The sequence below is a fragment of the Aeromonas bivalvium genome (genome assembly GCF_046078285.1).
Classification (GTDB): Bacteria; Pseudomonadota; Gammaproteobacteria; order Enterobacterales; family Aeromonadaceae; genus Aeromonas; species Aeromonas bivalvium.
The window spans coordinates 1-112,328 of sequence record NZ_JBGXBV010000008.1; the positions used below are offsets into that span (position 1 = coordinate 1).

103 protein-coding genes, 3 pseudogenes and 1 riboswitch (1 of these 107 running past the window's edge) are annotated in these 112,328 nt (G+C 64.0%); of the genes and pseudogenes, 50 read left to right on the forward strand and 56 right to left on the reverse strand.

Annotated elements, in window-relative coordinates; translation table 11 throughout:
• Positions 1-345: 345 nt before the first annotated feature.
• On the forward strand, positions 346-1,542 hold the full coding sequence (locus ACEUCR_RS16040; protein WP_408791405.1) for an NnrS family protein: 1,197 nt from the start codon (positions 346-348) through the stop codon (positions 1,540-1,542).
• A gap of 3 nt (positions 1,543-1,545) precedes the next feature.
• Here ACEUCR_RS16040 and ACEUCR_RS16045 read toward each other — a convergent pair whose 3' ends face one another.
• Positions 1,546-2,127, reverse strand: coding sequence for a helix-turn-helix domain-containing protein (locus ACEUCR_RS16045; RefSeq protein WP_111875070.1), 582 nt, complete (start codon positions 2,125-2,127; stop codon positions 1,546-1,548).
• A 90-nt stretch (positions 2,128-2,217) separates the two neighbouring features.
• Here ACEUCR_RS16045 and ACEUCR_RS16050 point away from each other — a divergent pair, with 90 nt between their 5' ends.
• On the forward strand, positions 2,218-3,363 hold the full coding sequence (locus ACEUCR_RS16050; protein WP_408791407.1) for a benzoate/H(+) symporter BenE family transporter: 1,146 nt from the start codon (positions 2,218-2,220) through the stop codon (positions 3,361-3,363).
• 72 nt (positions 3,364-3,435) lie between these two features.
• On the opposite strand, the gene metF is transcribed toward ACEUCR_RS16050, so the two are convergent.
• Positions 3,436-4,326, reverse strand: coding sequence for a methylenetetrahydrofolate reductase (gene metF, locus ACEUCR_RS16055; protein WP_041997414.1), 891 nt, complete (start codon positions 4,324-4,326; stop codon positions 3,436-3,438).
• Positions 4,327-4,653: 327 nt separating this feature from the next.
• Between metF and ACEUCR_RS16060 the strand changes: the two genes are divergently transcribed.
• Positions 4,654-5,454, forward strand: a complete 801-nt coding sequence (locus ACEUCR_RS16060; protein ID WP_408791408.1) for a GNAT family N-acetyltransferase — start codon at positions 4,654-4,656, stop codon at positions 5,452-5,454.
• Positions 5,455-5,546: 92 nt separating this feature from the next.
• Here the strand turns inward: ACEUCR_RS16060 and ACEUCR_RS16065 are convergent, their stop codons facing one another.
• The 11 genes and pseudogenes from ACEUCR_RS16065 to ACEUCR_RS16115 form a co-directional block, all read right to left on the reverse strand.
• On the reverse strand, positions 5,547-7,010 hold the full coding sequence (locus tag ACEUCR_RS16065) for an ABC transporter substrate-binding protein (RefSeq protein WP_408760593.1): 1,464 nt from the start codon (positions 7,008-7,010) through the stop codon (positions 5,547-5,549).
• A gap of 8 nt (positions 7,011-7,018) precedes the next feature.
• On the reverse strand, positions 7,019-8,998 hold the full coding sequence (locus tag ACEUCR_RS16070) for a methyl-accepting chemotaxis protein (RefSeq protein ID WP_408791410.1): 1,980 nt from the start codon (positions 8,996-8,998) through the stop codon (positions 7,019-7,021).
• A gap of 175 nt (positions 8,999-9,173) precedes the next feature.
• The gene (locus tag ACEUCR_RS16075) at positions 9,174-9,785 is read right to left on the reverse strand and encodes an OmpW family outer membrane protein (RefSeq protein ID WP_111875075.1); all 612 of its coding nucleotides are present in this window, start codon (positions 9,783-9,785) and stop codon (positions 9,174-9,176) included.
• 528 nt (positions 9,786-10,313) lie between these two features.
• Positions 10,314-13,139, reverse strand: a pseudogene (gene uvrA / locus ACEUCR_RS16080) (excinuclease ABC subunit UvrA); the annotation flags it as partial.
• Between the two features lie 83 nt (positions 13,140-13,222).
• Positions 13,223-13,537: a curli-like amyloid fiber formation chaperone CsgH gene (gene csgH, locus ACEUCR_RS16085; protein ID WP_162625896.1), complete on the reverse strand. Its 315-nt coding sequence runs from the start codon at positions 13,535-13,537 to the stop codon at positions 13,223-13,225.
• A gap of 128 nt (positions 13,538-13,665) precedes the next feature.
• Positions 13,666-15,240 carry a curlin gene (locus ACEUCR_RS16090; RefSeq protein WP_408791412.1) on the reverse strand — a complete coding sequence of 525 codons (1,575 nt, stop codon included), beginning with the start codon at positions 15,238-15,240 and terminating at the stop codon, positions 13,666-13,668.
• 34 nt (positions 15,241-15,274) lie between these two features.
• Complete coding sequence (locus ACEUCR_RS16095) at positions 15,275-15,796, reverse strand: curlin (RefSeq protein WP_408791414.1); 522 nt, start codon at positions 15,794-15,796, stop codon at positions 15,275-15,277.
• Positions 15,797-16,026: 230 nt separating this feature from the next.
• On the reverse strand, positions 16,027-16,881 hold the full coding sequence (locus ACEUCR_RS16100; protein ID WP_041997397.1) for a CsgG/HfaB family protein: 855 nt from the start codon (positions 16,879-16,881) through the stop codon (positions 16,027-16,029).
• 7 nt (positions 16,882-16,888) lie between these two features.
• A complete protein-coding gene (locus tag ACEUCR_RS16105) occupies positions 16,889-17,287 on the reverse strand; it encodes a curli assembly protein CsgF (RefSeq protein WP_041997395.1) in 399 nt (132 codons plus the stop codon).
• 11 nt (positions 17,288-17,298) lie between these two features.
• Positions 17,299-17,736: a curli production assembly/transport protein CsgE gene (locus ACEUCR_RS16110; RefSeq protein WP_052448046.1), complete on the reverse strand. Its 438-nt coding sequence runs from the start codon at positions 17,734-17,736 to the stop codon at positions 17,299-17,301.
• Positions 17,736-18,380, reverse strand: coding sequence for a LuxR C-terminal-related transcriptional regulator (locus ACEUCR_RS16115; RefSeq protein ID WP_041997392.1), 645 nt, complete (start codon positions 18,378-18,380; stop codon positions 17,736-17,738). The genes ACEUCR_RS16110 and ACEUCR_RS16115 overlap by 1 nt, the downstream gene beginning before the upstream one ends.
• 529 nt (positions 18,381-18,909) lie before the next feature.
• Here ACEUCR_RS16115 and ACEUCR_RS16120 point away from each other — a divergent pair.
• Complete coding sequence (locus ACEUCR_RS16120; RefSeq protein ID WP_041997390.1) at positions 18,910-19,482, forward strand: single-stranded DNA-binding protein; 573 nt, start codon at positions 18,910-18,912, stop codon at positions 19,480-19,482.
• A 168-nt stretch (positions 19,483-19,650) separates the two neighbouring features.
• Positions 19,651-20,382 carry a substrate-binding periplasmic protein gene (locus ACEUCR_RS16125; RefSeq protein WP_111874290.1) on the forward strand — a complete coding sequence of 244 codons (732 nt, stop codon included), beginning with the start codon at positions 19,651-19,653 and terminating at the stop codon, positions 20,380-20,382.
• A 70-nt stretch (positions 20,383-20,452) separates the two neighbouring features.
• On the opposite strand, the gene ACEUCR_RS16130 is transcribed toward ACEUCR_RS16125, so the two are convergent.
• Positions 20,453-20,578 carry a hypothetical protein gene (locus tag ACEUCR_RS16130; RefSeq protein ID WP_280136481.1) on the reverse strand — a complete coding sequence of 42 codons (126 nt, stop codon included), beginning with the start codon at positions 20,576-20,578 and terminating at the stop codon, positions 20,453-20,455.
• Between the two features lie 394 nt (positions 20,579-20,972).
• Here ACEUCR_RS16130 and yjbD point away from each other — a divergent pair, with 394 nt between their 5' ends.
• The 3 genes from yjbD (at position 20,973) to ACEUCR_RS16145 (ending at position 24,210) form a co-directional block, all read left to right on the forward strand.
• Positions 20,973-21,257, forward strand: a complete 285-nt coding sequence (gene yjbD / locus ACEUCR_RS16135) for a DUF3811 domain-containing protein (protein ID WP_041997385.1) — start codon at positions 20,973-20,975, stop codon at positions 21,255-21,257.
• A 475-nt stretch (positions 21,258-21,732) separates the two neighbouring features.
• Entirely contained in the window at positions 21,733-21,945 is a 213-nt protein-coding gene (gene cspE / locus ACEUCR_RS16140; protein WP_005316548.1) for a transcription antiterminator/RNA stability regulator CspE, read from the forward strand.
• 309 nt (positions 21,946-22,254) lie between these two features.
• Positions 22,255-24,210 carry a ligand-gated channel protein gene (locus ACEUCR_RS16145; protein WP_408791416.1) on the forward strand — a complete coding sequence of 652 codons (1,956 nt, stop codon included), beginning with the start codon at positions 22,255-22,257 and terminating at the stop codon, positions 24,208-24,210.
• Positions 24,211-24,276: 66 nt separating this feature from the next.
• Here the strand turns inward: ACEUCR_RS16145 and ACEUCR_RS16150 are convergent, their stop codons facing one another.
• Together ACEUCR_RS16150 and ACEUCR_RS16155 are read right to left on the reverse strand one after the other, a co-directional pair.
• On the reverse strand, positions 24,277-25,653 hold the full coding sequence (locus tag ACEUCR_RS16150; RefSeq protein WP_408791418.1) for an ATP-binding protein: 1,377 nt from the start codon (positions 25,651-25,653) through the stop codon (positions 24,277-24,279).
• Between the two features lie 3 nt (positions 25,654-25,656).
• A complete protein-coding gene (locus tag ACEUCR_RS16155) occupies positions 25,657-26,379 on the reverse strand; it encodes a response regulator (protein WP_041997433.1) in 723 nt (240 codons plus the stop codon).
• Between the two features lie 200 nt (positions 26,380-26,579).
• Here ACEUCR_RS16155 and ACEUCR_RS16160 point away from each other — a divergent pair, with 200 nt between their 5' ends.
• A complete protein-coding gene (locus ACEUCR_RS16160) occupies positions 26,580-26,927 on the forward strand; it encodes a hypothetical protein (RefSeq protein ID WP_392443564.1) in 348 nt (115 codons plus the stop codon).
• Between the two features lie 75 nt (positions 26,928-27,002).
• On the opposite strand, the gene ACEUCR_RS16165 is transcribed toward ACEUCR_RS16160, so the two are convergent.
• The 4 genes from ACEUCR_RS16165 to ACEUCR_RS16180 form a co-directional block, all read right to left on the reverse strand.
• The gene (locus tag ACEUCR_RS16165) at positions 27,003-27,398 is read right to left on the reverse strand and encodes a hypothetical protein (RefSeq protein WP_392443567.1); all 396 of its coding nucleotides are present in this window, start codon (positions 27,396-27,398) and stop codon (positions 27,003-27,005) included.
• A gap of 170 nt (positions 27,399-27,568) precedes the next feature.
• The gene (locus ACEUCR_RS16170) at positions 27,569-28,471 is read right to left on the reverse strand and encodes a sensor domain-containing diguanylate cyclase (RefSeq protein WP_041997368.1); all 903 of its coding nucleotides are present in this window, start codon (positions 28,469-28,471) and stop codon (positions 27,569-27,571) included.
• A 93-nt stretch (positions 28,472-28,564) separates the two neighbouring features.
• Entirely contained in the window at positions 28,565-29,305 is a 741-nt protein-coding gene (locus ACEUCR_RS16175) for a class I SAM-dependent methyltransferase (protein ID WP_041997366.1), read from the reverse strand.
• Positions 29,306-29,796: 491 nt separating this feature from the next.
• The gene (locus ACEUCR_RS16180; RefSeq protein ID WP_408791421.1) at positions 29,797-30,279 is read right to left on the reverse strand and encodes a GNAT family N-acetyltransferase; all 483 of its coding nucleotides are present in this window, start codon (positions 30,277-30,279) and stop codon (positions 29,797-29,799) included.
• 283 nt (positions 30,280-30,562) lie between these two features.
• Here ACEUCR_RS16180 and ACEUCR_RS16185 point away from each other — a divergent pair, with 283 nt between their 5' ends.
• The 3 genes from ACEUCR_RS16185 (at position 30,563) to ACEUCR_RS16195 (ending at position 34,498) form a co-directional block, all read left to right on the forward strand.
• On the forward strand, positions 30,563-32,602 hold the full coding sequence (locus ACEUCR_RS16185; protein ID WP_408791423.1) for a TonB-dependent receptor: 2,040 nt from the start codon (positions 30,563-30,565) through the stop codon (positions 32,600-32,602).
• 10 nt (positions 32,603-32,612) lie between these two features.
• On the forward strand, positions 32,613-33,284 hold the full coding sequence (locus ACEUCR_RS16190; protein WP_408791519.1) for a PepSY-associated TM helix domain-containing protein: 672 nt from the start codon (positions 32,613-32,615) through the stop codon (positions 33,282-33,284).
• A 176-nt stretch (positions 33,285-33,460) separates the two neighbouring features.
• Positions 33,461-34,498 carry an acyltransferase gene (locus ACEUCR_RS16195; RefSeq protein WP_408791425.1) on the forward strand — a complete coding sequence of 346 codons (1,038 nt, stop codon included), beginning with the start codon at positions 33,461-33,463 and terminating at the stop codon, positions 34,496-34,498.
• On the opposite strand, the gene ACEUCR_RS16200 is transcribed toward ACEUCR_RS16195, so the two are convergent.
• Positions 34,470-34,826: a winged helix-turn-helix transcriptional regulator gene (locus tag ACEUCR_RS16200; protein ID WP_408791427.1), complete on the reverse strand. Its 357-nt coding sequence runs from the start codon at positions 34,824-34,826 to the stop codon at positions 34,470-34,472. The two genes, ACEUCR_RS16195 and ACEUCR_RS16200, sit on opposite strands and share 29 nt — an antisense overlap.
• Positions 34,827-34,947: 121 nt before the next feature.
• On the opposite strand from ACEUCR_RS16200, the gene ACEUCR_RS16205 reads away from it, so the two are divergent.
• Positions 34,948-35,253: a monooxygenase gene (locus tag ACEUCR_RS16205; RefSeq protein ID WP_392443578.1), complete on the forward strand. Its 306-nt coding sequence runs from the start codon at positions 34,948-34,950 to the stop codon at positions 35,251-35,253.
• Here the strand turns inward: ACEUCR_RS16205 and ACEUCR_RS16210 are convergent.
• Positions 35,234-35,416: pseudogene (locus ACEUCR_RS16210) on the reverse strand (GNAT family N-acetyltransferase); the annotation flags it as partial. The gene ACEUCR_RS16205 and the pseudogene ACEUCR_RS16210 overlap by 20 nt on opposite strands.
• Positions 35,417-35,622: 206 nt before the next feature.
• On the opposite strand from ACEUCR_RS16210, the gene ACEUCR_RS16215 reads away from it, so the two are divergent.
• Both ACEUCR_RS16215 and ACEUCR_RS16220 read left to right on the forward strand, forming a co-directional pair.
• The gene (locus ACEUCR_RS16215) at positions 35,623-37,020 is read left to right on the forward strand and encodes an L-cystine transporter (protein ID WP_408791429.1); all 1,398 of its coding nucleotides are present in this window, start codon (positions 35,623-35,625) and stop codon (positions 37,018-37,020) included.
• A gap of 175 nt (positions 37,021-37,195) precedes the next feature.
• The gene (locus tag ACEUCR_RS16220; protein ID WP_041997348.1) at positions 37,196-37,834 is read left to right on the forward strand and encodes an exopolysaccharide biosynthesis protein; all 639 of its coding nucleotides are present in this window, start codon (positions 37,196-37,198) and stop codon (positions 37,832-37,834) included.
• Positions 37,835-38,098: 264 nt separating this feature from the next.
• Here the strand turns inward: ACEUCR_RS16220 and ACEUCR_RS16225 are convergent, their stop codons facing one another.
• Positions 38,099-38,677 carry a penicillin-binding protein activator LpoB gene (locus tag ACEUCR_RS16225; RefSeq protein WP_111874373.1) on the reverse strand — a complete coding sequence of 193 codons (579 nt, stop codon included), beginning with the start codon at positions 38,675-38,677 and terminating at the stop codon, positions 38,099-38,101.
• 223 nt (positions 38,678-38,900) lie between these two features.
• Between ACEUCR_RS16225 and ACEUCR_RS16230 the strand changes: the two genes are divergently transcribed.
• From ACEUCR_RS16230 to ACEUCR_RS16245, 4 genes are all read left to right on the forward strand, one after another.
• Complete coding sequence (locus tag ACEUCR_RS16230) at positions 38,901-39,533, forward strand: Vat family streptogramin A O-acetyltransferase (RefSeq protein WP_408791430.1); 633 nt, start codon at positions 38,901-38,903, stop codon at positions 39,531-39,533.
• A 125-nt stretch (positions 39,534-39,658) separates the two neighbouring features.
• Positions 39,659-40,090, forward strand: coding sequence for a GNAT family N-acetyltransferase (locus ACEUCR_RS16235; protein ID WP_408791432.1), 432 nt, complete (start codon positions 39,659-39,661; stop codon positions 40,088-40,090).
• A 167-nt stretch (positions 40,091-40,257) separates the two neighbouring features.
• A complete protein-coding gene (locus tag ACEUCR_RS16240; RefSeq protein WP_392443588.1) occupies positions 40,258-40,686 on the forward strand; it encodes a GNAT family N-acetyltransferase in 429 nt (142 codons plus the stop codon).
• Positions 40,686-41,228: a GNAT family N-acetyltransferase gene (locus tag ACEUCR_RS16245; protein WP_408791434.1), complete on the forward strand. Its 543-nt coding sequence runs from the start codon at positions 40,686-40,688 to the stop codon at positions 41,226-41,228. The genes ACEUCR_RS16240 and ACEUCR_RS16245 overlap by 1 nt, the downstream gene beginning before the upstream one ends.
• A 184-nt stretch (positions 41,229-41,412) precedes the next feature.
• Here ACEUCR_RS16245 and ACEUCR_RS16250 read toward each other — a convergent pair whose 3' ends face one another.
• From ACEUCR_RS16250 to ACEUCR_RS16295, 10 genes are all read right to left on the reverse strand, one after another.
• Positions 41,413-42,039: an NADAR family protein gene (locus ACEUCR_RS16250; RefSeq protein WP_408791435.1), complete on the reverse strand. Its 627-nt coding sequence runs from the start codon at positions 42,037-42,039 to the stop codon at positions 41,413-41,415.
• 1 nt (position 42,040) lies between these two features.
• Complete coding sequence (locus tag ACEUCR_RS16255) at positions 42,041-43,060, reverse strand: phosphoribosyltransferase-like protein (protein WP_408791437.1); 1,020 nt, start codon at positions 43,058-43,060, stop codon at positions 42,041-42,043.
• An 880-nt stretch (positions 43,061-43,940) separates the two neighbouring features.
• Positions 43,941-45,209: a 2-iminoacetate synthase ThiH gene (thiH, locus tag ACEUCR_RS16260; RefSeq protein WP_408791438.1), complete on the reverse strand. Its 1,269-nt coding sequence runs from the start codon at positions 45,207-45,209 to the stop codon at positions 43,941-43,943.
• The gene (locus ACEUCR_RS16265) at positions 45,206-45,973 is read right to left on the reverse strand and encodes a thiazole synthase (RefSeq protein ID WP_408791440.1); all 768 of its coding nucleotides are present in this window, start codon (positions 45,971-45,973) and stop codon (positions 45,206-45,208) included. Before ACEUCR_RS16265 ends, thiH begins: the two co-directional genes overlap by 4 nt.
• A 1-nt stretch (position 45,974) precedes the next feature.
• Positions 45,975-46,178 (reverse strand): sulfur carrier protein ThiS, encoded by a 204-nt coding sequence (gene thiS, locus ACEUCR_RS16270; protein ID WP_408791442.1) that lies wholly within the window; start codon positions 46,176-46,178, stop codon positions 45,975-45,977.
• Positions 46,175-46,951 carry a HesA/MoeB/ThiF family protein gene (locus ACEUCR_RS16275; RefSeq protein WP_408791444.1) on the reverse strand — a complete coding sequence of 259 codons (777 nt, stop codon included), beginning with the start codon at positions 46,949-46,951 and terminating at the stop codon, positions 46,175-46,177. Before ACEUCR_RS16275 ends, thiS begins: the two co-directional genes overlap by 4 nt.
• Positions 46,941-48,551 (reverse strand): thiamine phosphate synthase, encoded by a 1,611-nt coding sequence (gene thiE / locus ACEUCR_RS16280; RefSeq protein ID WP_408791446.1) that lies wholly within the window; start codon positions 48,549-48,551, stop codon positions 46,941-46,943. The genes ACEUCR_RS16275 and thiE overlap by 11 nt, the downstream gene beginning before the upstream one ends.
• Positions 48,548-50,590: a phosphomethylpyrimidine synthase ThiC gene (thiC, locus tag ACEUCR_RS16285; RefSeq protein ID WP_408791448.1), complete on the reverse strand. Its 2,043-nt coding sequence runs from the start codon at positions 50,588-50,590 to the stop codon at positions 48,548-48,550. The genes thiE and thiC overlap by 4 nt, the downstream gene beginning before the upstream one ends.
• Positions 50,591-50,849: 259 nt before the next feature.
• A riboswitch (TPP riboswitch) is annotated at positions 50,850-50,963 on the reverse strand.
• A gap of 61 nt (positions 50,964-51,024) precedes the next feature.
• Positions 51,025-51,510 carry a hypothetical protein gene (locus ACEUCR_RS16290; protein WP_408791450.1) on the reverse strand — a complete coding sequence of 162 codons (486 nt, stop codon included), beginning with the start codon at positions 51,508-51,510 and terminating at the stop codon, positions 51,025-51,027.
• Positions 51,511-51,586: 76 nt separating this feature from the next.
• On the reverse strand, positions 51,587-52,015 hold the full coding sequence (locus tag ACEUCR_RS16295) for a hypothetical protein (protein WP_408791452.1): 429 nt from the start codon (positions 52,013-52,015) through the stop codon (positions 51,587-51,589).
• A gap of 89 nt (positions 52,016-52,104) precedes the next feature.
• Between ACEUCR_RS16295 and ACEUCR_RS16300 the strand changes: the two genes are divergently transcribed.
• Both ACEUCR_RS16300 and ACEUCR_RS16305 read left to right on the forward strand, forming a co-directional pair.
• Positions 52,105-52,773 (forward strand): response regulator transcription factor, encoded by a 669-nt coding sequence (locus ACEUCR_RS16300; RefSeq protein ID WP_408747864.1) that lies wholly within the window; start codon positions 52,105-52,107, stop codon positions 52,771-52,773.
• Positions 52,770-54,014, forward strand: coding sequence for a sensor histidine kinase (locus ACEUCR_RS16305; RefSeq protein WP_408791454.1), 1,245 nt, complete (start codon positions 52,770-52,772; stop codon positions 54,012-54,014). Before ACEUCR_RS16300 ends, ACEUCR_RS16305 begins: the two co-directional genes overlap by 4 nt.
• A 72-nt stretch (positions 54,015-54,086) precedes the next feature.
• Here the strand turns inward: ACEUCR_RS16305 and ACEUCR_RS16310 are convergent, their stop codons facing one another.
• Positions 54,087-54,992: a 1,4-dihydroxy-2-naphthoate polyprenyltransferase gene (locus ACEUCR_RS16310; protein WP_162625859.1), complete on the reverse strand. Its 906-nt coding sequence runs from the start codon at positions 54,990-54,992 to the stop codon at positions 54,087-54,089.
• A gap of 208 nt (positions 54,993-55,200) precedes the next feature.
• Here ACEUCR_RS16310 and ACEUCR_RS16315 point away from each other — a divergent pair, with 208 nt between their 5' ends.
• The 8 genes and pseudogenes from ACEUCR_RS16315 to ACEUCR_RS16350 all read left to right on the forward strand — a co-directional run.
• Complete coding sequence (locus tag ACEUCR_RS16315; RefSeq protein ID WP_408791456.1) at positions 55,201-56,598, forward strand: isochorismate synthase; 1,398 nt, start codon at positions 55,201-55,203, stop codon at positions 56,596-56,598.
• Between the two features lie 26 nt (positions 56,599-56,624).
• Positions 56,625-58,340, forward strand: a complete 1,716-nt coding sequence (gene menD, locus ACEUCR_RS16320) for a 2-succinyl-5-enolpyruvyl-6-hydroxy-3-cyclohexene-1-carboxylic-acid synthase (RefSeq protein WP_408791458.1) — start codon at positions 56,625-56,627, stop codon at positions 58,338-58,340.
• Positions 58,341-58,620: 280 nt separating this feature from the next.
• Positions 58,621-59,388 (forward strand): 2-succinyl-6-hydroxy-2,4-cyclohexadiene-1-carboxylate synthase, encoded by a 768-nt coding sequence (menH, locus tag ACEUCR_RS16325; RefSeq protein ID WP_408791460.1) that lies wholly within the window; start codon positions 58,621-58,623, stop codon positions 59,386-59,388.
• A complete protein-coding gene (menB, locus tag ACEUCR_RS16330; RefSeq protein WP_041997302.1) occupies positions 59,381-60,241 on the forward strand; it encodes a 1,4-dihydroxy-2-naphthoyl-CoA synthase in 861 nt (286 codons plus the stop codon). Before menH ends, menB begins: the two co-directional genes overlap by 8 nt.
• Positions 60,241-61,170, forward strand: coding sequence for an o-succinylbenzoate synthase (gene menC, locus ACEUCR_RS16335; protein ID WP_408791462.1), 930 nt, complete (start codon positions 60,241-60,243; stop codon positions 61,168-61,170). Before menB ends, menC begins: the two co-directional genes overlap by 1 nt.
• Positions 61,163-62,566, forward strand: a complete 1,404-nt coding sequence (locus ACEUCR_RS16340) for an AMP-binding protein (RefSeq protein ID WP_408747857.1) — start codon at positions 61,163-61,165, stop codon at positions 62,564-62,566. Before menC ends, ACEUCR_RS16340 begins: the two co-directional genes overlap by 8 nt.
• 174 nt (positions 62,567-62,740) lie before the next feature.
• Complete coding sequence (locus ACEUCR_RS16345; protein WP_408791521.1) at positions 62,741-65,485, forward strand: collagenase; 2,745 nt, start codon at positions 62,741-62,743, stop codon at positions 65,483-65,485.
• Positions 65,486-65,687: 202 nt separating this feature from the next.
• Positions 65,688-66,458: pseudogene (locus tag ACEUCR_RS16350) on the forward strand (SanA/YdcF family protein); the annotation flags it as partial.
• A 64-nt stretch (positions 66,459-66,522) separates the two neighbouring features.
• Here ACEUCR_RS16350 and ACEUCR_RS16355 read toward each other — a convergent pair.
• Both ACEUCR_RS16355 and ACEUCR_RS16360 read right to left on the reverse strand, forming a co-directional pair.
• Complete coding sequence (locus ACEUCR_RS16355; protein WP_408791463.1) at positions 66,523-67,140, reverse strand: superoxide dismutase; 618 nt, start codon at positions 67,138-67,140, stop codon at positions 66,523-66,525.
• A gap of 27 nt (positions 67,141-67,167) precedes the next feature.
• Positions 67,168-67,611, reverse strand: a complete 444-nt coding sequence (locus ACEUCR_RS16360) for a DUF2753 family protein (protein ID WP_254052536.1) — start codon at positions 67,609-67,611, stop codon at positions 67,168-67,170.
• Positions 67,612-67,826: 215 nt separating this feature from the next.
• Here ACEUCR_RS16360 and ACEUCR_RS16365 point away from each other — a divergent pair, with 215 nt between their 5' ends.
• Both ACEUCR_RS16365 and ACEUCR_RS16370 read left to right on the forward strand, forming a co-directional pair.
• Positions 67,827-68,738, forward strand: coding sequence for an esterase/lipase family protein (locus ACEUCR_RS16365; protein WP_042000730.1), 912 nt, complete (start codon positions 67,827-67,829; stop codon positions 68,736-68,738).
• Positions 68,735-69,481 (forward strand): lipase secretion chaperone, encoded by a 747-nt coding sequence (locus ACEUCR_RS16370; RefSeq protein WP_408791465.1) that lies wholly within the window; start codon positions 68,735-68,737, stop codon positions 69,479-69,481. The genes ACEUCR_RS16365 and ACEUCR_RS16370 overlap by 4 nt, the downstream gene beginning before the upstream one ends.
• 134 nt (positions 69,482-69,615) lie before the next feature.
• Here ACEUCR_RS16370 and ACEUCR_RS16375 read toward each other — a convergent pair whose 3' ends face one another.
• From ACEUCR_RS16375 to sgrR, 4 genes are all read right to left on the reverse strand, one after another.
• Positions 69,616-70,317 carry a hypothetical protein gene (locus ACEUCR_RS16375; RefSeq protein ID WP_408791466.1) on the reverse strand — a complete coding sequence of 234 codons (702 nt, stop codon included), beginning with the start codon at positions 70,315-70,317 and terminating at the stop codon, positions 69,616-69,618.
• Positions 70,318-70,349: 32 nt separating this feature from the next.
• Complete coding sequence (locus ACEUCR_RS16380) at positions 70,350-70,745, reverse strand: acyl-CoA thioesterase (RefSeq protein WP_042000724.1); 396 nt, start codon at positions 70,743-70,745, stop codon at positions 70,350-70,352.
• A gap of 166 nt (positions 70,746-70,911) precedes the next feature.
• Positions 70,912-73,089, reverse strand: coding sequence for a catalase/peroxidase HPI (gene katG / locus ACEUCR_RS16385; RefSeq protein WP_111874328.1), 2,178 nt, complete (start codon positions 73,087-73,089; stop codon positions 70,912-70,914).
• Between the two features lie 154 nt (positions 73,090-73,243).
• The gene (gene sgrR / locus ACEUCR_RS16390) at positions 73,244-74,938 is read right to left on the reverse strand and encodes an HTH-type transcriptional regulator SgrR (RefSeq protein ID WP_408791468.1); all 1,695 of its coding nucleotides are present in this window, start codon (positions 74,936-74,938) and stop codon (positions 73,244-73,246) included.
• 100 nt (positions 74,939-75,038) lie between these two features.
• On the opposite strand from sgrR, the gene ACEUCR_RS16395 reads away from it, so the two are divergent.
• The 4 genes from ACEUCR_RS16395 to ACEUCR_RS16410 all read left to right on the forward strand — a co-directional run bounded on the left by ACEUCR_RS16395 (position 75,039) and on the right by ACEUCR_RS16410 (position 78,140).
• Positions 75,039-75,215: a hypothetical protein gene (locus ACEUCR_RS16395; RefSeq protein ID WP_408791470.1), complete on the forward strand. Its 177-nt coding sequence runs from the start codon at positions 75,039-75,041 to the stop codon at positions 75,213-75,215.
• Positions 75,216-75,365: 150 nt separating this feature from the next.
• A complete protein-coding gene (locus ACEUCR_RS16400; protein WP_408791472.1) occupies positions 75,366-76,634 on the forward strand; it encodes an O-acetylhomoserine aminocarboxypropyltransferase/cysteine synthase family protein in 1,269 nt (422 codons plus the stop codon).
• 101 nt (positions 76,635-76,735) lie between these two features.
• Complete coding sequence (locus ACEUCR_RS16405) at positions 76,736-77,362, forward strand: glutathione S-transferase family protein (RefSeq protein ID WP_408760651.1); 627 nt, start codon at positions 76,736-76,738, stop codon at positions 77,360-77,362.
• 196 nt (positions 77,363-77,558) lie between these two features.
• Entirely contained in the window at positions 77,559-78,140 is a 582-nt protein-coding gene (locus ACEUCR_RS16410) for a hypothetical protein (protein ID WP_042000708.1), read from the forward strand.
• A gap of 80 nt (positions 78,141-78,220) precedes the next feature.
• Here the strand turns inward: ACEUCR_RS16410 and ACEUCR_RS16415 are convergent, their stop codons facing one another.
• From ACEUCR_RS16415 to ACEUCR_RS16425, 3 genes are read right to left on the reverse strand one after another with little or no spacing between them, the layout of a single operon-like run.
• Positions 78,221-78,967: an SDR family oxidoreductase gene (locus tag ACEUCR_RS16415; RefSeq protein ID WP_111874333.1), complete on the reverse strand. Its 747-nt coding sequence runs from the start codon at positions 78,965-78,967 to the stop codon at positions 78,221-78,223.
• Positions 78,968-79,024: 57 nt separating this feature from the next.
• Positions 79,025-79,264 (reverse strand): DUF3624 family protein, encoded by a 240-nt coding sequence (locus ACEUCR_RS16420; RefSeq protein ID WP_392443642.1) that lies wholly within the window; start codon positions 79,262-79,264, stop codon positions 79,025-79,027.
• A 34-nt stretch (positions 79,265-79,298) separates the two neighbouring features.
• Positions 79,299-79,787, reverse strand: coding sequence for a GNAT family N-acetyltransferase (locus ACEUCR_RS16425; RefSeq protein ID WP_042000699.1), 489 nt, complete (start codon positions 79,785-79,787; stop codon positions 79,299-79,301).
• Between the two features lie 188 nt (positions 79,788-79,975).
• Here ACEUCR_RS16425 and ACEUCR_RS16430 point away from each other — a divergent pair, with 188 nt between their 5' ends.
• Positions 79,976-81,415 carry a RimK family protein gene (locus ACEUCR_RS16430; protein ID WP_408791473.1) on the forward strand — a complete coding sequence of 480 codons (1,440 nt, stop codon included), beginning with the start codon at positions 79,976-79,978 and terminating at the stop codon, positions 81,413-81,415.
• An 86-nt stretch (positions 81,416-81,501) separates the two neighbouring features.
• Here ACEUCR_RS16430 and rimK read toward each other — a convergent pair whose 3' ends face one another.
• Together rimK and metH are read right to left on the reverse strand one after the other, a co-directional pair.
• Positions 81,502-82,398 carry a 30S ribosomal protein S6--L-glutamate ligase gene (rimK, locus tag ACEUCR_RS16435; RefSeq protein WP_408791475.1) on the reverse strand — a complete coding sequence of 299 codons (897 nt, stop codon included), beginning with the start codon at positions 82,396-82,398 and terminating at the stop codon, positions 81,502-81,504.
• A 215-nt stretch (positions 82,399-82,613) separates the two neighbouring features.
• Positions 82,614-86,285, reverse strand: coding sequence for a methionine synthase (gene metH, locus ACEUCR_RS16440; protein WP_408791477.1), 3,672 nt, complete (start codon positions 86,283-86,285; stop codon positions 82,614-82,616).
• A 200-nt stretch (positions 86,286-86,485) separates the two neighbouring features.
• Between metH and ACEUCR_RS16445 the strand changes: the two genes are divergently transcribed.
• A complete protein-coding gene (locus tag ACEUCR_RS16445; protein WP_111874338.1) occupies positions 86,486-87,763 on the forward strand; it encodes a cation:proton antiporter in 1,278 nt (425 codons plus the stop codon).
• Between the two features lie 70 nt (positions 87,764-87,833).
• Here the strand turns inward: ACEUCR_RS16445 and metA are convergent, their stop codons facing one another.
• Complete coding sequence (gene metA, locus ACEUCR_RS16450; RefSeq protein ID WP_042000687.1) at positions 87,834-88,781, reverse strand: homoserine O-acetyltransferase MetA; 948 nt, start codon at positions 88,779-88,781, stop codon at positions 87,834-87,836.
• 142 nt (positions 88,782-88,923) lie between these two features.
• On the opposite strand from metA, the gene ACEUCR_RS16455 reads away from it, so the two are divergent.
• From ACEUCR_RS16455 to ACEUCR_RS16475, 5 genes are all read left to right on the forward strand, one after another.
• Positions 88,924-90,153 carry an HD-GYP domain-containing protein gene (locus ACEUCR_RS16455; RefSeq protein WP_408791479.1) on the forward strand — a complete coding sequence of 410 codons (1,230 nt, stop codon included), beginning with the start codon at positions 88,924-88,926 and terminating at the stop codon, positions 90,151-90,153.
• 16 nt (positions 90,154-90,169) lie between these two features.
• A complete protein-coding gene (locus ACEUCR_RS16460; protein ID WP_408791481.1) occupies positions 90,170-91,315 on the forward strand; it encodes a CinA family nicotinamide mononucleotide deamidase-related protein in 1,146 nt (381 codons plus the stop codon).
• A 252-nt stretch (positions 91,316-91,567) separates the two neighbouring features.
• Positions 91,568-93,235, forward strand: coding sequence for a DUF342 domain-containing protein (locus ACEUCR_RS16465; protein ID WP_408791483.1), 1,668 nt, complete (start codon positions 91,568-91,570; stop codon positions 93,233-93,235).
• A gap of 146 nt (positions 93,236-93,381) precedes the next feature.
• Positions 93,382-94,188 carry a sugar-phosphatase gene (gene yidA, locus ACEUCR_RS16470; RefSeq protein WP_042000675.1) on the forward strand — a complete coding sequence of 269 codons (807 nt, stop codon included), beginning with the start codon at positions 93,382-93,384 and terminating at the stop codon, positions 94,186-94,188.
• A 350-nt stretch (positions 94,189-94,538) separates the two neighbouring features.
• Positions 94,539-95,315, forward strand: a complete 777-nt coding sequence (locus ACEUCR_RS16475) for a gamma-glutamyl-gamma-aminobutyrate hydrolase family protein (RefSeq protein ID WP_408791485.1) — start codon at positions 94,539-94,541, stop codon at positions 95,313-95,315.
• Positions 95,316-95,390: 75 nt separating this feature from the next.
• Here ACEUCR_RS16475 and ACEUCR_RS16480 read toward each other — a convergent pair whose 3' ends face one another.
• The 7 genes from ACEUCR_RS16480 to lptM all read right to left on the reverse strand — a co-directional run bounded on the left by ACEUCR_RS16480 (position 95,391) and on the right by lptM (position 100,900).
• Positions 95,391-95,804 (reverse strand): hypothetical protein, encoded by a 414-nt coding sequence (locus tag ACEUCR_RS16480; protein ID WP_042000669.1) that lies wholly within the window; start codon positions 95,802-95,804, stop codon positions 95,391-95,393.
• 61 nt (positions 95,805-95,865) lie between these two features.
• Positions 95,866-96,597, reverse strand: a complete 732-nt coding sequence (locus ACEUCR_RS16485; protein WP_408791487.1) for an HAD-IA family hydrolase — start codon at positions 96,595-96,597, stop codon at positions 95,866-95,868.
• 2 nt (positions 96,598-96,599) lie between these two features.
• Positions 96,600-97,559, reverse strand: a complete 960-nt coding sequence (gene xerC, locus ACEUCR_RS16490) for a tyrosine recombinase XerC (RefSeq protein ID WP_042000662.1) — start codon at positions 97,557-97,559, stop codon at positions 96,600-96,602.
• Entirely contained in the window at positions 97,543-98,232 is a 690-nt protein-coding gene (locus ACEUCR_RS16495; protein ID WP_042000659.1) for a DUF484 family protein, read from the reverse strand. The genes xerC and ACEUCR_RS16495 overlap by 17 nt, the downstream gene beginning before the upstream one ends.
• 175 nt (positions 98,233-98,407) lie before the next feature.
• Positions 98,408-99,238: a diaminopimelate epimerase gene (dapF, locus tag ACEUCR_RS16500; protein ID WP_042000656.1), complete on the reverse strand. Its 831-nt coding sequence runs from the start codon at positions 99,236-99,238 to the stop codon at positions 98,408-98,410.
• 174 nt (positions 99,239-99,412) lie between these two features.
• Positions 99,413-100,663: a diaminopimelate decarboxylase gene (gene lysA / locus ACEUCR_RS16505; protein ID WP_042000651.1), complete on the reverse strand. Its 1,251-nt coding sequence runs from the start codon at positions 100,661-100,663 to the stop codon at positions 99,413-99,415.
• A gap of 18 nt (positions 100,664-100,681) precedes the next feature.
• Entirely contained in the window at positions 100,682-100,900 is a 219-nt protein-coding gene (gene lptM / locus ACEUCR_RS16510) for an LPS translocon maturation chaperone LptM (protein ID WP_408791488.1), read from the reverse strand.
• A 73-nt stretch (positions 100,901-100,973) separates the two neighbouring features.
• Here lptM and cyaY point away from each other — a divergent pair, with 73 nt between their 5' ends.
• Positions 100,974-101,288, forward strand: coding sequence for an iron donor protein CyaY (gene cyaY / locus ACEUCR_RS16515; protein WP_042000644.1), 315 nt, complete (start codon positions 100,974-100,976; stop codon positions 101,286-101,288).
• Complete coding sequence (locus tag ACEUCR_RS16520) at positions 101,285-101,938, forward strand: alpha/beta hydrolase (RefSeq protein ID WP_408791489.1); 654 nt, start codon at positions 101,285-101,287, stop codon at positions 101,936-101,938. Before cyaY ends, ACEUCR_RS16520 begins: the two co-directional genes overlap by 4 nt.
• Positions 101,939-102,002: 64 nt before the next feature.
• Here the strand turns inward: ACEUCR_RS16520 and ACEUCR_RS16525 are convergent, their stop codons facing one another.
• A complete protein-coding gene (locus ACEUCR_RS16525; RefSeq protein ID WP_111874346.1) occupies positions 102,003-104,522 on the reverse strand; it encodes a class I adenylate cyclase in 2,520 nt (839 codons plus the stop codon).
• 324 nt (positions 104,523-104,846) lie between these two features.
• Between ACEUCR_RS16525 and hemC the strand changes: the two genes are divergently transcribed.
• Genes hemC through ACEUCR_RS16545 form a run of 4 tightly spaced genes read left to right on the forward strand, consistent with a single transcriptional unit; the run spans position 104,847 to position 108,819 of the window.
• On the forward strand, positions 104,847-105,776 hold the full coding sequence (gene hemC / locus ACEUCR_RS16530) for a hydroxymethylbilane synthase (RefSeq protein WP_408791491.1): 930 nt from the start codon (positions 104,847-104,849) through the stop codon (positions 105,774-105,776).
• A gap of 37 nt (positions 105,777-105,813) precedes the next feature.
• Positions 105,814-106,548, forward strand: a complete 735-nt coding sequence (locus tag ACEUCR_RS16535) for a uroporphyrinogen-III synthase (RefSeq protein WP_408791493.1) — start codon at positions 105,814-105,816, stop codon at positions 106,546-106,548.
• Positions 106,545-107,645: a uroporphyrinogen-III C-methyltransferase gene (locus ACEUCR_RS16540; RefSeq protein WP_408791494.1), complete on the forward strand. Its 1,101-nt coding sequence runs from the start codon at positions 106,545-106,547 to the stop codon at positions 107,643-107,645. The genes ACEUCR_RS16535 and ACEUCR_RS16540 overlap by 4 nt, the downstream gene beginning before the upstream one ends.
• A gap of 10 nt (positions 107,646-107,655) precedes the next feature.
• A complete protein-coding gene (locus tag ACEUCR_RS16545; RefSeq protein ID WP_408791496.1) occupies positions 107,656-108,819 on the forward strand; it encodes a heme biosynthesis HemY N-terminal domain-containing protein in 1,164 nt (387 codons plus the stop codon).
• 79 nt (positions 108,820-108,898) lie between these two features.
• Here ACEUCR_RS16545 and ACEUCR_RS16550 read toward each other — a convergent pair whose 3' ends face one another.
• Positions 108,899-109,150: a YkgJ family cysteine cluster protein gene (locus ACEUCR_RS16550; RefSeq protein WP_042000623.1), complete on the reverse strand. Its 252-nt coding sequence runs from the start codon at positions 109,148-109,150 to the stop codon at positions 108,899-108,901.
• A gap of 234 nt (positions 109,151-109,384) precedes the next feature.
• Positions 109,385-110,395: a class II fructose-bisphosphatase gene (glpX, locus tag ACEUCR_RS16555; RefSeq protein WP_042000620.1), complete on the reverse strand. Its 1,011-nt coding sequence runs from the start codon at positions 110,393-110,395 to the stop codon at positions 109,385-109,387.
• A gap of 248 nt (positions 110,396-110,643) precedes the next feature.
• On the opposite strand from glpX, the gene ACEUCR_RS16560 reads away from it, so the two are divergent.
• Positions 110,644-111,702: a porin gene (locus tag ACEUCR_RS16560; protein ID WP_042000617.1), complete on the forward strand. Its 1,059-nt coding sequence runs from the start codon at positions 110,644-110,646 to the stop codon at positions 111,700-111,702.
• A gap of 506 nt (positions 111,703-112,208) precedes the next feature.
• A protein-coding gene (locus tag ACEUCR_RS16565) for a calcium:proton antiporter (RefSeq protein WP_408791498.1) crosses the window boundary here: on the forward strand, positions 112,209-112,328 show its beginning. Its footprint extends 978 nt past the window's final position; the window shows 120 of its 1,098 coding nt (coding positions 1-120); it begins with the start codon at positions 112,209-112,211; its stop codon lies off the right edge, out of view.

A 112,328-nucleotide genomic window follows, 5' to 3' on the forward strand; every position in this document is an offset into this window, starting at 1 on the left:
AGCGTCACGCTTATCGCGTTGAGGAGGCGCATCTTACGCTCCTCACTTCGAAAGTCAAGCGGTTGTTTTCGCTTTTCTTTCGGCGCCAGCTTCGCAAGGAAGCTGACTCATCAGTCCGGCGTGTTCCGCCGTGCTGGTAGGGGCGCATTATAGGGATGGCGCGCCCGCTGGCAAGGGAAGAATGACAAAAAGATGACAGAAAAGGTTCGTTCGCTCAGATATGCAGCAACCCCCCTGTTTCTTTGCTCACTATCCCGACAATCCAGACCCTGACCGGAATTGAATTGAACATTTGAGAAGTCTCCCTATAATGGTCATCTCAAATGACAATTTAAGGTTGCCGTCATGCATCAGATTCTGGATAGCCGCAAGGAAGAGCAAGTTGTGCCCCTGTTCCGTCTGGGGTTCAGGCCTTTCTTCCTGCTCGGAGCCCTCTTCTCTACCGTGACCATGTTGGGGTGGCTGGCACAGCTCAATGGCTTGATCCAAATGCCGGGTATCGGCAATCCCATCTGGTGGCATGCCCATGAGATGTTATTTGGCTTCGGCGCCGCCATCGTCGCGGGCTTTCTGCTGACCGCAGTACAAAACTGGACAGGCCATCCCGGCGTGCGCAGCTGGCCATTGGCACTGGTCGTGGGATTGTGGATGGTGCCGAGATGCCTGCTCCCCTGGCTGGGTGAAGGAAATCCGGTGTTGATGGTGGCGGATTTGGCCTGGTTGCCACTGTGCGCCTGGTTCCTGGCCAAACCCATCATGGCGACTCGCCAATGGCGCAACCTCTTCTTCGTGCCCCTGCTGCTGATGCTGACACTGCTCAACGGGGCAAGCTGGCTATGGCATGAGCAATGGGCAGTCACAGAACATCTGCTGCTCACTACAGTGCTCTTGTTCACGACCCTGATTGCCGTGATGGGCGGGCGTGTCATTCCCTTCTTCACCGCCCGCGGCACAGGCCGGGAAAAAGCGGCGCCCCTGTTGTGGCTGGAGCGCACGGCCCTCGCCTCCCTGTGGCTCATCCTGCTGATCTGGTTGTTGCTGCCCACGCCAGGGACCACCGGCATCTATATGGTGCCTCTATATATAGTGGCGGCCGGGTTGCATCTGTGGCGACAGTTGCGCTGGCGTCTGCCGACGACGCTCCCCCATCCCCTGCTGTGGTCACTGCACCTCGCCTACCTGTTTATTCCCCTCGGCCTGCTCGCCCTCTCGGCCCAGGCGGCGGGTCTTGCCATCTCCCTGTCCCTGGCCAGCCATCTGCTCAGCGTCGGCTGCCTGGGCACCATGATCCTGGGGATGATAGCGCGGGTGTCGCTCGGCCACAGCGGGCGCCCTTTGCAGGTGGGCCGCCGGATCAGCTGGGCATTCGCCCTGATCATCGCGGCGGCCGGATGCCGGGTACTGATCCCGCTGCTCTGGCCCGCCGATACCCTGTACGGCTGGAATCTCAGTGGCCTCGGCTGGTCCCTGGCATATGGTCTCTTCGTCTGGATCTATGCCCCCATACTGACCAGCCCCAGAGCTGACGGCCGTCCTGGCTGAAGATCAAGGCCGCTCGGGAGACTGAGGCGACGGGTAGTGGATCAGGTTATGGAAGATGGCTGGGACGTCCCCCAGATTGCGATAACCATGGGGGCGGTCGGCGGCGAAACGTACCGCAGCCCCCTGTTCGAGCCGGCGCCACTCCCCGTCCACCAGCACCTCCATGGTGCCACTGATGACGATGACATGTTCGGTCACCCCAGGCTCATGGGGCTCTGACTCACGCCGATAGCCGGGCAACAGGGTCAGCTCGAACAGCTCGAAGCCAAAGCGCCCTTCATAAGGGAAGAGGGGGGCTACCTGCATGCCCTCCCCGGCAGGTTGCTGGCGAATGGCGTCGGCGGTGCGATAAAGCACGTCGCCCTTCGCCGTGGGAGCCGGCTCGATAAAGCTGGAGAAGGAGACCCGAAAGCCGGTTGCAATCTTCCACAGCGTTGCCACCGTGGGGCTGGATTCGCCCCGCTCGATCTGGCCCAGCATGGCCTTGCTCACCCCGGTGGCTCGCGCCGCCGCATCCAGGCTCCAGCCCAGCTCGCTGCGCAGCGCCTTCAATCGCTGCGCCAGGTGTTGATTCATGGTCTGCATTCGATGCCACCCTTGTGCGTTATAACGCTCAACCCTATACTCAGACCCTATTGTACGCAATAACGCACACGCTGACACAAGGATGTCCCCATGCCCCTCGCCCTCCCCCACCTGGTCGCCGGCTTCATTGCCGTGCTGGTCGGCTATACCAGCTCGGTCGTGCTCATCATACAGGCGGCCGCTGCCGCCGGGGCGGACCCGGACCAGACCGCCTCCTGGCTCTGGGCCCTTGGCATCGGCATGGGGCTGAGCTGCATCTCCCTCTCCTTCTATTACCGTACCCCCATACTGACGGCCTGGTCGACGCCGGGCGCCGCCCTGCTCATCACCAGTCTGGGCCAGTTCACCCTGGCCGAGGCCATCGGCGCCTTCCTGCTCTCCTCTTTGCTGATCACCCTGTGCGGGATCACCGGCTGGTTTGAACGTTTGATGAAGCAGATCCCGGCCAGTCTGGCCACCGCCATGCTGGCCGGGATCTTGCTGCGCTTCGGCTTGGATCTGTTCAAGATAACGCCCCAGGATCCCCTGCTGATCGCTGTACTGCTGCTGGGCTTCATCGCCGCTCGCCATCTCTGGCCACGCTATACCATGGTGGTGGTGCTGGCGGCGGGTATCCTGTTGTGCGGCCTGCGGGGGCAACTGCAACTCGGCGAGCTCGGTTGGCAGCTGGCCAGCCCGGTCTGGATGAGCCCAAGTTTCTCCCTCGATGCCCTGTTTGGCATAGCGCTCCCCCTGTTCATCGTCACCATGACCTCCCAGAACATGCCGGGCATCGCCATCCTGCGGGCCCACGACTACTCCGTTTCCTCCTCGTCTCTCATCGGCTGGACCGGCATCCTGGGTGCCGTGCTGGCCCCCTTCGGCGGCTTCGCCTTCAATCTGGCCGCCATCACGGCCGCAATCTGCATGGGCAAGGAGGTGGATCAGGATCCCGCCCGGCGCTGGGCGGCTCCGGTCTGGGCCGGCGGCTTCTATCTGCTCAGCGGCATCTTTGGCGCCACCGTGGTCACCCTGTTCAACGGCTTCCCGCCCGCCCTGGTCACGGCGATAGCAGGATTCGCCCTGCTCGGCACCATAGGCAACAGCCTGCACGCGGCACTGCAGCAAGATGACGAGCGTGAGGCGGCCCTGTTCACCTTCCTGATCACCGCCTCCGGCATCAGCCTGCTCGGCGTGGGGGCGGCATGCTGGGGGCTGCTCATCGGCTGGGGTCTCTATCGCCTGCGCCGCTGCTGAACTGAGCCCCCGCCATGCAGACAACAAAAAGCCAGCCCCATGGGCTGGCTTTTTGCTTGAGGCTGAGGCGGCTCACCCCTTGGGGCGCACCCCCAGGGTGTGGCAGATGGCATACGTCAGCTCGGAGCGGTTCAGGGTATAGAAGTGGAAATCCTTCACCCCCTCCTGGCTCAGTACCCGCACCTGATCGATGGCGATGCTGGCGCCCACCAGGTTACGAGTCATCTGGTCGTTATCCAGCCCCTCGAAGCGCTGGTGCATCCAGCGCGGCACCTTGACGTTGGTGAAACCGGCAAACTTGGCCAGGGTCTGGTAGTTGGAGACAGGCAGTATCCCCGGCACTATCTCCGCATCAATGCCGATGGCGGCGCAGCGATCCCGAAAACGCAGATAGGTCTCCACGTCGAAGAAGAACTGGGTGATGGCGCGGTTGGCGCCGGCATCTATCTTGCGCTTGAGGTTGAGCAGATCGGACTGGGCGCTGCGCGCCTCCGGGTGCACCTCCGGGTAGGCCGCCACCGAGATGTCGAAGTCCGCCTCAGCCTTGAGCAGAGCCACCAGATCCGTGGCATACATCTCCGGCTTGTCCACGCCCTGGGGCAGGTCCCCGCGCAGGGCGACGATGTGGCGGATCCCGCTGTTCCAGTAATCACGGGCGATGGTGCGCAGCTCGTCGCGGCTGGCATCGATACAGGTCAGGTGCGGCGCGGCGATGAGACCGGTGCGCTCCTTGATGTCCTTGATCACCTTGTGGGTGCGATCCCGGGTACCGGAGTTGGCGCCATAGGTCACGGAGACGAACTTGGGTTCGAGTACCTTGAGCCGCTCTATGGATTGCCAGAGGGTGTTCTCCATCCCTTCGCTGTTGGGTGGAAAAAACTCGAAGCTGACCCCGATATCGCCGCTCAAATCGGCCAGACTCTGGTTGAGTGCCTCAACCTGACGTGCACTGTGAAATCCCATTCCTCTACTCCCTGACCTGCTCGCTGCTCTTCACGACGCCGATGAATGTCTGGACGTCTAAACGTCTTGCTATCTTTAAGAGAAAGCGTTCGAATGTCAACCAGGAAATGTAAAACGGCCCAAAGGGAGTCATACGATCACTTATTTATCTCGTTATTGCGGGTTGGCTCCCATGCCAAAAGCCGTTGGCTCGGGTTATGATGACGGCGGATCGTCCTGGACGTTCTGAATCTGCGTGTGATTGTTTGGCCGGAGCCCAGCTCCGGCCCCTTTTCAATATCCAGCCTCCCCTGCCGATAACCCAGTATCCGCCAAGAGGAGCTCATCATGGATAGCCACCCCGGCTTCGCCACCGACCTGCTGTTCGATCGCTATCAGGGCGAGGTTAGCCAGCACCCCGGCTTCTGGGCGGTGCGCACCCCTTCTGCCCCCGACTACTACTTCGGCAACTATCTGCTGCTGAGCACGGCCCCGAGCGATCGGGACAAGGGCTGGCTGGAGCAGAGCTTCGATCTGCTGGTAGACCGGGATGGCGGACTCCGCCATCGCACCTTCCAGTGGCCCCTGGCCGAGGGACAGAACAGCCGGGTCGCCGGCTTTGTCGCCACCGGCTACCAGTACATGGAGTGCGTGGTGCTGACCCTGACCTCTGAGCAGTTGATCGCCCCCCCGGTCAGGCCAACGCTGACGGTGCGCCCCCTGGTGGCCAGCGAATGGGCCGACTGGCTCGCCCTCGAGCTCGAAGAGCGTGAGCCCGACTACCCGGCCGAGCGTTACCTCGCCTATCTGGAGAGCCGCCAGCGTCTCTATCAGGCCATGATCTCCGATGGCCTCGGTGACTGGTGGGGGCTCTGGTGCGGCAGCGAACTGGTCGCGAGCTGCGGCCTCTTCTTCACCGCCACCCAGGGTCGCTTCCAGCTGGTGCGCACCCGGCGGGCCTGGCGCAATCAGGGATGCTGCAAGCAGCTGCTGGCCAGGGTTGCCACCCTGGGTCTGGCCCGAGTCCCCTCCCTGGTGATAGTGGCGGATGAGCAGTATCACGCCCAGAAGGTCTACCGTGACCTGGGCTTCACCCCCAGGGCCCGCATCGCCAGCCTGTGCCGCTGGCCCAGGGACGAGGCGAGCTGATCCCGTACACACCCAACTAAAACGGGAGGCCAAGGCCTCCCGTTTTAGTTGCATCACTCAGCCCCGCCCGGCACGGGGTCGCGCGCTTCTCGTCACTGGCTCTCCAGGGCCTGGGCCAGCGCCGCCTCCACGCCGGGCACAGTGCCCGCAGGCAATGGCGCCGCCTCGGCATTGTCCTGGACGGGCGCCGTGGCGGCCTGGGCGGGAACCGGGGTCTGATCCGGCACGCTCGCGGCCTCCTGGGTCGCCGGGCTCGTCGCCAGAGGGGCATCGCTCGGGGCCGCGGCCTCGCACAGGCAGGGCGCATCCTTCTTGCCCTGGTTGCCCTGATGGGGGCCATACCAGCCTTTCAGCTCCTGCTCCAGCTTGCTCGCCGCGCCCTGGGGCGTCTGGCTGCCAAGCAGCACAGCTTGGCTCTGGCTCGCCAACTCATCCCCCAGCTTGGGCTCTCCCCGGGAGAGGATCTGGGTCGCGACCCGGATGGTGGAGTCACATTTGTCCCGCCACTCCATCATCTCCCGCGCCGCCGGGTTGTCCACCTCGAAGAAGTGGTTGGAGAGGGAGAAGAAGCCCGGCAGGGCATTGGTATACAGCTCGGCAAACTGGGCACTGGTCAGCCACTGCAGGAAGGCCATGGCGGCCTCCTTGTTCTTGCTGGCGGGATTGAGCCCCATGCCGATGTCGGTGTGATCGGTGAAGAAGCAACCGTCCCCCTGCCTGGCCACGGGCGGCGGCATCACCCCGAAGTCCAGCTTGCCGGTGAAGGGGGCGATTTCCCAGGATCCCGCCGCATAGAAGGCGGCCTTGCCGGAGGTGAACAGCTCGTTGGTCGCGGCATAGTCGCGGCTCTCCCCCCCCTCGCCGAGATAGGCGCGCCAGCGGGCCAGCTCCTCGAACACCTTGACATATTGCGGGTTGTCCAGCCGCTCCTGCCCGTCGATCAGCGCCAGTCGTCCATCCTCCCCCTGCCAGTAGTTGGGGCCTATGTTCTGGAAACCCAGCTCGGAGGCGACCCAGCTCTCCGAGCCGCTCACGGCGAGCGGCACATAGCGGCCATCGGCCTTCACCTTGTCGAGGGCGGCGAAGAAGGCGTCGCGGGTCTGGGGCACGGTCAGTCCCAGCTCGCTGAAGATCGCCTTGTTGTAGAAGAAGCCGTGAATGACGGAGGCCATGGGCACGCAGAAGGTCTGCGCCCCCGAGTCGGTCTGCCAGGGGGACTGGGCAAAGCTCGGGAAGTTCTCCATCCCGGCCATCTCGGTCAGCTCGGCCAGATGGCCCGCCTTGAACAGGGCCAGGGAGTCGTCAAACGGACGGCAGGTGATGAGATCCCCCGCCTTGCCCGCCTTCAGGCTGGCCCACAGGGTCGGCATGTAGCTGACGTTCTGCACGCCGTTGAATCTCACCTGGATGCCAGGGTGAGCGGCCTCGAAGGCCGGGATTATCTTCTGCTCCCACAGAGCCTTGTCATCGATCCGCCAGCTTTCGATCACCAGCTCGCTGGCCATCAGCTGACCACACACCAGGAGACTCAGGGCTCCAATCCACTTGTTAGCCATAAGTCCTCTCATACCTTGAAATGGGCGATCAATTGCTGCTGCTTGCCCGCCAGATCGGCCAGCACTTCACTGCTGCCCGCCGACTGACGCGCTTCCCGCTCTGTCTCGTAGGCCACCTCGGCGATGCCGGCGATGTGGCGCGCCACCCCCTGGCTGACCGAGATCTGCTCCTGGGCGGCGTGGGCGACCTGATCGGCCATCGACTTGATGGCGCTCATCCGATCGGCGATGGATTGCAGGGCTTCATCCATCTGGCGGGTCTGATCGACGCAACTGCCGGTCTGCTCCTGACTGCGCGCCATCACCTCGACCACCTGGTCGCTGGCGCTCTGCAGGTTCTCTATCATGGCCTGGATCTCCTCCGTGCTGGTCTGGGTCCGGTTGGCCAGGGCCCTGACCTCGTCGGCCACCACGGCGAAGCCGCGACCGGCCTCACCGGCCCGAGCCGCCTCGATGGCGGCGTTCAGCGCCAGCAGGTTGGTCTGCTCGGCGATGCCGCGGATCACGTCGAGTATGCTGCCGATGTTGTGGCTGAACTCCCCCAGCTTGTGGGTGATGCCCATCGCCTCGGCCATGGCGCCTGCCAGCTCCTCGGTGAGACGGCGAGTGGCGGCGACCTGATGACGACCGGCCTTCGCCTCCGCATCGGCGAGATCCACCTCGTGCCGGGTGCCATCGGTGGAGCGGGCCACCTCGGTGGCACTCACCTCCAGTTCCGTGATGGCGGCAGCCACCTGATCGGTCTGGCTCTTCTGATCCTGCACCCGGGCCATGGCCCGATCGCTTATCTCGGCGGCGCGGCTCGCCTCTTCCACCAGGTGGCGGGAGCCGGCATTGATCTGGGAGAGCAGCTCCCCCGTCTTGCCCGCCAGGGTGTCAATGGAGCGGGAGAGACTGCCGAACTCGCAGCGGCTGCGGTAGTCGATGCGACGGGTCATGTCCCCTGCCGCCATCAGGCCCAGCTCATGGTCGATGCGCTGCAAGGGGCGCTGAATGCTGCGGGCCGTGGTGTAACCGATGAGCAGGGCGGCGCCGGCGGAGACGGCGGCCACCAGCAGGATCCAGATGCTGGCGCTGCTGACGGCATCATCGGCCTGGGCGCGGCTCTCACTGGCGATGGTGCCTGCACTCTTGCCCATCTCGTCAAGCTGACTCAGGCTGCTGACCAGGGCGGTATCCAGCTGCTGGTTGAGTTGCTCCAGGGAGACGGCGAGCTGCTGGCCCTGACGCATGGTGGCGAGCAGCCCCTGCTTGCCGAGGGCCAGCTCCTGCATCCTGTCCAGATTGGAGACGAAGCGCTGCTTGACGTCGGCGGGCACATCGACCCGCTCCAGCCGCTTGCGGGCCATCTCTATGTCCTTGCCGAGCACCCGCTCCAGCTCGTTGAGGTCGGTTTCCCCATCGGCGCGGCGGATGTTCTTCAGATCCCGGGCGATGCCGGAGGTGATGAGTTCGGCCTTGTTGCGCATGGATCGCTTGGCGGCGGCCTGCTGCAGCAGCAGATCCGCAGCCCACTGATAGGTATCCTCCAGGCGGATGAAGGCCATCTCCAGCTGCTGGCGTCGCGCCAGCAGGTCGAGCCACTGGCCATGCTGAGCCATCACCTGCTCGGCCAGCCCGTAGAACTGCCCCGTGGCCTGCTCCACCCCGGCGAAACGCTGACGCGCCTCGGCCAGCTCGGTGAAACGCCCCATCTGCTGGCTCAGGGTCTTGAAGCCTGCCTCTTGCTGCTGGAAGCGGCTGGCCAGATCCGGCAGCTTGCTGGCCTGCTCGCTGGCACGGTACTCCAGCACCCAGCGGTTGCTGTCCTGCAGCGCCCCCTTGAGGCCAGCCACGGTAATGACCAGGGGGGTGGCCGTATCGGACACCTGGGAGAGACCCTGGCTGATCCCCCGGATCTTGAGGGCGCTGACGGCCCCCAGCAGGATTAACAACAGCAGCATCAGCACAAATCCGGCGATGATCCGCTGCACGATGGACAAACCCATGAGACATCCTCACTCGTTGGGAAAGGGACAGTACAAGGGATATCGGCCGGGCGGCCCATTAGTGGAGACAGGAGAGGTGAATTTATGATGTTTTTATGACAAGGGAATCAATAGACGCCCATAAAAAAGCCCGGCTCAGCCGGGCGAAAAGGACGTGCAGTGCAAGTAGGTGTCATTAGAAGCGATAGCCGACGCCGACCATGAAGGCCATGGGGTCGATGGAGGTCTTGATCCCCTCGCCGCCATTGACGTGTACCTCTGTGTCTATGTCCATGATCCAGGCGGAGCCGTTGACGAACCAGCGATCGTTGATCGCCATGTCGAGGCCGATCTGACCCGCCATGCCCCAGGAGTCATCCAGCTTCACGTCCGCCCCCTCGAGGGCGCCCTTGCCCTTCTCGCTGAAGAAGGTGGTGTAGTTGATGCCGATGCCCACATAGGGACGCACCTTGCTCTGGGCGTCACCGAAGTAGTACTGCGCCATCAGGCTCGGCGGCAAATGCTTGACCTTGGCGACTTCCCCCAGCCCGGGGGTGCTCACCCGGTGGGAGAAGGGGGTGGCCGCCAGCAATTCGACCCCCCAGTTGTCGGTGATCAGGTAGGAGAGGGTCAGCCCGAGCTGCATGTCGTCATCGACCTGGAACTCGCCCGTGCCCAGCACGTCGTCGCTGCTCTCCTGGGGAGAGACGAAGGCCAGGCCACCGCGCACCAGGATGTCGCCGGCCTGGTGGGCCATGGCGGGGGCGGTAAAGGCGGCTGCAAGCATCAGGGGAAGCAATTTGTTCATCACCAAGTTTCCTTTTTTAGTTTTTCATTCTGGGTTGTAAGCAAGGCGACTATAAAAGGATGTGACTGGCTGGTTATTGATTTAGCGCAAACGTTACCAATAAATAGATAGATGTACGAAATAGCTTACGAGATGCGAGACGCCTCTTATTTTCATGGCTAACCATATGATTTTTAATGGTTACTGTTTTTGACGTGAATATAATTTCAGCTTTAAGCGGTGGGTTGAATACAGGTTCTGTGATCCAGGTGGCTTATTCGCCGCCTGCCGCACCGCACGCCACCAGGCTATTATTTCCCGCCGCCGCCGGGTTCCCTGAGCGCCCATGTCAAAGGGGGCCCGCAGGCCCCCTTTGTAGAAAGAGGGGCCCGGAGATCCCCCATGTAAAAGAGGGACCCGGAGATCCCGCTCGCCGGACGCCGACAGCGCGTCCTCACCGAAGAGGACGGTTGACCGTCACTCGCTCTGCTCGGTCTTTTGCGCCTTGCGTTTGCGCCCAGGCTGGCTGGCCGAGGTCCTGGCCGCCAGCTTCGCCAGCAGGGGGGCCAGGAAGCGGGCCGTGTGGGACTCCTTATTCCTGGCCACCTGCTCCGGGGTGCCCGTCACCAGGATGCGACCACCGCCGGCGCCCCCTTCCGGTCCCAGATCCACCACCCAGTCCGCGGTCTTGATGACGTCCAGGTTGTGCTCGATGATCACCATGGTGTTGCCCCGATCCCGCAGCTGGTGCAGCACCTTGAGCAACTGCTGTATGTCGTGGAAGTGCAGGCCCGTGGTCGGCTCGTCCAGGATATAGAGGGTCTTGCCGGTATCCCGCTTGGAGAGCTCCCGCGCCAGCTTGACCCGCTGCGCCTCGCCACCGGACAGGGTGGTGGCGGACTGGCCGAGGCGGATATAGGAGAGGCCCACGTCCATCAGGGTCTGCAGCTTGCGCGCCACCGCAGGGACGGGATCGAAGAAGGCGCGGGCGTCCTCCACCGTCATCTCGAGGATCTCGTGGATGTTCTTGCCCTTGTACTTCACCTCCAGGGTCTCGCGGTTGTAGCGCTTGCCCTTGCAGACGTCGCACGGCACATAGACGTCCGGCAGGAAGTGCATCTCCACCTTGATGACCCCGTCCCCCTGGCACGCCTCGCAGCGCCCCCCTTTCACGTTGAAGGAGAAGCGACCCGGCTGGTAACCGCGCGAACGCGCCTCCTGGGTGCCGGAGAGCAGCTCGCGGATCGGGGTGAACAGGCCGGTATAGGTGGCCGGGTTGGAGCGTGGGGTGCGGCCGATGGGGCTCTGGTCGATGTCCACCACCTTGTCCAGCTGATCCAGCCCCTCGATGCTGCGGTAAGGGGCCGGGGTGGACTCGGTCGCCTTGTTGAGCTCGCGGTGGGCGATGCGAAACAGGGTATCGTTGATCAGGGTCGACTTGCCGGAGCCGGAGACGCCGGTGACGCAGGTCATCACCCCGATGGGCAGATCCAGGTTGACGTTGCGCAGGTTGTTGCCGCTCGCCCCCTTGAGTCTGAGCCAGCGGTCGGTAAGCGGGGTACGCTCGGCCGGCACGGCGATCTCCTTGCGCCCGGAGAGGTAGTCACCGGTCAGGGACTCGGGATTGGCGATGATCTCCTCCGGTGTGCCCTGGGCCACGATGGCGCCGCCGTGTACCCCCGCCCCCGGACCAATGTCGAGCACATGGTCGGCGAGGCGAATGGCATCCTCGTCATGCTCCACCACGATCACGGTATTGCCCAGATCCCGCAGGTGGGTCAGGGTGCCCAGCAACCGCTCGTTGTCCCGCTGGTGCAGACCTATGCTGGGTTCGTCCAGCACATACATGACCCCCACCAGGCCGGCGCCGATCTGGCTGGCCAGCCGGATCCGCTGGGCCTCACCACCGGAGAGGGTCTCGGCGCTGCGAGACAGGCTCAGATAGTTGAGACCCACGTTCACCAGGAAACCGAGCCGCTCGACGATCTCTTTCAATATCTTGTCGGCGATCTGGGCGCGCTGGCCGGACAGGTTCAATCCTTCGAAGAAGGCCAGGGCGTCGCCGATGGACTGCTCGGCGATGGCGGGCAGGTTGCGGTTGTCGACGAAGACGTGACGGGCCTCCTCCCGCAGCCGGCTGCCGCCGCAGCTGGTGCAGGACTTGTTGGCGATGTATTTCGCCAGCTCTTCGCGCACCGAGTTGGATTCGGTTTCCCGGTAGCGGCGCTCCATGTTGTGCAATATCCCCTCGAACGGGTGCTTGCGCACCACCACATCGCCGCGATCGTTCATGTAGCGGAACTCGATCTCGGTACGGCCCGAGCCGCGCAGCACCACCTCCTGCACCCTGGCAGGCAGATCCCCCCAGGGGGTATCCAGGTCGAACTGATAGTGATCGGAGAGAGATTTGAGCATCTGGAAGTAGTAGAAGCTGCGCTTGTCCCAGCCACGGATGGCACCACCGGCCAGGCTCTGGCTCGGATCGTGGATCAGCTTGGCGGGATCGAAATACTGCTGCACCCCGAGGCCGTCGCAGGTAGGACAGGCCCCCGCCGGGTTGTTGAAGGAGAAGATGCGCGGCTCCAGCTCCGACATGGAGTAGCCGCACTCGGGGCAGGCGAAGTTGGCGGAGAAGGTCATGGCTTTCACCTGATCCTCCCCGTCCATGGGCACCACCAGTACGATGCCGCCGGAGAGGGTCAGGGCCGTCTCGAAGGATTCGGCCAGGCGCAGGGCCAGGTCATCACGCACCTTGAAGCGGTCCACCACCACTTCTATGGTGTGCTTCTTGTGCAGCTCCAGGGCGGGAGGATCCGAGAGATCGCACACCTCCCCATCGATGCGGGCGCGGATGTAACCCTGGGCCGCCAGGTTCTCCAGCAGCTTGCTGTGTTCCCCCTTGCGGTTGCGCACCACGGGGGCCAGCAGCATCAGCTTGGCCCCTTCGGGCTGGGCCAGTACCTGGTCCACCATCTGGCTGATGGTCTGGGCGGCGAGGGGGATGGCATGGGTCGGGCAGCGGGGCTCGCCGACCCGGGCGAACAGCAGGCGCAGGTAGTCGTAGATTTCGGTGATGGTGCCGACGGTCGAGCGCGGGTTGTGGGAGGTGGACTTCTGCTCGATGGAGATGGCAGGCGACAGCCCCTCGATATGGTCCACATCCGGCTTCTCCATCAGGGAGAGGAACTGGCGGGCGTAGGCGGAGAGCGACTCCACATAGCGGCGCTGCCCCTCGGCATAGAGGGTATCGAACGCCAGGGAGGACTTGCCGGAGCCGGAGAGACCCGTGACCACGATCAGCTTGTCGCGGGGCAGAGTCAGGTTGATGTTCTTGAGGTTGTGGGTGCGGGCACCCCGGATCACGATTTTTTCCATCTTGTTGCGCGCTCGATACGGGAACCAGAGCGGGCCAGTATGGCATAGAGACTACTGGATGAATAGACAGTCCAGGCGGGAAATCACGGCGGCGACGGGCAGCTGAAATGCTGCTCCTGCTCGCTCAGCAGCGCCTCCCCCTGCCACAGTTGCACCCTGACCCTGACCTGGTAGGGACAGCTCAACCCCAGACTCAGCCGGCCCAGACCATGGGGGCGATCGGCGAGCAGTCTGACCTGCCCTCCCTGGCGCTGGTGGCTCTGCCCGGCGGCGCCTTCGCTCCACAGATCCAGGGTGAAGCCCAGCGTCACAGGCTGGCCGCTGTGCAGGGTGGGGGCCAGGGAGAGGCCGGTGGGGGTCGATATGGCATTGAACTGCACACTGGGGACTGGCGTCATCTCGTTCTCCTCGGCCAGGACGGCCAGGGTCATCAGCCATGGCAGGGGCAGCAGGCACCACCAGAGGTGACCCCCGCGCCGCCGCGAAAATGAAAAAGGGGCCCGCAGGCCCCCGAACATGAGACGCATCAATTGCCGCCCTGGTAGACATAAGCCTGGTTGTTGCTGCCGTACACATCGACCTGAGCCGTATTGTAGCTGGCGGTCTGCACCACATCGACCAGGTTGTTGCCGCCATTCATGCCGGCGTTGACGTAGACATCGGCCACATGGTGGTTGCCGGTCTGGCTGACGCTCAGCTCGTTGTCGCTGCCCAGATAGGATTCGACGGAGGCGCTGTTCATGTCCCCGGTCTGGGTCACGGTCACGGTCGAACCCGAGTGGGACGCATCGGCATAGGCCCAGTTGTCATTCCCGCTCTGGGCCACGGTCAGCTCGTTGTCCGACCCCCAGGTCCAGGCGCCCTTACCTTCCACGTCACGGGCGGCCGCCACCTGGTTGCGATCCCCTTGCTGGTCGATGGCGATCTGGTTGTTGCTGCCCGCCTCCTGCACTGCATTGGCGTAGTTGTCATTCCCGTTCTGATCTATGGTCACCACGCCATCCGTGCTGCTGGCCAGCTGCTTGACTACGGCATCGTTGCCATTGCCCTGCTGATTGACGCTGGCCTGGTTGCCCGCCCCCTTCTGCTCGGTGTCGGCCAGGTTGCCTTCACCCACCTGATGTATGGTGGCCTGTTCGCCGGCGCCGCTCTGATAGGCGATGGCCAGGTTGTCATCCCCCAGCTGATCGATGGTCAACCCGTCGTCATGGCCGGTCTGGCTGGTTTCGATCTCGTTGCGGTTGCCAACCTGGGTCAGGGTGGCGCGCTCGTTGCTGCCAGCCTGGTGGGCGGTCAGGGTGTTGCCCTCACCGGCCGCAGAGCCGGACTGGGCCGTGGTCACATAGCCATCGGCACCGCTCTGGGTGACATAGGCCTTGTTATCGAGATCGCGCTGGTCGACCAGGGCCTCGTTGCCACTGCCAGACTGGGTCACCTTTGCCAGGGTTCCCTCCGGATAGGCATAGCCATAGTTATTGGTGGCCTGAGTGACGCTGGCCTTGTTCAGGTTGCCGGACTGGGCAACCTGGGCTTCGGCGCCATCGGCGATCTGCTGGGAGACGCTGGCCTCATGGCCATTGCCGAGCTGGCTGACGTTGGCGATGGCCTTGTCGGACCAATAGTTGTTGAGGTTGGCCTCGTTGTGATTGCCCACCTGGCTCACGGTAGAACTGGCACCATCACCGTTGTCCTGCATCACATCGGCGTTGTTGTGGTTGCCGATCTGGGCCACGGAGGCATGGGATCCTTCGTTGAACACCTGCTGGGTCACGGTGGCGACGTTGAAGTTGCCCGTGCTCGCGACCTGGGCCAGGGAGCCCGCCGTGCTGGACTCCTGGGTCACCAGGGCGTCGTTGCCGACCCCGATCTGAGCCACGCTGGCCTCGGACTGGCTGGTGTTCTTCTGGATGGTTTTCGCCTCGTTGTCGGCCCCCACCTGGCTGATGCTCGCCTCGTTGTGGTTGCTGTTGTCGATCTGCTCGACCGTGGCCAGGTTGTTGTTGCCGGTTTGGGCGACCGTGGCCTGGTTGTTGGTGGAAGCCGCCCAGACGCTGGAAGTAGCCAGCAATACGGCGGAGGCGATGATGGTACGTTTGAACATGATTTCCCTCTCGTGCTTTGGTGTGAGCCTGGGCTCAGTTGGTTTGGACTACTCTCACTTGCTGGTTGACCCCCGCCTGAATGACGGTGGCCGCCAGGCCGCTGCCGCTCTGCTCTATGGTGGCCAGATTGCCATCACCGAGCTGAACCGCCCGCGCCCGATTGTCATACCCGCTCTGGCTGATCCAGGCCTGGTTGTCCAGACCCTGCTGCCACAGCCAGATCTGGTTGCCGACGCCGGCCTGGTAGAGCTCGGCACTGTTGCCGACCCCGAGCTGGACCGCATCGACCCAGTGGTTGTCACCGATCTGCTCCAGGCTCAGCCGCTGCCGATCCCCTCGCTGCATCAGGCGCGCCTGGTTGTCGTTCCCCGACTGGCCGAGCAACAGCTCGTTGTCCGTGCCCAGTTGCCACAGCCGGGCCTGATTGCCCTCCCCGCGCTGCAGCAGCTCGAGTTCGTTGTCTTGTCCCAGTTCGCTGGCCGGGGCGAGATCCTGCGCCGCCACGGGCAGGCCGAGCAGGCTCAGGGTCATCAGGAGAGGCGTCAGGTATTTCATCTGTGATTACCTTTTTGAAGTGCGGGTCCAGTATCCCCAGCCCCCGGCCGGGCGGCCATCAGGCACATAGCTGATTCGAGGCTGATTCGGATCCCGCCCGTCCTGGGAAGAAAGTGTGAGAAGAGGCTGAGACCCGCCCTCCCCATGGGGACCCATGAAAAAAGGCCCTGAACGGGCCTTTGAAAGAAAGTGGGCAGAGGTGAGACAGGCCTTGAGTGGCTGACCCCGCCTCAGAGGATGGGGGCGCTGTCTTGCAGATACCCCTGCAGTATGGGGTTGTCCAGATCCCTGGCATCGGCCAGCTGCCAGAGGTTGTCCCGCACCCCGTTGGCGATGAGGCGGATCACCGCAGATTCGATGGCGGACATGACGCACATCTGCACCGGCTCGTTGGTGCTGAACCCGGCTTCGGCCTCCAGCAGCCGCTTGTACTCGACGAAGCGGAACACCCCGGCCTGCACCTGCTGGGAGAGGATGGTCTTGGCGGTGGTGACGCTGTTGAGGATGCGGCCGGAGCGGATATCGACCGCCCTCAGGTTGACGGTAACCTGATCGACCCTGTATTCACCGCTCGCCCCTATCCCGAAATACTTGGCCCCTACCCCACCGGTGCGCACATTGCTGTCATAGGCGACTATGCCCCCCTCGATCAGTATGTTGGCCGCCACCAGGGAGGGGAGCTGCTGCTGATTGTTGCCAGGCACATTGGGCTTGTTCTGGGTCGCCCGCACTATCTTGCGCTCGGTCAGGAGATTCTGCAGCCCCTCCCGCTCCAGGGGGACGAACCATTGGGAATCCCACAGCGCCGTGCTGAGCATGGCGACCCCGCCCTGGGTCACGGCGGTGGAGAAGTTGGAAGCCGGCGCCGGCAGATACTGGCCCGTCTGGTCACGAAAGTCGTAGACGGCGGCCACTATCTTGCCCTTGGGCTTGGGCAGGCTGATCAGCTCTTTATAGGAGATGGATCTCGGCATCAGGGTCGCCTTCTCATCGGGCTCGGGGGAGCCTATGTGGGTGGCACAACCGCCGAGGCCAAGCAGCAGGGCCACCAGGGGCAGGGTGGCGAACAGGGGTATCCGTTTCATAGCATCCTCAGTCGGCGATCAGGCCATTCACTTCGATCAGGGTGGTTTCATTCGTCGCTCTATCCGTGATGGAGATGGCCAGGGTGCCATCCTCGTCCACCACATTGATCGCGAACTCGTCGGTAACCAGGCTGCCGCTCTGGCTGCCATCCTGGCCTATGTCCGCCAGCAACTGGCTCACCAGCCGCGACTGCAGGCTGGAGGTGAGCCTGTCCAGGGCCGAGGTGCCGCTGCTGCCACCGGCGGAGGGATCCTTGTAATCGTTCTGGGCATTGGCCGTGCCCAGCAGGTGGCTGCTGTTGAGAGGATTACCGCCAAAGCTGGGGTTGATGGGGCGATAGATCAGCTCGGAGGCGGAGGCGGTCATGGTGACCGTCAGGGCCAGGAGCAGGAGGCGAGAGCACATATGCCATGTCCTTATAGTTCATCGTGTTCCAGATCGAAGGTATCCATGAACATCATGGCCACCTTCTGTTGCCGTAAAATCTTGCTCACCTGGCCCCAGGCCTGCTGCGCCGCCAGCTCTCCCTGGCTGCGCACCGGCGAGAGCGCCGTCTTGAACAGCACCTTGCGGTTGTGGGTTACCCAGACAAGACTCCCCCAGCGCGCCGTCGGCCGCTCATGGATGGTGAGGTTCTCCCTGCCGTCCGGGTCTTCATCCTCCCGCAGCCGGCTGAAGTGGTGATAGAACCCCTGGCCGAAGCGGGTGAAGGTGCGATCGATCACCAGGCCCCCTATCTCTATCCTGTCGTTCTCCTGCTCGGGTTGCAGGGACTCCAGGGGCGCGTTGACATCCTCGTCAGCGGCCAGCAGGGGCGCGGCGGCCAGCCAGAGGCAGAGCAGCCAGCGTTGCATCAGTGGGAACTCGTGAAATCGAGGTAATCCTTGGCCCAGCTCACCGCCTGCAGCCGGTTCTTGACGTTCAGCTTCTTGAAGACGTTATAAAGGTGGGACTTGATGGTGTGCTCGCTGACGAACAGGCTGTCGGCAATCTCGGTGTTGGAGGCCCCCGTCATCAGGTAGCGAATGATCTCCCGCTCGCGCACCGTGAGCAGGGTCTGGTGGCGTTGGGCGGGCTCGTTGCCCTGCCGGTAGTAGTTGACCAGCTCGCACATCAGATGACGGGGGATCCAGAACTCCCCCTCCATCACCTTGCGGATCCCGGCCACCAGGCGATCCAGGGGATCCTGGCGAAAGAAGAGGCCGCTGGTATTGGGCCACATCAGCAGCAGATCCCTGTCCGTGCTGTTGGGGGCATTGAGCAGCACTGTGCTAGCGGAGTCGAAGGCGGCGATGGCCCTGTGCCAGCCGAACTGCTGGCTCGACTTGAGATAATCCAGATCGATCAGAAACAGGCTGCACTCCCCCATGGTCAACAGCTGATCCGGTTGGCTGATCAGCGTGATGGGTTGACCCACTTGCGCCATCAAGTGGCTGGTAAAGGTCGTCGCCTGCACATTGCCTTCGGTCACGAGGACCAAGGGGGTCACTGTCGTCATGGGGCTCTTCCTTGAACTGTGTGCCGGTTGGCTCGTTTTTGTTTTTTCGGGTGCCAGGAATGGTCGCAAGAGAGTAACAACCCCCTATTTTTGCACAGCATTAAAAAAGTATGAGACGCCGACCAAATGGGAGTAAAACTCATTTTTTTCTAGACAATACAGTGGACTAGGATACGCCCCCTATTTGGGGGGGCAAATGAGACATGAGGGTTCAACGCGGGGTCATCATGGTGCTGTCGGACGCTGCCCTCGTGGCCGGGCCACTTGTCCGGCGACCGGCAAATGGGCTAGCGTAACCTGAAGCGGACCGGGGCGAGCCAAAGCGGCCCGCTCGCGCTAAAGATGTGCTATCCCGGGCATCAACTGTTACTATTGCCGGCTAATCGGATGTCGATGGCCGGGCTCAGCCCCGGTTGGCGACAGGCGAGCGGCAGACGTCGATTAAGACGGCACCTGCCCTGTGCGACGGCAACATTGTGTGACATTCAGACCAGACTGCTGGTCGGTATATAAAGGTGGAAGAGAGATTATGGCCAGTCGAGGCATCAACAAAGTCATTCTGATCGGTAACCTGGGACAAGACCCGGAAGTGCGCTACATGCCGAGCGGCGGTGCCGTGACCAACATCACCCTGGCCACCTCCGAAACCTGGCGCGACAAGCAGACCGGTGAGCAGAAAGAGCGCACCGAATGGCACCGTGTGGTGTTCATGGGCAAGCTGGCCGAAGTGGCGGGCGAGTACCTGAAGAAAGGCTCCCAGGTCTATGTCGAAGGCAAGCTGCAGACCCGCAAGTGGCAAGATCAGAGCGGCCAGGAGCGCTACACCACAGAGGTACTGGTCGACAGCTTCAGTGGCGTGATGCAGATGCTGGGTGGTCGCCCCCAGGGTGGCGCCGGTCAAGGCATGGGCGGCCAGCCGTCTCAGGGCAACTGGGGTCAGCCGCAGCAGGCCGCTCCCGCGCAGAACATGCAGCAACGTCCCGCCGCCCCTCAGCAGAACATGCAGCAGGGAGGCTACAGCCGCCCGCAGCAGCAACCCCAGTCTGCTCCGCCGGTCTACAACGAACCGCCGATGGATTTCGACGACGATATTCCCTTCTAAAAAATACCTGCGATCAGGCCCTGACCATTCAGGGCCTTTTTCCATGTCCACGACTGTCGCAGCCAAGCCGCACTCTCCCCCCAATGTTGACCTATCCGGTCACCGCACTCCCTGCCGCTTCGGGGAATTCGCTATGATGCAGGCGGATGACAACATGACAGGCACACCATGATCGCACGCGGACTCCTGATCATCGCACTCTTGCTGAGCGGGCCTCTGAGCGCCCAGCCACTCAAGGTGGGCGTCAGCTTCGCCATCCCCCCTTATGTGATCCAGGAGCAGGGCCGAGGCATTGAGCTGGACCTGCTGCGCGCCGCCTTCGACGGCAGCGAATATCGTCTCGATTTCCAGTACCTGCCCCTGGAACGCACCTTCCGCATGCTGGCCGACGGCAAGCTGGATGCCATCATCAACGTCAGACCCGGCATGCTGGACGGCGCCTTTCTCTCCCGCCCCGTCATCCGTTTTCGCAACCAGGTCTTCACCCTGCCCCCCTTCACGCTCATGAGCCTGGACGACCTGGCCACCATGAGGGTGACCGCCTTTCAGCGAGCCACTCGGGTACTGGGACCAGACTTTGCCGCCGTGGCCGCCCGCAATCCCCACTACGAGGAGGTGGCCAAACAGCAGACACAGGTGCGTCAGCTGCTGCTCGGCCGGGTGGATGCCGTGATCATGGAAGAGCGAGTCTTCCACTACTTTCTGGATCAGCTGCAACCCGCCGACCCCCTCCATGGCTCCCGGGCACAGATCCTGGCTCACTCCCTGTTCGCTCCCACCCTCTACCACTTCGCCTTTCGCAGTGCGGCGGTGCGGGATCATTTCGATCGGGCCCTGCTGGCCATGCGTGTCGATGGCCGCTACGAGCAGATCTTTGCCGACTATGATGTCAGCCCCTGAAATGGGGAGAGCCAGCCATAGAAAAGCCAGCACAGAGGCTGGCTTTTGGTACTGGCTCGGCTGAGCTGAGTTACTTCATGGCGCTGCCGTTCTTGAGTTCGGCTTTCTGGCGCTTGGCCTCGCGCTTTTCCTTCAGTGACATCTGCGGCTTCTTCTTGCCATCTTTGCCGTTGTGATGTTCTTTGTTGCTCATCATCAAACTCCAAAAATGTGACCGACACACGGGGCCAGGCCCCTGTTGCCATCCGAATCGTTAACTACTAGTACTGACTTGCCCCCAACGAACAGGGGCGACCCAGCATACCCCTGAACCCGAGCCAGGATCCATCCCCATCTGCAGCCCAGCTTGAGCAAGACATTGACCCGGGATCCGGGCAAGCCACTCATATCTATCGTTATTTTATTTATTGTCTGGTTACGGTGAAATTTATACACCCGCCTGTTCGAGCCACTATTTTTTAAGGCAAAAAACGCTTCAGAGAAAATAATGACGCCGATGACAAGGGTAAAAACCAATGGCAAGAGGGGAATAAGAAATAATCAACGATATGTGATAAGGTGCTTCATTACCAACTTGCCAGGAGAGTCCCGTGAAAAAGCTGGAAATGAAAGATCTCACCGAGAAAGAAAAGGCTGAAATAACCCAACTGCTGCAAAAGGCACAGGCCAATGCGGATCACCCCTTGACCAATGGCGAGCGCAACAAGATCCGGGAAGAGGGTCGCCTCAAGGTCGTGGCCGATCGCGCCGAAGCCGCCAAGGAAGCTTCCCGCATCGCCCGCGAGAAAGCCAAGGAACGGGCCCGCAACCAGGTACTGCCAGAGACCTTCAGCTGGATTGACTCCGTCAGTGGCAAGTTCCGCGGCCGCCGCTGAGCCCGCTGGCGGCGGCTTCCGGGGCCGGGCGACCTTGCAGAGTCCCCCACCTGCACCATCAGCTGCTTTTTAAAGTTTTTTTCACCCTCATGTCGCGCCAGCTCGTCATGGCTCATGATGGGTGTGATGATCCCCGCCAGGGCAGGCTGGCCAAGGATCCCACTCTCGATCCGCCAACATCCAGCGGATGATTCCCCCCCTTTTCCGGCAAGATTTCACCGCCAGAATGGCTGCAGAAAAAAAGGATTGGCGAGATAAAGATTGCTATCGCAGAGGGGGCGTGTTTTAATCTTTCTCGATGGTTCGGTAGTTCAGACCACATTATGTTAGGTAGTCTCTAGTAAAGCAGTGATTAGATAGGCGTTATCTTAGATTTCTCTTATCAAATAATTCTCCTTGTTTAGTGCGCCATACGTATTCTGACGAAAAATCATAAATTGCCATATGGCACTTAAACACTCAAAAGGAAATTATTATGTCTAACAAAATGACTGGTACCGTTAAATTCTTCAACGCTGAAAAAGGTTTTGGCTTCATCTCCCCGGCTGACGGCAGCAAAGACGTGTTCGTACACTTCTCCGCCATCCAGTCCACCAGCTTCAAAACCCTGGACGAAGGTCAGCGCGTTGAGTTCACCATCGAGCAAGGCCAGAAAGGCCCGGCTGCTGCCAACGTAGTTGGTCTGTAATTCAAGCCGAGAGGCCGGTAATCAGGCAGATGCCTGCTGACTGACCACTTGCAAGAATTTAAAAAAACCCGCCTCGGCGGGTTTTTTGTCGTCTGGCATCCGGACTATACCTCTCCTCGACAAGCCCTCTTCCCTCAGAAACAAACAAATGAAAATCAATATCATTTGCAATTGATTCTCGTTTGCATAAAATGCCTGCCGACAAACACAATCCGTTTGAGGCTCAGCTCCGCCCACCCAGTGCGACACCAAGATCCCGGGACACAGAGGCGAGCCGAGAAACTTTCCTTGCCAGGAGTTCAGGTTTTCATGACTAGCATCCGCATCACCCCTCTCGCCACCCTGATATTCGCCGCACTGGCCAGCCAGGCTCACGCCAGCCAGAACGAAGTCATGGTGGTCACCGCCTCGGGTTTCCAGCAGAAGATCGAAGACTCGGCCGCCTCCATCTCTGTGGTGACCCGGGAGCAACTGGAGAAACGCGCCTACCGTGACGTGACCGACGCCCTGAAAGACGTGCCCGGGGTCGTGATCACCGGTGGCGGCAGCAGCAGCGACATCAGCATCCGCGGCATGGGGGCCAAATACACGCTGATGCTGGTGGACGGCAAACGGGTCGACAGCCGTGGCACCCGCCCCAACAGCGACGGCCCCGGCATAGAGCAGGGCTGGTTGCCGCCCCTGCAAGCCATCGAGCGGATCGAGGTGGTGCGTGGCCCCATGTCCTCCCGCTATGGCTCGGACGCCATGGGGGGCGTCATCAACGTCATCACCCGCAAGACAGCCTCCATGACGGCATGGCAGGGCTCGGTCCATGCCGACAGCACCTTCCAGGAGAACAAGGCGTCCGGTGACATCTTCCAGACCGATGCCTACACCGCCGGCGCCCTGGTGGACGGCTTGCTGGGGGTGCGCCTGAATGGCCAGCTCTCCCATCGCGGCGAGGATCAGTTCCAGAACGGCTTCGCCGAGCAGGAGACCCGCAGCGGCACCGCCGTGTTCAGCCTGACCCCGGACGAGCACAACCGAATCGACTTCGAGCTGAGCCGCGGCCTGCAAGACAGGGATCGCACGCCGGGTGAATCCATTTCGGCCAAGGCCAAACCCAACCTGAGCACCTACGAGCGCACCAACTACGCCATCACCCATGACGGCCACTACGACTTCGGCTCCTCCACCAGCTATCTGCAACGGGAAGAGAACACCAACCCGGGTCGGCAGATGAAGATGATCAACACCATTGTCGACACCCATACCCAGCTCATCCTGGGGGATCACTACCTGAGCGTCGGCGGCCAATACCGTTACGAGGATCTGCAGGATCAGGGCAATCAGCTCAACGTGGCCGGCCGCGCCGACCAGCTGACCCGCTGGAGCTGGGCCCTGTTCGTGGAGGACGAGTGGGCCCTGACCGACAGCTTCGCCCTCACCGGCGGCATCCGCATGGACAGGGATCAGAACTACGGCAGCCACTGGAGTCCGCGTCTGTACGGGGTCTGGCACCCGGCCGAGCACTGGACCCTGAAGGGCGGCGTCTCCACCGGTTACCGCTCCCCCGACCTGCGCATGTCCGCCGCCAATTGGGGCCAGGCCACCGGGGGCGGCACCCAGAACGGCATGCTGGTGGGCAGCCCGGCCCTCAAGCCGGAGAAGAGCGTCAGCGAAGAGATTGCCCTGTTGTGGGATGGACAGCAGGGGCTCAACGCCAGCCTGACCCTGTTCAATACCGACTTCGAGGACAAGATAGCCGAGACCCGTCGCTGCACCAGCAAGGAGGATCCCGCCTGTACCCTGAACGGCCACACCTATGACTTCATCAGCGATCGCATCAACGTCGACGAGGCGAACATGCGCGGGGTGGAAGGCACGGCCAACTGGGCCATCAACCAGGATTGGTCGCTGGCCTCCAGCTACACCTTCACCCAGTCCGAGCAAAAGAGCGGCCCGATGGAGGGCAAGGCCCTCAACCAGATGCCGCGCCACATGTTCAACACCACGGTCGACTGGCAGACCAGCGAGGCGGTCAGCCTCTGGTCCAGGGTCAATTTCCGCAGCAAGACCTCGGACTACCTGAGCCGGGTCAGGATGGCAGAGGGCACCCCCTCCTACACCTTCTTCGACACAGGTCTGGTCTACAAGGCCAACCAGGCACTGAGTGTCACCGCCGGCGTCTACAACCTGCTGGACAAGACGGTGGACTACGCCAGCTATGGCACCGTGCTGGATGGACGCCGCTACAATCTGGGGCTGACCTACCAGTTCTGATCAACCCTTGCCAGCAACGAAACAGGCCCGCCGAGTGCGGGCCTGTTTCATTTTCGAGGGCCGCGTTCAGCGCGGCAGGCTGATCCTGGCCTCCAGTCCCCCCTCGGGGCGATTGTGCAGGGTCAGCTCGCCGCCATGCTGATGCACCAGGGTACGGGCGATGGAGAGTCCCAGCCCCACGCTGCCCGAGGCGGTATTGCGCGCCTCGTCCAGGCGCACGAAGGGCTTGAACACCTCCTCGAGCCGCTCACTGGCGATACCGGGCCCCTGATCCATCACCCGGATCAGCAGCTCGTGAGGGCCCGAGTCGAGGCGCACCTCCACCTCGCCCGCATACTTGAGGGCGTTGCCGATGAGGTTCTGCAACACCCGGCGCAGGGCATTGGCACGGCAGGCATAGACCAGCTTGCCCTGTGCCACGAAGTGCACCGGCTGGCCGGTATCGGCATAGTCATCGCACAGACTCTCCAGCAGGCTGACCAGATCCAGCTCCCGGGTCTGCTCCTCCGTGCCCTCGTCCCGGGCGAAACTCAAGGTCGCCGCCAGCATCTGCTCTATCTGCTGCAGGGTCTGCTGGATGCGCTCCTTGTCCTCGCCATCGGCCAGAAACTCGCTGCGCAGCCGCAGGCTGGTGATGGGGGTGCGCAGGTCGTGGGAGATGGCGGCCAGCATCTGGGTCCTGTCCTGGACGAAGCGTTCGAGCCGGGTATGCATGCGGTTGAACGCCTGGATAGAGTCGCGGATCTCGGTGGGCCCCTCCTCCTTGAGCAGGGCCGTCTCCTCGCCGCGCCCCAGCTTGTCGGCGTTGTGGGCCAGCTGCTTGAGGGGGCGGGTGGCGCGACGAAACAGCCAGATCATCAGGCCGATCACCAGGCTGGCCACCAGCAGCAGGTTGAAAGTGGTGCGCAGGGACCAGGCTCCCGCCTCCTTGTCCACCAGGGAGCTGAACTGCAACCACTGGCCGCCGGGCAGCTCGATGGAGCCATAGAGGCGCATGTCCTGGGGCGGCGGCCCCTTGCGATCGTCCATCATGCGCACATGATGGCGCCAGGCCCGGCTGCGGGGAGCATCCTTGCTGAGCTCGGCGCTGATCTCCACCATCAACCCGGGGGGATAGCCCAGCTTGCTGCGCACCAGCGCCTCGAAGCGGGGGCTGCGATTGTCCGGCTGCAGCGGCTCGTGGGCCAGGCGCAGGAACAGGGTCTCGCTGCGACTCGCCTTGAGGATCTCCCGGTGCAGCTCAGGGGGGGAGAGGGTGAGCAAGCGCACCACGGAGACGATGCGCTGCATGGCGTTGCGGCTGTTGACGAAGCCGAGGGCCTCCTCCCTGTCCGAGCGGTAGATCTGGATGCTGAGCAGCTGGATCAGGATGAGCCCCGCCAGGGCCACCAGCACTATCTGTCCGGTGAGCCCCTTGGGCCAGAGTCGCGTGAAGAGGTTCATGGATCACACCTGGGTCACATCGGCGGCGAACAGGTAACCGCCACCCCAGATGGTCTTGATGAGTTCCGGGTTCTTGGGGTCGCGCTCCAGCTTGCGCCGCAGCCGGCTCACCAGGGTGTCGATGGCGCGGTCGAAGGCCACCGCCTCCCGGCCACGGGCGAGATCCAGCAACTGATCCCGGCTCAGCACCCGCTGGGGTCGCTCCAGAAAGACCTTGAGCAAGTCGAACTCGGCGGTGGAGAGGCTGAGCCCCACCCCGTCCTCGTCGATCAGCTCGCGGCGATTGATGTCGAGCAGCCAGCGATCGAAACGCAGGTCCCGGGACAGGGTCTCGGCGACCGGCTGCTGATCGGCCTGGGTGCGGCGCATCACCGCCTTGATCCGGGCCAGCAGCTCCCGCGGGTTGAACGGCTTGGCGAGATAGTCATCGGCCCCCATCTCCAGCCCTATGATGCGGTCCGTCTCCTCCCCCATGGCAGTGAGCATGATGATGGGCAGGTTCGACTTCACCCTCAGCTCGCGGCACAGGGTGAGGCCATCTTCCCCGGGCAGCATGAGGTCGAGCACCAGCAGGTCGAACTCCCGCTCCTCCAGCAGCTTCTTCATCTCCCGCCCGTCACGGGCACAGCTGACGCGCATGCCGTGCTGCTCCAAAAAGCGCTTGAGCAGATCGCGGATCTCGCTGTGATCGTCGACCACCAGAATATGAGGGCTACCTTGGTTCATCATTGTCTCTCCCGTTATCGAGCTGGGGCGATTATACGAGAATCACTCGGGCGGGTTGTGTCAAAGTGTGCCAGAGCGCCAAGATGCCACACTCTGCTACAAAATAGGCTTCAACTGGCAAAATTCAGACACTTCCACGGTGTTTACTGGATACCAAGGCGAAACAGCCTCTACCCGTATTCATCCGACAGGAGTTACCCATGAAAAAACTGACCAAGACCCTGCTGACCGCCACCCTGATCCTGGGCCTGCCGCTGGGCGCCTATGCCGCCAGCGAAGCCGCCGCCACCGCGCCGTCCGAGCGCCCCGCCGTCGACTGCCCCATGGGTGGCAAGGGGATGGATGGCAAGCACCACAAGCGCCACGACCGTATGGAGCGCATGCAGAAGATGACGCCGGCAGAGATCCAGGCTCACCTGCAGCAGCGTTACGACAAGATAGAGGATCCGGCCAAGCAGGCCGAGTTCGTCAAGCGGCTGGGGGAGCGGGCCGAGGGCATGACCAAGCATGCCGAGGCGATGAAGGCCTTCGCCGACGCGCACCAGTAATCCAGACCAGCAACAACAAGGGGCCGACCGGCCCCTTGTTGTTTTTCTGCATCCAGTCCCCCGGGGGCGATCGGCTTACGCCTTGTCCACCACCCGCAGGCTCTTGACCGTCTCTCCCTCGAAGCGGATCACCACCTGCTTCTTGTCCAGCTCCGGCACAAGGGCCTTGCCGGTCTGGGCCAGGGTCGGCGAGCTCTCGCTCAGGTTCGCCATGTCGTAGTACCACAGCTCCAGCTGCTCTTCCTTGCCGGTGCTGGCCGGCTCACCGAACTTCTCCTTGATGCTCGCCCGGGTCGATACCCCCTCCTTGATCCCCAACGCCTTTTGCACTGCCTCGTTGGTGTAGCTGTCCGCGGCGCCGAGAGCCATCTCCTTGGTGGTGTCGGAGACGGCGTCCGTGACCGCATCGAACAGGCCCGCATGGGCAAACAGCGGCAGTGAGGTCAGGGCAACCAGTAAGACTTTCTTCATGACATGATTCCAATCGATAGCAACAAGGGGGGCCATGAGAACAGGTCGCAATCCCGTTCGTCAAGGCGACCGGGGAGAAATACGGACAAGAGTGGCGCCCATTTCCCCCCGCAGCCCTCCAGGAGCAGGGGATGAGGCAAGGCAGGGCCCTGGCCAGGAAATGACGCACCTCACAGGGGCGGACAGTGGGCCGAACGGTTGCGTCCCGCCCGCTTGGCGCGATAGAGCCACTCGTCGGCCCGGGCCAGCACGGCGTCCACCGCTTCCCCGGGCAGTACCTCGGTGGTGCCCAGGCTGACGGAGATGTGAAGCCCGGTGGGGAGCGCCTCCACCACCATCTCGGCCACGGCGCGGCGAATGCGCTCGGCGACCAGACAGAGCCCGGCCCCATGCAGGCCGGGCAGCAGGATCAGGAACTCCTCGCCGCCGCTGCGCACGAACAGATCCTGGCTGCGCAGCCGGGCCGCCACACAGGCGCAGAAGCCTTGCAGCACGGCATCCCCCTGCTGGTGGCCGAAGCGATCATTGATCTGCTTGAAGTGATCTATGTCCAGCATGATGAGACCGGAGCGTGCCTGCTCCAGGATCAGGCGGGGAAAATGGTCGAAGAAGTAGCGGCGGTTATGCAACCCGGTGAGGGGGTCCGTCTCGCTCAGCTGTTGCAGGCGCTGCTGGAGAGCGTATTGGTGCGTGATGTTGCGGGTGATCCAGGAGACGGCGCGCTTGCCGTCGTAGCGCGATGGCAGGGGCGCTATCTTGCCCTCGAAGCGCTGCATCCCCTGGGGGCCCGCCTTCGCATCGATATCCTTCACCTCGGCGGCCGCCAGTTCATACTCCACCACCTGCACCTGATCCGTGGCCAGGGTGAGGGCTATCTTGGCCATGATCCAGGCCGCCTTGTCCGGTGGCAGCATGTCCTGCAGCCGCTTGCCCACCAGGGGATTGCCATCCTGATAGGCGCTCTGCTCTATGCCGCCTATGTATTCGATGTAGTCACCCTCCTCGCTCAGGATGAACACGGGATCCGGCAATTGCGCCATCACTTCATAGAGTTGTTCCACCGTCAGCGCCATGGGCCCTTCCTCGTCAGCGGTCTCGGACAGACAAGGAGGCGTCCATCCCGCGCCTCCTTCTTATCTCATGCCTCATTCTTGAAGGCCAGCGGCTCACCTCATGGCGGGCCTGCGGGCGGCGACCAGCAACAACATGGGGCGTTCCGCCTCCTCGGCCAGGGCGGGATTGGCGGCGATCTGCTCGGCACTCGGCCCCCACTCTTCCACCCGCTCGAGCTGGAACCCGGCGGCGATCAGGGCATTGAGATAACTCCCCAGGGTGCGGTGATACTTGATCACCCCGGGAGCCAGCCAGTCGCTCGTCCGCCGCCCTTCGGCCTGATAACCGTTGATGGGCCAGGAGCGCCTCCCCTGCTCGTCTTGCAGCCAGCCCTGCGGTTGCGGGCAGGTGAAGATGGGATGCTCCACCGAGAACACCAGGCTGGCACCGGGATGGAGCGCATCGAACAGCTGCTCAAACAGGGGGGCCACCTCGGGCAGATAGTGCAGGGCCAGGGAGCTGTAGACGAGGTCATAGGGCTCCCCCTCCAGGGTCAGGGCCGCCAGATCCCCCTGACAGTAGCGGATCGCCGGATCCCGGGTCAGTTCGGCCGCCCGGGCCAGCATCCTGCTGGAGAGATCGATCCCCAGCACCTCGGCCGCCCCCTGCTCCCGGGCGCTGCGGCAAAACCAGCCATAACCGCAACCCAGATCCAGCACTCGCTTGCCCGCCAGCGGCGGCAGCATGGCCCGCAGCGACGCCCATTCGGGGGCGCCATCCAGCCCATGCACCGAGCGGGGCAACTGGGCATAACCTTCGAAGAACGCCTGATTATCATAGATATTTTGTGACATGTTTGACTCCTGGGTCAGCAAGGCAAGTCTGGCAGAAAGATTCACTCGAGTGCAGTTATCCGGTCATGAAACACAAGGTGCATCGGCCAGGCAATAAAAAAGCAGAGGACCCGATGGGCCCTCTGCTCGCGGTGCATTGGTCGCTATCAAGGACCAATCCAACGAAAAGGGCCACAGACAGCATTGTCTGTGGCCCTCTGGTTATCGTCCCACGGCCGGGCGCAGCCAGGTGTCACCAGGACACCGGCAGGCGGGTGGGACGATGAATGAGGTCGAAAGCTCAGGCTTTCGAATCAGGCTCCGGACAAAGCGTCATCGCACGCGGCTGTTCGGAGCTCACTCGGGTCACTCGCTGATCCGAGGCATATAGAGAAGTCATCTTGTCCTGGCGGAGGGGCCGCCCCGAGGCGGCACGGCACCCTGGATTGGCAATGGGGGAAAACACGCAGGCGCTACTCTAGCGCCGGCTTCTCCCCCAGGCAAGAGTCCCCTCAGGCCAGGCGCTTGTGCCAGAACATGGCCCTGCCCACTTGCGGGTCGAGCTCATAACCCTCGAAGCCACTGGCACGGTAGGCGGCCTGGGCCACCTTGTTCCCCTCCAACACCTCCAGGGTCAACTTGCAGCAACCCAGCTCCCGGGCGAGGCGATCCGCCTCGGCGAGCAGCGCCTTGCCCAGACCCCGACCGCGATGGGCCGGGTGCACGGCAATGTCGTGAATGTTGAGCAGGGGGCGGCAGGAGAAGGTGGAAAAGCCCTCGAAGCAGGTCGCCACCCCGACGGGTTCGCCATCGACCCAGGCCAGCAGCACATGGGCACCGGGGCGCCCGGCCAGGGCTTTGGCCAGATTCGCCTTCACCTCGTCCGCCAGCGGGCTGCCGCCCCCCATCTCGTCTCTGGCGTATTCGTCCAGCAAGGAGACCAGGGCCTCGCCATGTTGCCGGTTATGCAGGTCTGCCCTGATGATCTCTGTCATGTTCCTTTTCCTTCCTTGTCCACTGTTCCATGGGGTACGCCCGGGGCGCAATGTGCCGATACTAACTTCCCCTCTCGGCGGCGCCAAGACTCGCATGATGCACACCACCAACTCGATTGACGCCGCTCATCGGCCGCTGCCGCCCGGGGGGCGGATATTTGTCATCTTCTCCTTGCCACGCTAATGAAAATCAATATCATTAGCATCCTCCCGAAATGGGTGCACATCAATAATTACAAATAAATCAATAGCTTCAGGCAAATTTTCTAGAGTCGATCAACACATGCAACACCTCAATCAGACCCATACCCTGGTGTGGGCCGCCCTCTTGTCCCTGAGCGCCAGCGCCCAGGCCGACGACAGCATCACCGTCTTTGGCAAACGCAGCCAGCACGACGAAGTCGCTACCGCCACCCGTACCGCCACCCCGGCCAAGCTGGTGCCCCAGACCATAGACAGCGTGTCCGCCAGCGAGCTGACCGCCTTCGGCCAGCCCACCCTGAGCGAGGCCCTGACCGGCATCCCCGGGGTCAACGCCAGCGGCGACACCCGTTTTGACGGCGCCAACATCCGCGGCTTCAGCGCCAGCAACGACTTCTATCTGGACGGTTTTCGCGACGACATGCAATACACCCGCGACCTTGGCAACATAGAGCGGGTCGAGGTGCTCAAGGGCCCCGCCGCCGTGCTCTACGGCCGTGGCAGCACGGGGGGTATCGTCAACCGGGTCAGCAAGACGCCCCAGAGGGGGCAGGCCTCCAGCGTCAGCGCCCGGGTCGGCAGCTTCGACAGCCGACGCTTCGCCGCCGACCTCAACGGCGAGGCAGGGGAACGGGTGCAACTGCGCCTGAACCTGGCCCAGGAGGACAAGGAGAGCTTTCGCGACGAGGTGACCAGCAAGCGCACCCTGCTGGCCCCCTCCGTCAACTGGGAGATCAGCGACAGCCTGAACTGGCTGGTGCAGTACGAGCGCAACGAGCACGATCGTACCCCGGATCGCGGCATCCCCGGCGTCGATGGTCGCCCGGCGGATGTCCCCATCGAGAACGTCTACAGCGACACCCGCCGCGACTTCATCGACGATCTGGCCCAGTCCACCCGATCCCGCCTCACCTGGGACATCAACGATCAGTGGCAACTGCGCCAGCAGCTCGGCTACACCACCCTCGACAGCCAGTTCGACAACACCTATGTCACCAGCGTCAAGGGGGACAAGGTGACCCGCGCCCGCTGGCAGCAGGATCTCAAGGCCAGCAGCCTCACCAGCAACACCGAAGCCGAAGGCCAGCTGCAGACCGGCCCCGTCGGCCATCGCCTGCTGGTGGGCGTCGAGCAGAGCTGGCAGGAGCGCACCCCCAGGCTCTACCAGAACGCCAGCCCGATCCCGGCAGGCAACCTCTATGATCCAGACTCCCTGCCCACCTATGACGGCGCCATGAAGCTCGCCAGCGACGCCAGCCACAGGGTGCGCGGTGTCGGCCTCTATGTGCAGGATCAGCTCAGCCTGGGTGACTGGCACCTGCTGGCAGGCCTGCGCCGCGACGACTTCACCGTCACCAGCCGCCGCAACGACCTCGACAAGGAGCAGACCGTCTCGGTCACCAGCCTGAGTCCGCGCCTGGGCCTGGTGTGGAACCCCATCGAGGAGCACGCCTTCTACACCTCCTACAGCAAGACCTTCACCCCGGTGGGAGGGGAGCTGATCGGTCTTACCCCGGGGGACAAGAACAACAAGCTGGATCCCCAGCACACCCGGCTCTACGAGGGCGGCGTGAAGAGCGACTGGCTGGATGGCCGCCTGGCCACCACCCTCTCCCTCTACCGGCTGGAGATGTACAACAAGCGCAGCAAGGATCCCCTGGATCCCACCCGCGTGCTCCTCACCGGCCTGCAGCGCACCGACGGCATCGAGTTGAGCGCCCGTGCCCAGCTGACCGACGAGATCTATCTGCGCGGCGGCGTCGCCATCCAGGATGCCGAACAGGTCAAGGCGGATGAGGCGCTGCAAGGCAAGCGGCCGATGAACGTCTCGCGCCAGAACGGCCAGCTGTTTGCCGGCTACCAGAGCGGCAAGCAGGGCTGGTTCGGCGAGACCGGGGTGACGGCGGTAGGGGATCGCTTCGCCGACAACGCCAACACCACCACCCTGCCCGGCTACGCCCGCTTCGACGCCCGTGCCGGCTACCGCTGGCAGCAGTGGGAAGCCCAGCTGAGCGCCGAGAACCTGACCGACCACGACTACTTCGTCAGCGCCACCAGCGCGGCCCAGATCATGCCGGGCACGCCCCGTCAGCTGCATCTGACCGCCGCCTACCGCTTCTGATCCCCACCCCATCCCCCACTGGCCAGCCTCTGCTGGCCAGTTTTTTTATGAAGTGCGCAAGATGAAACGCAAGAGACTCCCCCTGCACAACAACAAGTGGGTGCGCCGCATCCACGCCTGGGCCGGCTTTGCCACCCTCACCCTGATGCTGCTCTACGGCCTCACCGGCCTCTGGCTGCAACACAGGGCCGTGCTGCCCCTGCCCGGCCCCCACACCGCCAAATCCAGCGAAGAGATAGTGCTGAGTACGCCGCTGACCAGCCCGGATGAATTGAAAGCCCTGCTGCAACGGCGTTATGCAGACATGTTCGAGGAGGGACGACCCCAGATCACCCCGCCCCAGACCCTGCCCACCCCATCCGGCCCGCTCACCCTGCCGGCTCGCTGGGAGCTGCGTGGCGTCACCCTCGGTCAGAGCGTGGCCGCCAGCTATGTGGAAGGCACCCTGCTGGTGCGCACCGAGCTGCAGCAGGCCAACGTCGCCGCCAGCCTCAACCGGCTGCATCGCGGCATGGGCACAGGCCTGCCCTGGCAACTGGTCGGCGATCTCGCGGCCCTGGCCATGCTGCTGCTGGCCCTCACCAGCCTGCTGATGTGGAACAAGCTGCACGGCCCGGCCGGTCGCGGCATCGTCCTGTTGCTGCTGGGCGCCCTGGTCACCGTGCTGGTGGCCCTGCTCTAGGGCGTTTACCGACACCAAAACGGGATCCCGCTCCCGGCGGCGGTAACCTTGCCCATCCGCCGGGTAACAAAGGGTAACCGGCCGCCGATGGGGGTCACAATTGGCGACCAGGCGGCTGGATAGAAAGCGCCTGTGGCTGATAGGGTGCGCCCAGCTCCCGAACGCCGCGAGGAATCATGCGCATCTCCAGCATCGAATGCGGGCGAGTGGTGGCCATCCTGGCCGTGATGACCATTCATCTCTCCCCCTTCAGCAACCCCTTCGACCCCGCCCTGTGGGACGGCACGCCCTACCCTCTGGTCGGGGCCATCATCAACCAGCTCTGCCGCTTCGCGGTGCCGCTGTTCTTCCTGTGCGCCGGTTACTTCCTGCAACCCGCCCTCGCCGCGGGCCACCCGCTGACGGTGGCGCTGCGCTACTGTCGCCCCCTGCTGGGGCTCTGGCTGGCGTGGAGCCTGATCTATCTGCTGGTGCCCTTCAACCCGCTCGCGGCGGTGAGCGAGGGCTACCTGCCTGCCATGGCGGGCCAGTGGCAGATGCAGCTGGGGGATCCCCTCAACGTCTGGTGGGTGGGCGGCATGATCCACCTCTGGTTCCTGCCCGCCCTGATGGTGGCTGTGCTGATCCTGGGACTCTGCCAGCAGGCTGGCCTGCCGAGGCTCGCCCTGCTGCTGGGGGCCCTGCTCTACGGTCTGGCCCTGCTCGGCGGCTCCTACGGCCCGCTGCTGCTGGGGGGCGAGTGGGCCCTGCTGACCCGCAACGGCCCCTTTTTCTCCCTGCTGTTCGTGGCTCTCGGCGCCGAGCTGCGCCTGCGTGGCTGGCAGCCGGATGCCAGGCGCTGCGCCCTGCTGATGGTGGCGGGGATGGGGCTCTACGCCCTGGAGGCCGCAGGCCTGCTGCGCTTTGCCGCCGTGCCCCTCAACCGCCACGACTTCCTGCTGGGTTCGCTCCCCTGGGCGCTGGGGCTGTTCGGCCTGCTGCTGGCCAACCCGGCGTGGGGCCGGGGCAGCTGGCTGGAGCGCCAGGCTCCCAAGGTGCTCGGCCTCTACTGCCTGCACATGATGCTGGTGGTGTGGCTGATGATCTTCGGCCCCCAGGGCAAGCTGGTGTGGTGGGAACTCCTCAAGGTGCCCGCGCTGCTGGCGCTCACCCTGCTCGGCTACCGACTGCTGGCGACGAACCGGTTCAGCGGCTGGCTGTTGCGGGCCCGCTAGCAGCAGGATCCTGCCCCGCCAGCAGATCGACGTGGCTCAGCGCAAAATCGTGCATCTGCTGGAGCAGGGGGAGCAGGGCGACGCCAAGGGGGCTCAGGCTGTACTCCACTCTGGGCGGCACGTCCGGGTAGAGGGTGCGGATGATGACGCCGTCGCGCTCCAGCTCCTTGAGCTGGGCGGTGAGCACCTTCTGGCTCACCTCGGGCAGGCTGCGGCGCAGGTCGCCAAAGCGCAGGGTCTGCTCGCGCAGATGAAACAGGATGGCTGGCTTCCATTTGCCGGTCAGCAGGCGCAATACCTGATAGGCGGGACAGGGCAGTGAGGGCACGGTATGGCTCGCGAGTGGTTACTTTGCGGTAACTATGCCACGAAAATGTGCCTTCTTGCAGCCAAGATGCCGGCTTCCTATGATGCGGATCCCGTCAATCAACACCCACGAGAGGTTTATCATGCCCAGTCTGCTGCAGATCCATTTCACCTTCCCCGCCGCGATGATGGGACCGGCCCTCACCGCTGCGGCCATGCCGCTGGCCGACTCCATCACCAGGGAGCCCGGCTTCATCTCCAAGATCTGGACCGAGAACCCGCGCACCGGCGAGGCGGGCGGCATCTACCTGTTCGAGGACGAGGGGAGTGCCCTCGCCTACGCCACCATGCACGAGCAGCGGGTGCTCGCCATGGGCGCCAGCGCGGTGCAGTTCAAGGTGTTCGACGTCAACGAGCCCCTCAGCCGCGTCACCCGCGGTCTGGTGTGATCCCCTCGCCCAGCGGCAAGCGATAGCAGGTATCCTGCTGCCAGACGAAGCCCAGCCGCCGGAACAGCCGCTGGCTGGGCCCATTCTCCGGCTCGATATCCGCAAGCAGGGTATGAATGCCGAGCTCCCCGGCATACCCCGTCACGGCGCTCGCAGCTCCTCCAGTCTCAGCGCAATCGGCCGACATCAGGGCACGGCACACCGGCGGCGATACGGCCGCCCCCGGCTGGAGCCAGGCCAACCGTCTGATCCTTCTATGAAATATCTTTTATGTCTAAGAGGGGGCCGGGATGGCTGGTACCATACGCAGCCCTATTTGATCCGGATTTTTCCGGCACCATCCATCCCTGTTTCAGCCCTGGAGGCCCCATGAATCTCCCCCTCATCATCAATGTGCTGCTGTTCGCGGCCCTGCTGACGGCCCTGGCCAGGGTCAGCAAGCCGAGCTGGAGCCTATCTCGCAAGGTGCTGACCGGCCTGGTGATGGGGGTGCTGTTTGGCTTCGCGCTGCAACTGGGCTACGGCGCCGGTCATCCGGCCATTGCCGCCTCCATCGAGTGGTTCAATCTGGTGGGCAACGGCTATGTGCAGCTGCTGCAGATGATCGTCATGCCCCTGGTGTTCGCCTCCATCCTGAGCGCCGTGGCCAAGCTGCACAATGCCGCCTCCCTGGGTCGCATCAGCCTGCTCACCCTGGGCACCCTGCTGCTGACCACCCTGATCGCCGCCCTCGTCGGCGTGCTGGTCACCAACCTGTTCGGCCTGACCGCCGAGGGGCTGGTGCAAGGGGTGAAGGAGAGCGCCCGCCTCGACGCCATCGAGACCAGTTACCTCGGCCGGGTGAGCGAGCTGGGGGTGCCGCAGCTGCTGCTCTCCTTCATTCCCAAAAACCCCTTCGCCGATCTGACCGGGGCCAACCCTACCTCCATCATCAGCGTGGTGATCTTCGCCGCCCTGCTGGGGGTCGCCGCCCTGCAGCTGCACAGGGACGACGCGAGCAGGGGGGAGAAGGTGCTCGCCGCCATAGATACCCTGCAAGCCTGGGTGATGAAGCTGGTGCGCCTCATCATGACACTGACCCCCTATGGGGTGATGGCCCTGATGACCAAGGTGGTCGCCAGCTCCAACCCTGAGGAGATCGTCAAGCTGGGCAGCTTCGTGCTCGCCTCCTACCTGGGGCTGGGCCTGATGTTCCTGGTCCATGGCCTGCTGCTCGCCCTGGTGGGGGTCAACCCCATCACCTTCCTGCGCAAGGTGGCCCCGGTATTGAGCTTTGCCTTCAGCAGCCGCTCCAGCGCCGCCACCATTCCCCTCAACGTGGAAGCCCAGACCCGCCGCCTCGGCGTGCCCGAGGCCATCGCCAGCTTCGCTGCCTCGTTCGGTGCCACCATTGGCCAGAACGGCTGTGCCGGTCTCTATCCGGCCATGCTGGCGGTCATGGTGGCGCCGACCGTGGGCATAGATCCGCTGGATCCCCTCTGGATTGCCAGCCTGGTCGCCATCGTCACCCTCAGCTCCGCCGGGGTCGCCGGGGTCGGTGGCGGCGCCACCTTCGCCGCCCTGATAGTGCTGCCCGCCATGGGGCTGCCGGTCACCCTGGTGGCACTGCTCATCTCGGTCGAGCCCCTCATCGACATGGGGCGCACCGCCCTCAACGTCAATGGCGCCATGACGGCGGGGACCATCACCAGCCAGCTGCTCGGCCAGACCGACCAGGCCCTGCTCAATGGCGAGCAGCGAGAGGAAGCGGCTCACGGCCAGGCCTGATCCCGCCGGTTCCGACCAGACAGGGGAGCCAGGCTCCCCTGATCGCTTTCACGCCCCAGCAGCGCCGCCCATCCGGCGGCGCCATTCATCGCCGATTCACCCCGCTCCCCTATGCTGTGACCCGCCCCCGGGCCCGGTTTTCACACTCTCATATCCACCCCAGCAAGGAACTGTCATGGTTGCCGCACCACTCAAGGATCCACAGCATCGCCTCTCCCACACCCTGCGTCACACGGCCGCCGCCATGGGCGAGGGCCAGATCAGCCTGCGGGAACTGCTCGCCCTGGTGGGGGAGCAGGGCATGCTGCTGTTCTGCCTGCTGCTGACGGTGCCCTTCCTGCTGCCGGTCAGCATTCCCGGCATCAGCAGCGTGTTTGGCCTGCTGATCCTCTTCATCGGCATCGGCATCACCCTCAACCGTATGCCCTGGCTGCCCGCCAGGCTGATGGCGCGCCGCTTCGCCACCGAGCAGCTCAAATCGACCCTGCACAAGGGGGCCGATCTGCTGGCCCGGCTGGACAGGTTCGTGCGCCCGCGCCTGCTGGTGCTGACCGCCAGCAGCACCATCAACCGGGCCAACGGCCTGATGATCATGCTGGCCGCCGTCTTGCTGATGATGCCGTTCGGCGCCATCCCCCTCACCAACACCCTGCCCGCCTGGGCCATCCTGCTGTTGGCGACCGGCATGTTGCAGCGAGACGGCTGCTTCGTCGCCCTCGGCTACGCCCTGGTCGCCGCCACCCTGATCTGGTTCGCCGTGCTGGCCCTGGGGGTGCTGATGGCCGGGCAGGGGCTCTCCGGCCTGTTTGGCTAAACGGCGCCGCGAAGGCGCTTTCTGGCACGCTGGCCGCGATGGTGATGGCCGCTGATCGAGCGGCCAGGGGAACCCATGCCCACCATGACGGCCGTCAGGGGGATGGTGCCATCGCAGGCGAGGCAAGATAGACAGGGGCAGAGGCGGTTTGATGAGGCGGTTTGATGAGGCGGGTTGATGAGGCGAGTTGATGCGGCGGATTGATAAGGCCATCGGGAGGCAGTCGGCACAGCCCCCCCGATGGCCCGCAGGCTCAGGTCATTGTCAGCGGCTGGCGGTGCGGCTCTCGCTCCAGAGCAGCTCGCCGCTGTGCAAGTCCATCAGACTCATGGCGAGGCGGTAGCGCCCCCCCTCTGAGAGCAGATCCCCGTAGAGCATGTAACCGGCCCCGGTCTGGCGACCCAGACGCACCAGGGAGGCCGGGTTCATGCCCCCCTGCTGGTATTCCAGCTGGCTGGTGATGGCGGAAACCTGGCCGGGATCGGCGAAGCGAAAGTCGCTGTTTGCCTGAATGCGCTGGCTCATTGCCACCGCCATGGGCTGGGTGCTGAAGGGCTCACCCGTGCCGTTCTGGGGCGCCATCAGCAGCAGCACAGGGCTGCTGCCCGCCAGCGCCTGCACCTCGGGGGCCTTCAGGAAGGCATCCGCCATGGCAACGGCCAGGCCGGTTGGCGCCACCGCCTTGGGAGGGGGCTTGACCGCCTCGGGTTCGGCCACCGGCTGGTCCGGCTGGCTCATCGGCTGGCTCGGCTCGGCAACAGGCGCAGGGGCGCCGCCATAGGGATTGACCGCACAACCGCCCAGCAAGAGGGCACCCACCATCAACAAGGAACGCAGCTTCATCTTTTCTCTCCGCCAGAAGTGCGCAAGGCGCACTTCGTCCATCATCCATTTTGACGGAGCCAGACTCCGCCGCCCCTCCATGCTAGAGACAAACCCGCCCCGGGTCGATGCGCATATGGAACGGGGACGACAGAGACTGGCGAAGCGCAGGGCACAAAAGGGTGGCGAGGGGCCATCCGGTTCCGTTAGGGTAGCCTGAGCCCAGACGCCAGAGGAGCGCCCCATGCACGGACCCGACCCCGCCAATCCCCACCCCATGGAGGGCTTCCCCCAGGTGTGCTTTATCAAGAACACCATCAAGGGGCCCAATATCGAGGTGGGTGACTACACCTATTACGACGATCCGGAGGATTCGGCGGGCTTCGAGCGCAACGTCCTCTATCACTTCCCCTTCGTCGGCGACAAGCTCATCATCGGCAAGTTCTGCGCCATCGCCCGCGGGGTCAAGTTCATCATGAACGGCGCCAACCACCAGAGTTCCGGCTTCTCCACCTACCCCTTCTTCATCTTCGGCAACGGCTGGGAGAGCGCCGCCCCCGCCCCGGGCAGCCTCCCCTACAAGGGCGATACCGTCATCGGCAACGATGTCTGGATAGGCTATGACGCCCTGATCATGCCAGGGGTCAAAGTCGGCAACGGCGCCATCATCGCCGCCCGCTCCGTGGTCACCGGTAACGTGCCCGACTACGCCGTGGTCGGCGGTAACCCCGCCAAGGTGATCCGCTACCGCTTCGACGACGACACCATAGCCCGTCTCAACGCCCTCGCCTGGTGGGGCTGGCCGGTGGAGCAAATTAGCCGCCATCTGCCGCTGATAAGCGGCGGGGACATTGGCGAGTTGGAGAGGGCGAGGTGATAGCTGCCCACCTGGAGGCATCGAGGAGATGCCTCCCCACACAGCCCTGGAGAGCACGGATCCATCACCAGATCAGTGCGTTACATGGGAATTTAAAACCATCAGATCCCACTGGAGTTATCAACATGACCACACCCGCTTTCACTGTCGTCCACTCAACACCGCCCGTCGAAACCTATCGCTATCTTCGAACCGCTGCCGGACTCAGCCCAAAGACGCTTGAGGCCGCAGAGCGTGGTCTGCCCAATACGCTGTTTGCCGTCCAGGTGTTTTGCGGCCAGACCGCCATCGGCATGGGTCGCATCATCGGAGATGGCGGAACATTTTATCAAGTGGTTGATATTGCAGTGCTGCCTGAATATCAGGGTCAAGGGGTAGGCAAAAAGATCATGACGGAGATCGCCAACTATATCGCCCGCGAGGTACCAGAGTCAGGCTATGTCAGCTTGTTGGCAGATGGGGAGGCTCATCGACTCTATCAGCAATTCGGTTTCTCGCTCACGGCGCCTGCCAGTGTTGGTATGGGGCTTAAGCGGATTGCCGCCGAAAAGACCTGACCATTCATTCACATCCATACCCAGGACAGCCATGTTGGGATATCCCCCTTCTTGTCTGCCTGGTGTAACAGGTCAGCCCGCACAGGTGGCACTGAACATCCGCGGGCAGATAGCCGAGCTGGAAGCGGCAACCCCATAGAGACAACCACCATCAAGCAGGAAGCACTATGCAACTAACCCCACCCCAACCGCCTCAGGACGATGAGGTCGAAGCGCTGAGAGATGGCCTCTCCGGCTACAACGTAAGTCAGGCTGGCCCGCAGCTGTACGAGCTTAGGCGTGAGCGGATCGCCAGCTTTATCAAGGATAAAGAGGGCAAGGTTCACGGCGGCATCATCGCCGACATCAAGTGGGGCTGGCTGCACGTCGACTGGCTCTGGATTGACGAAAGCATCCGCAAGGATGGCTGGGGCGGCCGCCTGCTCGGCGCCATGGAGCAGTACGCCCAAAGCAAGGGCATCACCAACTACCATCTGGAAACCACCAGTTTTCAGGCCCTCCCCTTCTATCAGAAGCAGGGTTACGAGGTCTTTGGCCAGCTGCCCGATATGCCGCCGGGGCATATCAGTTACTTCCTGAAAAAGCAGGATAAGTGATGCCATTCCAGCGCCTTGCCAACGCCAATCTCGTTATTCGCCCCTTCGAAGCGGGCGATGCCGACGAGTTTGTCCGAGCGGCCCACGAATCCATCGAGACGGTCGGCAGCTGGATGAGCTGGTGTACTCCCTCGTTCAACCGGGAGCAGGTGCTGGCCTGGTTTGCCAGCTGCGATCAGGATCGCGCGGCAGGACGTGCCTTTGACATAGGCATTTTCTGCGCCGCCACCGTCCAGCTACTGGGTGGCGCAGGTATCAACCAGCTGTCGCCCCATCATCGCTACGGCAATATCGGCTATTGGGTGCGGCAATCCCGCCAAGGCTGCGGCATCGCCCGGCAGGCGGTCGTGCAGCTGCGTGACTTTGGCTTTCAGCAGTTGGGTCTATTTCGGCTGGAGATCGTGATGGGAGTTGGCAACACCGCCAGCGAAGCGGTTGCCATCGCAGCCGGGGCTACCTTCGAGTGCCGGGCAAGGAACCGCATATTCCTCCATGGTCAGCCTATTGATTCGCATATATACGCCCTAGTACCCTCAGGCTAACTTCTGTAGCACAGCGTATTCTACAGACTGGTTTGACGTGAACGGGCGATGGTCATGGCAAGTTCCCTCTTCGCTGCCGCTTCAGCTAGGCAGACCGCCCCCCCCAGTCAAAATAATGGATGACCCAGATTCTCGATGTCCCAAACTCTCGCACCAGATTTTTTGTCCAAGAATCTTCTGCTTGTTAAAGATCAAACATGTTGAGCTGAGGTGGTTCAATTTTCTCTTTATCAGATTCATATACAAAACGAATATTCTCTCCATACAATTTAAAATCCTCTATATTTAGTGGAGCTACTGACATAAATCTCTCCTTATTATTAGACTTAATATGCTCTCTTAGTTCCATTAGCAGTCTACCTAGAGCATTAACGCCTATAAAAACATTTCCATCTAATGGCTTAGCCCCCCAAAATTGGTCTTTATTGGATAGTTCAACAATGTCTTTGCCCGCAGAAGCATGTAATACTTGGGAGAAACTGTCCCAATTTTGAGCCAGTTTTACACGAAGAGTCCACTTCATGATCAAAACTTTGACTTGCTCCCAATCTTTACGTGTCTCAGCGATATATGTTTTTCCAACCATCTTTGCTGTCATTGGACTACTCTGCTCCAAAATTTTCCGCTGAACATCTGGTAAATTAGGAAAACGACAAGCTTGGTATAGTGCTTCTATGCTTTTCACTGGGATATCATTCACCACAACGGGGAAACCTGCACACATATTAGATAACTCACCCCATTTTTCAGTAGTTTTTTTAAATGATATAACAGTTCTAATATCGTATTGCTTTATTTTATGCTCATTCATCTCAATCTCCGTATGTATCTCTCTGCAATAAAGGATACCATTTACTGAAAGGATGCCAATCAGGAGCGTCAGGGTCTCCCCACCAAAATACTAGCGGATTATTATTAGGGCAATTTCTAAAACTAAATACTGTTGAACCAAACCCAAACTCATTAAATTGATGATAACCAAGTGGTTTAACCACAGGGTTATTCTTATTAGAGAAGCCTAGAATTTTTAAACCATGTTTCAGAATTATTTTTTCATACTCTTCTCTTCTAGGTCTAGAGAAAACTTTATTTTCAATACCATTGTGAACCCTATATTTAGGCTCGTAATCATGTTCTTCCAGATAATCAACCACTTCGGGTATATCTTCAACGCAGGAAGTAGGCCAAAATACCTCTGAATAGTCTCTACGATAAAGTCTGTTTTCAAGCCGGCGATCTTTAAATGAGCAAAATTGAAACTTTACATTTAAGTCAAGCTCATCAACCAGATTTTTTAGTCTTTTTTCTAAACTGTATCTTCCGTATATATACCAACCAATTGTTATTATGCAAATTCTACAATCCCTAGGCATTTTATCTCTTAGCCAAAAGTTAAAGTCACTAAATACTCTCCCCCCTGAAAAAATAAAATCATCTATATACAAATACTCACTTGATTCGCAGTTTATAATATTATCCGTGTCGTAAACCTCATCTAACTTAGAGCAAAAAATATCATTTAGATCTTTCTGGCTGTTTCCTTTACGTTGGATTTCCAACAATGAAACGGAATTCCAATAATCGTCCTTATTTTTACCATAAACGATTTTTGATTTTATGGTGGCATCAACTAACTTTTCGAAAGACTTTCTAGATATAAAGTTTCTTTTTATTATTCTATTGGTTTCCTTGAGTACAATTCGCCTTTCGCCCACATCGAATTGCGTGACCCATCGTTTTACATGTGCTTCATCATAGTCGCCAAATTCACCATCACGGTAATTTGAGATAACGTTAGCTATGCTTCTACATAGTTCATCATTTGTCACCATTACCTCCTAGATATTTAGATTTATTAATTAAGAAAAGAATTTATACGTGTTAAGAAGATGCCTGTCCATACTGGGGAAAAACACACTACCGCCCCTGAATGACAGCCTCCAGTCTGCTGCTTTTAACCTACCTGTTACATTGGCTAGCCCCATAGGTGACTCCAGTGAGATGGATTCCAAACGGCTATGTTAGCGAGTGGCGCTGGAGAGGGAAGAGGAAGACGATAGCTTCCTGAGCAAGATCAATAAATTAATCATCATAAGCGGTGCTAGAGTCGAGCATCAACAGGTGTTGTTGAATGAACGCATTTTTGCTTAGCTTTGACACATAAAATTAGTCGTTCTTGCTATTAACAGGCAGTGCTATTGAGAAAGAATGGTCCTTCTAAGCGTGCGATTTGAGCCAGAGTTGCGTTCAAATAGTGAAAGATTCTTTTATTCAACGACGCCCCTCTTATTCGCTTAGGCTCACTCGCTTGTCCGACGGCACGCGGGTGAGCCGAAGGAACCCGACGTAGTCGGGCTAATAAGCGGGGGAGAAGACCTTTGGTGCATTTTTTGAAAAGAGCGGGTCTTTCCAAAGTCACTCGCCTAGGCCCGAAGGGCGGGCGAAACCCCTTCGAGGCCAGCGGCCTCGCATCCTGCATGGCGAAGCCGTGCCATCACTTTCCAGCCCGCGAAACGGCCGATTCCTCCACTCTGCACGGCGAAGCCGTGCCACCACACAACGACCCCTGCGCCAACGCCATACCTCGGAACGGACGATTACGCCTGACGGCTAATCGACCCTACGATTGCACGGCGCAGCCGTGCCTGCTTGCCACAGGCACGGAGTCTGGCTGGAAGCCCAGATGCCACCGGCAAAGGGGCGTAGCCGCCCCTATCGGCCCAAAAACGCCTCCCAGTCCTTGAACACCGGCTGCAACCCGGCCTGCCTGACGGCATCGGCCACCTCCCCCAGTGCTCTGTCGTCGTGGATGGCGAACTGCTCCAGCTCCTCCTTGTCCCCTTCCGCATAGCCCCCCGGCTGGGTGCGCGACTCCGCCGACATCTGGGTGATACCAAGGCGCAGGGCGCCGTTGCGAAACGCCGGGGACTCCCGGGTGGAGAGGGACAGCTCCAGGGTCGGCGAGAAGAGGCGCCAGGCGCAGATAAGTTGCACCAGCTGGCGGTCCGACATCACCACTTCGGGCTCCAGCCCCCCGGTGCAGGGGCGCAGCCGCGGGAAGGAGAGGGAGTAGCGGCTCTGCCAGTGGTGGCGCTCCAGCCAGGCCAGGTGCTCGGCCACGAAGTAGCTGTCGGCGCGCCAGTCCGGCGACAGGCCGATCAGCGCGCCGAGTCCAATCTTGTCGATGCCGGCACGGCCCAGCCGGTCCGGGGTGGCGAGGCGCCATCTGATGTCCTGCTTGTTGCCGCGCAGGTGATGGCGGGCGTAGGCGGGGGCGTGATAGGTCTCCTGATAGACCATGACGGCATCGAGGCCGAGGGTCTTGAGCTCCGCATATTCGGCCTGCGACAGGGGCTGCACCTCCATCGCCAGGGTGCTGAAGTGGCGGCGGATCCGCGGCAGATGCTCGCGAAAGTAGTCCATGCCCACCTTGGTCTCATGCTCGCCGGTCACCAGCAGCACGCTGTCGAATCCCCGTGCCTTGAGGGCCAGGCACTCGCGCTCTATCTCCTCTGCATTAAGCGTCTTGCGCTTCAAGCGGTTGCTCATGGAGAAGCCGCAGTAGGAGCAGTCGTTGGCGCACAGGTTCGACAGATAGAGGGGCACGTAAAAGCCCACCGTATTACCGAAACGCTGGCGGGTCAGGCGCTCCGCCAGCTCCGCCATCCGAGGCAGGAAGGGCTCGGCGGCCGGGGAGATGAGCGCCATAAAATCCGCCAGGGTGCGCCGCGGTGCGCTCAGGGCACGCTCCACATCCAGGGCCGCCTTGGCACGGATCTGCATGCCGATATCGTCCCAGTCAAGCTCCTGCCAGCGGTCGGCGAAATCCAACCCCCTCCCGGCCTCCCCCTTGGGAGGGGGAGGAGCGCAAGGCTCACCCCCTTCAAGCACCGATTTAGCCTCGGCCCTCACCCCCGGCCCCTCTCCCAGAGGGAGAGGGGAGGAAGAATGTCCCCCAGTGATAGCAATTCCCTGACTCATAACGCCCCCAGAAAATCGGTCAGCGGACTGGAAGCCTGGGCCTGCACGCCGCGCGTGCCCAGGCCTGCCTCATAGGCGCTGCGCCCGGCAGTGCAGGCCAGCGCAAAGGCGCGGCCCATGGCGATCGGGTCGCCGCTCACCGCGATGGCGGTGTTGACCAGCACGGCGTCGGCACCCAGCTCAAAGGCAGCGGCGGCATGGCTCGGCGCACCTATGCCCGCATCCACCACCACCGGCACCTTGGCCTGCTCGATGATGATGGAGAGGAACTCCCGGGTCACCAGCCCCTGATTGGAACCGATGGGGGCGCCGAGCGGCATCACGGCGGCGCAGCCCACCTCTTCGAGTCGCTTGCACAGCACGGGGTCGGCGCCGCAGTAGGGCAGCACCACGAAGCCCTCTTTCACCAGCTGCTCGGCCGCTTTCAGCGTCTCTATGGGGTCGGGCAGCAGGTATTTGGGATCGGGGTGGATCTCGAGCTTGAGCCAGTTCGTCCCCAGCGCCTCCCGGGCCAGGTGGGCGGCAAACACCGCCTCGGCGGCGGTCTTGGCCCCCGAGGTGTTGGGCAGCAGCTTGACCCCAAGTTGCCGAAGGGGCGTGAGGATATCGTCGTGGGCCTTGCCAGGCTCGAGGCGCTTGATGGCCATGGTCACCAGTTGGGAGCCGCTCGCCGCTATGGCGGCGGCCATCAGATCCGGGCGGGCAAACTTGCCGGTGCCGGTGAAGAGGCGCGAGGAGAAGGTATGGTTCGCTATGGTCAGCATCTCAGCCTCCGGCGATGGCGGTGAAAAGGTGGATCTCGTCCCCGTCATTGAGGGGGGTGTCTGGCCAGCGGCTGCGGGGCAGCACGGCGCCGTTGAGGGCCACCGCCACCCCCTGGGGATGGACCCCTTGCGCCGCCAGCAGGTCGGCCACGCTCTGCCCGGCCGCCAGCGGCTGGGCTTTATCATTGAGTCGAATCTGAGTCATGGGGTGATTTCCTTGTGCTGGCCGCAAACCGCACAGTCGGGATCCGGGGCCAGGGTGTGGGTCTGCCACTGGTGGGCCAGGGCATCGAAGCGGCGCAATGTGCCGGCGACCGGGCTCGGCAGGCCGAGCAATAGTTTCAGTGCCTCCAGGGCCTGCAAAGAGCCCATCACCCCGACCAACGGGCCTGTGACGCCGCTGCTCTGGCAGCTCTCTTTTACTTCGGTATCCGCCGGGTAGAGGCAGGCGTAGCAGGGGTGATCAGGGGCGCTTCGCACCATCAGCTGCCCCTGCCAGCCCACGGCTGCCGCCGAGATCCAGGACTTGCCCTGGGCCACGCAGGCGGCGTTGATGGCCTGGCGGCTGGCGAGGCTGTCGCAGCAATCCACCACCAGGTCCACCTGTGCCACAAACTCCGGCAGGCTGGCGGCATCGAGGCGCTGGTTGATGGCAATCAGCTCCACATGGGGGTTGTGTTGGCTAAGGCGTTCGCGGGCCAGCTCCGCCTTGGAGCGGCGCAGCCCCTCCCCGTCGAACAGGATCTGGCGCGGCAGGTTGCTGGAATCCACCGTATCGCCATCGGCGAGCCAGAGGGTGCCGACACCGGCCCCGGCGAGATAGAGGGCCAGCGGCGAACCGAGGCCGCCGAGGCCCACGATCAGCACGGATTTGCCTTTCAGCCGCGCCTGCCCTGCTTCGCCCACTTCCGCCAGCATCAGCTGGCGGCCGTATCTCAGATACTCTTCGTCATTCAGAGACGGGGCATCAGATAGCATGTTCCACCTCTCTTATGGCCGTGGCCGAGCGCGGCTCGTCCCCCGCCCCCACGGCGGCGAGCAGCCGCTCCGTCGCCCCCTGCCAGTCGTCGCTGGCCGTGATGGCGGAGACCAGGGCGATGCTGCCCACACCCGTTGTCTGAACCGCCGCCACCCGCTCCTCGCTGATGCCGCCGATGGCGACCGTCGGCCAGTCGCTCATCAATGCGCGGTAATGGTGCAGCCGCGCCAGCCCCTGGGGGCGCGAGGGCATGGCCTTGGTATTGGTAGGGAAGATATGACCGAGCGCAATGTAGGAGGGGGCCAGCTCACGGGCCCGCATCAGCTCGAAGTAGCCGTGGGTGGAGATGCCAAGACGCAGCCCGGCCGCCTGGATGGCGGCGAGATCGGCGGTCTCCATGTCCTCCTGCCCCAGGTGCACGCCCCAGGCGCCCGCCTCGATGGCCTGCTGCCAGTAGTCGTTGATAAAAAGCCGCGCCCCATGACGGCGACCGAGCGCCACGGCCTCAGCAATGGCCGATGTCACCTGGGCGGCAGGCAGGTTCTTGATGCGCAGCTGTATGGTCTTGACCCCGGCCCCCAGCAGACGCTTGAGCCACTTGACCGAATCCACCACCGGATAGAGCCCGAGGTTGTGTTCGGTCGGGGCGAAGGGCCCCTGGGGCAGGCGGGCCGCGCAGTCAGGATAGAGACCGAAGCGGCGATCCAGGCTTGACCCCGCCAGCAGGGCACGGGGGAAGTGGGCGAGACTGCTCGGCCAGCCGAGATGGGCGATGGGCCCCGGGCCCGCCCCCACTCCCTGCGCCGCCGCCAAGCCCTGTTGCAGGTAGGCGCGCGCCAGCGTGATGGCATCCTCCACCGGGTAGTCCTGCGCCACCACGGCGGCGATGGCGCTGGCGTAGCAGCAGCCGGTGCCGTGGCCGTGACGGGTATCGAGGCGCGGCGCCCCTAGCCAGAATTCGCGGCTCTCGTCCTGGTAGTAGTCGAGGCAGAGATCCCCGCTCCACTCAAGGTGGCCGCCCTTGACCAGTACGGCGCGGGCGCCGAGTTCGCGCAGGCGCCTCGCGGCAAGGCGCACCAGCTCGGGGCTGGAGGCGGGCAGCCCGGTCAGGGCTTCCAGCTCGGGGCCGTTGGGGGTGATGAGCGACAAACGGGGCAGCAGCTGTTCGCGCACCGCCACCAGCATGCCGGGCTCCGCCATGGGGGTGCCTGTGCTGGCGATGGCCACGGGGTCGTAGACCACGAAGGGGGCGCCCAGCGTATCGAGGCGCCGGGCCAGCACCTCCACATGGAGCCGGGTCGGCAACAGGCCGACCTTGATGGCGGCCGGTGGCAGATCCAGCCCCAGGGCGTCGATCTGGGCGGTGAAGGTCTGCATCAACACGGGGTCGACCATCTTCACCGCCACCGAGTTCTGGGCCGTGATGGCGGAGATGACGGAGCAGCCGTGCACGCCGAGATCGTGCAATGTGTGCAGGTCCGCCTGGATGCCGGCCCCGCCGCCGGAGTCGGAACCCGCTATGGTCCAGACCACGGGGCGAGGGGCCTGCGTCACCGTGGACAGGTCGGCGGGGCTGACAGCCCCGCGCTCGCTGCTCACGCCTCCTCCCCTGCGGCCTGCTTCAGGGTCGCCGCCTGGTGGTAGATCTCGCCGCCGGTCTCCTTGAAGGTTTCCGCCATCCGCTCCATGCCGCGCACCACCTCGGCCTGCTTGAAGGTCTCAGGCTCCTTACGGGCCATGCCACTTTCCACCTCGGCCACCACCCGCTCCTGCTGGCCGTCCATGCCCACCAGTTTCACCTCGACCGCTTCCAGCTTGGCGGCGTAGTCGCGCACGTCCTGGGTGATCTTCATGGAGCAGAACTTGGGGCCGCACATGGAGCAAAAATGCGCCACCTTGCCGGACTCCTGGGGCAGGGTCTCGTCGTGATAGCTGCGGGCGGTCTCGGGATCCAGGGCCAGGTTGAACTGATCCTCCCAGCGGAACTCGAAGCGCGCCTTGGACATGGCGTTGTCGCGGATCTGGGCGCCCGGGTGCCCCTTGGCGAGATCCGCGGCGTGGGCGGCGATCTTGTAGGTGATGAGCCCCTGCTTGACGTCCTCCTTGTTGGGCAGCCCCAGGTGCTCCTTGGGAGTCACGTAGCAGAGCATGGCGCAGCCGTACCAGCCGATCATGGCGGCCCCTATGCCGGAGGTGAAGTGATCGTAGCCGGGGGCGATGTCGGTGGTGAGCGGGCCCAGGGTGTAGAAGGGGGCCTCGTGGCAGTGCTCCAGCTGCTCGGTCATGTTGCGCTCTATCATGTGCATGGGCACGTGGCCGGGGCCTTCGATCATCACCTGGACATCGTACTCCCAGGCGATTTTGGTGAGCTCGCCCAGGGTGTGCAGCTCGGCGAACTGGGCCTCGTCGTTGGCGTCATAGACGGAGCCCGGACGCAGGCCGTCGCCCAGCGACAAGGCCACGTCGTAGGCGGCGCACAGCTCGCAGATCTCGCGAAAATGCTGGTAGAGGAAGTTCTCCTTGTGGTGGGAGAGGCACCACTTGGCCATGATGCTGCCGCCACGGGATACGATGCCGGTGAGGCGCTTGGCGGTCATGGGCACGTAGCGCAGCAGGACGCCGGCGTGGATGGTGAAGTAGTCCACCCCCTGCTCGGCCTGCTCCAGCAGGGTGTCGCGAAACAGCTCCCAGGTGAGATCCTCGGCGATGCCGTTGGTCTTCTCCAGCGCCTGATAGATGGGCACTGTGCCGATGGGCACAGGGCTGTTGCGCAGGATCCACTCCCGGGTCTCGTGGATGTTGCGGCCGGTGGAGAGATCCATGACGGTGTCGGCCCCCCAGCGGGTAGACCAGACCAGCTTCTCCACCTCTTCCTCGATGCTGGAGCTGACCGCCGAGTTGCCTATGTTGGCGTTGATCTTCACCAGGAAGTTGCGGCCTATGATCATGGGCTCGCTTTCCGGGTGGTTGATATTGTTCGGGATGATGGCGCGCCCGGCGGCCACTTCATCGCGTACGAACTCAGGGGTGATGTTCTCGGGCAGGCGGGCGCCGAAGCCCTGACCCGGATGCTGGCGCAGCAGCAGCTCGGAGCGCACCCGCTCGCGGCCCATGTTCTCGCGAATGGCGATGAACTCCATCTCCGGGGTGACCAACCCCTGACGGGCATAGTGGAGCTGGGTCACCCGGCGGCCCGGTTTGGCGCGGCGGGGCTTGGGCAAATGATCGAAACGCAGGTGATCCAGCCCCTCGTCCGCCAGACGCTCCTGGGTGAAGGTGGAGCTGAGATCATCCAGCACTTCGGTGTCGCCACGCTCCAGCACCCAGTGTTCACGCAGGCGCGGCAGGCCCAGACGCACGTCTATCTCGGCGCGCTCGTCCCCGTAGGCCCCCGAGGTGTCGTAGACGGGCACGGGATCGTTGGGCTCGAACTGGGGGGCCTCCTTGGTGCCGCCGACCAGGGTGTCGGCCAGCAGGATCTCCCGCAGGGGTACCCGGATATCGGGGCGGGATCCTTCAATGAAGATGCGGCGAGAGTTGGGATGGGCCATCCCCTTGAGGTTGTCGATAAAGGCCTGGGCACTGGCGCGCTGCTCGCGGCGGCTGGATTTGGCGGTATCAGATACATGGGTAGACATAGCAAAACTCACATTAACTGGTTGAAGTTATGGGTGTTTGCTTGTCTGGAGTTCGAGGAGAAGTGATGAACTTGCGGCGGGATATGTTCGGGGGAGTGCGTCGGGCATGGATCTTCCCTGCTCTGTCGTCCCTCTGCCCTGTGCGGCAGATCCGCAGGCCTGATGGCCCGGCGGGACGACCTCCCCCTGTGCGCCTGCACCCACCAGAGGCGCTCTGCCTCTGGCTGGCGGGAAGCGAGTCCTTCCCCGGCGCGGTAACCCGCAAGTTACCCTTGTTTCCCTTCGCAGGTCTTAACCTGATCAGGTTCCACGGATCCCGAATTAACGGTCTCAGCTTAGCGTCGTTCGACGGTCAGCACTCCGACAAGATGGCGCCAGTATAAGTGGGGAATTTTAAAGTACAAGCCATTAACAAGGGGAAAGGGATTGAGGTCTCACTCTTCGGGATCGAGTGCGTCCTCGGGGTCGGGAATGAGGATCTCGGTGAGGCGACCCTCTTCATCCCGGCTCAGCACCAGCCTGCGCCCCGGTTGCAGATCGGCGGCGCTGCCATTCACCCAGCGGGTGCCGGCATCAAACACCAGCACGCCGAGCTCCTGTAGCAGCAAGGCTCGTCCCGAATGGGCAAGCAGTCGACCCTCCCCCCGCCGCCAATGAGCCCAGAGGGCCGGATCTGCCGTCCCGTCACGCACCCGGATCGTCTCGGCGACGCCGTTGCGGCTCTGGATGGCGAGGCGCAGGCCGGGCCTGAGATCGTCAAACTGGGCCGCCCCGACCAGGGTGGCGCTACCCAGTTCCAGTTCGGCCCCCTGAAATTGCAGGTGGATGCCATCATTGTGCTCCAGCGCCACCAGCCAGAGCTCGGGCTCGTCGGCAAGGGCGTGAAAGGAGAGCAGCAGGAGCAAGGCGGTTCTGGTCATGGCTGGCGATCCAGGGTCACGGTATGAAGTGTAACTATGGGCCTGGACGGGCCATTTTTCCCCTCGCCCTGAGGGATCAGTCCTCCTCCCGGCACTGGCTCAGCCGCTTGCCGTCGAAGCGGCACTCCAGCTCGAGCCAACGCCCCTCGAAGGGGGTCAGGCTGTCATCGGAGGCGCCATAACCCCAGACGCGCCCGCCAAGGACAGGCCCCTCCAGCTCCATCTCGTCGGCCTCGTCCAGGGGCTCCACCTCGCGGATCAGCCGTCGCTCCCCCTGCGCCGTCGTCTGCACTTCCCCTTCCAGATCGACCCAGGTGCCGCCGAGGTCGTCTTCGTCCAGACCCTCCTTGAAGCGGGTCTGTTCGTCGATCACGAAGGGGATGCCGTTGACCATCAGCTGGCCCAGTTGCCAGGTGGTGCGGCCGGTCAGCTTGAACTCGGCCCCCTGCGCCCACCCGAAGGGCAGCAAGATCATCAGCAGGAGGGCACGCAGAGACTTCTTCATCGGGGATCCTCGGGGTTACACTGGCCACCAGCATGGCCTCTTCGCCGTGAAATGACCGTGAAAAACGGCCAAAACCAGGAGATCAAAACATGAAAATACTGGTGGTGGAAGACAATCCCCAGGTGGCGGAAACCATCATGGACTATCTGGAGCTGGCCGGGCACAGGGTGGACTGCGCCTATCACGGCCAAGCCGCATTGCAGCTGCTGGCCGAGCAGCGCTTCGACGTCATCATCATGGATGTCATGATGCCGCGCCTGGACGGTCTCTCCACGGTGGAGCGGCTGCGCGCGGACGGCATCGCCACCCCTGTGCTGTTTCTCACCGCCCGCGACAGCCTGGATGACAAGCTGGCGGGCTTTCGGGCGGGGGGCGACGACTACCTGATCAAGCCGTTCGCCATGGAGGAGCTGGAGGTGCGGCTGCAGGCCCTGGCCCTGCGCGGCCCCCGCAGCGACATGGGGGCGCTGACGTTTGGCGATCTGACGGTGGATCCCGCCGCAGGCCGCGCCAGCCGCGCCGGGGTGGAGCTCAAGCTTGGCAAGATCCCGTTCCAGATCCTCACCCTGCTGGTCAGGCGCGCCCCCCGGCTGGTGAGCCGCCAGGAGGTGCTCGACACCGTCTGGGGGGACGAGGAGCCGGACTCGGACGCCCTGCGCAGCCACATCTATGCCCTGCGCAACGCCCTGGACAAGCCCTTCGAGCACCCCATGCTGGAGACGCGCCACGGCCAGGGCTACCGGCTGGTCACCCCATGACGAACCCGACACCGCCCCTTGCCCCCGATCTGCCGAGCCTGCGCCGCCGCCTGGTGCTGATCCTCGGCAGCGCCGGCCTGCTGCTGCTGGTGCTGCTCAGCCTGCTGATGGTGGTGGCCGAGAACAAGATGGAGGAGCTGAGCCTGCGCCACTGGCTGGAGGCCGAGGCGACCCGCTATCAGGATGACTGGCTGCGCCTGGGGGACGCCGCCCCCGCCCCCAGCCCGCGCCAGTTCTCCAGCTACTGGACCGAGGCGGGGCGCCTGCCCGGCTGGCTCAAACCCTACCGGACCCCTGGCTTCTTCGAACATCAACTGGGCCGAGAGGACAAGCACTTCCTGGTGCGCCCCCACCCCTCTGGCCAGGGCCTCATCTATCTGGTGTTCAACGACGATGCCGACGACTACCTGGACCCTTATGAGGATCAGCTACACCTCGCCACCCGCCTCATCGGCCTGACCCTGCTGCTGGGGGCCCTCGGCTTCGGTGTCTGGCTGGTGCGCCACATCACCCGGCCACTGGAGCAGTTGCGCCAGCGGGTCGCCCACCTCACCCCGGATCAGGGGGACTTCGTGCCCGACGCCCCCTGGCAGGAGCTGCGGGAGATAGAGCTGGCGCTGCTGGCGGGCAAGCAGGAGGTGGCGGCCGTGTTCGCCCGGGAACAGGAGTTCAGCCGCTTCGCCAGCCACGAGCTGCGCACCCCCAACATGGTGATCCAGGGCTCGGCCGCCCTGCTCGGCAAGGTGAGCGAGCTGCCCGCCCCCGCCGCCCGGGCCGCCAGCCGCATTCGCGCCGCCAGCGACGAGATGGCCCTGCTCACCGAGACCTTCCTGCTGCTGGGGCGAAAGGACGCCGTGGAGCGGCCGCCCCAGCGGGTCGCCCCCCTGATCCAGCAGGAACTGGCCCGCCTCGCCCCCCTGCTGCAACGCGAGAACCTGGATATCCGCCTCGCGCTGGACGAGCAGAGCGAGGTCAGGGCCCCCCTCTCCCTGCTCGCCATCGCGCTCGGCAACCTGCTCAAGAATGCCCTGAGCTACGCCGAGGGCCACATCGAGATAGTGCTGCAAGGGCAGGCGCTCACCATCAGCAACCCGACGGCGGCGCCACCGGATCAGATCCTGGGTTACGGCTGCGGCCTCACCATCATAGAGCGCATCTGTGCCAAGCTCGGCTGGCAGATAGAGACCCGACTGGAGCAAGGCGTGTTTCGCGCCAGCCTGCGGATGGGCGAAGGCCCCTGAAAGGCGGTGATCCCATGACCACAAAACACAGAGGCGGCCCCGGGGCCGCCTCTGTGTCGTTCCTGTCCTGCCTCAGGAGAGGGCCAGACCGAGGGAGAGCAGCAGGCTGTAGAGAAACGCGCTGATGGCGGTCTTCTTGAGGGCGCCGGTCAGCACCTCGCCATCCTGGCTCAGGCGCAGGGTGCGGGCGGCATCGGTGAGGGGCTTGAGCGCGGGCAGGAAGATCCAGGGCCAGAGGTCAAGGGGCTGGAGCAGCAGGAAGACGATGGTGGCCAGCAGCGCCGCCCCCAGCAAGGCCCAGTGATAGGCGATGGCCCGGTTGCGGCCCAGGCGCACCGCCAGGGTGATCTTGCCGCTGGCGGCGTCCGTCTCTATGTCCCGCACATTGTTGATGTTGAGCACGGCGGTGGCCAGCAGGCCGCAGGCGGTGGCCGGCAGCAGCAGATCCCACTCCAGGGTCTGGGTGAAGAGGTAGTAGGAACCGAGCACCCCCAGCAGGCCGAAGAAGAGAAACACCGAGATGTCGCCAAAGCCGCGATAGCCGTAAGGGGTCTTGCCCACCGTGTAGGTGATGGCCGCGACGATGGCGGCGCCACCGAGCAGCACGAAGGCGAGGATGTGCAGCCAGGCGTCGCCGAAGACGCTGATCAGCAGGGCCAGGCCGCTCACCACGGCCGCCAGGGCGGTCAGCCCCATGGCCACGCACATCTGATGGCGGGTGATGAGGCCGGAGACCACGGCCCGCTGGGGTCCGATCCGCTCGCCGTTGTCCGCCCCCGAGACCGCATCCCCATAGTCGTTGGCCAGGTTGGAGAGGATCTGCAACAGGATGGCGGTCAGCAGAGAGAGGGCCATGATGCCGCCGTCGAAGGCGCCACGGCTGGCGGCCAGTCCCGACCCCAGCAGGATGGAGGAGCAGGCCAGGGGCAGGGTTCGCAACCGCGCCGCCAGCAACCACACAGAGAAGGTATTTGTCATATTTTGATGGCCAAACAATCAGATATTGATCGTGTTAAGGGTTATCGAAACGGATTTGGGTATACTTGCCAGCCTGGGAGCCGGGCTCCCTCGGGCAATTTACAGGGATGAATGGGCGGATAATATATAGGAATAATCGCCCTTTGGCATAAACCGCGGCCTGCCCCCGCCCCACAGACCGTCACCCCACGGCTCGGATACGACATCCATGTTGGCTCAGACCCATATCAAGCAACAGCTGGACGCCCTGCGTCATGACCGGACCCTGGGCTTCGTGCGCCTGCGCGTGGCCTGCGAGGTGAACTCCTTCCTCGGCTGGCTCAACGCCCAGCCCCTGTATCCGCGCATCTACTGGCACGCCAGGGGGGAAGAGAGGCCCGAATACGTGGCCCTGGGCCGCATCCACGAGCTGACGGATCCCGCGCACATCGCCCGGGTCTGTGCCAACACCCAGGCCAGCCAGGTGGACAGCCCCCGCTACTTCGGCGGCCTGGCGTTCGATCCCGACCTACCGCCGCAAGGAAATCGCGAGTGGCAAGGCTTCGTCCCCTGCCGCTTCGATGGTCTGGCGCTCGATCCCGACCAGCCGCCGCAAGGGGAGAACCCCTGGCAGGGCTTTGGCCCCTGCCGCTTCGTGTTGCCGCGCATCGAGCTGGTGCGCCGGGGGGAGTGTGTCAGCCTCTGCCTCAACCTCTGGTTCGACGAGCACAACCGGGAGGCCGAACTGGCCGCCGGACACCAGGCCCTGGCGGCCCTGGTGCCTGAGGCGCCCCTGCCTCCCCTCACCCCTCAGCAGTGGCGGCGCCGGGACAACCCGGACAGGTCCGAATGGCAACAACTGGTCACGACGGTCACGGCCCCCGACTTTCAGACCCACACCCCCAAGGTGGTGCTCTCCCGGGAGAGCCGGCTCGAGGGGGCCGACGTCAATCCCTGGAGCCTGCTGGCCCGCTGGGCCGAGCGGGCCGAACAGTGCTTTCGCTTCGGCTTCCAGTTCGAGCCGGATCACGGCTTCATCGCCTGCTCCCCCGAGCGGCTCTACCGCCGCGAAGGGCGCCACCTGTTCAGCGAGGCGCTGGCGGGGACCATACGCCGCAGCGGCGACGAGGCGCTCGATGCCAGGCTCGCCGCCGAACTGCTGAGCGACAGCAAGAACCGGCTGGAGAACCGCCTGGTCCACACGGACATACTGCACCGGCTCGCCCCCCTGGCCCACGACATCACCCTGACCGAACCCAGGATCCTGAAGCTGCGGCTGCTGCAACACCTCAAGTGCGACATCGAAGCCGAGCTCCATCCCGAGGTGTGCGACTGGCAGCTGCTGGCGGCCCTGCACCCCACCCCTGCGGTGGGCGGGGCCCCGCGGGAGTCGGCCCTGGCGTTCATCCGCGCACGGGAGCCCTATGATCGCGGCTGGTACGCCGGTGCCTGCGGCATGCTGAGCCGGGAGACCTCGGAGTGCAGCGTGGCCATCCGCAGCGCCCGCATCGACCCCGGGGCCGTCACCCTGTTCGCCGGTGCCGGCATAGTCGCGGGATCCGAGCCCGCCGCCGAGTGGGCCGAACTCGACAACAAGATAGCCAACGTCCTGTCCCTGCTGGGATAGCACCAAGCCCCACAACGAGAGCCCCTATGCCTGCCAGCCCAGTGTTTGCCAGCCATCACGCCACCTTCAATCACGTCTGGTCCTCTCTCCTGCTGGAAGAGCTCTTCCGCCTCGGGGTACGCGACATCGCCCTGGCCGCCGGCTCCCGCTCCGCGCCGCTCACCATGGCCGCCGCCGCCCACCCTGGCTTTCGCCGCCACCTCCACTTCGACGAGCGGGGCCTGGGCTTCATGGCCCTGGGGCTGGCCAAGGGGAGCGGCCGCCCGGTCGCCCTCATCACCACCTCGGGCACGGCGGTGGCCAATCTCTGGCCCGCAGTGGCCGAAGCCCAGCTCACCGGGGTGCCCCTGATACTGCTGACGGCGGATCGCCCCCCGGAGCTCATCGACAACGGTGCCAACCAGGCCATAGACCAGCAGGGGATCTTCGCCCGCTACCCGGTCCACCAGCAGAACCTGCCGAGCCCCACCCCCGCCATTCCGGCCGCCTTCGTGCTGAGCTCGGTGGATCAGGCCCTGGCCAGACAGGCGCTGACCCCGGGGCCGGTGCACTTCAACTGCATGTACCCCGAGCCCCTCTATCCCGGCGAGGCTTACCTGGACTTCTCCCCCTACCTTGCCCCCCTCGGCGACTGGCTCCACTCGGGCGAGCCCTGGAGCCCCTGGCAGAGCGCGCCCTCTCCCTGCCCGGCCCAGCCGGACTGGTCGGCGTTTCGCGCCAGACGCGGTGTCATCGTCGCGGGACGCATCCAGGATCCCGCCCAGGCTCAGCAGGTGGCCGTGCTGGCCGAGCGCCTCGGCTGGCCCCTGCTGGCGGACCTGCAAAGCCAGATCCGCTTCGATGATCGCAACCTCGTCCACACGGACCTCGCCCTGCAACACAGCGGCTTCATGACCGAGCTGGCCCGGGCCGAGGTGCTGCTGCAGTTCGGCGCCCGCCTCATCTCCAAGCGACTCGGCCACTTCATCAAGCAGCACCCCTGGCAGGATTACTGGCTGGTGGATCCCCAGCCGGCCCGGCTCGACCCGGATTACCGGCTGCGCCGGCGCCTGGTGTGCGACCCCGCCGCCTTTGCTGCCGCCCATCCGGCGGCACACTCGCAGCAGCCCTGGCACAGGCTGGCACAGTGCCAGCAGAGCATCAGCCCGCTGATCCGCGCCGCCTGCGATCGCTTCTCCGAGCTCGGGGTGTGCCATCGCCTGAACCAGCTGGTCAAGGGCCAGCTGTTTGTCGGCAACAGCATGCCGGCCCGGCTGATGGACATGCTCGGCGAAACCGGCAAGGGCCCCAGCCGGCTGATGACCAACCGCGGCGCCTCCGGCATCGACGGCCTCATCGCCACCGCCTACGGCTTCGCCCAGACTAGCCAGGAGCCCACCACCCTGCTGCTGGGGGATCTGAGCGCCCTGCACGATCTCAACAGCCTGGCCCTGCTCACCAAGGCGCAGGCCCCCCTGGTGGTCATCATCCTCAACAACGACGGCGGCAGCATCTTTCGCATGCTGCCCGTGCCCAGAGGGGAGCTGCTGGAGAGCTACTACCGCCTGCCCCACGGCCTGGACTTTGCCCAGGCCGCCGCCATGTTCGGCCTTGGCTATCGGGCACCCGCCACCCTGGCCGAATTTGAACAGAGTTACGCCGCGGCCCTTGAAAAAGGGGTAACCCTGATTGAAATCAAGGTGCCAAGCTGTGAAGTCGCCGACGATCTCAAGGCGCTGGGAGACAGCATTCGTGGCTACTGAGTCGACACTCGAGTCTGCAATGGCCATCAAGGTGCCTGGCAACCATGAAGTCGCCGAGGATCTCAAGGCGCTGGGAGACAGCATTCGTGGCCACTGAGTCGACACTCGAGTCTGCAATGGCCACCAAGGTGCCTGGCAACCATGAAGTCGCCGAGGATCTCAAGGCGCTGGGGGACTGCATTCGTGGCCACTGAGTCGACACTCGAGTCTGCAGTGGCCATCAAGGTGCCTGGCAACCATGAAGTCGCCGAGGATCTCAAGGCGCTGGGAGACAGCATTCGTGGCCACTGACAATGCCCGGCCCCACCTCGTGTTGCTGCACGGCCTGCTGGGGGATGCCGATGACTGGCAGCCGGTCATCCAGGCCCTGCCGGGTGTCCAGTGCCATGCCCTGGATCTGCCGGGCCACGGCCGCAACAAGGGGTTGCGGGTGAACGGCTTTGACGAGGCCCATGACTGGCTCTGCGGCGAGCTGGCCGCGCGGGGGATTGCGCACTACCGGCTGGCGGGCTATTCCCTGGGGGGCCGGCTCGCCCTCCATCACGCCAGCCAGTCTCCCGCCGGCTTGCAGGGGCTCTTGCTGGAGAACTGCCACCCGGGACTGCCGGTGGCCGAGCGCCCGGCCCGTCTCGCCCACGACGAAGCCTGGGCCCGGCGCTTCGAGCAGGGGCCCCTGGCTCAGGTCCTGGCAGACTGGTATCGCCAGCCGGTGTTCGCCGATCTGGGCGACGACGCCCGCGCCCGCCAGATCGCCCGCCGCCTTGGCAACGAGGGCCCGGCCATCGCCGCCATGCTGAGGGCCACCTCCCTGGGGCGGCAGCCGAGCCTGGCCCCCTGGCTCCGGGATACCCGGCTGCCGGTACGCTGGATCTCCGGCAGCCGGGATCACAAATTCCATGGCCTCGCTTGCCAGTTGGTGAAGCAAGGCTGCAATATCAATCACTTGACCCTGGATGGCGGCCATAATCTGCACGCCAGCCAGCCCGAGCAGTTTGCCCGGCTCCTGCGGGAGTGGGCTCACCAACCAGAAGAGAAGACCCATGATTGAAGCAATGACGGAAGCGGAACTGTACGCACCAGTCGAGTGGCAGGATTGCTCCGCCGGCTACGAGGATATCCTCTATCACAAGTCCCTGGATGGCATTGCCAAGATCACCATCAACCGCCCCCAGGTACGCAACGCCTTCCGCCCCCGCACCGTGAAAGAGATGTTGCAGGCCCTGGCCGATGCCCGCTACGACGACCAGGTGGGCACCATCATACTCACAGGGTTTGGCGAGAAGGCCTTCTGCGCCGGCGGCGACCAGAAGATCCGTGGCGACTACGGTGGCTACCAGGACGATGAAGGGACCCATCACCTCAACGTGCTCGACTTCCAGCGCGACATCCGCACCTGCCCCAAACCCGTGGTGGCCATGGTGGCTGGCTATGCGGTCGGCGGCGGCCATGTGCTGCACATGATGTGTGACCTCACCATCGCCGCCGACAACGCCCAGTTCGGCCAGACTGGCCCGAAAGTCGGCTCCTTCGACGGCGGCTGGGGCGCCTCCTACATGGCCCGCATCGTCGGCCAGAAGAAGGCTCGGGAGATCTGGTTCCTGTGCCGCATGTACGACGCGAATCAAGCCCTCGACATGGGACTGGTCAATACCGTCGTGCCCCTGGCGGAGCTGGAGCGGGAAACCGTGCGCTGGTGCCGGGAGATGCTGCAAAACAGCCCCATGGCCCTGCGCTGCCTGAAGGCGGCGCTGAACGCCGACTGCGACGGCCAGGCCGGTCTTCAGGAGCTGGCGGGCAATGCCACCATGCTGTTCTACATGACCGAAGAGGGTCAGGAAGGGCGCAACGCCTTCAACGAGAAGCGTCGCCCCGACTTCTCCAAATACAAGCGGAACCCCTGATGACACTCGCCCTCTACCGCTACCAGCTACCCTTTACCCAGCCCCTGACCTTTCACGGCAAGGTGGAGGTGGCGCGCGAGGGCCTGCTGGTGCGCATCGATGACGGCTGGGGGGAGATAGCCCCCCTGCCCGGCTTCTCCCGCGAGAGTCTGGCCGAGGCGAAGAGCGAGAGCCTGGCCTGCCTGGCGCAGCTGGCCAAGGGACAGACCCCGGCCCCTGCGCTTCCCTCGGTGCAGTTTGGCTTCGATTGCGCGCGCCGGGTCTGGCCCGTGCAGACGGCCCCCCTGCCCGAACCCTATCCCCTCATTCAGGGTGCGCCCCAGGAGCTGCTCAAGCACTGGAAGAACTGGCTGCACCACACCCCGGACAAGGCCAAGCTGAAGGTGGCCCGCTACCCCATGCGCGACGAGCTGGCGCTGATCCGCCTGCTGTGCGATCGCCTGCCCAACCTCAAGCTGGTGCTGGACGCCAACCAGGGCTGGACCCGGGAGGAGGCCTGGACCTTCTGCGGCCACCTGGAGGCGAACCGGATCGAATACCTGGAAGATCTGTGTGCAGACTTCGATGACATTGCCTTCGTGGCCGAGCGCACCGGCATGCCGGTGGCCATCGACGAACTGCTGGCCCAGGGCAAGCCCTGGCAACCCATACCCCAGCTGAAGGCCCTGGTGCTAAAACCCACCCTGCTCGGCTCCCTGGCCCACTGCGAGGCCCTGGTGGCAAGGGCCCGCGCATTACGGCTCAAGGTGATCGTCTCCTCCTGCTTCGAGTCCGGTGTCGGCCTGAACCAGCTGTTCCATCTGGCAGGCGAATGGGCGCCGGATCAGGCACCGGGCCTGGACACCCGCCGCTGGCTGGCGAGCGATCTGCTCGGCGCCGATGGCCAGCCCGACCCCGCCTGCCTGGAGACCCTCTACCTGAGTGACTGACCCAGCCCCCCTCCCCCTGGCCCTGCGTTGCCCGGTGCGTCACTGGGCACAGACGGCGCCCGAGCGCATCGCCCTTCTGGGCGAGCAACCCCTCGACTATGGCAGGCTCGATACCCGGCTCAACGCCCTGTGCAAGCAGCTCGATCTGGCGGGTTTGCAGGCCGGCGACCGGCTGGCCGCCGTGGTGCGCGGCGCCCTGGAGGATGTGCTGCTGGCCTGGGCCTGCGTGCGCAGCGGCCTGGTCTTCTGCCCCCTCAATCCCGCCTTCCCCCTCCCCAGACAGGCCGAACTGGCGCGGCAACTCGCCGTGGCCGCCTTCTGGTCGGCGGGGGCGATCCCGGCGGGCGACTGGCAAGCCCTCAGCCTCGACTTCACGGGTGAGCTGGCCGCCGAAGGGGAGTGCCCGCTGGCACCAGACCAGCCGAACAACATGATCCTCACCTCGGGCTCCAGCGGCGCCCCCAAAGCCGTGGTGCATCGCCTCGCCAACCACTTCGCCTCGGCTCGGGGCTCGGCCAGCCGCATTCCTCTGGCCCCCGGGGATGGCTGGCTGCTCTCCCTGCCGCTGTTTCACGTCGGCGGCTACGCCATCCTGTTCCGGGTCTTTCTGGCGGGGGCCGCCCTGGTGCTGGACGATCGCAGCCAGCCCCTCAAGACGCGGCTCGAATGCCAGTCCATCACCCACCTCTCCCTGGTACCGACCCAGCTCTGGCGCCTGCTGGCGCAAGGGTTCGATCCCGGTCGCACCCGGGTGCGGGAGCTGCTGCTCGGCGGCGCCGCCATCCCCGGCCCCCTGGTCAACCGGCTGGCCGCCATGGGGCTGGTGCCCAAGGTGAGCTACGGCCTCTCCGAGATGGGCAGCCAGGTCTGCACCGGTCAGCCTGCCGGTGCCGGTGTGGTGGGCAGGCCCCTGCCCGGACGGGAGGTGTGCATCCGCCAGGGGGAGATCTGCGTGCGTGGCGATACCCTGTTTGCCGGCTATTTCCAGGCCGGGGATCTGGTGCTGCCGCTGGATGAAGAGGGCTGGTTCCACACCCGGGACAAGGGTCATCTCACCCCGGACGGCGAGCTGGTGGTGGAGGGGCGGCTCGACAACCTCTTCATCTCGGGAGGGGAGAACATCCAGCCCGAGACCATAGAGCAGCGGCTGGTGGACCACGGCGCCGTGGCCCAGGCCCTGGTGGTGCCGGTGCCGAGCGAAGAGTGGGGACAGAGGCCCGCCGCCTTCATCGACTGGCACGGCGAGCCCGTGCCCCATGCCGAGCTGGCAAGCTGGATCAGAGCCGCCCTGCCCGGCTTTATGGTGCCGGATCGCTGGCTGCCCTGGCCGGATCTCGGCGGCAACCTTAAGCCCTCCCGCACCCTGCTGGCCCAGAGCCTGCGGCAAGCGGAGTGATGCCCCCCATATGGGGCTGAGTCCTTGCTATCAATACAGCCCCTTTTGGGGCTGCTTTTCATTGTTGCCTCCCGAATACAGGATTTGAAGGCGCCACCCGACACCTTGATATTCTTTTGGAACCCAATACCCTGCCTGGTCCCCCCACGCCCACTTTCCACCAAAGGGATCATGATGAATCACCTCTCCATCCGGCTGCTGCTCCTGGCGGCCCTAGGCCTGCTCGCCACCCCGGCCCTGGCCAACTACTCCCCCGACTGGCAAGCGTACCAACTCAAGGGGGAATCCAGCCGTCAGCTGGGGGACAACCTCACCGAAGTGACCTATGAGCTGGGCGCCCGCAGCAGCGACGCCCCCTATCAGCAACTGAGGGTGTATCGCCGCTTCGACTGGCGCGACGCCAATCTGGCGGCCCTGGCCGAGCAGCAGTGCGGCGATCCCCGGCTCAGGGTCGAGCAGGGCTGGCAGATCCGCTACCTCAGCTGTGAGGAGGTGGTGCCCGCCGGCAAGGTCGTCCCGGCCAGCAGTTATGACTTTGGCTACGGCATGAAGCAGGGCCGCTGGGAGCCGCTGGCGGGCACCCCGACCGCGCCGCGTCAGGACAGCCTGCCGCTCCACGAGCGCATCGTCCTGGGTCACAGCGAGCAGGAGCTGGATCGCTGCGAGCTCAACGGCGAGGGGCGCTGCGCCGAGCAGGCATGGCAATATCGGCCCCAAGACTGGCAGCAGCTGAAGGTGCTGGAGGAGACCCCCAACGAGCGGGATGGCCGCCTCGATCAGATCTTCTTCCGCCTGCAACCGGTCGCGGGCAGCCAGGCCGCCCGTCAGGTGAGCGAGCTGCACGTCTGGCGCCAATACAGCTGGCAGCTGGATGAAACCAGGGCACAGCAGGAGTGCGATGAACCCCAGACCCGCCAGGAAGGGGACAAGACCATCAGCTACCGGGTGTGCCGCCAGACCCTGCCCGCCGGCAGCGAGGTGCAGGTGGTGCTCAAAGACACCGGCTATCAATACCCGGTGGGGGGCAGCGAATGGCAGGCCCTGCCGGAGACAACCGAGTGGCAGGAGAGCCGGGTGCTCAATCGCCCCCTGGTGCTGGCCAGCAAGGAGGAGCGGCTCGACTGCCGCCGTGCCGACGGCCGCCCCTGCTCCGAGCCGGATCTGCCCGATACCGATCTGCTGGACGCCGACGCCGCCAGGATAGTGCAGGACGCCAGCGGCCAGCCCGCCCCGGTCTGGCAGGAGAACTATGGTCATGACGATGCCAAGCTGCTGGCGGTGTCCCGCGGCATCCAGCGCCTGCTGGCGGCCAATCAGCCGGCCCATCCGGCCATGAAGCTGCTGCTGGAATACGTGCGTGCCCACAACTACCACAACTACGGCAAGCACAAGGAGGACGGCCCGGCCGCCGCCGAGGCGCTGGCCGAGGCGCTGACCGCGCTGGGTGCCCATCCGCTGCTCTTCCCGGAGCAACCCACCGATGAGGTGGGCTCCGTGATCGGTGCCTGGAGCATCGCCCTGCACGGCCAGTTCAAGAGCCCGGCAGTGCAGAGCCGCTTTGGCACCCTGCTCGGCCAGTTCAACCAGATGCTAGCCTACGCCACCCGCCATGCCAGCGAGATCAACGGCCAGCACGCCTGGGCCACCGGCCTGTTCGATCTGCTCAACTTCCTCGACTTCGCCAGCGACCATAGCGACGCTTTCGCCAACGACTTCCGCCAGCAGGATGGCGAACTGCGCAAGCAGCTGCACGCCCTCGCCATGAGCGAGCTCGCGTTGTGGCAAGGAAGGGATGGCAAGGATCTGTTCCTGCTCAACAACGTGCTGGATGCCTACACTCGCCTCTACCGGGTCGCCCGCTATACCCGCCCGGACGAGCTCGACGGCTACCGCAGGCTGCTGGATGGCTCAGTCATCGAGCTTATCCGTCATCACGGCCTGATCCCCGGCGGCCAGCAGAGCCAGGATCTGCTGGCAGACATGTCCCTGACCCTCTCCACCTACTACCTGACCTACACGGATCGCACCGGCGAAGCCTGCATCAGCGGTGACTTCGCCGGGCTCTGCACCCCTGTCCGGGTGGAGGAGGTGCTGCCGTTCGAGCGCACCTGCTCGCCGACCCTGCGCCTGCGGGCCCAGGATCTGACCATGGAACAGGCCGAGGGGATCTGCCGCGAGCTGGGGGCCGAAGAGCAGCAGTTCCACCAGCAGATGGAAACCGGCTGGCAGCCGGTGGCGGACGATCACAACGAGGCGCTGGAGCTGGTGATCTTCGACTCCTCCGCCGACTGGAAACGCTACGGCAGCGCCCTGTTTGGCGGCGTTTCCACCGACAACGGCGGTATCTACATCGAAGGGGATCCGGCTCGCCCCGGCAACCAGGCCCGCTTCTTCGCCTACGAGGCAGAGTGGAAGCGCCCTGCGTTCCAGGTGTGGAACCTGCGCCACGAGTACGTCCACTACCTGGACGGCCGCTTCAACCAGTACGGCAGCTTCGGCCACTACCCGCTCAACCGCACCACCTGGTGGTCGGAAGGGCTGGCGGAGTTCGTCGCCCACGGCCAGTGCTTCGCCCGCGGTCTGGACAACGTCGCCGGTCGCCCGGCGGCCGAACGACCTGCCCTGGCCGACATACTGCACCTGGATTACGACAAGGGGGGCGAGATGGTCTACTCCTGGTCCTACACTGTGCACCGCTTCCTGAACGAAACCGGTCGCGGCGCCAGCTGGCTGGCCATGGCCCGGGCCCTGCGAGGCCCGGACCGGCAGCAGGCGATGAGCGACTTCGAGGCCGAGCTGGATACGCTGATCGCCAATGACAGCGAGGCCTACCAGCAGTGGCTCGGCCGCGAGCTGCTGCCCTGGTGGGAGGCCAACAAGGAGTCCGACGAGTGCAAGGCCAACGACTCTTCCCACTGAGACGCTGGTATCCACACCCGAGGGCGGCCATGGCCGCCCTCTCTTATGGCGCCGTTTGAGAGGGCAGGAGGGCCGGCCACGCCCTGCGACAACCTGTGCCCGAGTGACACCATGGAGGCGCATCAAACCTGACGCGCCAGGGGAAGTTGTAATAGAATACCCCCCTGTCATTTTCTTACTTCAGACCCGCACCGCACCGCCCATGACCAAGCTTCGCAAGACACTGCTCATCTGCCTCTGCCTGTTGCTGGGCGGCGCCGCCCTGTTGCTGGCCTATGGAGAGTGGGTCGTCTCCGAGAGCCGTCACTACACCTATGACGATGTCGATGCCGTGCCCTACAACCGGGTCGCCCTGGTGCTTGGTACCTCCAAATACCTGATCGGCGGCGGCACCAACTACTACTTCCAGACCCGGATCCGGGCAGCCACCGAGCTCTACAACAACGGCAAGGTGGACTACATACTGGTCTCCGGCGACAACGCCACCCTGCAATACAACGAACCGCGCCAGATGCGCCGCGCCCTGATCAAGGCGGGCATCCCGGCCAGGGCCATCTACAGCGACTACGCCGGTTTTCGCACCCTGGACTCCATAGTGCGGGCCAGGGAGGTGTTCGGCCAGGCACGCTTCACCGTGGTCTCCCAGGCGTTTCACAACGAGCGCGCCATCTTCATCGCCCGCCATTTCGGCATAGAGGCGGTCGGCTTCAACGCCCAGGACCCCAGCGCCTATCAGGGCATACGCACCCGGGTGCGGGAGGTGTTCGCCCGCCTGATGGGGGTGCTCGATCTCTATATCCTCGACAAGGGCCCCAAGTTTCTCGGCCAGCCGGTCAACATAGGCGAGCCCATTCCCTGCCAGCCCCTGAGCACCCTGGGACTGAGCCAGCCCTGCCTGCCTCTGCCCACCGAACCCCTGGCCAGTGGCGAGCAGGTGCTGATCCAGCCCTCGGCGGCGCAGGCGACCCAGGCTGAGTGACACGGGCGCCCCCTGACATGAAAAGACCCGCCGAGGCGGGTCTTTTGCTGTGCGGGCCTCAGGCGGCCAGGGCCAGGCGGTAGTTGTCCGCCACCCGTTCCCAGTCGATCACCTGGTAGAAGGCGGCGATATAGTCGGGGCGCTTGTTCTGGTACTTGAGGTAGTAGGCGTGCTCCCACACGTCCAGTCCCATGATGGGCACCAGCCCCTGCATCAGGGGGCTGTCCTGGTTGGCGCTGCTCTCCACCTGCAACTTGCCAGACGGGGTCACCACCAGCCAGGCCCAGCCGCTGCCAAAACGGGTCAGGGCCGCCTGGGTGAACAGCTGGGTGAAGGCCTCGACGCCCCCCAGATCCCGCTCCATGGCCGCCAACAGTTCCCCCTGGGGCTGACCGCCCCCCTGCGGGCTCATCACCTGCCAGAACAGGGAGTGGTTGGCGTGGCCGCCGCCGTGGTTGCGCACCGCCCCCTGCAGGCTGGCGGGCAGACTCTCTATCTGGCCAAGCAGCTGCTCCAGAGGCGTGTCGGCCCACTCGGGGGCGGTCGCCAGGGCGGCGTTGAGGCCGTTGACATAGGTCTGATGGTGGCGGCTGTGGTGGATCTCCATGGTGAGGGCATCCAGATGGGGTTCGAGTGCATCGTAGCCATAGGGCAGGGCGGGCAGGACATGATTCATAGGCAACTCCTTGCGATGTATGGATATTCAATGAAGGGTGTGAGCGGCACGCTCCTGACAGGCGCACTGTCCGAGACAGGCCTGGATGGCGGCATTCGGCCCCCGCTTGCGCAGGAAGGCGAGCAACTCCATCTGGGTGTGACGACTGTGGTTGCGGGCGGCCGCCCTGAGCTCGCTGCGACAGTGAGGAGAGCCGGAGAGGTGCAGCAGTTGCTGATGGGCCTGGCAGAGCAAGGTGCAGGCATCGTCCGTCTCCCCCATGGCCAGCAACAGGTCGGCCAGGTTGTGGCTGGCGACCACCAGGGCGGCGACCACTTCGTCCGCATCCTGCCAGTCGAGCAGCTGCTGCTCGGCCAGCAACAGGGCCTGGCGATAACCTGGCAGGGCAGCCAGATGGTTCCCCTCGGCGAAGTGGTGATTCGCCAGCCGGGTATGGTGCCGCCATTGCGCCATGGGATCCTGTCTTGCCATCGTCTCGCCCGCCCCAACATTGAATGATAGTGATTATCATTTCATACTAATTCGCCCCAGACAAGCGGACCCGGGCAACCCCATATGGGGGAGCGGCGAGCGCGCCTCGTCGTTTAGTGATCCCAGACACAACCCGGCTCCCCTTCGCCAGCCATGCTGTGCAGGCTGGCATGATGCCGGCCGTGACCCATGACCCTATCAACAAGGATGCTGATATGAAGAGATGGTGGTTGCTGCTGCTCTGCACCCTGCCCCTGCTGGGCCAGGCGAGCGGCTATACCCAGACCCGCTACCCCATAGTGCTGGTCCATGGCCTGTTTGGCTTCGACAGATTGCTGGGGGTGGATTACTTCTACGGGATCCCCCAGGCCCTGAGCCGGGATGGCGCCCGCGTCTATGTGGCCCAGGTTTCCGCCACCCAGAGCTCGGAGCTGCGCGGCGAGCAGCTGCTGGCCCAGGTGCAGCAGGTGCTGGCGGTGACAGGAGCCGACAAGGTGAACCTCATCGGCCACTCCCACGGCGGCCCCACCATTCGCTACGTGGCCTCGGTCGCCCCCGACATGGTGGCCTCGGCCACCAGTGTCGGCGGCGTTCACTTCGGCTCTGAGATAGCGGACAGGGTACGGATGCGGGTCACCCCGGGCTCGGCCGAGGAGGCCCTCGCGGCGGCGGCCGCCTCGGCCCTGTCCGGGGTCATCTCCCTGCTCTCGGGGGGCGGTGACCTGCCCCAGGATCCCATCGCCGCCCTGGACGCCCTCACCAGCGCGGGGGCCGTCAACTTCAACGCCGCCTACCCGGAAGGGCTGCCGAGCCGCCATTGCGGCGAGGGGCCCCTCCAGGCCGAGAACGGCGTCTACTACTTCTCCTGGAGCGGGCGCGGCAACCTGACCAACATCCTGGATCCTGTGGATCCTGCCCTGGTGCTCACGGGGACCTTCTTCGGCGAGGCCAATGACGGCCTGGTGGGGGTGTGCAGCAGCCACCTCGGCAAGGTGCTCGGCACCCACTACCGCATGAACCATCTGGACGAAGTGAACCAGTCCTTCGGCATCCATCACCTGTTCGAGACGGATCCGGTCAGCCTCTACCGCCAGCACGCGAACCGCCTCAAGGAGATGGGGCTGTGAGGGGCCTGGCCCTGACGGCCCTGGGCCTGCTGTTCGCCCTGCTCGGTCACACCCTGTACCAACAGGATCACGACCCGGCCGACGCCCAACCCGAAGGCGCCACCCTGCGCCAGCAGCTGGTGGAGCGCCTCGCCAGCGGCCAGCCCATCAAGGATCCCCTGCTGGCGCGCTACCGGGACTTCCTCGAGCAGGAGGCCAGGCTGCCCCTGCCCCGGGCGCCGGATCTCGCCAGCCTGACCCGGCTGTTCGAGGCCCGCGACCAGCTGCGTCGCCTCACCTTCACCCCGGAGGAGCAGGCCAGGCTGTTTGCCGAGGAGCGGCTGATGGAGCAGTGGACCCTGAGGCGCAAGGCCCTGGCCGAGGCGCCCCCCGCCGAGCAGGCCCAGCTTGGCGAGGCGCTGGCACTCTGGCTCGCCGAGCAGCCGGACTGGTTCCAGGAGGCGGAGAGCAACGGTCGCCTGATAGGAGATCTGCAACGGATCGACGCCCTGCCCCCGGAAGCGCGGCGGCTCGCCCTGCTGGAGCGGGTCGGGCCGGAGGCCCAGGGGCGTCTGCAGCAGCTGGCTCAGGACCAGCAGGCGTTCGAGCAGCGGCTAGCCGGTTACCTGACGGCCCTCGCCGCCCAGGGGGATCCTGCCCCCGAGGCGGATCGGCAACTGCTGGCGACCTGGTTTCCCGAGAGCCAGTGGCGCCGGGTGGCGGCCCTGACCCGGCTGCGCCAGGGGCAATCAGAGCCGCAATAGCCCCCAGGCCCGGCCGCCGACGCCGGGTCATGGCGCCTCCCTAGTGGCACCGGATCAGACGCCGCCCCATGCAGCCAGGGCCGCAACAAGCACGGGGCCCTGAGGCCCCGTGTGTGTCGATGATGTCTTCCCTCTCAGCGCGGCTTGTTGGCCCCCGGCAAGGGTTGCCAGGTGAGGCGAGTGACCCGGGTGCCCTGCACCTCGCACCTGAGGCTCAGATCCTGCCACCCCGCCTCCCGGCGCAGGGAGACCTCCCCCTTCATGCCCTCAGCGCCCGTCTTGAGCCTGTCCTGATCGAAGGTCACCTTGTCGCCGCCGGTCAGGGCCATCAGCTTGTCGTTGCAGAGCCAGTGGGCAAGCTCGGCCCCCTTCAGCTTGACGCCGCCCCGCTCGGCTTTCTGCTCCGCCGGGCTGGGGGCGAACAAGGCACTCAGCTCGGCGGCGCGCCGGGTGAGCCAGGTCTCCCGCTGCGCCATGCTCATCTTGCTGACGAACTCCGCCGGCTGGCCCTGCTCGTCGAGCCACTGGGTCAGCTTGCCACTGTCGTCAAAGGCGAACTGGGCGGCGGGCTCCTTGACCCCGAACAGCTTGCCCCCCTTGAAGTAGTAACGGCTCTCGCCGACCAGCCTGCCCCCCTCGTCGCGGATGGGCACGGCTATGATGACGGGCACGCCGTCGACCCAGGCCTGGATATCCACCCCGTCATGGCTCATCAGCCGGGTGTCGAGGCCATATTCGGCCCCCTTCTCCATCAGGGTGAATTGCTGTGCCAGGGGAGTGGCCAGAGCAGAGAGAGAGCAGAGCCCCAGGGCTCCGGCGAGAAGGATCTTGCGCATACGTATCCTGTGATTGGCCCTCGGGCCTTGAATTAACGCTCGAGCAACCAGGCCCGCAATCCATCCCGCTGCCCTTCGTCAAGGGGAACGGACTGACGGGTCTGATAATCGAAATGGATCAGGGTGGTCTCTCCGGTCACCGCCAGCTCGCCCCCCTGCCAGGCCTCCTGCCAGAGGGTGAAGGAGCTGGTGCCGATGCGGCTCACCCAGGTCCTGATGGTGACCGGCTGACCATAGAAGAGTTCCCGTTTGAACTGCACTGCGTAGCCCGCGATGATCAGGTGCCAGTCCCCCACGTCGAGATCAGGGGAGAAGAGACGAAACAGGGGATCCCGGGCCGACTCGAACCAGACCGCCGGCACGGTGTTGTTGATGTGCCCCAGGGCATCCGTCTCCTGAAAGCGGGGGTGGATCTGCATCTCCAGCATGGCTGACTCCTTGTCGGTGGGTGAGGGGCCCGTGACCCTCTTCAGAGGATCAGGATGTTACCCCATCTGCGGGGCCAAAGGACAGGGACCAAGCCAGGCATGCCAAGGCCATGCCCGGACAAGAAGACGCCCCGCACAGACCCTGTGCGGGGCGTCGGGTACGACCTTAGCCGATGAGATCGAAGCGATCCGCGTTCATCACCTTGGTCCAGGCGCAAACGAAGTCAGCCACGAACTTCTCCTGGCCGTCCTGCTGGGCATAGACCTCGGCGTAGGCCCGCAGCACAGAGTTGGATCCGAACACCAGATCGATCCGGGTCGCCGTCCACTTCAGGGCGCCGCTCTTGCGATCCCGCACCTCGTAGCTCTGCTTGCCGCTGGGCTGCCAGACGTTGCCCATGTCGGTCAGGTTGACGAAGTAGTCGTTGGTCAGGACCCCTTCCCTGTCGGTGAAGACTCCGTGCCGGGTGCCGCCATGGTTGGTGCCCAGCACCCGCATCCCGCCCACCAGCACCGTCATCTCATGGGCGGTCAGCCCCATCAGCTGGGTACGATCCAGCATCAGCTCCTCCGCACTGACCACATAGTCCCTTTTGAGCCAGTTGCGGTAACCGTCGTGCAGGGGCTCGAGAGGTTCGAAGGAGTCGATATCGGTCTGCTGCTGGCTGGCATCCCCACGGCCCGGGCTGAAGGGCACCGTCAGCTCGACGCCGGCCGCCTTGGCCGCCAGCTCGATGCCCACGTTGCCCGCCAGCACGATCACATCCGCCAGGCTGGCCTGACTGGCGGCAGCCAGGGGCTCGAGCACCTTGAGCACCTTGGCCAGCCGGGCCGGCTCATTGCCTTCCCAATCCTTTTGCGGCGCCAGACGGATGCGGGCGCCGTTGGCGCCGCCGCGCATGTCCGAGCCACGGAAGGTGCGGGCACTGTCCCAGGCGGTGGCGACCATCTCCCCGATGGAGAGGCCAGAGCCGCGGATCTGCGCCTTGAGTGCCTGCACGTCATAGTCCCGCCGACCGGCGGGCACGGGATCCTGCCAGATCAGATCCTCGGCCGGCACATAGGGCCCCAGATAGCGGCTCTTGGGTCCCATGTCCCTGTGGGTCAGCTTGAACCAGGCGCGGGCGAAGGTATCGGAGAAGTAAGCCGGGTCGTCGCGAAAACGCTCGGCTATCTTGCGGTACTCGGGGTCCACCTTCATGGCCATGTCGGCGTCCGTCATGATGGGGGTGCAGCGGAGCGACGGGTCTTCCACGTCGACCGGCTTGTCCTCCTCCTTGATGTCGATGGGAACCCACTGCCAGGCCCCGGCCGGGCTCTTGGTCAGGGTCCACTCGTGGCCGAACAACATGTCGAAGTAGCCGTTGTCCCAGCGGGTCGGATGGCTGGTCCAGGCCCCCTCTATGCCGCTGGTGACCGTATTGCGGCCAATCCCGCGGCCGGTCTTGTTGAGCCAGCCGAGCCCCTGATCCTCGATCTCGGCCCCCTCGGGTTCGGGGCCCAGCAGCTTGGCATCGCCGTTGCCATGGGTCTTGCCCACGGTATGGCCGCCGGCGGTCAGGGCCACCGTCTCCTCATCGTTCATCGCCATGCGGGCGAAGGTGACCCGGATATCCTGGGCGGTCTTGAGGGGATCCGGATTGCCGTCCACCCCTTCCGGGTTGACGTAGATGAGCCCCATCATCACCGCCGCCAGCGGATTGTCGAGATCCCGCTCCCCGGAGTAGCGGCTGTTGGGGTTGTTGGTAGGCGCCAGCCACTCCTTCTCAGCACCCCAGTAGATATCCTTCTCCGGGTGCCAGATATCCTCGCGGCCAAAGGCGAAGCCGAAGGTCTTGAGCCCCATGGACTCATAGGCCAGGGTACCGGCCAGCAAGATGAGATCGGCCCAGCTGATCTTGTTGCCGTATTTCTGCTTGATGGGCCACAGCAGGCGACGGGCCTTGTCCAGGTTGGCGTTGTCGGGCCAGGAGTTGAGCGGTGCGAAACGCTGGTTGCCGGTGCCGCCACCGCCACGGCCATCGGCGATGCGATAGGTACCGGCGGCATGCCAGGCCATGCGGATCATCAGGCCGCCGTAGTGACCCCAGTCTGCCGGCCACCAATCCTGGCTGTCGGTCATCAGGGCCAGCAGATCCTGCTTGAGGGCATCCACGTCCAGGCTCTTGAGTGCTTCGCGATAGTTGAAGTCCTGCCCCAGGGGATTGGTCTTGGTGTCATGCTGGTGGAGAATGTCGAAATTCAGGCTCTTGGGCCACCACTCCATGTTCGCCATCTCGGCGGCCGTGGTCCCTCCGTGCATGACAGGGCATTTTCCTTGGGAACGTTCTGAATTGTTGCTCATTGTTTTCCTCACTTGCTCTGCTTTCCATAACCAGAATCAGCATGGCACAGGACAATGACACCATCTGTGATCCCTGAGTCTATTCACCGCTTTTGATGCCCCGCACAATAGCCGAGGGCGTCATTGGGTGTCGCTGTGCCCCTGCTCCCGGTCATCAAGCCGCCGGGTTCTCCCACTCGGGCCTTAGCCAGGCGCTGCGAAAATCGAACCAGCCGAGGGCCGTCATCCGCACCCCGTGCACCCCGACCCGGCTCTCCAGCTCCAGCCAGTGGTGAAACAGGGGCACGAACCAGCCCTGGCGCTGCACCTCGGCCAGCAGGGCGCGCGGGCCGGGCTCGGCGCCGCTGGCGCGCCACTGTGCCAGCCCCTGCCAGAGCGCCTGCTGCCCGCCCCATGCCTGCTGCAGCAAGGGAGTGCCCTGCAGCCAGGCATAGGGGGCAAACGGCCCCTCATGTTCCAGGTTGAGGGTGCCCAGCCAGAGATCCACGTCTTCGTCGGCGCCGCTCACCCAGCGGCGGTAATCCAGGGTGCGCACCTCTAGCCGGATCCCCTGCTCTGCCAGCAGATTGGCCATGGCATTGGCGCACTCCTCAAACTCCAGATGCTGGTTGAAGCAGGCCAGCACCAGGCGCGTCGGCAGGGTGGCTGGCTCGGGGCCGTGCGGGAGTGGCGGCTCGCGCCAATGGGGCAACAGACCGACTGCGCCGGTCAGGCCCCGTTGCAGCTCGGGGGCGACCCGCGCCATCAGGGCGATGGGATTGAGCAGCCGGGTCAGCCACTGGCGCAGGGCCGGATCCTGCAGGCGGGGGGACCTGTCATCCTGCAGCAGGAAGTAGCAGCCCGATTCGAGCTCGGACTCGCCGCGCATGGTGCCAAGCTCAGGGGTGTCGCTGCCGATCCTCAGGTGGCTCTCCAGTCGCTCCGCCAGCTCCGGCAGCATCCAGATGTCGATCTCGTCGAGCAGGGCCCGCAGCCCGAAGTAGTCGTCGAAGGCGGTCAGCCGCAGTTGCAGGGGATCGTTGGCACTCACCTGGTAGGGCCCAGTCCCCACCGGCCGCAGGGCGAAGCCCGCCTCCCCCGCCAGCTCCCGGGGCAGGATGGCGGCCACCGGCTCCGCCAGCAGGTGGGGCAGCCAGGGATCCGGGCTGGCGAGCCGGATATCCAGGGTGCGGGGCCAGGGGCTGTCAAACCCCGCCAGGTGGCGAAACAGCGGCCGCGTCCCCAGGGCCGCCAGGCTCTCCATCACATCCTCCACCCCCAGCTCGCGGCCATGGTGAAAGCGCACCGCAGGGCGCAGATAGAAGCGCCAGTGACAGGGGGAGAGCGCCTCCCAGTGGTGGGCCAGATCTCCCTCGATTTCCCCATTTTCCTCATTTCGCCGGGTGAGGCCATTGAAGATCTGGCGGGCCAGATGTACCTCGGATCGGCGCAGGGGCCCGCTGGGCAGCAGGCTGGGCAAGGGGCGATAGTAAGGCACCCTCAGGATCTGGCGCCCCTCCCGGGTCGCCTGGCCGAGCTGCTCGTAGAGCAGGGGGGTGAGCAGGTCCAGCCGCTCCCCCGCCAGGGTCATGGCCTGGGCCAGCTGGCCCTGACGCAGCAGCTCCCTCAGGCGGCGCCGGGTCAGGCTCTCCTGATTGTCCAGCAGGGTGAGGCGGGATCGTCGCCCCCGTCCTGCCTCCGCCGACCAGCTGAGCCAGCCCTGATCCTGCATGCGCCGCAGCAGCAGGCGGGCGTTGCGCGGGGTGCAGCAGAGCAGGTCCGCCACCTCGGCGAGGCTTGCCTCCCGCTCATCACAGCCAAGCTGCTGGGCGAGTCGTTGAAATTGTTGATAGAGACGGCTGCTGGGCATAAAAGGGGAAATCCTGTTGCTATAAGTCATCAGTTTTTACTTCCGCATTTTAGCTCAATACTGATGACGAACATGAGAGCCACAGCACAGGAGCACCATCATGCACCAGACCAGCCCCCTCAAACCGAACCGGATCCAGCAAGGAATGCGCCGCTACTTCCGCCGGATCCTGTCCCGCCCGCTGCCGCTCATCGAGGATCCCATGGCCCAGCTCAACCGCCTGATGCAGTGGGACATGGATCAGATAGATGACAGGGAGTATCGCCGTCGTCTCTGAATGAACCCCTTGTGAGGCAAGAGAGACGGGGGATCGCCGCCATCAGCCAGCGGCACTTGGCCGGACTCGGAGGTTTACATCGGCGCCGGGCCTGCTAGATTGGACGTCTATCCATCCATAATGACGACGACGTCCAACAAGGAGTGTGTGATGAAAGATGCGACCCTGGCCCTGCACCACGGCTTTGCCAACGACCCCACCACCAAGGCGGTGGCCGTGCCCATCTATCAGACGGTGGCCTACGAGTTCGACAGCGCCCAGCACGGGGCGGACCTGTTCAATCTGGCGGTGCCGGGCAACATCTACACCCGCATCATGAACCCCACCAACGACGTGCTGGAACAGCGGATGGCCGCCCTGGAAGGGGGCATCGCCGGTCTGGTGGTCTCGGCGGGCTCTGCCGCCATCACCTACGCCATCCAGGCGCTGACCGCCGCCGGCGACAACATAGTCTCCACTCCCCAGCTCTATGGCGGCACCTACACCCTGTTCGCCCACATGCTGCCGAGCTTCGGGGTCGAGGTGCGCTTCGCGAAAGACGACAGCGCCGAGGCCATCGCCGCCCTCATCGACGACAAGACCAAGGCGGTCTACTGCGAGAGCATCGGCAACCCGGCGGGCAACATCGTCGATCTGGCGGCCTTCGCCAGGGTGGCCCACGCCCGTGGCGTGCCGCTCATCGTCGACAACACGGTCGCCACCCCTGTCTTGTGCAAACCCATAGAGCACGGCGCCGACATAGTGGTGCACAGCCTGACCAAGTACGTGGGCGGTCATGGCAACTCGCTCGGCGGTGTCATCGTCGACTCGGGCAAGTTCCCCTGGGGGGATCACCCTGAGCGCTTCCCCCAGCTCACCCAGCCGGAGCCCTCCTACCACGGGGTGGTCTATACCGAGGCCTTTGGCCCGGCCGCCTTCATCGGCCGGGTGCGCACCGTGCCGCTGCGCAACACGGGGGCGGCGCTGGCACCCATGAACGCCTTCCTGCTGTTGCAGGGGCTGGAGACGCTCAGCCTGCGCATGGAGCGCCACGTGGACAACGCCCTGCGGGTGGCCCATCACCTTGACGCTCACCCCAAGGTGGCCTGGGTCAGCTACGCCGGTCTGCCGAGCCACCCCCACTATCCGCTGGCGGAGAAGTACATGGCCGGCCGTCCCTCGGCCATCCTCTCCTTCGGTCTGAAGGAAGGGTATGAGGCGGGGGTGCGCTTCTACGATGCCCTCAAGATCTTCAAGCGGCTGGTCAACATCGGCGACGCCAAGTCCCTGGCCTGCCACCCCGCCTCCACCACCCACCGCCAGCTGAGCGAAGCCGAGCAGGCCAAGGCCGGGGTCAAGCCGGAGATGATCCGGCTGTCGGTGGGGATAGAAGCCATCGAGGACATACTGGCGGATCTGGATCAGGCGCTGGAGGCCTGAGTCGGCACGGAGCGGGCATCTGCCCGCTTTTTTTGTCCATCGGTGAACCACTTGCCTCGCCCCTTCGTACACTCCATCCCGCCACCGAATCGAGGTTTCCCATGATAGTTCTGCACCACCTGAACAAGTCCCGCTCCCAGCGCATCATCTGGCTGCTCGAGGAGCTGGGCCTGCCCTACGAGATCAAGGCCTACCAGCGCGACGCCACCACCTTTTTGGCGCCCCCCGAGCTCAAGGCCATCCACCCCCTCGGCAAGTCACCGGTCATCGAGCTCGACGGCCGCGTGCTGGCGGAATCCGGCGCCATCACCGAATACCTGATAGCCCGCCACGCCCCCGAGCGGCTGGCGCCGGCCACCGACAGCCCCGACTACCCCGAATACCTGCAATGGCTCCACTTCGCCGAGAGCTCAGGCATGCTGCCGCTGCTGCTCGACATCTTCGTGCGAAAAGACGGCAGCCCGATGCGCTTCCTGCCGGACTACGCCAAAGCCGAGTGCGCCAAGGTGCTGGGCTATCTCAACGAGGTGCTGGCAAGCCGCCGCTATCTGGTGGGGGATCGCCTCTCCGGCGCCGACATCATGAACTCCTTCCTGGTGGATCTGCTGGCGCAAAACGGCCAGCTGGCCCGGTTCCCGCACCTTGAGGCCTACTGGCAGCGCCTCAACACCCATCCGGCCCGCCAGAAGGCGGCGGCCCTGGAGCACGAGCTGGACAGGGACGCCTGAGTCCCGTGAGCCAAAAACGGGAGCCAGCCATCAAAACGGTGCAAGGCCGTCACCTGGCATGAGGTACTCGGTTGTCCCTTTGCTATGGTGTGACTGGGAGGGGTGACCGAACGCCTCCCATCACAATGACGCCACCAGGGTTTCGTCATCTGGGCGCTCTCGCCGGGCGCCGCTCTCTAGCCACAGGGTCTCAATCATGAAACTGAAACACGCATGGATCGCCGGTTTGCTCACCCTCTGCACCAGCCCTCTGATACAGGCCGCCGAAGCGACCGCCAATGTGGCCATCGCCCCGGGTCAGGTCAGCCTGGCGGAAGAGGTGAAGGCCGAAGCGACCGTCACCGCCATCGACATGGCCAGCCGCAAGGTCAGCCTGACAAACGCCGAAGGCAAGGTGTTTGACCTGGTCGCCGGGGAGGGGGTCACCAATCTCGATCGGCTCAAGGTGGGGGACATGGTGACGCTGCGATACCTGCAGATGCTGGATCTGGAACTGCTCAAGGGCAGCGCCGGGGTGAGAAAACGGCTGGTCGAGGTGGATGGCAGCAAGGCGGCCGCCGGTGAACAACCTGGGGCCGAAGCGGGTATGCAGGTGACCCTCTATGCGGACGTCATCGATGTGGACAAGGCGCAGCAGACCATACGGGTCAAGGGAGTGGACAAGACCCTCACCCTCAAGGTCAATGATCCGGCCCAGTTCGCCCTGATCGCCAAGGGAGATCAGATCAAGGCCGTCCAGACCACGGCCATCGCCATAGGGATAGAGCCCAAGCCGTAAGGGGGGCGACGGTCCCATCCATCCGGCAAAGCAGGAGGCACCCCTCAAGGTGCCTCTTTTCATTGCGCCGAGACCGGCAGTCAGCCGCGGCTGATATGCAGCGGGCCGAAGGTCTGGGCCACCGGCATGATCTCTATGCTGTTGATGTTGACGTGGGCGGGCTGCTCGCCAATCCAGAGCACGGTATTGGCGATGTCTTGCGGCGAGATGGCCTGCACCCCCTGATAGACGGAGGCCGCCTTGGCATCGTCACCGTGGAAGCGCACGTTGGAGAACTCGGTGCCGCCGCACAGGCCCGGCTCCACATTGGTGACCCGCACCGCCGTGCCCGCCAGATCGGCGCGCAGATTGAGGCTGAACTGCTTCACGAACGCCTTGGTGGCGCCATAGACGTTGCCACCCGGATAAGGATAGGTACCGGCGATGGAGCCTATGTTGATCACATGGCCGCGGTTGCGCGCCACCATGCCCGGCAGCAGCAATCGGGTCACCAGGGTCAGGCCGCTGATATTGGTGGCGATCATCTGCTCCCAGTCTTCCAGCTCGGACTGGTGAGCCGGGGCCAGGCCCAGGGCCAGGCCGGCGTTGTTGACCAGCAAGTCCACTTCGCTCCAGCCGCTGGGCAGGCCATCGAGGGCGGCCCGGGTGGCGGCCTTGTCCTGCACGTCGAACACCAGAGGCAGGAAGCTCTCTCCCAGCTCATCGGCCAGACCGGCCAGCCGCTCGGCGCGGCGACCCGTGCCTATGACCCTGTGCCCGGCGGCGACCAGGGCGCGGCTGATCGCCTCACCAAATCCGGACGATGCGCCCGTTACCATTGCAATCATCTGAGCCTCCTTGGCTGTCATCAGGTTGTCGATTGAATTCATTTCACGGCGATGCCGTCATTGCAGCTCCCGTCCCGTGCTCTTGCGCCAGACAAAGACCAGCAGATGCAGGGTGAGCAGGCCGGAGCCGGCGAGGCCGAACAGCAGGGCCGTCAGGGCATTGACCGAACTGTCTGCCCCAAACCACCACCAGAGCCCCCAGCCCCCCAGGGCGATGAGCAGACACTGGCAGGCGCAGAGCGGACAGCGCCCGAGCTTGGCCCGGATTGCACTGGCGAGGCAGGCATCACAACTCATGCCGCGCACCCGAGAGCGAGGAAGGCATCATGGCTCATACCGCTTTTCTCGCGCGCACGCTGGCGGCGGGCTCCCGCAGGGCCAGCACCAGCCGATGGGCGTGCTGGCCCCGGCCATAGTAGTCGGGCAGCCGCTGCTGGGCTCGAAAACCGAGTCGACGATAGAGGGGCAATGCCTCCTCGTTGCCGTCGGCCACCTCGAGCCGGACGGCGCCCCACCCCTGCTCCCGGCCATGGGCGATCACCTGCTCGAGCAGGCGACGGGCCCAGCCCTGCCTGCGCACCCGCCAATGGATGGCCAGGGTCTGGATCACCAGGCGATCCCAACCCTTGTGCTCCAGCAGGCAGAGATAGCCCATCAGCTGCTCCCTGTCGTCGTGCAGCAGCAGGGTCCGCCCCTTGGCATGGGAGAGCAGATAGTGCCAGCGCTGGCGGCCGAAGGCGACCTCGGGGGGAAAGCAGTATCGCTCCAGTTTTACTATGACCCCCAGATCATCGAGACGGGCGGCACGCACGGTCAGCACAGGAGAGTCCTCGCTTGAGTTATTTATCTTCAGCATCAGCAATGAGACTTGTATCACAAGTTACCAAGGCAGAATATTAGGCACTGTAACCTCTTGTCTCCCCTCGCGCCATTGTCGTGCTTGCCGGTGCATCGAAGCCCACTGGGGATCCTGCCGTTTTGGCAGTCCTTTCTGTGGAGCCCGAAAATATGAGTACCTATGTCATCGTCGAAGAGCCGGGGGACTGGCCTTGCCAGGGCGATTATCTGCTGACCGCCCGCACCTATCTGCAGCATGGCCTGCCCACCACAGGGGGGCACGGTCGCATCATCAACCTCTGCCGCAGCCTGGATCACCTGAGCGCGGGCTACTACTGCTCCCTGCTGGCCCAGGCCAGGGGACACCACTGCCTGCCCGGCTTGCAGGCCATCAGCGTGCTGCAGCCCCAGCAGCCGCCAGCCAAGCTGTGGCGCAAGCTGCAAGGCTGGCTGGCCCAGCAGAGCGAGGACAGGATCCGGGTGCGCGCCATCTTCGGCCAGTGCGAGCAGAGCGAGCTGGCGGGACTGGCCCGCTACTACTACGGCCTGAGCCAATTGCCGCTGCAGGAGCTGACCCTCAAGCGCGGCCGTCACGGCTGGTCGGTGCGCCAGCAGCAGAGCCTCTCCCCCCTGGCCCTCGGCGAGGGAGAGCGCACCCTGATGCTGAACCATGTCCGCACCCTGATCGGGGACGAAGCGGACCCCGCCGCGCCCCGCTATCAGCTCGCCATTCTGGCGGATCTGGAGGATGGCCGCGCCAGCAGCGATGCCCTGGCCCTGGCCCGCTTCACCCGGGCCGCGGCGGCCCAGGGGATCCGCACCGAGATCCTCTCCCCCGCCGCCATCGAGCGGCTGCCGGAGTTCGATGCCCTCTGGCTGAGGTCGGAGACGGCGGTGGGCCACTACACCTTCGAGTTTGCCCGCCGCGCCGAGCAGCTCCAGATGCCGCTGATCGACAGCGCCCGCGCCATCCTCGCCTGCAGCAACAAGCTCTACCTCTACGAGCTGATGGTGCGCAGCGGAGTGCCCATGCCGCCCACCATGGTGGTGACCCGCAGCGGGCGCCACCAGGTGGCCGATCTGGTACAGCGCCTCGGCCTGCCGCTGATGGTGAAGATCCCGGACGGTGCCCAGGGGCGGGACCTGGCCATGGCGAGCGACGAGACCCAGCTCGCCCGCCTGCTGGACGAGGGGCTGGGTCGCTCCGCCCTGCTGCTGGTGCAAAGCCGGATCCCGGCCGAGTTCGACTGGCGCATCGCCCTGCTCGACGGCTCGCCGCTGTTTGCCTGCCGCCGCTATCGCCCCGAGCCCGGCAGTCGCATCCGCCGTCGCAAGCACCCCCTCGATCTGAGCCGGATCGAGGCCCTGCCGCTGACCGAGGTGCCGGAGCGGGTGTTGCAGACGGCGCGCCGCGCCGTGCATCAGCTCGGCAACGGCCTGTTCGGGGTGGACCTGCGCCAGCAGGGGCAGGGCTGCGTGCTGCTCGAGATCATCGACAACCCCTGGATCCGGGGCGACATGGAGGACAGGGAGAGCCCGGATCTCTACGACAGGCTGGCCCGCGCCTTTCGCCAACGGCTCGAGGACAGGGGGCAGCATGCCCTCTTCTAGGGCGGGATCCTGTCGCCCACAGACCAACAAGGGGAGCCTGGGCTCCCCTTGTTGCATCTGGCGCCATGACGGCGCTCAGATCCGGCTCACTCCGCCGGCTTGTGCTTGCGGCTCGCCTTGAGCTCGAGAAACTCGATGATCTTGCCCGCCACATCCTTGCCGGAGGCCGCTTCCACCCCTTGCAGGCCGGGGGAGGAGTTCACCTCCAGCACCAGGGGGCCGCGGGCGCTGCGCAATATGTCCACCCCGGCCACGTCCAGCCCCATGATCTTGGCGGCCTGCACCGCGGTGGCCCGCTCTTCCGGGGTGATCTTGATGGCTTCGGCGGTTCCCCCCCGATGCAGGTTGGAGCGAAACTCCCCGGGCTGGGCCTGACGACGCATGGCCGCCACCACCTTGCCGTTGACCACCAGGCAACGGATGTCTGCACCGTTGGCCTCGCGGATGAACTCCTGCACCAGTATGTTGTTGTTGGTCTGGATGAAGGCCTCGATCACGCTCTCGGCGGCCTTGTGGGTCTCGCACAGCACCACCCCTATCCCCTGGGTTCCTTCCAGCAGCTTCACCACCAGGGGGGCCCCGCCCACCATCTTGATGAGATCCGGTACGTCGTGGGTGCTGTGGGCATAACCTGTGATGGGCAGGCCTATGCCGTGACGGGAAAGCAGCTGCATGGCCCTCAGCTTGTCCCGGGAGCGACTGATGGCCACAGAGCTGTTGAGGGCCATGGTGCTCATCATCTCGAACTGGCGCAGCACGGCGGTGCCATAGAAGGTGATGCTGGCGCCGATACGGGGGATCACGGCGTCATAGTCCCCCAGCTCCACCCCCTCGTAATGAATGGAAGGATTGTGGGAGGCGATGTTCATGTAACAGCGCAGGGTGTCGAGCACCTCGACCTCATGACCACGGGCACGCGCCACCTCGACCAGACGACGGGTAGAGTAGTTTCTGGGCTCACGGGATAAAACAGCAATCTTCATGACAATTCCGCTAGAAGGCAGCGCCTGGGCAGGATGGGGCGGGAGAGTATAAGGTGCCACAGCGCCATGACAACGCCAATTGTTTATCCTGACAACAAGACAAACCACACAAAACCCGGATAAAGCCGACGACTGTCATCCGGATGTAAAACGGCGGCCCCATACTGGGGCCGCCGTTTTCATGGGACTGAGGGTCAGCCTGGCTGACGCGCTTCTCAACCCAGGTTAGGCCCCAGCCAGCGTTCGGCCTCACTCAGGGTCATGCCCTTGCGCATGGCGTAGTCTTCCACCTGATCGTGCTGGATCTGCGCCACCGCGAAGTATTTGCTGTCGGGGTGGGAGAAGTACCAGCCGGACACCGCCGCCCCCGGCCACATGGCATAGGACTCGGTGAGCTGCATGCCGATGGCCTGCTCGACATCCAGCAGCTCCCAGATGCTGCCCTTCTCTGTGTGCTCAGGGCAGGCCGGATAACCCGGCGCCGGGCGTATGCCCTGATAGTTCTCGCGAATGAGCTCCTCGTTGCTGAGGGCCTCGTCCGGGGCATAGCCCCAATGCACTTTGCGCACCTGTTCGTGCAGGTATTCGGCGAAGGCCTCGGCGAGACGGTCGCACACCGCCTGGATCAGGATGGCGTTGTAGTCGTCGTGATCCGCCTTGTAGGCTTGCGCTATGGCCTCCTCGCCGATGCCGCCGGTCACCGCGAAGGCACCGATCCAGTCCGGCTTGCCGCTCTCCTTCGGGGCAACATAGTCCGCCAGACAGTAGTTGGGGAAGCCCTGCTTCTCGCTCTGCTGGCGCAAATGGTGCAGCACCTTGATGACCTCGGTGCGGGACTCGTCCCTGTAGACCTCTATGCTGTCCCCCACCCCGTTGGCGGGGAACAGGCCTATGATGCCGGCGCAGCGCACGCTCTCATCCTTCTCCAGCCGATCCAGCATGGCGTTGGCATCGGCAAACAGCTTGGTCGCCTCTTCGCCGATGATCTCGTCTTCCAGGATGCGCGGATACTTGCCCGCCAGCTCCCAGCTGAGGAAAAACGGCGTCCAGTCGATGTAGGGGCGCAGCACAGAGACGGGCACGTTCTCGAAGGTCTGCACGCCTGGCTCGCGGGGTGCTGGGGGCTGATAGTTCACCCAGTCCAGCTGATGACGGTTGGCCCGGGCATGGGCCAGGGAGACCGGCTTGGAGCGCGGCTGCTTGCGGGCATGCTGATCCCGCGCTATCTCGTACTCCTTGTCGATGCGGGCGACGAAGGCGGGCTTGAGCTCCGGGCTCAGCAGGCTCTGGGCCACCCCGACGGCGCGCGACGCGTTCGACACATAGACCACGGGTTCGGAGTAGTTCTGCTCTATCTTCACCGCGGTGTGGGCCTTGGAGGTGGTGGCACCACCGATCAAGAGCGGCAGCTTGAAGCCCTGGCGCTCCATCTCCTTTGCTACGTGCACCATCTCGTCCAGGGAGGGGGTGATGAGGCCGGACAGGCCTATGATGTCGGCCCCCACTTCCCGCGCCGTCTTGAGGATGGTTTCGCAGGAGACCATGACCCCGAGATCGACGATCTCGTAGTTGTTGCACTGCAGCACCACCCCGACGATGTTCTTGCCGATGTCGTGCACGTCCCCCTTGACGGTGGCCATCACAATTTTGCCGTTGCTGGAGCCGCCTGACTTCTCCGCCTCTATGTAGGGTTGCAGGTAGGCGACCGCCCGCTTCATCACCCGCGCCGACTTCACCACCTGGGGCAGGAACATCTTGCCGGCGCCGAACAGGTCACCCACCACGTTCATGCCGTCCATCAGCGGCCCCTCGATCACGTGCAGCGGCTTCTCGGCCCCGGCCCGCGCCTCCTCGGTGTCCTCCTCGATAAAATCGGTGATGCCCTTGACCAGGGCATGCTCCAGTCGCTTGCCCACAGGCCAGCTGCGCCACTCCTGATCCCGGGGATCTTCGGCCTGGGCGCCGGCGCCGCGATACTTCTCGGCGATGGCGAGCAGATCCTCGGTGGCGTTGTCATTGAGGTTGAGCACCACCGCCTCGACCTTCGCCTTCAGCTCCGCCGGAATGTCTTCGTAGATGGCGAGCTGACCGGCGTTGACGATGCCCATGTCCATGCCGTTCTGGATGGCGTGGTAGAGGAAGACGGCGTGGATGGCTTCGCGCACCGGCTCGTTGCCACGGAAGGAGAAGGAGACGTTGGAGACGCCGCCGGAGATCATGGCGTGGGGCAGATGGGTCTTGATGTCCTTCACCGCCTCGATGAAGTCCACCGCGTAGTTGTTGTGCTCGTCGATGCCGGTCGCCACCGCGAAGATGTTGGGGTCGAAGATGATGTCTTCCGGCGGGAAGCCGACCTGGTCCACCAGGATCCGGTAGGCGCGCTGGCAGATCTCGAACTTGCGGGCACGGGTATCGGCCTGGCCCACCTCGTCGAACGCCATCACTATGACGGCGGCGCCGTAGCGGCGCAGCAGCCTGGCCTGCTCGATGAACTTGGCCTCCCCCTCCTTCATGGAGATGGAGTTGACCACAGGCTTGCCCTGCACGCACTTGAGGCCCGCCTCCAGCACCTCCCACTTGGAGGAGTCGATCATCACAGGCACCCGGGCGATGTCCGGCTCACCGGCGATGAGGTTCAGGAAGCGCACCATGGCCGCCTCGGCGTCCAGCATCCCCTCGTCCATGTTGATGTCGATGATCTGGGCGCCGCTTTCGACCTGCTGCTTGGCCACGTCCAGGGCCTCGTCGTAGAGCCCCTCCTTGATGAGGCGCTTGAACTTGGCCGAGCCGGTGACGTTGGTGCGCTCCCCCACGTTCACGAACATGGACTCTGGGGTGATGATGAGGGGCTCGAGGCCGGACAGGCGGCAGGCCACCGGGATCTCCGGCAGGGCGCGGGGCGCTATGCCCGCCACGGCGTCCGCCATGGCGCGAATATGGGTCGGGGTGGTGCCGCAGCACCCCCCCACCAGGTTGAGGAAGCCGCTCTGTGCCCACTCGCGGATATGCTCCGCCATCTCGCCCGCGTCCAGATCGTATTCGCCAAACGCATTGGGCAGGCCGGCGTTGGGGTGGGCGCTGACAAAGGTCTCGCTGATGCGGGACAACTCTGCCACGTACTGGCGCAGCTCGTCCGGGCCCAGCGCGCAGTTGAGGCCGAACGACACGGGTTTGACGTGGCGAAGGGAATGGTAGAAGGCTTCCGTGGTCTGGCCCGAGAGGGTGCGGCCGGAGGCATCCGTGATGGTGCCGGAGATCATCACAGGCAGGCTGTAACCCAGGGCTTCGAATACCCCTTCCACCGCGAAGGCGGCGGCCTTGGCGTTCAGGGTATCGAAGATGGTCTCGATCAGGATGAGGTCGGCGCCCCCCTCGATGAGGGCATGGGTCGATTCTGTGTAGGCGGCCACCAGCTCGTCATAGGTGACGTTGCGCTTGCCGGGGTCGTTCACGTCCGGCGAGATGGAGCAGGTGCGGTTGGTGGGCCCAAGCACCCCTGCCACGAAGCGCGGCCTGGCCGGGTCTTTTGCCGTCCATTTGTCCGCCACGGCACGGGCCAGACGGGCCGCCTCCCGGTTGATCTCGGCGGAGAGATCCTCCATCTCGTAATCGGCCATGGCGATACGGGTGGCGTTGAAGGTGTTGGTCTCGAGGATGTCAGCCCCGGCGGCGCAGTATTGATCGTGGATCTCGCGGATGATCTCGGGCTGGCTCAGCACCAGCAGGTCATTGTTGCCCTTGATATCCGTATGCCAGTCGGCGAACCGCTCGCCACGATAATCCGATTCGCCGAGCTTGTAGCCCTGGATCATGGTGCCCATGGCACCGTCGATGATCAGGATCCGCTCCAGCAGACAGGCCTGCAGACTCTTGTTTGTTGTCGACACCGCTCTTACCTCTTACATCCATGCAACTGCGTGGCTTTATCCTAACAGCAAAGAAAAAAAATGGAAATCTAGCCGTCTATCTGTCTAAATTAACCAGCGATACCCAAAAGTAGGTAGTGAGTAAACTATCACCACGGAGTACCCTATGCCCGTCCTTTTACGGACTCGTGCTTGCTGTCACTCCAACGAGAAAAATAATCATGAGCGTCTATTACACACTCTGCTTCTTGGCGGCGTTGGCGATTTTTATCGCATTCGCCAACCAGTATGTCATCAAGATCCAGACCACCATCGCCATCACCGCCGGCTCCATGCTGATCTCCGCACTCATGGTGCTGTTCGGCAAACTGGGCTGGTTCAACCTCGAGCCCCTGGCCGTCGAGACCATGGAGAGCATCGACTTCCAGAACTTCCTGCTCAAGGGGATCCTGGGCTTCCTGCTGTTCGCAGGCGGCCTTGGCATCAACCTCAAGGCCTTGCGCAGCCAGAAGTGGGAGATCACCATTCTGGCCATCCTCGCCACCCTGCTCTCCACCTTCATCATCGGCTACGGCTTCTGGTTCATCGCCAAGCTGCTGGGCTGGGATCTGCCCCTGGTCTACTGCATGCTGTTCGGTGCCCTGATCTCCCCCACCGACCCCATTGCCGTGCTCGCCATCGTCAAGAAAATGAAGGCGCCCCCCCAGATCGCCATCCAGATCGAGGGAGAGTCCCTGTTCAACGACGGCGTCGGTCTGGTGATCTTCGCCACCGTGTTCGCCGTGGCCTTCGGTGGCGTCGAGCCCACCTTCACCAGCGTGGCCGGCCTGTTCCTGCATGAGGCCCTCGGCGGCATTCTGTTCGGCGCCGTGCTCGGCCTCATCGCCCACGTGATGATCAGCGCCACCGACGATGGCTCCCTGGAGCTGTTGCTGACCCTGTGCATTCCGACCGCCGGCTTCGCCCTGGCCAACATGCTGGGGGTCTCAGGCGCCCTGGCCATGGTGGTATGCGGCATCATGATCGGCAACTGGACCCGTCACTCGGGTTTCTCCGAGCAGAGCAGCCACCACCTGGATCACTTCTGGGAGTTGATGGATCAGTTCCTCAACGCCCTCTTGTTCCTGCTGATCGGCCTGGCCCTGGTGCTGCTGGATCTCGCCTGGCAAGACTGGATCCTGCTGGTCATCGCGGTGCCGCTGTGCCTGGCGGCCCGCTTCATCAGCGTCTCCCTGCCCTATGTGGCCTTTCGCAAGTTCCGCAGCTACAACACCTTCTCGGTGCGCATCCTCACCTGGGGCGGCCTGCGCGGTGGCCTGGCCATGGCCATGGCACTGGCGCTGCCGTCCGGTGTCATGATGATCCCGGGCAGTGATGTCGATCTGCGCCAGGTCATACTGGTGATGACCTACTCGGTGGTGATGTTCTCCATCGTGGTGCAGGGGATGACCATCACCCCCATGATAGAGAGAGCCAAGAAGGCCAGCGGCGACATCTGATCCGTCGCCCTGAATAACGAAAAAGCCGCCTCTCTGGCGGCTTTTTCGCAGGCGATCCCGAAGGGGAGCCTCAGCTCCTGGGTTTTTCGTAGGTGAACACCTTGCCGATGTCCTCCAGCCGGTAGCTGGTGAGCTGGTAGACATAGTAGTTGAGCCAGTTGGCAAACAGCAGGTGGCCATGGCTGCGCCAGCTGGCCCTTGGCGGCTGGTCCGGGTCGTTGCCCGGGTAGTAGTTGACCGGAATGGCGGGGGCGAGCCCGGCCTCGAGGTCGCGCTTGTATTCGCCATCCAGGGTCAGCACATCGTATTCGGGGTGACCGGTGACAAACACCTGGCGGCAATCCTTGGTGGCGGCCAGATAGACCCCTGCCTCCTCGGACTCGGCGAAGATCTGCAGATCCGTGTGGGCACGAATGAGATCGCCATCGAAAGCCGCATAGCGGGAATGGGGGGCCACGAATTCGTCATCGAAGCCGCGCAGCAGGGGCTCGTGTTCATCGAGCCTGTGGTGGCGATAGATGCCGGACAGCTTCTCGCCATGGGTCTGCTTGTCCATGCCATACAGCGCCTTGAGCGCCGCCTGCACCGCCCAGCACAGGAACAGGGTGGAGGTGACATGCTCGTGGGACCACTCGATGATCTCGACCACCCTGTCCCAGTAGACGACCTCCTCGAACTCCACCCGGCCCAGGGGCGCCCCCGTGATGATCATGCCGTCGTAGTTGTTGCCCCGCACCTGTTCGAAGTCGTGATAGAAGTTCTCGAGATGGGCCTGGGGCGTGTTCTTGGACTCCCGATCGTCGATACGCAGCAGATCCACGTCCACCTGCAGCGGTGAATTGGAGAGCATCCGCATCAGCTGGATCTCGGTCTCTATCTTCTTGGGCATCAGATTGAGGATGAGCACCCGCAGCGGGCGTATGTTCTGGGTGACGGCCCGGGATTCCGTCATGACGAAGATGTTCTCCTGCCCCAGCACTTCGGCGGCGGGTAACTGATCCGGGATCTTGATGGGCATGCTGACTCCCTGTACTGCATCAGTAAAAATGTCTGGACATCTAGAAGCCTATAATAAAGCGTCCGGACTGTCATCCGATACCTTTGTATTCACTCTCGCCATTGACTAGCATACGGCTCACGTGCCCCTCACTGCGAACCCCATGGCCGGTATCACCATTTCAGTAGACAGGCTGCAAGTCGGCAACTATGTCTCCCTGCCTCTGGGCTGGCGCGCTCACCCCTTCCTGTTTTCCAGCTTCAAGATCAAGAACGAAGAAGAGATCGCCCTGATCCGCCACCTGGGCCTGGCCAGGGTCACCATCATCCCGGAGAAGAGCGACTGCCCGCCTCTGCCCCCCGATGCACCAAGCCGTGAGGTCGTGCCAGATCCGGCTCAGCAGAGGGAGATGGAGCAGGACAAGGCGCAGCGCATCGCCCGCTTGCAGCAATACCGCCGGGACCTGCAGCAGTGCGAGAAACAGTTCCAGCACTCCTTGAGCCAGGTGCGCAGCCTGATGAGCAAGGTGCAGGCCCGCCCCCTCAACGCCATCGATGACGCCAAGGATCTGATCGATGCCATCGCCAGCCAGCTGCTGGCGGCGGACGAGCTGGTGCTGCACCTGATGGGGGACGGCGAGGAGGGGGACCCCCTCTACTATCACTCCCTCAACGTCAGCGTGCTGAGCATGATGCTGGCCAAGGAGTGCGAGATGAATGCGGAGCAGATCCGCCTGGTCGGCATGGGGGCCCTGTTTCACGACATCGGCAAGCTGAAGATCCCGAGCCAGATCCTGCGCAAGAGCGCCCCCCTGACCAGGCCGGAGCAGAACCTGCTGGCCCGGCATCCCCGCTACGGGCTGGACCTCATCAACCTGGCGGCATCCTTCCCCTCCGAGGCCAAGGGCATAGTGCTGCACCATCACGAATATCTGGACGGCAGCGGCCCGGAGGGACTCAAGGCTGGGCAGCTCGACCCCATGACCCAGCTGGTCTCCCTCATCAACGAATATGACAACCTCTGCCACCGCCACGGCAAGGTGCCCTACTCCGCCCTCTCCAGCCTCTACAAGCTGCGCAAGGGTCAGTTCAACCCGGACAACATGGCCCTGCTGATCCGCCTGCTCGGCATCTATCCCCCCGGCAGCGTGGTACAACTCTCCAGCGGCCAGCTGGGCCTGGTGATGTCCGTCAAGGGGAGCAGCCTGCTCCACCCCAGCGTGCTGGTCTACGATCCCGCCATCCCGCGCCAGGAGGCGGCCGTCATCGCGCTGGATCGGGCCGGACTCACCATCGCCAAGGTGATCCACCCCAGGTGTCTGCCCCCCGCCGTGTTCGAGTACCTGAATCCGCGCACCCGCATCAGCTACTACTTCGAACCCAAGACCAAGTGACCCTGCAGGAGTCTTCATGCACATAGAAATTGTCAGCACCGGCGACGAGATAGTGACCGGCCTGGTGGTCGATACCAATGCCGCCTGGCTCAGCGCCCGCTTGCTGGATCAGGGCTGGCAGGTGCGCCGCCGCCATACGGTGGGGGATGATCTCGCCGATCTGACCGCCCTGCTGCGCGAGTGCGCCGAGCGCGCCGACCTGGTGCTGGTGTGCGGCGGCCTGGGTCCGACGGCGGACGATCTCACCGCCCAGGCCGCGGCCGATGCCTTCAACGCCCCCCTGACCCTGCATCCCGGCTGGCTCGATACCATAGCGGCCCGCTACGCCAGCCGGGGTCGCCCCATGCCCGCCAGCAACGCCAAGCAGGCCTGGCTGCCCGCGGGCTGCGAGATCCTCGACAACCCGGTCGGCACCGCCTGCGGCTTCCTGTTGCAGTGGGGACGCTGCCGCATCGCCTTCACACCAGGGGTACCGTTCGAATTCAAGCAGATGGTGACGGAGCAGATCCTGCCCCGCCTGTACAACGAGCAAGCCAGCGGGGAGACGGCGCTGCGCCGCTTCTACAGCTTCGGCATCTCGGAATCCGCCCTGAGCGATCGGCTCGACGCTGCCCCCTGGCCCGTCGGGATCACCCTCGGCTACCGCTCCGCCATGCCCCTCATCGAACTCAAGCTGATCGGCCAGGGCGCCACGACCCGGGACATGGAGGCGGCACAGGCGCGCCTGCTCGAGCAGATCTCCCCCTGGCTGGTCGGTCAGGGTAACGAGGAACCGGCGCGGCAGATCCTCGCCCTGCTGGGGGACAGGCCCCTGACCCTGTTCGAGGGGGAGAGCCGGGGCGCCTTGCTGACCCTCTGTCATCAGCATCCCGGCCTCACGGCCCACTTCAGCCAGCAGCCTGCCGGCGAACCGGCCCAGCCCCTGGGGGACGGGCGAGGGGCCAGCCTGACCATAGGGATGGCGGGACCCCAAGGGGTACCATTGCGGCTCTGTATCGATGGCAAGTGCGTCGGCCAGACGGTGAAGGTCAGCCACCCGGATCCCGAGAGCGCCCGTGCCATCCTCGCCTTCGCCGCCCTCGACATGCTGCGCCGTCACCTGGCGGGGCTGCCGGTGATCGCCGACTATCTCACCCTGACCCGCACCCAGCCCCTGGGCTGAGTCGCCCCGGCCAGCGAGCCAGTGCTGACTCGCTGGTTCGCCCTCCCCTCGTCTCCCTCAGGGCGGCGCTGCCTGACCGTGTCCCCATGGCGATTTCTTCAACCGCCTTCACCCATTTGGACATAGATCATTGACCAATAAGAAGAATGATCAGGATACTGGGGCCTCCTTGCCGCCGAGTCGGGAGAACCAGCATGGGGGCATCATGGAATTGATAAAGAAATCAGTCAGATGGACTGAGCAGGAGCCAGAGTGTTAAACAAAGAGTGGTTACAGTTGTCGGCGGATATGGAGCTGGCCTGCCTGCGCATCCTGCCCGGGCTGGACGAACCGGTGCGCGAAGCCGATGTGCTCACCCTGCTGCTCTCCTCCAACTGTCGCCGCTATCAGCCCCTGCACGAGGGGATCAAACAGGTGGTCAGCCTGCTCAATACCCTGCAGGCCAAACCGGACGCCCCCATACCTCCCAATCCCGTCCCCATCGCCAGGCGCCAGGACGCCCGGCTGATGATACTGGTCGACAGCGACAAGATGACGGCCCGGGCCCAGATCACCTGCGACTGGGGCGGCAAGCCGCTCACCCTGGATGCCTTGCAGCAGGCCCTCGGCGAGAGCGAAGTGAACAGCGGCGTGCAGGGCATACTGCTCGAGCAGGCCGTCAAGCTCGCCAGGGAGGGGGCCCCCGGCAGTCTGATCCAGCCCGCCATCGCCTACGGCATCGCCCCCATTGCCGGCCAGGACACCCGTTTCGAGCGTCTGGTCGATACCCCGTCCGATCGCATCCTCAAGCCTCAGGAGACGGAGAACGGCAAGGTGGATCTGCGCGACCTTGGTACCCTGGTGACGGTCCGGGCGGGGGAGCCGCTGATGCGCCGCCACCCGGCGACCCAGGGCTCCCCCGGTCTGACGGTCACGGGCCAGACCCTGCCGGTCAAACCGGGCAAGGAGCTGGCCATGGTCCCCGGGGTCGGCACCGAGATAGCCAGTGACGACCCCAACCTGCTGCTCGCCAGCCGCCCCGGCCTCCCCTGCCTAGAGAAGCAGGGCATGCGGGTCGATGATGTGCTCAGCCTCAAGCAGGTGGATGCCCGCAGCGGTCATGTGACGTTCGAGGGAGCCCTCATCATCAGCGGCGACGTGTTCGCCGGCATGCGGATCCGGGCCAGTGGCGACGTGGTGATCGGTGGCTTCGTGGAGGGTGCCGACATCGAATCCGGCGGCGCCATCACGGTGCGTCACGGGGTCATCGGCCGCAAGACGGAGGATGACGACCCCCTCTGCCGGCTCAGCGCCCAGGGGGAGATACACGCCGCCTATGCCCAGTACGCCAGGCTGGAGGCGGGAGGCAATATTCATATCCAGACCCAGCTCACCCACTGCCACACCCGCAGTGGTCAGGATCTGCGGGTTGGCGACAGCGCCATGCGCAAGGGCACCCTGCTCGGCGGCATCAGCATCGCCAATCGCCAGATCCAGGCCCCCAGCATAGGGGCCAGTGCCGCCAACCATACCCGGTTGCAGATCCTTGGCGGTTACTTCAGCCACAAGCAGCAGGAACAGGAGCTCAAGCAGCGCAAGCAAAGCTGCCGCGACCAGCTGCTCAAGGTGCAGGATCTGCTGCTCAAGCTGCTGCAGCTGCCGCGGGAGAAGCGCAACCCCGAGACCCTGGACAAGATCAAGACCCTGCGCCAGCAATACCTGGGCCAGAGCAAGGGACTGGACGCCAAACTGGACGAGGCCCAGCAGGCCCTGCAGCAGCTGCTCGGCGAGATGGAGATCACCGCCACCCAGCGCCTCTATGCCGGTGTCGAGGTGGAGCTGGCCAACAGCAGCTACCGGGTCGATATCGACCATGGCCCCATTCGTATCGCCTTCAAGCAGGAACAGATAGTGTTGCAGCCTCTGGAAGGACGTAAATAAGTCAGGGCGAGAGCCCGTGTCCCCTGCCCACCTGGGGCCAGCCAGCCCCAGGTCCTGTGCCGGGCAGAGTCGGCCATGCCGTGATCCCTGACCCGAACTTGGGTACACTGCCAGCCTTGCACGCCACACAAAGCAGGTAACAGTCGATGTACAAACTGATCGCATTGGATATGGATGGCACTCTGCTCACCCCCCAGGGCACCATCTCCCCGCGCACCCATGCCGCCATCACCGCCGCCCGCGCCAGGGGCGTGACCGTGGTGCTGGCCTCCGGCCGCCCCCTGGAGGGCATGACCCGCTACCTGGAAGAACTGGGGATGACGGGGCCGGAAGATTATGTGATCAGCTACAACGGCGCCATGGTGCAGCGGGTTGCCGACGGCGCCCGGATCCGCAGCCAGCTGCTGACCGGGGCCGATGCCAGCCTGGTGGCGCGTCTGGCCGAGCAGCAGGGGGTCAATGTCCACGGCTTCTCGGTGCGCCAGGGCCTCATCAGCCCCCGCCTGAGCCACTATACCGAGCACGAATCCCGCCTGACCGGCATGCCGGTCAACCTGGTCGACTTCGCCACCCTGCCCCCGGACGAGGCGATCCTCAAGGTAATGATGATCGACGAACCCGCACTGCTGAGCCGGGCCATCGCCGCCCTGCCGGCGCAGCTCTATCAGGACTACACAGTGGTGCAGAGCGCCCCCTACTTCCTCGAGATCATGAACAAGCAGAGCCACAAGGGGAGCGGAGTGGCCGCCCTGGCCGAGCACCTGGGCCTGGATGCCAGCCAGGTGATCGCCGTGGGGGATGCGGGCAACGACAGCCACATGATCGAATACGCCGGCCTCGGCGTCGCCATGGGCAACGCCACCGACCCCCTCAAGGCCCTGGCCCAGCACATCACCAGCCGCAACGATGAGGACGGGGTCGCCCGGGTCATCGAAACCTTCGTGCTGGCCTGATCCCCACGGCCACGTCCATCCGGCAGGCCCCCTGCCGGATGTTTAATATATCCACCCATCAAGCCAGCCCCAGCCCCGAACTTGCCCCCACTCTCCCCATCAAACGGGCGAAGAAGCCATATATGCACCATCTCGCTTAACATAAACCACTCATTTTGTTTGACATATTTAACGGCCTTGGCAGACTGAAATCAGGATCCAGGCTCTCGCCGCTGCGCGCCTTCTCCTGACACCAGCCGATGCGAGCCCGGGATATCCTAAACTTGCCTTGAGGCAGGCCCTGATATCGGTCAGGGCGAGCCCAAGGCGCCAGGGTCCCTCGGGACCGCAAAGGAATGCCAAGGTGATTTATGTCTGCACATACCCCATCCGCCTCACCCCGCAAGCCTCTGGTTCTGATGACCATGGGCAGCCAGGCCCGCAACGGCCATGACTATCAGGTCATGACCCACAAATACATCAAACCCCTGGTGGAGATCAGCGACTGCACCCCGCTGCTGGTGCCCACCTGCTGCGGCACAGAGGCCCTCGAGCACTACCTCTCCCTGGCCGATGGCATCTATCTGAGCGGCGCCGGATCCAACATAGATCCCGCCCTCTATGGCCAGCAGAACCTGACCCCGGACAAGGCCCAGGACAGGGAGCGGGATCTGTTCGACATCGCCCTGGTACGGGCCGCCATCGACAAGGGGGTGCCCATCCTCGGCATCTGTCGCGGCATGCAGGAGATCAACGTCGCCCTGGGAGGGGACATACATCAGAAGGTCTACAGCGAACCCGGCTTCGATGACCATCGCGAGGATCCCGAGGATCCGCCCGAGCTGCAGTATGGCGAGAGCCACATGGTCGAGCTGGTGGAGGGTAGCTGGTTTGCCGACCTGATGGGCACTCGCCGCATCCCGGTCAACTCGCTCCATGGCCAGGCCATCAGGCGCCTGGGCAGGGGGCTCGCCCCCCTGGCCCATGCCGAGGACGGGGTGATCGAGGCGATCCATGCCCCGGGCCTGCCCCAGTTCACCCTGGCGGTACAGTGGCACCCTGAGTGGCACGCCAGCGAGAACCCCCACTCGGTCAAGATCTTCACCGCCTTCGGCGAGGCCTGTCGCAGACAAGCCGCCCAACGCTAAACCGGCGGCAAGATCCACAGAGGGGCCCGCGGGCCCCTCTGTGTCTGTCTGACCGTTGCCTCATGGGCCCTGGTCTCACTCGCCAAAGCCCCTGGCCTTGAGCTTGGGCAGGCCGCCGCGCACCGGTCGCAGGCCGCGGCAGGCATCCAGCCCCTTGAGCCCCCGCTGGATATGGTCGGGAGAGTGGCCAAAGACCATGCCGTTGCTGCGATAGAGGTTGTTGTCGTCGAGCTCGAACCGCTCGCCGCCGATGAGCAGGGGCCGCCTGCCCTCCTCCTCCTTGCCGCGCTTGAGGGGCAGGACGAGGTCGGTCAGTATCTCCCCCGTGGCGCAGCCCTCACGCCAGCGAGCCTCATCGGAGAAGGGGGTGATGGCTATTTCGCGCCAGGATCCATCCCCGAATTCGACCCGATAGTGGTCGGTCAGCAGATCGCAGCCTGCCAGCAGACCCAAGCATCCCAACAGACAGTAACGACTCAGGCGCGGCATCTCTCCCTCCTGTCCGGCCGGGGCAGCAAGGTGGCGGCATCGCCGCGGCGCATCTGCGGCCTCATGATGGCGCCCACTCATGGCCAAGCAGCAGGGGGCCCAGCTCTTCGAGCCTGTTCAACATGAGATCCGGCAGCTGGCTGAGGCGGCGCCAGTCACCCTGGCCGTCATTGAGCCAGGCGACGCGATAGCCCTGCCGGCGGGCCCCCAGCACGTCGCTGCGCTCATGGTCTCCCACGTGCAATATCTCGGCGGGAGCCAGCCCGAGATCCCGGGCCGCCGCCACGAACATGTCGGGGGCCGGCTTCATCAGGGTGCCGGCGCCCGCCTTGTACACGGTGCGAAAATAGCCGTCGAGCCCGGCCCGGGCCAGATCCAGGTTGCCATTGGTGATGGCCACCAGAGGGTAGCGCCGGGCCAGGGCCGCCAGCAGGGTATGGGTGCTGGCGGATACCGCTATGGCGGAACGCTCGGCCAGGAAGCCGGCAAACACCTCGGCGGCGGCACGCTCGGCCGAGGCGCCATCCATGCCGCCTTCCCGCAGTGCCCGCCCCAGGCTGACCCTGCGAGCCAGGCTGACATCATGATGCAGGGCGGGATCCTCCAGCAGCACCTGGCGCTTGCAGGCGTGCCAGCGCTCGGCATCCAGCATGGCCCCCGCCAGGTATTCGCTGCGCAGATGGGCCAGCATCCAGGCCTCGGCGCGCGCTATGTGGGGACCGTTGTCATAGAGGGTGTCATCGAGATCGAAGGAAAGCGCCTTGACCGGCTGCCAGCGGCGGAAAAAAACCATGCTCACTCCTGTTCGTCGTCCTTGTCGCCACCATGGCGCCTGGCCCTGGGGTGGGCCCCATCATAGACCTTGGCAAGGTGCTGAAAGTCGAGGTGGGTGTAGATCTGGGTGGTGGAGAGATTGGCGTGGCCGAGCAGCTCCTGCACCGCCCGCAGATCCCCCGACGACTCCAGCATATGGGTCGCGAAGCTGTGTCTGAGCTTGTGGGGATGCACATGGGCGTTGAGGGCCTGCTTGCCGCCCCAACCATCGAGGCGCATCTGCACCGAACGGGCCGAGAGACGCCGCCTCTGCCTGGAGACGAAGAGGGCAGGCTCCTCGGCCGGGGCCAGGGCCGGACGCAGGGCCAGCCACTTGTGCAGCCACTCCAGCGCCATGCGCCCTATGGGGAGCACTCGCTCCCGCGAGCCCTTGCCCACCACCCTCAGCTGGCGATCGTCCAGCCGCAGATCGGTCAGATCCAGCCCCACCAGCTCGGCGAGGCGCAGGCCGGAGGAGTACATCAGCTCCATGATGGCGCGATCCCGCACCGCCAGCGGATCCTGCTCGTCGCTGATGTTGAGCAGCTGATACATCTCGTCCACATCCAGATTCTTGGGCAGGGGGCGCCCCTGCTTGGGGGTGCTGATGCCCCGCGCCGGGTTCGCCACCAGTCGCCCCTGGCGCACCTGCCAGTCACAGAAGCTGCGCAGGGCAGAAAGCTTGGTGGCGAGCGAGCGGGGCGCCAGTCCTCCCTTGTGCATCCGGCTCATCAGGCTGCGCACCTGGCTCGCCTCGAGCCCGGGCCAGTGGCTCAGTCCCAGCGCCACCAGCTGGCCCGTCATGGCGATGAGGTGGGCCAGATAGTGGTTGCGGGTATGGGCGCTCAGCTGGCGCTCCACCCTCAGGTATTCGATGAAATCGCCGAGATCCTGCGCCAACGCGGGAGGCAGGCCGGCGAGCCCGTCAGCGCTGGCCGTCACGGATCAAGGCCGGCAACCGCAGCTGCAGCAGGCGGCCGAGCTGGCCGAGCAGCAGAGGGTCGTTGTGGGGGGTGAAGTGACCGGGATCCGGGCTGGCGAAGGCCAGCAGGCCCAGATCGCCCAGACGCATCAGCGCCACCGAGCCCACCAGCACTCCCTGGCCGAACAGCAGCTGCTGTTCGCTCTGATTGAGGCGACCGAAGTAGAAGCCCTGGCCGGGCAGACGCTGACCCATCAGCTGCTCCATCCCCTTGCCCGTCGCAAGGAAACGCGCCCCCTCCTCCCCCGGCTGACACTGCCTGGGATTGAGCCAGAGCCGCAGCCCGGACAGCCGCAGCCGCTCGACGAAGGCCTGCTGCATGGCGTTCACCAGCTCGCTCAGGGTCTGGCAACCATGGATGTCGCCATAGAGATCCGCGTAGACGCGAAAGATCCGCTCGTTCTCGCTGGCCAGGCTCATCAGCTCGGTGATCTCCAGCTCCAGCCGCTCGATGCGGTCGCGCTGGCGCTCGAGCTGGCGCTCGACCAGGGAGACGCTGCCCCTGCGCTCATGGGGGATGCGCACCCGATCCAGCAGGCTCGCGTGTTGTTGGAAAAATTCGGGGTAACGGGCCAGGTACGCCAGCACCTCGGCCTCATCGACCTCGTGCTCCTGCCGTTTCGCTTCACTCATGCTTGTTCAATCCCGTTTTGATAGTCCTGTGGGCGCCAGATGTGCCGACACAGGGGACCCTGTGGTCCAGGCCCCCTATTAGAACCCTATCGGGGCGTCAAATACAGTCGCGTTTGCAGATGGGGGCACAGGCTCCCCCACCGGGCAGAAGAACGGCGGCCCGGGCCGCCGATCCTCACAGCTCTATCTGGCCGTCGAACACATGCTCGGCGGGGCCCGTCATGTAGACCGGCTGACCGGGCCCCTTCCAGGCGATGGTCAGCTTGCCGCCGGGCAGGGAGACGGTCACCCGTTCCTTGAGCTTGCCCTGGCTCATGCCGATCACCGCGGCGGCGCAGGCCCCGGTGCCGCAGGCCAGGGTCTCGCCCACCCCGCGCTCGAACACCCTCAGCCGGATCTGGGTGGCATCGACCAGCTCCATGAAACCGACGTTGACCCGCTCGGGGAAACGCTCGTGGCGCTCCATGATGGGGCCAAGGGTCTCGACCGGGGCATCATCCACCGAGGGCACCTCGATGACGCAGTGGGGATTGCCCATGGAGACGGCGCCGCACATGACGGTGTGCTCCTGAGCCCGCAACAGGTAGGTCTTCTCCGCCTTCTGGGCGCGAAACGGGATCTTGCCCGGTTCGAACTGGGGCACTCCCATGTTGACCGTGACCTGGTTCTCCCCCTCCAGCTGCAGCACGATGCGACCGCGCGCCGTGCTCACCGCGATGCGATCCCGGTTGACCAGCCCCTTGAGCCGCACGAAGCGGGCGAAGCAGCGGGCGCCATTGCCGCACTGCTCCACCTCGCTGCCATCGGCATTGAAGATACGGTAATGAAAATCGAGCTCGGGATCATAGGGCGGCTCCACCAGCAGCAGCTGGTCGAAACCTATCCCGAAATGGCGATCCGCCAGCTTCTTGATGACGTCGTTGCTGAAGAACACCTTCTGGGTGACGCCATCCACCACCATGAAGTCGTTTCCCAGGCCATGCATCTTGGAAAATTCAATCAACATCTTTTTTCCCTGCGCTGTTCAGGCCGCAATAAAGGTCGTTCACCACCATGAAGGCGCTATCCGAGGCCCCATGCATCCTGGAAAAATCAATCAAGATCCCGCGTGTCAGAGCCTTGATCGCGCGTGCAATGCAGGGGTGCGCCGGAGTCGCCCTCCCGCGCGCCCCTGCCCGGATCACGGCAGCAGGTGTTCACCCTGCCAGAGCGAGGCCAGCGGCTCACGCTCGCGAATGAGGAACCCCTGGTCGCCGTCCACCAGCACCTCGGCGGCGCGGGGACGGGTGTTGTAGTTCGATGCCATGGTAAAGCCGTAGGCACCGGCGGAACGCACCGCCAGCAATGAGCCCTCGGCAATCGCCAGGGTGCGCTCCTTGCCGAGGAAGTCGCCGGTCTCGCACACCGGGCCCACCACGTCGTACAGCGCCGGCGCATGATCGGTCTGGCTGTCCACCTCTATGATGTTCATCCAGGCGCCATAGAGGGAGGGGCGCAGCAGGTCGTTCATGCCGGCGTCGATCAGCGCGAAGTTGCGGGTCTCGCCAGGCTTGAGGTATTCGACCCGGGTCAGCAGCACGCCGGCGTTGGCGACGATGGCACGCCCCGGCTCGAACAGCAGGGTCAGATCGCGACCCGCCAGCTTGGCCTTGAGCGCCTCGGCGTATTCGGTCGGGTGCGGCGGCTGCTCGGCGCCATAGTTGACCCCGAGACCACCGCCCACGTCCAGGTGATGGATATGGATGCCTTCACCGGCCAGCTCGTCGATGAGCCGCAGCAGCTTGTCCGCCGCCTCCATAAAGGGATTCAATTCAGTCAGTTGAGAACCGATATGGCAATCCACCCCCTTGATGGCGATGTTGGCCATGGCGGCCGCCTTGCGATAGATGGCGGGAGCCTGCTCGATGGGGATGCCGAATTTGTTCTGTTTGAGGCCGGTTGAGATGTAGGGGTGGGTACCGGCATCTATGTCCGGGTTGACCCGCACCGAGATGGGGGCCACCTTGCCCATGCTGGCAGCGACCCGGTTGAGGCGCTCCAGCTCGGCTTCGGACTCCAGGTTGAAGCAGAGGATCTCTTTCTCCAGCGCGAGGCGCATCTCGGCCTCGCTCTTGGCCACGCCGGAGAAGACCACCTTGGCCGGATCCCCGCCCGCCGCCAGTACCCGCGACAGCTCGCCGCCAGAGACGATGTCAAAGCCCGAGCCCAGGCGAGCCAGCAGATTCAGGATGGCGATGTTGGAGTTGGCCTTGACCGCATAGCAGACCAGGTGGGGTATGTCCCCTGCCGCCTGATCGAAGGCGTGCCAGTGGCGCTCCAGGGTAGCGCGGGAGTAGACGTAGAGCGGGGTGCCGTGCTGCTCGGCCAGTTGCTGCAGCGAGGTCTGTTCGGCCTGCAGCTGACCGGCGGCATTGTAGTTAAAGTGATCCAAGGGGCGGTTCCTTCCAAATTATGACGAGTGCGGCGCAGCCTCTGGGGTCGACTCGGCCGGGGTCTGGGGAGCACTCTGCTGGCCATCCGATGGGTCGGTCGGCGCCTGGGCTGGCTGGGCCTCTTGATTCTGCGGCTGCTCGGCAGGCGGCATATAGAGAGGACCTTTCAGGCCACAGGCGACCAGGGCGAAAGCGAGAAGCGCGGCAGACAGGCACCGGACGAGTTGAGTAATCATAATGGTTCGCTGCGAAAAATTTTTTGGCCCTCTATAATCGCACTCACATTGTTAAAAGCAACAGGATAAACCGATGAAGGATCACGAGTATCACGCCCTGGTAGACACCTTTTTCCAGTCTGTGGAAGACCGCATAGACGCGAACTACCCGGATATCGATTGTGAGCGGGCGGGCGGCGTGCTGACCCTGGTGTTCGAGAACAAGACCAAGGTCATCCTCAACAAGCAGGAACCCCTGCACCAGATCTGGGTCGCCACCCGGGAGAACGGCTTCCACTTCGAGCTGCAGGGAGACACCTGGATAGACAACCGCTTCGGCCACGAGCTCAAGGCCCTGCTCGCGCGCGCCTGCACCCAGCAGTCCGGCGAGGACGTGCGCTTTCCATGATTGACATCCATCCCGCTGGCGCCCGCCATGCCGTGATCTGGCTCCATGGCCTGGGAGATTCCGGCGCCGGGCTGGCGCCCCTGGTGGAAGCGCTGGCCTTGCCCGCCGACCTGCCCGTCCGCCACCTGCTGCCCGATGCCCCCGAGCGCCCCATCACCATCAACATGGGCTACAAGATGCGCGGCTGGTACGACATCAGAAGCTTCGACGACCCGGCGGATCGCGCCGTGGAAGCCCATGTCCGCGAGTCCGCCGATCGTATCGCCGCCCTGCTGAGTCAGCTGGTGGCCGAAGGCTTTGCCCCGGGCAACATAGTCCTGGCCGGCTTCTCCCAGGGGGGCGTGATCGCCTCGTTCACCGCCCTGCGCCATCCGGCGCCACTGGCGGGCCTGCTCTGCATGTCCACCTATCTGGCGGCACCCGAGCAACTGGTCGAGGAGATGAGCGAGGCCGCCCGCGCCCTGCCCATCTGCTACATGCACGGCATCTATGACGACGTGGTGCCCCTCTCCATGGGGTGGGATGCCAGGCAGCAGCTGGAGGCGGCAGGCCTGACCCTCGCGTGGCACGAATACCCGATGCGCCACGAGATCTGCCGGCCCCAGCTGGGGGATATCCGCACCTGGCTGCTGGCGCGCCTCCTGCCCTGAACCAGGACACCCGCAAAATGAGAGGGCCTGCATTGCAGGCCCTCTTCATATCATGGCGGCTGGCTCAGCCCACTTCCCGCGCCGGGCCCTGGGGCTCGCGTCCCAACCCCTGGCTGCGATACGGGATCACCTCCAGCGCCTCCCCCTTCTCCACTATCTCGTAGTACTGGGGCAGGTTGAAGTTGACGGGCTGACCATCGTCACCGAATCGCTCGTGGCTCGAGGTGTAGAAACGGTTGACCCCGGTCACCAGCTCATCCTTGTTGCCGGCGAAGTGCTGGTAGATCTCCACCCGGTTCGCCTCGTCCAGGATATAGATGTTGGTGCCCGCATTGCGGGTATCGAAGAAGAACTGCACCAACCCCTCGCTGGCATAGGCATCGACGATGCCGGGCAGGTGCTGGCTGTGGGTCTTGTCGAGGCGCAGCGGCAGGTGATCCAGCTTGTTGTGGGAGATGTGCCGGTAGAAGTCGATGGCGTTCTCCAGCTTCTTGACCGATACACCGCGCCGCTCGAAGAAGATGCCGTACTTCTCCTTGCCAAGGACCAGCGTCTTGACCAGCTGCTGCTTGTCCCGGGCCAGACGCAGCTCGATGCACTCGGCCACCAGCTGCTGGAAGCGGGAGCGCACCAGGGAGCGGAAATGCTGGCTGTAGCAGAAGACGGCGATGGTCTCCGGGGCCGCCGCATCCTGGTGCATCTTGCCGAGTATGGTGGTGAGGGCATCGACCACGGCCTCGTCACCGCGAAAATGCAGGGTACGGATCTCGCTCCAGGAGTTGCGGTAGACCAGATCCACCGACCCCACCAGACACTCCAGGTTGCGGCCAAACGAGAAGACGTCCGCGCTGTTGGCATCGAACTCGATCACCTGACCGACCCAGTGACTGGTGGGATCCACCTCGAGGTTGAGGTAGATGGAGAGCTGGCGGATCTCGCAGGGGCGGCTCAGGGCCAGATTGGTGGCGCGGGGATACTTGACCGGGAAGCAGCCGGCCAGATCGCGACAAAACTGATGCAGGTTGTCGATATGCAGATCCGAACCCTGGTTGAACAGGTGCACCCGGGACTGGGCCGTGAGCAGATCGTTGAAATAGGCCCAGGCCACCAGCTTGCTGATGTAGCTGTTATGTTCGAGCGGCGCCCGCCCTATGATGTCCGCCGGCTCCAGGGACTGCTTGTAGAGGTACCAGCCGGCGCGATTGAGCCGCCCGTGAGGCACCTGCACCAGGCTGAGATCCGGCTCGCTCAGATCCGGCGCTATCTTGAGGTTGATGCGCTGCACCTTGCCCGGCAGGCTCTCGAACGCGGCATAGAGCTTGCGCGACAGTATGCCGATGTCTTCCGGGTTGATGGACTCGCTGATGTTGTTGCGCCGGGCGAACTGGATCAGGTTGCGATAGCTCTGCATCAGGGCCTCGAGCAGCTCGGCATAGGCCACCTTGACCTGCTCCACCTTCCACTCCAGCCGGTGATCCAGATGATGGAGCCGCGCCGGGCTCCAGCCCCAGTAGGCGACCAGCTGCTCCAGCTGTTCCCGCCGCCACCGGGGCGACCCCTCCTGGTTGGGGTGACTCAGGCCATCGCACACCTTGAGGTAGAAACAGCGGCGCACCAGATCCAGCCGCGCCATGTCACCGATGGACTTGAGGTAGTTGGTCACCTTGTCCAGCATCAGACAGTAGTTGTCCTGGCGAAAGCTCATGCCCTCATGCTGCTGGAACCAGTCACGGCTGATGAAGGAGAGCAGCCGGGTGTTGGGGTACTCGTGGGAGTAGGCCTCCATCAGCACAGATTTGAGCACCGCCTTGTAGGGGGAGTCGATGCCCTTGTAGAGCTGCCAGAGGGCAGAGCCGAAATACTCTTCCGCCGGAATGCGGTTGAAGCTGCCCAGATCAAGCCAGTCATCCTGACTGAGCTGGCCGCTCGCAAACAGGCTGGCCACATAGTCGTCGTAATGGTCATCGTATGCGCGGGGCACCAGGTACCACAGCAGCCGCTTGCCCGCGATGTGCATGGCACTGCGGTAGAACTCGTCGAGCAGCAGCAGGTGCTGGGCACTGCCGCAACTCTCCCCCTGCATCTGGGCATCGTTGTGCTGGCGGAACTTGTCTTCGGGAATGAGGAAGAAGTTGAGGTCCACCCCCCGCTGCTCGGCCCACTTGGAGAGCTGCTGGCACTTCTGATCCAGCAGGGCCAGCCGCTCCGGCGAGAGACCGGCCACATGGCAGACCCAGATGTCGAGATCCGAGTGGCAGCACTGACCGATGGAGGAGGTGCTCCCCATGGAGTAGAGCCCCTGAATAGCCCGATCCGTGGTTGCCAGCCCCCCCTGACAATTGGCGTTCTGACACAGATCTTCGATGAAGGCCTGCTGCACCTCATCGGCCTTGAAACTCCAGATCCCATGGGGCACATCCCCGGCCACATACCCGGGCAGGAGGGGATGATTGAAGTGCAGCATGACGGGCAGCAGTTGGAATACCTGCTGCCCGTAGCGACTCATGAGACCTAGCGCCCGCTGCGTCTTGAGACGATTGATCTCGTCATAACGCGACACGAGCACATCGAGTTGTGCCAGCAATGACCTGCCTATATGGGGGTTGCAATTGACGCACCAAAACGGTGAAACGTCAAAAAAGTGTGATCATGTTAACAATGCAAACTGCGGTGGTAAACAAGCCCACAGCGAATAGCAGGATTATTTGTGACAGTCGGCTTAACAGTATCAGAAGAAAACAAATAATATGTTTTAAATCATTCAGTTAACATTCAACTTTCGCGGAATGAAAATCCTTTTCTTCCCTTCATTTTTCGCCAGGATCCCGGTTTTGCGGCCCATGCCATGAAAGCCCCTGTAAAGGGTGGTAAGATCATTTCCCTTCTAAATATGAAACAACTGATTGATATGGCAGCCCGAACCCTGAGAATCGCCACACGCAAGAGCCCACTGGCCCTGTGGCAGGCCAACTTCGTCAAAGAGCGGCTCGAGGCCCTGCACCCACAGCTCGTCGTCGAGCTGCTGCCCATGAGCACCCAGGGTGACAAGATTTTGGATACTCCTCTGGCCAAAGTCGGCGGAAAAGGGTTGTTCGTCAAAGAGTTGGAAACCGCCATGCTGGAAGGACGGGCAGATATCGCCGTTCACTCCATGAAAGACGTGCCGGTTGAGTTTCCGGCTGGATTGGGGCTGAGAACCATCTGCGAACGGGAAGACCCCCGCGATGCCTTCGTCTCCAACCGCTTCGCCAACGTGTCCGACCTGCCCCAGGGGGCCGTGGTCGGCACCTCCAGCCTGCGCCGCCAGTGCCAGTTGCGCGCAGCCCGGCCGGATCTGGTGATACGCGACCTGCGTGGCAACGTCAACACCCGCCTCGCCAAGCTCGATGCCGGCAATTATGACGCCATCATACTGGCGGCGGCCGGCCTGCTGCGCCTGGAGATGGCGGAGCGGATCCGCGCCTTCATCGAGCCCGAGCAGAGCCTGCCCGCCAATGGCCAGGGGGCGATCGGCATAGAGTGTCGCGACGACGACCACGAGCTGCACGCCCTGCTGGCGCCGCTGGAGCACGCCGAGACCCGGGCCAGGGTGTTGACCGAGCGCGCCATGAACCGCGCCCTGCAAGGGGGATGTCAGGTACCGATCGGTGCCTACGCCCTGGTGCAAGAGGACGAGATCTGGCTGCGTGGCCTGGTGGGTCAGCCGGATGGCAGCCGAGTGCTGCGCGACGAGATCCGCGGCCCACTCGCCCAGGGCGAGGCCCTGGGCCTGCAGCTGGCCGAACGCCTGCTCGCCGCCGGTGCCGACCAGATACTCGCCGAGGTCTATCAGTCATGATGGCGCCGGGCGGCCTCTGCAAGGGGGGGATCTCCCGGTGAGGCCCCTGGTGATCAGGCCCGCCGGGCAAGGCGTGGAGCTGGTACGCTTGCTGCGCCGCCACGGCCACGACCCCCACCCCTGCACCCTGCTCACTCTGGCCCCGGGCAGCGAGCTAGAACGGCTGCCCTCCCTGCTGGCGCAGGCGGATATCGTCATCGCCGTCAGCGTCCATGCCGTTATTTTTGCTGATCATTTTCTGTTGCAAACTGGTCAGACCTGGCCAAATATTGACTACCTTGCGGTGGGAGACGCCAGCGCGGCGGCCTTCGCCGAACGCGGCATCAAGGCCCTCTGCCCGGCCGATCCCCGCAGCGAAGGCCTGCTGGCCCTGCCCGCCCTGCAAGGGGTGGCAGGCAAAAACGTGCTCATCTTGCGCGGCAACGGCGGCCGGGACCTCATCGCCCAAACGCTGGCCTCGAGGGGGGCTCTGGTGCACTATTGTTGCACCTATGAACGCCACTACCCCGAACAGGATGGCGCGGCCTTGGCCAGGGAATGGCAACAGGCCGGGGTCGACAGCCTGCTCGTCACCAGCGGGGAGTTGTTGCAGCGTCTACAGACGCTGGTACCGGATGATCGCCACCCCTGGCTGCACGGCTGCCAGTTGGTGGTCCCCAGTTCCCGAGTAGCCGAGATGGCCGAAGGGTTGGGTTTTCTCCATATCACGATTGCCCAGGGGGCAGCCAATCCGGCCCTGCTGGCCGCCCTGGAACAGAGGAAGATGCGATGACAGAACAACAAGACGTGCAAACGAGCACCGCGCCAGGCCAGGAGGCCACCAGCCAGACCACTCACGCCAGCCAGGCCGCAGCTCAGCCACAGCAACCGGCCCAGAGCAAAGGCCGCGCCGGTGTGCTCATGGGGGGGCTTGCCATCCTGATCGCCCTGGGGCTGACCGGGGGGCTCTACTATCACGGCCATCAGGGCGCGCTGGCGCAGCAGGCCGAGCTTGCCCAGCTCAAGCAGCAACTGACCCAGGTCAGCGATCGCCTCGCCCACAGCGGTGGCGAAGAGCGCGCCCTGCTCGGTGAACTGGGCAAGCAGCAGCAGACCCTGCAAGAGGAGTTCAAGGGCTTGCAGAACCGGGTGCTGGATCTCAATGACAAGCGTCCCAATGACTGGATGCTGGCCGAATCCGAGTATCTGGTGCGCATGGCGGGCCGCAAGCTCTGGCTGGAGCACGATCTCGTCTCCGCCATCACTCTGCTCGGCAACGCCGACGAGCGTATCAAGGCCCTCAATGATCCCAGCCTGATGCCCATTCGCAAGTCCCTGGCCGAGGACATTACCCGGCTCAAGGCGATGCCGCGCATCGATCGCGAAGGGCTGACCCTCAAGCTGGCCGCCCTCGAAGACCAGATCGAACTCCTGCCCCTCTCCAACGTCACCATGCCCGCCGCCCAAGAGCAGCAGAGCCAGGCGGTCAGCAGCAATCCGGACGAGTGGGAGAGCAACCTGAAGAAGAACTGGGTCAAATTCACCGAGAACTTCATCACCATTCGCCGCCGGGATGGCGCGGTCGAGGCGCTCATCTCGCCCCAGCAGGAGATCTACCTGCGCGAGAACCTCAAGACCAAGCTGCTGCAGGCCCAGCTCGCCGTCTACCGCGAGCAGCAGGGGCTCTATGAAGACAGCATCGACAAGGCGCAGCGCTGGCTCGGCCAGTACTTCGACACCGACAACAGCGCGACCCGCTACCTGCTGGGCGAGCTCGACAAGCTCAAGGGCGAGCAGATCCAGTTCGACTACCCGGACAAGTTCAGCTCCCAGGCCCTGCTCGAGCAGGTCCTGACCGAGCGCCTGCAACGCATCGCGACCGGTAACTGAGGAGAGCCCCATGATCCGTTTGATTATTCTGGTTGCCGTCATGGTGGCGGGCCTGGCCTTCGGCCCCGAGGCATCGGGCAACAAGGGTTATGTGATGATCTCCCTTGGCAACTACACGGTGGAATCCTCCGTGACCAGCGCCGTCATCCTCGCCATCCTGTTTTACGGCCTGCTGCTGGCCGTGGAGTGGCTGCTGGCGCGGGTATTCGGGCTGCGTCGCAGAACCCTCGGCTGGTATGGCTCCCGTCGACGCCGCAAGGCCAACCAGCAGACGGTGGCCGCGACCCTGGCCTTCGCCGAGGGCCAGTATGGCCAGGCGGAGAAGCTCATGGTGAAGGGGGCACGCAACAGCGAAACTCCCCTGCTCAACTACCTCTCCGCCGCCAAGGCGGCCCAGGCCAGGGGGGATGAGAGTCGCCGGGATCACTACCTGCAACAGGCCCAGGAGGAACACCCCAAGGCCGAGCTGGCCCTGACCCTGACTCAGACCCAGCTGCAGATAGAGCAGGGTCAGTACGAGAGCGCCCTCGCCACCCTGGAATCCCTGCGAACCCTCAATCCCCGCCACCCCATGGTGCTGGATCAGCTGCGCCAGGTGCAGCTCGCCCGCCAGGACTGGCCGGCCCTGCTGGAGCTGATCCCCATACTGCACAAGGTCGGCAGGCTCACTCCCAAGGAGGAGGAAGCGCTGACCCGTCAGGCCTGGATCGGCCGCCTGCAACAAGGGGCGGGTGACGCCGACAAGCTGGCCGCCATCTGGCAGGCCATGCCCAAGAAGCTACGTCAGGATCCCGAGCTGCTGCTCGGCTATGGCCGCCAATTGCAGGCCTTGCAAGGGGATCAGGCCGCCGCCCAGCTCTGGCTCGACGCCCTGCGCAAGGAGGCTCACCCCGAGCTGCTGGCCGAGCTGCCCCGGCTGCGCCTGGATGACTATCAGCCCCTGCTGACCCTGCTTGGCAAGATGCAGGACAAACCCGGCGCCCAGGCGGCCCTCGCCCAGATTTGCCTGCTGGCCGGCCAGCTGGATCAGGCCCAGCAGCTGCTGGAACTGGAGCTCGCCAAGGCGCCGAGCGCCGCCCTCTGCCACGCCATGGGCCAGCTGATGGACAAACGCCGCCTCACCAACAAGGCCAACGAGTACTATCGCCAGGCACTGCAACTCGCCGGTATCTAGTTACCAGTCAACACGAAAAGAGGCCGCGATTGCGGCCTCTTTTGTAGGGAGTCGGTGCAGAGGCGGGGCAATGGCGCCCTCAGGAGGTCAGTCGCTCCCACTCGCCAAGCAGCCAGATGGCCTCCCCTCTGTGGCTACCGCACACATCCACCATGGGGCGAAAACCGCTGCACACGGCCGGGCGCTCCGGCAGGCCGAACAGGCGACAGCCCAGCCGCTCGTCGAGTTGAACACAGGGCACACCGGCGGGCTTGCCCTGGGGCATGCCGGGGATGGCACTGCTGATACTGGGGGCGATGCAGCAGGCTGCGCAGCCGGAACGACATTCCATGACGAGGTCCATTCAAGGGGGAGGCCCAGTCTACCCCAGCGCCCGGCAACGGCTTACCACTATCTCGGCGGCGCCCTCGTCACCAGGCAAATTATCGCGCGCAGCCGCCCCCATATGATGCCAGCCATGGCCTGACCTCGCGCCCCGGAGCCTGGATGACCCCAGCAGAGTCCCCTGACAACAACAAGCCCGGCACAGGGCCGGGCTTGTCTCTCGTACGCGTCAATCAGGGACTCAGAGGATGATGTCGCGAATGACCTCGTCCTTGCGATCCAGGTAATGGATGGACTTGATGCGACGAATGGTACGGGACTTGCCGCGGATCAGCAGGGTCTCTGTGGTCGCCATGACGCCATCGCTGCTGATGCCTTCCAGCAGATCCCCCTTGGTGATGCCGGTCGCCGAGAAGATGACGTTGTCGTTCTTGGCCAAGTCTTCCAGCTTGAGCACCTTGGTGACATCGATACCCAGCTCGGTGCAACGGGCTATCTCCTGCTCCCCCAGGGCGCGGGCATTGGCATCGTCGCCCTTGACCTGATGACGGGGCATGAGGCGAGCCTGCATGTCGCCGTCCAGGGCGCGGATCACCGCCGCCGAGATGACCCCTTCCGGTGCGCCGCCGATGCCATAGAGCATGTCGACTTCGCTGTCCGGCAGACAGGTGAGGATGGAGGCGGCGACGTCACCGTCGGGAATGGCGAACACCCGCACCCCCAGCCCCTGCATCTCCTTGATCGCCTTGTCGTGACGCGGCTTGGCCAGGGTGATGACGGTCAGGCGGGAGAGCGGTTTGCCCAGCGCCTTGGCCACGGCCTTGAGGTTCAGCTCCAGCCCCAGGCTCAGGTCGATCACGCCCTTGGCCTTGGGGCCCACGATCAGCTTTTCCATGTACATGTCGGGGGCCTTGAGGAAGGAACCCTTGTCGCCGACGGCCAGCACGGCCAAGGCATTGGACTGGCCCATGGCCGTCATGCGGGTTCCCTCGATGGGGTCGACGGCGATGTCTACCGCATCCCCCTGGCCTGTGCCCACCTGCTCGCCGATGTAGAGCATGGGAGCTTCGTCGATCTCACCCTCGCCGATCACTATCTCGCCATTGATATCGATCTGGTTGAGGATATGACGCATGGCCGCCACGGCCGCACCATCGGCGATATTCTTGTCACCACGTCCGAGCCACTTGTAGCCAGCCAGTGCAGCCGCTTCCGTCACTCGGGAAAATTCGATTGCCAGTTCACGTCTCATCGCTAATCCAACCTATTGGAGCTCGAAAAACGGGCGGCATTCTACCACAAGGGCAAACCTTTGCGCGCAAAACTGCGCGGTTGCCGTATTTTTACCGCCCGACCCGCCATAACCGTCCCTTTCCCCTGTCACGAAACCGACACGCAACCACCATTTAGACTTCATTTTTCAGTCACGCAGCCGTCATCCAGCCTCCCTAGCATAGCCCCCGTCTTTTACAGCAAAAGCTTGCAACACAAGGGATTAAGATGAAAAAGCTGACAGTAGTAGCGCTGGCAATGACCGCCGCCTTCCAAGCCCAGGCCGTCGAAGTTTTCAAGAATGACACCACCAAGCTCGACCTCTACGGCCGCATCTATGCCGGCCACTTCTTCGGTGACAAGAAGGAGCTGGATGACAACGGTGACATCAAGAACGACTACAGCGGCAAGCAGGGGGCGAACCAGTTCGTCCGCTTCGGTGCCAAGGTCGACAGCCAGATCAACAGCAACCTCAAGGCACTGGCCCAGTACGAGCTGCAGCTGTACGTCAACGACAGCGAGAAGACCATCAGCGACAACTCGGACAACATGCGTACCCGCCTGGCCTTCGCCGGGGTAGGCGCCGACTGGGGCAATGTCACCTTCGGCCGCCAGAAAGGGGCCCCGGGCTTCCTGGCTGACTGGACCGATGTCTCCCTCTCCGATGGCTACGGCAACGAGGCGCTGGGCGCCAAGACCGACACCTTCGCCACCAACCGCGCCGGTTCCGTGCTGAAATACTCGGGCCTGTTCAACGGCTTCCAGATCGATACCAGCTACAAGTTCGATGGTGGCGACACCGAAGACGAGGGCAGCAAGGACAGCGATCCGGCCTATGGCGCCGCCGTCGCCTACACCTTCCCGTTCAACCTCTCTCTCGGTACCGCCTACAACGTCGGCCTGCGTCAGCAGGATGGCGAGAAGGACGCCAAGCTGTGGCTCATCTCCGCCAAGTATGACGACAAGGCCATCTACGCCGCCCTGAGCTATGCCGACGGCAGCGACTTCCTGGGGACCGACAAGGATCACACGGGTTGGGAAGCCGCCTTGGGCTACAACTTCAGCAACGGCATCGGCCTGATGGCCCTGTGGAACAAGCAGGAGATCGAGCAGAAGGGCAAGGATGACGTCGACTCCATCGACTACTACACCCTGGGCGCCCAGTACAAGTTCAACAGCAACTTCCGGGTGATCGGCGAATACCGCATCAACAACCTGGACAGCCAGCCGAACAAGGCCGTCGCCAACCAGGACGACTTCCAGCTGGCCGCCCGCTACGACTTCTAAGTCAGACCCGGCCAGACTCCCGACAGGCGATGAGCGACTCATCGCCTGTTTTTATTGCACCCGTTTTATTGCACCCGTTTTATTGCACCCGGCATCAGAGCAGCAGATACCTCCAACCCAGGCAAGAACAGCATACTGAGCGAAGTTATGCAAAGGGGGGGGAAGGTGGGCATTCTCAACCTCCAATACAGTCTTCTACGGCGACTGGTGTAGCCGTCAACTAAATGAACATCGAAGTGATGCAAGCTGCCACAAGGCCCGGGAAGAGGAGGGGGCTATGCTACCAAGATCATCGCAAGCCCGTTCATGGGCGAAGCTAGATAGGATGCTCGTCACCAAACTGGTTCCCTGCCGTTGGCCATTCACTGCCGTCATGGCTTGGACCTCTGGCAACGGGTAACGAATGGTCACAAATGATTTGCCCCGGAAACTGACGGCGCCCCTTATCATGTCCTCTCATCCCCCCCGAAGCGGCTGATGCCGCATCAAGATAAGGATCCTCGCCTATGAAGTCATTTATCCGGCAAGAGATTGCTCTGCCTGTCGGTCTGCTGACCCTGCTCTTCTTCAAGACCCTGGGCAGCGACCTGCTGACGGAGGCAACCCCTCTCGCGGTCTACCTGCCG

What these genes read in the sequence shown, in the direction of transcription:
- ACEUCR_RS16040 (WP_408791405.1), top strand. Translation starts at nt 346, where the DNA reads ATGCATCAGATTCTGGATAGCCGCAAGGAAGAGCAAGTTGTGCCCCTG.
- ACEUCR_RS16045 (WP_111875070.1), bottom strand. Translation starts at nt 2,127, where the DNA reads ATGCAGACCATGAATCAACACCTGGCGCAGCGATTGAAGGCGCTGCGC.
- ACEUCR_RS16050 (WP_408791407.1), top strand. Translation starts at nt 2,218, where the DNA reads ATGCCCCTCGCCCTCCCCCACCTGGTCGCCGGCTTCATTGCCGTGCTG.
- metF (WP_041997414.1), bottom strand. Translation starts at nt 4,326, where the DNA reads ATGGGATTTCACAGTGCACGTCAGGTTGAGGCACTCAACCAGAGTCTG.
- ACEUCR_RS16060 (WP_408791408.1), top strand. Translation starts at nt 4,654, where the DNA reads ATGGATAGCCACCCCGGCTTCGCCACCGACCTGCTGTTCGATCGCTAT.
- ACEUCR_RS16065 (WP_408760593.1), bottom strand. Translation starts at nt 7,010, where the DNA reads ATGGCTAACAAGTGGATTGGAGCCCTGAGTCTCCTGGTGTGTGGTCAG.
- ACEUCR_RS16070 (WP_408791410.1), bottom strand. Translation starts at nt 8,998, where the DNA reads ATGGGTTTGTCCATCGTGCAGCGGATCATCGCCGGATTTGTGCTGATG.
- ACEUCR_RS16075 (WP_111875075.1), bottom strand. Translation starts at nt 9,785, where the DNA reads ATGAACAAATTGCTTCCCCTGATGCTTGCAGCCGCCTTTACCGCCCCC.
- csgH (WP_162625896.1), bottom strand. Translation starts at nt 13,537, where the DNA reads ATGACGCCAGTCCCCAGTGTGCAGTTCAATGCCATATCGACCCCCACC.
- ACEUCR_RS16090 (WP_408791412.1), bottom strand. Translation starts at nt 15,240, where the DNA reads ATGTTCAAACGTACCATCATCGCCTCCGCCGTATTGCTGGCTACTTCC.
- ACEUCR_RS16095 (WP_408791414.1), bottom strand. Translation starts at nt 15,796, where the DNA reads ATGAAATACCTGACGCCTCTCCTGATGACCCTGAGCCTGCTCGGCCTG.
- ACEUCR_RS16100 (WP_041997397.1), bottom strand. Translation starts at nt 16,881, where the DNA reads ATGAAACGGATACCCCTGTTCGCCACCCTGCCCCTGGTGGCCCTGCTG.
- ACEUCR_RS16105 (WP_041997395.1), bottom strand. Translation starts at nt 17,287, where the DNA reads ATGTGCTCTCGCCTCCTGCTCCTGGCCCTGACGGTCACCATGACCGCC.
- ACEUCR_RS16110 (WP_052448046.1), bottom strand. Translation starts at nt 17,736, where the DNA reads ATGCAACGCTGGCTGCTCTGCCTCTGGCTGGCCGCCGCGCCCCTGCTG.
- ACEUCR_RS16115 (WP_041997392.1), bottom strand. Translation starts at nt 18,380, where the DNA reads ATGACGACAGTGACCCCCTTGGTCCTCGTGACCGAAGGCAATGTGCAG.
- ACEUCR_RS16120 (WP_041997390.1), top strand. Translation starts at nt 18,910, where the DNA reads ATGGCCAGTCGAGGCATCAACAAAGTCATTCTGATCGGTAACCTGGGA.
- ACEUCR_RS16125 (WP_111874290.1), top strand. Translation starts at nt 19,651, where the DNA reads ATGATCGCACGCGGACTCCTGATCATCGCACTCTTGCTGAGCGGGCCT.
- ACEUCR_RS16130 (WP_280136481.1), bottom strand. Translation starts at nt 20,578, where the DNA reads ATGATGAGCAACAAAGAACATCACAACGGCAAAGATGGCAAGAAGAAG.
- cspE (WP_005316548.1), top strand. Translation starts at nt 21,733, where the DNA reads ATGTCTAACAAAATGACTGGTACCGTTAAATTCTTCAACGCTGAAAAA.
- ACEUCR_RS16145 (WP_408791416.1), top strand. Translation starts at nt 22,255, where the DNA reads ATGACTAGCATCCGCATCACCCCTCTCGCCACCCTGATATTCGCCGCA.
- ACEUCR_RS16150 (WP_408791418.1), bottom strand. Translation starts at nt 25,653, where the DNA reads ATGAACCTCTTCACGCGACTCTGGCCCAAGGGGCTCACCGGACAGATA.
- ACEUCR_RS16155 (WP_041997433.1), bottom strand. Translation starts at nt 26,379, where the DNA reads ATGAACCAAGGTAGCCCTCATATTCTGGTGGTCGACGATCACAGCGAG.
- ACEUCR_RS16160 (WP_392443564.1), top strand. Translation starts at nt 26,580, where the DNA reads ATGAAAAAACTGACCAAGACCCTGCTGACCGCCACCCTGATCCTGGGC.
- ACEUCR_RS16165 (WP_392443567.1), bottom strand. Translation starts at nt 27,398, where the DNA reads ATGAAGAAAGTCTTACTGGTTGCCCTGACCTCACTGCCGCTGTTTGCC.
- ACEUCR_RS16170 (WP_041997368.1), bottom strand. Translation starts at nt 28,471, where the DNA reads ATGGCGCTGACGGTGGAACAACTCTATGAAGTGATGGCGCAATTGCCG.
- ACEUCR_RS16175 (WP_041997366.1), bottom strand. Translation starts at nt 29,305, where the DNA reads ATGTCACAAAATATCTATGATAATCAGGCGTTCTTCGAAGGTTATGCC.
- ACEUCR_RS16180 (WP_408791421.1), bottom strand. Translation starts at nt 30,279, where the DNA reads ATGACAGAGATCATCAGGGCAGACCTGCATAACCGGCAACATGGCGAG.
- ACEUCR_RS16185 (WP_408791423.1), top strand. Translation starts at nt 30,563, where the DNA reads ATGCAACACCTCAATCAGACCCATACCCTGGTGTGGGCCGCCCTCTTG.
- ACEUCR_RS16195 (WP_408791425.1), top strand. Translation starts at nt 33,461, where the DNA reads ATGCGCATCTCCAGCATCGAATGCGGGCGAGTGGTGGCCATCCTGGCC.
- ACEUCR_RS16205 (WP_392443578.1), top strand. Translation starts at nt 34,948, where the DNA reads ATGCCCAGTCTGCTGCAGATCCATTTCACCTTCCCCGCCGCGATGATG.
- ACEUCR_RS16215 (WP_408791429.1), top strand. Translation starts at nt 35,623, where the DNA reads ATGAATCTCCCCCTCATCATCAATGTGCTGCTGTTCGCGGCCCTGCTG.
- ACEUCR_RS16220 (WP_041997348.1), top strand. Translation starts at nt 37,196, where the DNA reads ATGGTTGCCGCACCACTCAAGGATCCACAGCATCGCCTCTCCCACACC.
- ACEUCR_RS16225 (WP_111874373.1), bottom strand. Translation starts at nt 38,677, where the DNA reads ATGAAGCTGCGTTCCTTGTTGATGGTGGGTGCCCTCTTGCTGGGCGGT.
- ACEUCR_RS16230 (WP_408791430.1), top strand. Translation starts at nt 38,901, where the DNA reads ATGCACGGACCCGACCCCGCCAATCCCCACCCCATGGAGGGCTTCCCC.
- ACEUCR_RS16235 (WP_408791432.1), top strand. Translation starts at nt 39,659, where the DNA reads ATGACCACACCCGCTTTCACTGTCGTCCACTCAACACCGCCCGTCGAA.
- ACEUCR_RS16240 (WP_392443588.1), top strand. Translation starts at nt 40,258, where the DNA reads ATGCAACTAACCCCACCCCAACCGCCTCAGGACGATGAGGTCGAAGCG.
- ACEUCR_RS16245 (WP_408791434.1), top strand. Translation starts at nt 40,686, where the DNA reads ATGCCATTCCAGCGCCTTGCCAACGCCAATCTCGTTATTCGCCCCTTC.
- ACEUCR_RS16250 (WP_408791435.1), bottom strand. Translation starts at nt 42,039, where the DNA reads ATGAATGAGCATAAAATAAAGCAATACGATATTAGAACTGTTATATCA.
- ACEUCR_RS16255 (WP_408791437.1), bottom strand. Translation starts at nt 43,060, where the DNA reads ATGGTGACAAATGATGAACTATGTAGAAGCATAGCTAACGTTATCTCA.
- thiH (WP_408791438.1), bottom strand. Translation starts at nt 45,209, where the DNA reads ATGAGTCAGGGAATTGCTATCACTGGGGGACATTCTTCCTCCCCTCTC.
- ACEUCR_RS16265 (WP_408791440.1), bottom strand. Translation starts at nt 45,973, where the DNA reads ATGCTGACCATAGCGAACCATACCTTCTCCTCGCGCCTCTTCACCGGC.
- thiS (WP_408791442.1), bottom strand. Translation starts at nt 46,178, where the DNA reads ATGACTCAGATTCGACTCAATGATAAAGCCCAGCCGCTGGCGGCCGGG.
- ACEUCR_RS16275 (WP_408791444.1), bottom strand. Translation starts at nt 46,951, where the DNA reads ATGCTATCTGATGCCCCGTCTCTGAATGACGAAGAGTATCTGAGATAC.
- thiC (WP_408791448.1), bottom strand. Translation starts at nt 50,590, where the DNA reads ATGTCTACCCATGTATCTGATACCGCCAAATCCAGCCGCCGCGAGCAG.
- ACEUCR_RS16290 (WP_408791450.1), bottom strand. Translation starts at nt 51,510, where the DNA reads ATGACCAGAACCGCCTTGCTCCTGCTGCTCTCCTTTCACGCCCTTGCC.
- ACEUCR_RS16295 (WP_408791452.1), bottom strand. Translation starts at nt 52,015, where the DNA reads ATGAAGAAGTCTCTGCGTGCCCTCCTGCTGATGATCTTGCTGCCCTTC.
- ACEUCR_RS16300 (WP_408747864.1), top strand. Translation starts at nt 52,105, where the DNA reads ATGAAAATACTGGTGGTGGAAGACAATCCCCAGGTGGCGGAAACCATC.
- ACEUCR_RS16305 (WP_408791454.1), top strand. Translation starts at nt 52,770, where the DNA reads ATGACGAACCCGACACCGCCCCTTGCCCCCGATCTGCCGAGCCTGCGC.
- ACEUCR_RS16310 (WP_162625859.1), bottom strand. Translation starts at nt 54,992, where the DNA reads ATGACAAATACCTTCTCTGTGTGGTTGCTGGCGGCGCGGTTGCGAACC.
- ACEUCR_RS16315 (WP_408791456.1), top strand. Translation starts at nt 55,201, where the DNA reads ATGTTGGCTCAGACCCATATCAAGCAACAGCTGGACGCCCTGCGTCAT.
- menD (WP_408791458.1), top strand. Translation starts at nt 56,625, where the DNA reads ATGCCTGCCAGCCCAGTGTTTGCCAGCCATCACGCCACCTTCAATCAC.
- menB (WP_041997302.1), top strand. Translation starts at nt 59,381, where the DNA reads ATGATTGAAGCAATGACGGAAGCGGAACTGTACGCACCAGTCGAGTGG.
- menC (WP_408791462.1), top strand. Translation starts at nt 60,241, where the DNA reads ATGACACTCGCCCTCTACCGCTACCAGCTACCCTTTACCCAGCCCCTG.
- ACEUCR_RS16345 (WP_408791521.1), top strand. Translation starts at nt 62,741, where the DNA reads ATGAATCACCTCTCCATCCGGCTGCTGCTCCTGGCGGCCCTAGGCCTG.
- ACEUCR_RS16355 (WP_408791463.1), bottom strand. Translation starts at nt 67,140, where the DNA reads ATGAATCATGTCCTGCCCGCCCTGCCCTATGGCTACGATGCACTCGAA.
- ACEUCR_RS16360 (WP_254052536.1), bottom strand. Translation starts at nt 67,611, where the DNA reads ATGGCAAGACAGGATCCCATGGCGCAATGGCGGCACCATACCCGGCTG.
- ACEUCR_RS16365 (WP_042000730.1), top strand. Translation starts at nt 67,827, where the DNA reads ATGAAGAGATGGTGGTTGCTGCTGCTCTGCACCCTGCCCCTGCTGGGC.
- ACEUCR_RS16375 (WP_408791466.1), bottom strand. Translation starts at nt 70,317, where the DNA reads ATGCGCAAGATCCTTCTCGCCGGAGCCCTGGGGCTCTGCTCTCTCTCT.
- ACEUCR_RS16380 (WP_042000724.1), bottom strand. Translation starts at nt 70,745, where the DNA reads ATGCTGGAGATGCAGATCCACCCCCGCTTTCAGGAGACGGATGCCCTG.
- katG (WP_111874328.1), bottom strand. Translation starts at nt 73,089, where the DNA reads ATGAGCAACAATTCAGAACGTTCCCAAGGAAAATGCCCTGTCATGCAC.
- sgrR (WP_408791468.1), bottom strand. Translation starts at nt 74,938, where the DNA reads ATGCCCAGCAGCCGTCTCTATCAACAATTTCAACGACTCGCCCAGCAG.
- ACEUCR_RS16395 (WP_408791470.1), top strand. Translation starts at nt 75,039, where the DNA reads ATGCACCAGACCAGCCCCCTCAAACCGAACCGGATCCAGCAAGGAATG.
- ACEUCR_RS16400 (WP_408791472.1), top strand. Translation starts at nt 75,366, where the DNA reads ATGAAAGATGCGACCCTGGCCCTGCACCACGGCTTTGCCAACGACCCC.
- ACEUCR_RS16405 (WP_408760651.1), top strand. Translation starts at nt 76,736, where the DNA reads ATGATAGTTCTGCACCACCTGAACAAGTCCCGCTCCCAGCGCATCATC.
- ACEUCR_RS16410 (WP_042000708.1), top strand. Translation starts at nt 77,559, where the DNA reads ATGAAACTGAAACACGCATGGATCGCCGGTTTGCTCACCCTCTGCACC.
- ACEUCR_RS16415 (WP_111874333.1), bottom strand. Translation starts at nt 78,967, where the DNA reads ATGATTGCAATGGTAACGGGCGCATCGTCCGGATTTGGTGAGGCGATC.
- ACEUCR_RS16420 (WP_392443642.1), bottom strand. Translation starts at nt 79,264, where the DNA reads ATGAGTTGTGATGCCTGCCTCGCCAGTGCAATCCGGGCCAAGCTCGGG.
- ACEUCR_RS16430 (WP_408791473.1), top strand. Translation starts at nt 79,976, where the DNA reads ATGAGTACCTATGTCATCGTCGAAGAGCCGGGGGACTGGCCTTGCCAG.
- rimK (WP_408791475.1), bottom strand. Translation starts at nt 82,398, where the DNA reads ATGAAGATTGCTGTTTTATCCCGTGAGCCCAGAAACTACTCTACCCGT.
- ACEUCR_RS16445 (WP_111874338.1), top strand. Translation starts at nt 86,486, where the DNA reads ATGAGCGTCTATTACACACTCTGCTTCTTGGCGGCGTTGGCGATTTTT.
- metA (WP_042000687.1), bottom strand. Translation starts at nt 88,781, where the DNA reads ATGCCCATCAAGATCCCGGATCAGTTACCCGCCGCCGAAGTGCTGGGG.
- ACEUCR_RS16455 (WP_408791479.1), top strand. Translation starts at nt 88,924, where the DNA reads ATGGCCGGTATCACCATTTCAGTAGACAGGCTGCAAGTCGGCAACTAT.
- ACEUCR_RS16460 (WP_408791481.1), top strand. Translation starts at nt 90,170, where the DNA reads ATGCACATAGAAATTGTCAGCACCGGCGACGAGATAGTGACCGGCCTG.
- yidA (WP_042000675.1), top strand. Translation starts at nt 93,382, where the DNA reads ATGTACAAACTGATCGCATTGGATATGGATGGCACTCTGCTCACCCCC.
- ACEUCR_RS16475 (WP_408791485.1), top strand. Translation starts at nt 94,539, where the DNA reads ATGTCTGCACATACCCCATCCGCCTCACCCCGCAAGCCTCTGGTTCTG.
- ACEUCR_RS16480 (WP_042000669.1), bottom strand. Translation starts at nt 95,804, where the DNA reads ATGCCGCGCCTGAGTCGTTACTGTCTGTTGGGATGCTTGGGTCTGCTG.
- ACEUCR_RS16485 (WP_408791487.1), bottom strand. Translation starts at nt 96,597, where the DNA reads ATGGTTTTTTTCCGCCGCTGGCAGCCGGTCAAGGCGCTTTCCTTCGAT.
- ACEUCR_RS16495 (WP_042000659.1), bottom strand. Translation starts at nt 98,232, where the DNA reads ATGAGTGAAGCGAAACGGCAGGAGCACGAGGTCGATGAGGCCGAGGTG.
- dapF (WP_042000656.1), bottom strand. Translation starts at nt 99,238, where the DNA reads ATGTTGATTGAATTTTCCAAGATGCATGGCCTGGGAAACGACTTCATG.
- lptM (WP_408791488.1), bottom strand. Translation starts at nt 100,900, where the DNA reads ATGATTACTCAACTCGTCCGGTGCCTGTCTGCCGCGCTTCTCGCTTTC.
- cyaY (WP_042000644.1), top strand. Translation starts at nt 100,974, where the DNA reads ATGAAGGATCACGAGTATCACGCCCTGGTAGACACCTTTTTCCAGTCT.
- ACEUCR_RS16520 (WP_408791489.1), top strand. Translation starts at nt 101,285, where the DNA reads ATGATTGACATCCATCCCGCTGGCGCCCGCCATGCCGTGATCTGGCTC.
- hemC (WP_408791491.1), top strand. Translation starts at nt 104,847, where the DNA reads ATGGCAGCCCGAACCCTGAGAATCGCCACACGCAAGAGCCCACTGGCC.
- ACEUCR_RS16540 (WP_408791494.1), top strand. Translation starts at nt 106,545, where the DNA reads ATGACAGAACAACAAGACGTGCAAACGAGCACCGCGCCAGGCCAGGAG.
- ACEUCR_RS16545 (WP_408791496.1), top strand. Translation starts at nt 107,656, where the DNA reads ATGATCCGTTTGATTATTCTGGTTGCCGTCATGGTGGCGGGCCTGGCC.
- ACEUCR_RS16550 (WP_042000623.1), bottom strand. Translation starts at nt 109,150, where the DNA reads ATGGAATGTCGTTCCGGCTGCGCAGCCTGCTGCATCGCCCCCAGTATC.
- glpX (WP_042000620.1), bottom strand. Translation starts at nt 110,395, where the DNA reads ATGAGACGTGAACTGGCAATCGAATTTTCCCGAGTGACGGAAGCGGCT.
- ACEUCR_RS16560 (WP_042000617.1), top strand. Translation starts at nt 110,644, where the DNA reads ATGAAAAAGCTGACAGTAGTAGCGCTGGCAATGACCGCCGCCTTCCAA.